Annotated in this window: 96 protein-coding genes, 3 tRNA genes and 1 pseudogene (2 of these 100 only partly in view); 68 read left to right on the top strand and 32 right to left on the bottom strand. The window is 67.3% G+C overall.

Annotated features, from left to right (window positions below; all coding sequences use genetic code 11):
* Positions 1-1,868, top strand: the 3' portion of a protein-coding gene (locus C5O79_RS13520) for a sodium:solute symporter family protein (RefSeq protein ID WP_122474191.1). Its footprint begins 148 nt before the window's first position; 1,868 of the gene's 2,016 nt are visible here — the last part of the coding sequence; its start codon lies off the left edge, out of view; it ends in the stop codon at positions 1,866-1,868.
* Between the two features lie 89 nt (positions 1,869-1,957).
* On the opposite strand, the gene C5O79_RS13515 is transcribed toward C5O79_RS13520, so the two are convergent.
* Positions 1,958-2,048, bottom strand: a tRNA-Ser gene (locus tag C5O79_RS13515).
* 186 nt (positions 2,049-2,234) lie between these two features.
* Here C5O79_RS13515 and C5O79_RS13510 point away from each other — a divergent pair.
* The 8 genes from C5O79_RS13510 to C5O79_RS13475 all read left to right on the top strand — a co-directional run bounded on the left by C5O79_RS13510 (position 2,235) and on the right by C5O79_RS13475 (position 9,060).
* Positions 2,235-2,864, top strand: coding sequence for a LysE family translocator (locus C5O79_RS13510; protein ID WP_122474190.1), 630 nt, complete (start codon positions 2,235-2,237; stop codon positions 2,862-2,864).
* A gap of 45 nt (positions 2,865-2,909) precedes the next feature.
* Positions 2,910-3,326, top strand: coding sequence for a hypothetical protein (locus tag C5O79_RS13505; protein WP_122474189.1), 417 nt, complete (start codon positions 2,910-2,912; stop codon positions 3,324-3,326).
* Between the two features lie 353 nt (positions 3,327-3,679).
* Positions 3,680-4,771 carry a toxic anion resistance protein gene (locus tag C5O79_RS13500; RefSeq protein WP_122474188.1) on the top strand — a complete coding sequence of 364 codons (1,092 nt, stop codon included), beginning with the start codon at positions 3,680-3,682 and terminating at the stop codon, positions 4,769-4,771.
* 20 nt (positions 4,772-4,791) lie between these two features.
* Complete coding sequence (locus tag C5O79_RS13495) at positions 4,792-5,538, top strand: VWA domain-containing protein (RefSeq protein ID WP_046546111.1); 747 nt, start codon at positions 4,792-4,794, stop codon at positions 5,536-5,538.
* 45 nt (positions 5,539-5,583) lie between these two features.
* On the top strand, positions 5,584-6,600 hold the full coding sequence (locus C5O79_RS13490) for a DUF475 domain-containing protein (protein ID WP_122474187.1): 1,017 nt from the start codon (positions 5,584-5,586) through the stop codon (positions 6,598-6,600).
* Positions 6,601-6,700: 100 nt separating this feature from the next.
* Positions 6,701-7,357, top strand: a complete 657-nt coding sequence (locus C5O79_RS13485) for a TerD family protein (RefSeq protein ID WP_046546109.1) — start codon at positions 6,701-6,703, stop codon at positions 7,355-7,357.
* Positions 7,358-7,408: 51 nt separating this feature from the next.
* Entirely contained in the window at positions 7,409-8,287 is an 879-nt protein-coding gene (locus tag C5O79_RS13480) for a hypothetical protein (RefSeq protein ID WP_122474186.1), read from the top strand.
* A gap of 152 nt (positions 8,288-8,439) precedes the next feature.
* Complete coding sequence (locus C5O79_RS13475; RefSeq protein WP_047852102.1) at positions 8,440-9,060, top strand: HAD family hydrolase; 621 nt, start codon at positions 8,440-8,442, stop codon at positions 9,058-9,060.
* A 9-nt stretch (positions 9,061-9,069) separates the two neighbouring features.
* Here C5O79_RS13475 and C5O79_RS13470 read toward each other — a convergent pair whose 3' ends face one another.
* The gene (locus C5O79_RS13470) at positions 9,070-10,179 is read right to left on the bottom strand and encodes a fatty acid desaturase (RefSeq protein ID WP_046546106.1); all 1,110 of its coding nucleotides are present in this window, start codon (positions 10,177-10,179) and stop codon (positions 9,070-9,072) included.
* Positions 10,180-10,383: 204 nt separating this feature from the next.
* On the opposite strand from C5O79_RS13470, the gene C5O79_RS13465 reads away from it, so the two are divergent.
* Positions 10,384-11,421 carry an AraC family transcriptional regulator gene (locus C5O79_RS13465; protein ID WP_122474185.1) on the top strand — a complete coding sequence of 346 codons (1,038 nt, stop codon included), beginning with the start codon at positions 10,384-10,386 and terminating at the stop codon, positions 11,419-11,421.
* Between the two features lie 48 nt (positions 11,422-11,469).
* Here C5O79_RS13465 and C5O79_RS13460 read toward each other — a convergent pair whose 3' ends face one another.
* From C5O79_RS13460 to cysD, 5 genes are all read right to left on the bottom strand, one after another.
* The gene (locus C5O79_RS13460; RefSeq protein WP_122474184.1) at positions 11,470-12,519 is read right to left on the bottom strand and encodes a beta-propeller fold lactonase family protein; all 1,050 of its coding nucleotides are present in this window, start codon (positions 12,517-12,519) and stop codon (positions 11,470-11,472) included.
* On the bottom strand, positions 12,506-13,873 hold the full coding sequence (locus C5O79_RS13455) for an MFS transporter (protein ID WP_122474183.1): 1,368 nt from the start codon (positions 13,871-13,873) through the stop codon (positions 12,506-12,508). Before C5O79_RS13455 ends, C5O79_RS13460 begins: the two co-directional genes overlap by 14 nt.
* A gap of 300 nt (positions 13,874-14,173) precedes the next feature.
* Positions 14,174-15,361 (bottom strand): helix-turn-helix transcriptional regulator, encoded by a 1,188-nt coding sequence (locus C5O79_RS13445; protein WP_047852106.1) that lies wholly within the window; start codon positions 15,359-15,361, stop codon positions 14,174-14,176.
* A gap of 129 nt (positions 15,362-15,490) precedes the next feature.
* Positions 15,491-17,413: a sulfate adenylyltransferase subunit CysN gene (gene cysN / locus C5O79_RS13440; protein WP_122474181.1), complete on the bottom strand. Its 1,923-nt coding sequence runs from the start codon at positions 17,411-17,413 to the stop codon at positions 15,491-15,493.
* Positions 17,413-18,393 (bottom strand): sulfate adenylyltransferase subunit CysD, encoded by a 981-nt coding sequence (gene cysD / locus C5O79_RS13435; RefSeq protein WP_276321102.1) that lies wholly within the window; start codon positions 18,391-18,393, stop codon positions 17,413-17,415. The genes cysN and cysD overlap by 1 nt, the downstream gene beginning before the upstream one ends.
* A gap of 130 nt (positions 18,394-18,523) precedes the next feature.
* Between cysD and C5O79_RS13430 the strand changes: the two genes are divergently transcribed.
* The 4 genes from C5O79_RS13430 to C5O79_RS13415 are packed head-to-tail and all read left to right on the top strand — an operon-like array spanning position 18,524 to position 22,655.
* On the top strand, positions 18,524-19,633 hold the full coding sequence (locus C5O79_RS13430) for a DUF1214 domain-containing protein (RefSeq protein ID WP_122474179.1): 1,110 nt from the start codon (positions 18,524-18,526) through the stop codon (positions 19,631-19,633).
* Positions 19,630-20,823, top strand: a complete 1,194-nt coding sequence (locus C5O79_RS13425; protein ID WP_122474178.1) for a sulfotransferase — start codon at positions 19,630-19,632, stop codon at positions 20,821-20,823. The genes C5O79_RS13430 and C5O79_RS13425 overlap by 4 nt, the downstream gene beginning before the upstream one ends.
* Before the next feature lie 42 nt (positions 20,824-20,865).
* Complete coding sequence (locus C5O79_RS13420; RefSeq protein ID WP_122474177.1) at positions 20,866-21,657, top strand: SDR family oxidoreductase; 792 nt, start codon at positions 20,866-20,868, stop codon at positions 21,655-21,657.
* Between the two features lie 17 nt (positions 21,658-21,674).
* The gene (locus C5O79_RS13415) at positions 21,675-22,655 is read left to right on the top strand and encodes an acetyltransferase (protein WP_122474569.1); all 981 of its coding nucleotides are present in this window, start codon (positions 21,675-21,677) and stop codon (positions 22,653-22,655) included.
* Between the two features lie 67 nt (positions 22,656-22,722).
* On the opposite strand, the gene C5O79_RS13410 is transcribed toward C5O79_RS13415, so the two are convergent.
* Together C5O79_RS13410 and C5O79_RS13405 are read right to left on the bottom strand one after the other, a co-directional pair.
* A complete protein-coding gene (locus C5O79_RS13410) occupies positions 22,723-23,175 on the bottom strand; it encodes a nuclear transport factor 2 family protein (protein ID WP_047852671.1) in 453 nt (150 codons plus the stop codon).
* A gap of 13 nt (positions 23,176-23,188) precedes the next feature.
* Positions 23,189-23,668 carry an SRPBCC domain-containing protein gene (locus tag C5O79_RS13405; protein ID WP_047852113.1) on the bottom strand — a complete coding sequence of 160 codons (480 nt, stop codon included), beginning with the start codon at positions 23,666-23,668 and terminating at the stop codon, positions 23,189-23,191.
* Between the two features lie 342 nt (positions 23,669-24,010).
* Here C5O79_RS13405 and C5O79_RS13400 point away from each other — a divergent pair, with 342 nt between their 5' ends.
* On the top strand, positions 24,011-25,489 hold the full coding sequence (locus tag C5O79_RS13400; protein ID WP_122474568.1) for a deoxyribodipyrimidine photo-lyase: 1,479 nt from the start codon (positions 24,011-24,013) through the stop codon (positions 25,487-25,489).
* Positions 25,490-25,511: 22 nt separating this feature from the next.
* Here the strand turns inward: C5O79_RS13400 and C5O79_RS38810 are convergent, their stop codons facing one another.
* From C5O79_RS38810 to C5O79_RS13390, 3 genes are all read right to left on the bottom strand, one after another.
* Positions 25,512-25,634 (bottom strand): hypothetical protein, encoded by a 123-nt coding sequence (locus C5O79_RS38810; RefSeq protein ID WP_046546101.1) that lies wholly within the window; start codon positions 25,632-25,634, stop codon positions 25,512-25,514.
* Entirely contained in the window at positions 25,625-26,851 is a 1,227-nt protein-coding gene (locus C5O79_RS13395; protein ID WP_046546100.1) for an MFS transporter, read from the bottom strand. The genes C5O79_RS38810 and C5O79_RS13395 overlap by 10 nt, the downstream gene beginning before the upstream one ends.
* A 186-nt stretch (positions 26,852-27,037) precedes the next feature.
* Positions 27,038-27,979, bottom strand: coding sequence for a LysR substrate-binding domain-containing protein (locus C5O79_RS13390; protein WP_046546099.1), 942 nt, complete (start codon positions 27,977-27,979; stop codon positions 27,038-27,040).
* Between the two features lie 204 nt (positions 27,980-28,183).
* Here C5O79_RS13390 and C5O79_RS13385 point away from each other — a divergent pair, with 204 nt between their 5' ends.
* Positions 28,184-29,224 carry an alpha/beta fold hydrolase gene (locus C5O79_RS13385; RefSeq protein ID WP_047852116.1) on the top strand — a complete coding sequence of 347 codons (1,041 nt, stop codon included), beginning with the start codon at positions 28,184-28,186 and terminating at the stop codon, positions 29,222-29,224.
* A gap of 159 nt (positions 29,225-29,383) precedes the next feature.
* Positions 29,384-30,139, top strand: a complete 756-nt coding sequence (locus C5O79_RS13380) for a 4'-phosphopantetheinyl transferase superfamily protein (protein WP_046546097.1) — start codon at positions 29,384-29,386, stop codon at positions 30,137-30,139.
* Positions 30,140-30,160: 21 nt separating this feature from the next.
* On the opposite strand, the pseudogene C5O79_RS13375 reads toward C5O79_RS13380, so the two are convergent.
* Positions 30,161-30,427: pseudogene (locus C5O79_RS13375) on the bottom strand (amino acid ABC transporter substrate-binding protein); the annotation flags it as partial.
* Here C5O79_RS13375 and C5O79_RS38100 point away from each other — a divergent pair.
* The 11 genes from C5O79_RS38100 to C5O79_RS13320 all read left to right on the top strand — a co-directional run bounded on the left by C5O79_RS38100 (position 30,383) and on the right by C5O79_RS13320 (position 43,097).
* On the top strand, positions 30,383-30,667 hold the full coding sequence (locus C5O79_RS38100; protein ID WP_163008950.1) for a hypothetical protein: 285 nt from the start codon (positions 30,383-30,385) through the stop codon (positions 30,665-30,667). The pseudogene C5O79_RS13375 and the gene C5O79_RS38100 overlap by 45 nt on opposite strands.
* Positions 30,668-30,726: 59 nt before the next feature.
* A complete protein-coding gene (gene hutH, locus C5O79_RS13370; RefSeq protein WP_047852119.1) occupies positions 30,727-32,250 on the top strand; it encodes a histidine ammonia-lyase in 1,524 nt (507 codons plus the stop codon).
* 4 nt (positions 32,251-32,254) lie between these two features.
* A complete protein-coding gene (gene hutC / locus C5O79_RS13365; RefSeq protein WP_069248398.1) occupies positions 32,255-32,950 on the top strand; it encodes a histidine utilization repressor in 696 nt (231 codons plus the stop codon).
* 39 nt (positions 32,951-32,989) lie between these two features.
* Positions 32,990-34,678 carry a urocanate hydratase gene (gene hutU, locus C5O79_RS13360; protein ID WP_122474176.1) on the top strand — a complete coding sequence of 563 codons (1,689 nt, stop codon included), beginning with the start codon at positions 32,990-32,992 and terminating at the stop codon, positions 34,676-34,678.
* A 2-nt stretch (positions 34,679-34,680) separates the two neighbouring features.
* Positions 34,681-35,292 (top strand): HutD family protein, encoded by a 612-nt coding sequence (locus tag C5O79_RS13355; protein WP_122474175.1) that lies wholly within the window; start codon positions 34,681-34,683, stop codon positions 35,290-35,292.
* Between the two features lie 4 nt (positions 35,293-35,296).
* Positions 35,297-36,520, top strand: coding sequence for an imidazolonepropionase (hutI, locus tag C5O79_RS13350; protein WP_122474174.1), 1,224 nt, complete (start codon positions 35,297-35,299; stop codon positions 36,518-36,520).
* A 4-nt stretch (positions 36,521-36,524) separates the two neighbouring features.
* On the top strand, positions 36,525-37,901 hold the full coding sequence (locus tag C5O79_RS13345) for a formimidoylglutamate deiminase (protein ID WP_122474173.1): 1,377 nt from the start codon (positions 36,525-36,527) through the stop codon (positions 37,899-37,901).
* Between the two features lie 59 nt (positions 37,902-37,960).
* Positions 37,961-38,758 carry an N-formylglutamate deformylase gene (hutG, locus tag C5O79_RS13340; protein ID WP_047852121.1) on the top strand — a complete coding sequence of 266 codons (798 nt, stop codon included), beginning with the start codon at positions 37,961-37,963 and terminating at the stop codon, positions 38,756-38,758.
* Between the two features lie 759 nt (positions 38,759-39,517).
* Entirely contained in the window at positions 39,518-40,324 is an 807-nt protein-coding gene (locus tag C5O79_RS13330) for a gamma-glutamyl-gamma-aminobutyrate hydrolase family protein (protein WP_122474172.1), read from the top strand.
* Positions 40,325-40,336: 12 nt separating this feature from the next.
* Positions 40,337-41,674 carry a glutamine synthetase family protein gene (locus tag C5O79_RS13325; RefSeq protein ID WP_046546088.1) on the top strand — a complete coding sequence of 446 codons (1,338 nt, stop codon included), beginning with the start codon at positions 40,337-40,339 and terminating at the stop codon, positions 41,672-41,674.
* Between the two features lie 28 nt (positions 41,675-41,702).
* Entirely contained in the window at positions 41,703-43,097 is a 1,395-nt protein-coding gene (locus C5O79_RS13320) for an aspartate aminotransferase family protein (RefSeq protein ID WP_122474171.1), read from the top strand.
* An 88-nt stretch (positions 43,098-43,185) separates the two neighbouring features.
* Here C5O79_RS13320 and C5O79_RS13315 read toward each other — a convergent pair.
* Both C5O79_RS13315 and C5O79_RS13310 read right to left on the bottom strand, forming a co-directional pair.
* A tRNA-Val gene (locus tag C5O79_RS13315) sits at positions 43,186-43,260 on the bottom strand.
* 82 nt (positions 43,261-43,342) lie between these two features.
* Positions 43,343-43,825, bottom strand: coding sequence for an Lrp/AsnC family transcriptional regulator (locus tag C5O79_RS13310; protein WP_046546086.1), 483 nt, complete (start codon positions 43,823-43,825; stop codon positions 43,343-43,345).
* Positions 43,826-44,014: 189 nt separating this feature from the next.
* On the opposite strand from C5O79_RS13310, the gene C5O79_RS13305 reads away from it, so the two are divergent.
* From C5O79_RS13305 to C5O79_RS13290, 4 genes are all read left to right on the top strand, one after another.
* On the top strand, positions 44,015-45,229 hold the full coding sequence (locus tag C5O79_RS13305) for an amino acid aminotransferase (protein ID WP_122474170.1): 1,215 nt from the start codon (positions 44,015-44,017) through the stop codon (positions 45,227-45,229).
* Between the two features lie 31 nt (positions 45,230-45,260).
* Entirely contained in the window at positions 45,261-45,647 is a 387-nt protein-coding gene (locus C5O79_RS13300) for a RidA family protein (RefSeq protein ID WP_122474169.1), read from the top strand.
* Positions 45,648-45,762: 115 nt separating this feature from the next.
* On the top strand, positions 45,763-46,800 hold the full coding sequence (locus tag C5O79_RS13295) for a porin (RefSeq protein ID WP_163008992.1): 1,038 nt from the start codon (positions 45,763-45,765) through the stop codon (positions 46,798-46,800).
* Positions 46,801-46,892: 92 nt separating this feature from the next.
* On the top strand, positions 46,893-48,311 hold the full coding sequence (locus C5O79_RS13290) for an amino acid permease (RefSeq protein ID WP_122474168.1): 1,419 nt from the start codon (positions 46,893-46,895) through the stop codon (positions 48,309-48,311).
* 15 nt (positions 48,312-48,326) lie between these two features.
* Here C5O79_RS13290 and C5O79_RS13285 read toward each other — a convergent pair whose 3' ends face one another.
* Positions 48,327-49,229, bottom strand: a complete 903-nt coding sequence (locus C5O79_RS13285) for a LysR family transcriptional regulator (RefSeq protein ID WP_122474167.1) — start codon at positions 49,227-49,229, stop codon at positions 48,327-48,329.
* 209 nt (positions 49,230-49,438) lie between these two features.
* Between C5O79_RS13285 and C5O79_RS13280 the strand changes: the two genes are divergently transcribed.
* The 3 genes from C5O79_RS13280 (at position 49,439) to C5O79_RS13270 (ending at position 53,961) form a co-directional block, all read left to right on the top strand.
* Positions 49,439-51,190, top strand: coding sequence for an acyl-CoA dehydrogenase family protein (locus C5O79_RS13280; protein WP_122474166.1), 1,752 nt, complete (start codon positions 49,439-49,441; stop codon positions 51,188-51,190).
* Positions 51,187-52,389, top strand: a complete 1,203-nt coding sequence (locus C5O79_RS13275; protein ID WP_047852130.1) for a CoA transferase — start codon at positions 51,187-51,189, stop codon at positions 52,387-52,389. Before C5O79_RS13280 ends, C5O79_RS13275 begins: the two co-directional genes overlap by 4 nt.
* 156 nt (positions 52,390-52,545) lie before the next feature.
* Entirely contained in the window at positions 52,546-53,961 is a 1,416-nt protein-coding gene (locus tag C5O79_RS13270; RefSeq protein ID WP_122474564.1) for an MFS transporter, read from the top strand.
* 144 nt (positions 53,962-54,105) lie between these two features.
* On the opposite strand, the gene C5O79_RS13265 is transcribed toward C5O79_RS13270, so the two are convergent.
* Together C5O79_RS13265 and argA are read right to left on the bottom strand one after the other, a co-directional pair.
* Positions 54,106-54,381: an oxidative damage protection protein gene (locus tag C5O79_RS13265; RefSeq protein WP_006478357.1), complete on the bottom strand. Its 276-nt coding sequence runs from the start codon at positions 54,379-54,381 to the stop codon at positions 54,106-54,108.
* Between the two features lie 49 nt (positions 54,382-54,430).
* Positions 54,431-55,810 carry an amino-acid N-acetyltransferase gene (gene argA / locus C5O79_RS13260; RefSeq protein ID WP_047852131.1) on the bottom strand — a complete coding sequence of 460 codons (1,380 nt, stop codon included), beginning with the start codon at positions 55,808-55,810 and terminating at the stop codon, positions 54,431-54,433.
* Between the two features lie 23 nt (positions 55,811-55,833).
* Between argA and hrpA the strand changes: the two genes are divergently transcribed.
* The 5 genes from hrpA to C5O79_RS13235 all read left to right on the top strand — a co-directional run bounded on the left by hrpA (position 55,834) and on the right by C5O79_RS13235 (position 63,954).
* Complete coding sequence (gene hrpA, locus C5O79_RS13255) at positions 55,834-60,042, top strand: ATP-dependent RNA helicase HrpA (protein ID WP_122474165.1); 4,209 nt, start codon at positions 55,834-55,836, stop codon at positions 60,040-60,042.
* A 180-nt stretch (positions 60,043-60,222) separates the two neighbouring features.
* The gene (locus C5O79_RS13250) at positions 60,223-61,212 is read left to right on the top strand and encodes a beta-propeller fold lactonase family protein (protein ID WP_039364822.1); all 990 of its coding nucleotides are present in this window, start codon (positions 60,223-60,225) and stop codon (positions 61,210-61,212) included.
* 16 nt (positions 61,213-61,228) lie between these two features.
* A complete protein-coding gene (locus C5O79_RS13245; RefSeq protein WP_047852133.1) occupies positions 61,229-62,203 on the top strand; it encodes a sterol desaturase family protein in 975 nt (324 codons plus the stop codon).
* A 111-nt stretch (positions 62,204-62,314) separates the two neighbouring features.
* Complete coding sequence (locus C5O79_RS13240) at positions 62,315-63,142, top strand: EI24 domain-containing protein (protein WP_046546075.1); 828 nt, start codon at positions 62,315-62,317, stop codon at positions 63,140-63,142.
* Positions 63,139-63,954 (top strand): molybdopterin-binding protein, encoded by an 816-nt coding sequence (locus C5O79_RS13235; protein WP_039364816.1) that lies wholly within the window; start codon positions 63,139-63,141, stop codon positions 63,952-63,954. Before C5O79_RS13240 ends, C5O79_RS13235 begins: the two co-directional genes overlap by 4 nt.
* Positions 63,955-64,068: 114 nt before the next feature.
* On the opposite strand, the gene C5O79_RS13230 is transcribed toward C5O79_RS13235, so the two are convergent.
* Positions 64,069-64,533, bottom strand: coding sequence for a rhodanese-like domain-containing protein (locus C5O79_RS13230; RefSeq protein WP_039364814.1), 465 nt, complete (start codon positions 64,531-64,533; stop codon positions 64,069-64,071).
* Positions 64,534-64,938: 405 nt separating this feature from the next.
* On the opposite strand from C5O79_RS13230, the gene glnA reads away from it, so the two are divergent.
* The 4 genes from glnA to C5O79_RS13210 all read left to right on the top strand — a co-directional run bounded on the left by glnA (position 64,939) and on the right by C5O79_RS13210 (position 71,426).
* Positions 64,939-66,354, top strand: coding sequence for a type I glutamate--ammonia ligase (gene glnA, locus C5O79_RS13225; protein WP_039364811.1), 1,416 nt, complete (start codon positions 64,939-64,941; stop codon positions 66,352-66,354).
* A 161-nt stretch (positions 66,355-66,515) separates the two neighbouring features.
* The gene (gene glnL, locus C5O79_RS13220; protein WP_039364809.1) at positions 66,516-67,658 is read left to right on the top strand and encodes a nitrogen regulation protein NR(II); all 1,143 of its coding nucleotides are present in this window, start codon (positions 66,516-66,518) and stop codon (positions 67,656-67,658) included.
* Positions 67,659-67,704: 46 nt separating this feature from the next.
* The gene (ntrC, locus tag C5O79_RS13215; RefSeq protein ID WP_047852135.1) at positions 67,705-69,222 is read left to right on the top strand and encodes a nitrogen regulation protein NR(I); all 1,518 of its coding nucleotides are present in this window, start codon (positions 67,705-67,707) and stop codon (positions 69,220-69,222) included.
* 89 nt (positions 69,223-69,311) lie between these two features.
* On the top strand, positions 69,312-71,426 hold the full coding sequence (locus C5O79_RS13210) for a prolyl oligopeptidase family serine peptidase (protein ID WP_122474164.1): 2,115 nt from the start codon (positions 69,312-69,314) through the stop codon (positions 71,424-71,426).
* Between the two features lie 23 nt (positions 71,427-71,449).
* On the opposite strand, the gene xth is transcribed toward C5O79_RS13210, so the two are convergent.
* On the bottom strand, positions 71,450-72,226 hold the full coding sequence (xth, locus tag C5O79_RS13205) for an exodeoxyribonuclease III (protein WP_046546071.1): 777 nt from the start codon (positions 72,224-72,226) through the stop codon (positions 71,450-71,452).
* A 183-nt stretch (positions 72,227-72,409) separates the two neighbouring features.
* Between xth and C5O79_RS13200 the strand changes: the two genes are divergently transcribed.
* Positions 72,410-72,486: transfer RNA gene (locus tag C5O79_RS13200), tRNA-Met, on the top strand.
* 97 nt (positions 72,487-72,583) lie between these two features.
* Here C5O79_RS13200 and C5O79_RS13195 read toward each other — a convergent pair.
* Positions 72,584-73,276, bottom strand: coding sequence for an aspartate/glutamate racemase family protein (locus C5O79_RS13195; protein ID WP_046546070.1), 693 nt, complete (start codon positions 73,274-73,276; stop codon positions 72,584-72,586).
* A gap of 137 nt (positions 73,277-73,413) precedes the next feature.
* Here C5O79_RS13195 and dinB point away from each other — a divergent pair, with 137 nt between their 5' ends.
* Positions 73,414-74,577: a DNA polymerase IV gene (gene dinB / locus C5O79_RS13190; protein WP_122474163.1), complete on the top strand. Its 1,164-nt coding sequence runs from the start codon at positions 73,414-73,416 to the stop codon at positions 74,575-74,577.
* A gap of 65 nt (positions 74,578-74,642) precedes the next feature.
* On the opposite strand, the gene C5O79_RS13185 is transcribed toward dinB, so the two are convergent.
* The 4 genes from C5O79_RS13185 to fixL form a co-directional block, all read right to left on the bottom strand.
* Positions 74,643-76,730 (bottom strand): M3 family metallopeptidase, encoded by a 2,088-nt coding sequence (locus C5O79_RS13185; RefSeq protein ID WP_039364795.1) that lies wholly within the window; start codon positions 76,728-76,730, stop codon positions 74,643-74,645.
* A gap of 250 nt (positions 76,731-76,980) precedes the next feature.
* Entirely contained in the window at positions 76,981-77,841 is an 861-nt protein-coding gene (gene folD / locus C5O79_RS13180; RefSeq protein ID WP_046546067.1) for a bifunctional methylenetetrahydrofolate dehydrogenase/methenyltetrahydrofolate cyclohydrolase FolD, read from the bottom strand.
* Positions 77,842-78,083: 242 nt separating this feature from the next.
* A complete protein-coding gene (fixJ, locus tag C5O79_RS13175) occupies positions 78,084-78,722 on the bottom strand; it encodes an oxygen response regulator transcription factor FixJ (RefSeq protein ID WP_006493245.1) in 639 nt (212 codons plus the stop codon).
* Positions 78,719-81,235 carry an oxygen sensor histidine kinase FixL gene (gene fixL, locus C5O79_RS13170; protein WP_046546066.1) on the bottom strand — a complete coding sequence of 839 codons (2,517 nt, stop codon included), beginning with the start codon at positions 81,233-81,235 and terminating at the stop codon, positions 78,719-78,721. The genes fixJ and fixL overlap by 4 nt, the downstream gene beginning before the upstream one ends.
* Positions 81,236-81,508: 273 nt before the next feature.
* Between fixL and aceE the strand changes: the two genes are divergently transcribed.
* The 3 genes from aceE (at position 81,509) to lpdA (ending at position 87,980) form a co-directional block, all read left to right on the top strand.
* The gene (aceE, locus tag C5O79_RS13165) at positions 81,509-84,205 is read left to right on the top strand and encodes a pyruvate dehydrogenase (acetyl-transferring), homodimeric type (protein ID WP_046546065.1); all 2,697 of its coding nucleotides are present in this window, start codon (positions 81,509-81,511) and stop codon (positions 84,203-84,205) included.
* A gap of 68 nt (positions 84,206-84,273) precedes the next feature.
* Entirely contained in the window at positions 84,274-85,932 is a 1,659-nt protein-coding gene (gene aceF, locus C5O79_RS13160) for a dihydrolipoyllysine-residue acetyltransferase (protein WP_047850676.1), read from the top strand.
* 281 nt (positions 85,933-86,213) lie between these two features.
* On the top strand, positions 86,214-87,980 hold the full coding sequence (gene lpdA / locus C5O79_RS13150; RefSeq protein WP_046546063.1) for a dihydrolipoyl dehydrogenase: 1,767 nt from the start codon (positions 86,214-86,216) through the stop codon (positions 87,978-87,980).
* Between the two features lie 202 nt (positions 87,981-88,182).
* Here lpdA and C5O79_RS13145 read toward each other — a convergent pair whose 3' ends face one another.
* Positions 88,183-88,749, bottom strand: a complete 567-nt coding sequence (locus tag C5O79_RS13145) for a phasin family protein (RefSeq protein WP_039364780.1) — start codon at positions 88,747-88,749, stop codon at positions 88,183-88,185.
* A 653-nt stretch (positions 88,750-89,402) separates the two neighbouring features.
* Here C5O79_RS13145 and pbpG point away from each other — a divergent pair.
* On the top strand, positions 89,403-90,569 hold the full coding sequence (pbpG, locus tag C5O79_RS13140) for a D-alanyl-D-alanine endopeptidase (protein ID WP_046546062.1): 1,167 nt from the start codon (positions 89,403-89,405) through the stop codon (positions 90,567-90,569).
* A gap of 92 nt (positions 90,570-90,661) precedes the next feature.
* On the opposite strand, the gene C5O79_RS13135 is transcribed toward pbpG, so the two are convergent.
* Positions 90,662-91,471 (bottom strand): IclR family transcriptional regulator, encoded by an 810-nt coding sequence (locus tag C5O79_RS13135; protein WP_034183553.1) that lies wholly within the window; start codon positions 91,469-91,471, stop codon positions 90,662-90,664.
* A gap of 185 nt (positions 91,472-91,656) precedes the next feature.
* On the opposite strand from C5O79_RS13135, the gene C5O79_RS13130 reads away from it, so the two are divergent.
* The 12 genes from C5O79_RS13130 to iscX all read left to right on the top strand — a co-directional run bounded on the left by C5O79_RS13130 (position 91,657) and on the right by iscX (position 100,771).
* Positions 91,657-92,379 carry a (Fe-S)-binding protein gene (locus C5O79_RS13130; protein ID WP_069248359.1) on the top strand — a complete coding sequence of 241 codons (723 nt, stop codon included), beginning with the start codon at positions 91,657-91,659 and terminating at the stop codon, positions 92,377-92,379.
* A 34-nt stretch (positions 92,380-92,413) separates the two neighbouring features.
* On the top strand, positions 92,414-93,826 hold the full coding sequence (locus C5O79_RS13125) for a lactate utilization protein B (RefSeq protein ID WP_122474162.1): 1,413 nt from the start codon (positions 92,414-92,416) through the stop codon (positions 93,824-93,826).
* A gap of 129 nt (positions 93,827-93,955) precedes the next feature.
* Positions 93,956-94,183, top strand: coding sequence for a hypothetical protein (locus tag C5O79_RS13120; RefSeq protein ID WP_047850678.1), 228 nt, complete (start codon positions 93,956-93,958; stop codon positions 94,181-94,183).
* Positions 94,184-94,274: 91 nt separating this feature from the next.
* On the top strand, positions 94,275-94,757 hold the full coding sequence (locus C5O79_RS13115; RefSeq protein WP_046546058.1) for a low molecular weight protein-tyrosine-phosphatase: 483 nt from the start codon (positions 94,275-94,277) through the stop codon (positions 94,755-94,757).
* 115 nt (positions 94,758-94,872) lie between these two features.
* Positions 94,873-95,412: a Fe-S cluster assembly transcriptional regulator IscR gene (iscR, locus tag C5O79_RS13110; protein WP_009691731.1), complete on the top strand. Its 540-nt coding sequence runs from the start codon at positions 94,873-94,875 to the stop codon at positions 95,410-95,412.
* 64 nt (positions 95,413-95,476) lie between these two features.
* Positions 95,477-96,700: an IscS subfamily cysteine desulfurase gene (locus C5O79_RS13105; RefSeq protein ID WP_046546057.1), complete on the top strand. Its 1,224-nt coding sequence runs from the start codon at positions 95,477-95,479 to the stop codon at positions 96,698-96,700.
* Between the two features lie 68 nt (positions 96,701-96,768).
* Positions 96,769-97,176 (top strand): Fe-S cluster assembly scaffold IscU, encoded by a 408-nt coding sequence (gene iscU / locus C5O79_RS13100; protein ID WP_011352562.1) that lies wholly within the window; start codon positions 96,769-96,771, stop codon positions 97,174-97,176.
* A 64-nt stretch (positions 97,177-97,240) separates the two neighbouring features.
* The gene (gene iscA, locus C5O79_RS13095; RefSeq protein ID WP_012492710.1) at positions 97,241-97,564 is read left to right on the top strand and encodes an iron-sulfur cluster assembly protein IscA; all 324 of its coding nucleotides are present in this window, start codon (positions 97,241-97,243) and stop codon (positions 97,562-97,564) included.
* 97 nt (positions 97,565-97,661) lie between these two features.
* On the top strand, positions 97,662-98,189 hold the full coding sequence (gene hscB, locus C5O79_RS13090) for a Fe-S protein assembly co-chaperone HscB (protein WP_042973645.1): 528 nt from the start codon (positions 97,662-97,664) through the stop codon (positions 98,187-98,189).
* Positions 98,190-98,243: 54 nt separating this feature from the next.
* Positions 98,244-100,112 carry a Fe-S protein assembly chaperone HscA gene (gene hscA, locus C5O79_RS13085; protein WP_046546056.1) on the top strand — a complete coding sequence of 623 codons (1,869 nt, stop codon included), beginning with the start codon at positions 98,244-98,246 and terminating at the stop codon, positions 100,110-100,112.
* A gap of 88 nt (positions 100,113-100,200) precedes the next feature.
* A complete protein-coding gene (gene fdx / locus C5O79_RS13080; RefSeq protein WP_046546055.1) occupies positions 100,201-100,542 on the top strand; it encodes an ISC system 2Fe-2S type ferredoxin in 342 nt (113 codons plus the stop codon).
* Positions 100,543-100,561: 19 nt separating this feature from the next.
* Complete coding sequence (gene iscX, locus C5O79_RS13075; RefSeq protein ID WP_039364760.1) at positions 100,562-100,771, top strand: Fe-S cluster assembly protein IscX; 210 nt, start codon at positions 100,562-100,564, stop codon at positions 100,769-100,771.
* Between the two features lie 139 nt (positions 100,772-100,910).
* Here iscX and C5O79_RS13070 read toward each other — a convergent pair whose 3' ends face one another.
* The 5 genes from C5O79_RS13070 to C5O79_RS13050 form a co-directional block, all read right to left on the bottom strand.
* On the bottom strand, positions 100,911-101,654 hold the full coding sequence (locus tag C5O79_RS13070) for a glycine zipper 2TM domain-containing protein (RefSeq protein WP_046546054.1): 744 nt from the start codon (positions 101,652-101,654) through the stop codon (positions 100,911-100,913).
* A 346-nt stretch (positions 101,655-102,000) separates the two neighbouring features.
* Entirely contained in the window at positions 102,001-103,527 is a 1,527-nt protein-coding gene (gene lysS / locus C5O79_RS13065) for a lysine--tRNA ligase (protein ID WP_046546053.1), read from the bottom strand.
* Between the two features lie 82 nt (positions 103,528-103,609).
* Positions 103,610-104,714 (bottom strand): peptide chain release factor 2 gene (gene prfB, locus C5O79_RS13060; protein WP_111941483.1). Its coding sequence is split into 2 segments (ribosomal slippage): positions 103,610-104,632 and positions 104,634-104,714, totalling 1,104 coding nucleotides; the frame shifts between segments, so codons are not numbered across the junction.
* 152 nt (positions 104,715-104,866) lie between these two features.
* A complete protein-coding gene (recJ, locus tag C5O79_RS13055) occupies positions 104,867-106,564 on the bottom strand; it encodes a single-stranded-DNA-specific exonuclease RecJ (RefSeq protein WP_046546052.1) in 1,698 nt (565 codons plus the stop codon).
* 14 nt (positions 106,565-106,578) lie between these two features.
* Positions 106,579-107,655 (bottom strand): hypothetical protein, encoded by a 1,077-nt coding sequence (locus C5O79_RS13050; RefSeq protein ID WP_046546051.1) that lies wholly within the window; start codon positions 107,653-107,655, stop codon positions 106,579-106,581.
* Between the two features lie 150 nt (positions 107,656-107,805).
* Between C5O79_RS13050 and C5O79_RS13045 the strand changes: the two genes are divergently transcribed.
* The 6 genes from C5O79_RS13045 to C5O79_RS13020 all read left to right on the top strand — a co-directional run.
* The gene (locus C5O79_RS13045; RefSeq protein WP_021157682.1) at positions 107,806-109,059 is read left to right on the top strand and encodes a lipoprotein-releasing ABC transporter permease subunit; all 1,254 of its coding nucleotides are present in this window, start codon (positions 107,806-107,808) and stop codon (positions 109,057-109,059) included.
* Positions 109,060-109,114: 55 nt separating this feature from the next.
* Positions 109,115-109,810 carry a lipoprotein-releasing ABC transporter ATP-binding protein LolD gene (lolD, locus tag C5O79_RS13040; protein WP_046546050.1) on the top strand — a complete coding sequence of 232 codons (696 nt, stop codon included), beginning with the start codon at positions 109,115-109,117 and terminating at the stop codon, positions 109,808-109,810.
* Positions 109,811-109,877: 67 nt separating this feature from the next.
* On the top strand, positions 109,878-110,666 hold the full coding sequence (locus C5O79_RS13035; RefSeq protein WP_047850681.1) for a TatD family hydrolase: 789 nt from the start codon (positions 109,878-109,880) through the stop codon (positions 110,664-110,666).
* Positions 110,667-110,723: 57 nt separating this feature from the next.
* Positions 110,724-113,207 carry a DNA internalization-related competence protein ComEC/Rec2 gene (locus C5O79_RS13030; RefSeq protein WP_122474161.1) on the top strand — a complete coding sequence of 828 codons (2,484 nt, stop codon included), beginning with the start codon at positions 110,724-110,726 and terminating at the stop codon, positions 113,205-113,207.
* Between the two features lie 190 nt (positions 113,208-113,397).
* Positions 113,398-114,243, top strand: coding sequence for an alpha/beta hydrolase (locus tag C5O79_RS13025; RefSeq protein WP_046546047.1), 846 nt, complete (start codon positions 113,398-113,400; stop codon positions 114,241-114,243).
* Positions 114,244-114,425: 182 nt separating this feature from the next.
* On the top strand, positions 114,426-115,343 hold the 5' portion of the coding sequence (locus C5O79_RS13020; RefSeq protein ID WP_046546046.1) for a CTP synthase. 735 nt of this gene lie beyond the right edge of the window; 918 of the gene's 1,653 nt are visible here — the first part of the coding sequence; its start codon is at positions 114,426-114,428; the stop codon falls past the right edge of the window.

The following is a 115,343-nucleotide window of genomic DNA, read 5'->3' as shown; positions in this document are numbered from 1 at the left end:
CGGTGATCGGGCTGCTGTCGCGCACGTCCGATCTCGTCGAATACTACGTAGCTGGGCGGCGCGTACCGTCTGCCTTCAACGGGATGGCGACCGCGGCCGACTGGCTGTCGGCCGCATCGTTCATCGGCCTGGCCGGATCGCTCTACGCGACCGGCTACGATGCGCTCGCCTACGTGATGGGCTGGACGGGCGGGTTCTGCCTCGTCGCGTTCCTGCTCGCGCCGTATGTGCGCAAGCTCGCGCGTTACACGATTCCCGATTTTCTCGGTACGCGCTTTTCGAGCACGGCCGTGCGCGCGCTGGCGGCCGGCGCGGCGATCCTGTGTTCGTTCGTGTACCTGGTCGCGCAGATCCAGGGGATCGGCCTGATCGCGACACGCTTCATCGGCGTCGATTTCGCGATCGGGATCTTCTGCGGGCTCGCGGGCATTCTCGTGTGCTCGTTCCTCGGCGGAATGCGCGCGGTCACGTGGACCCAGGTCGCGCAGTACATCATCCTGATCAGCGCGATCCTGATCCCGGTGTCGCTGATCGCGATGAAGAACGGGCTCGGCCCCGTGCCGCAGTTCAATTACGGCAAGCTGATGGAGCGCGTCGCGGCGCGCGAGGCGCAGGTGCGCGATGCGTTCGACGAGCAGCAGGTGCGCGACGCATACCGCCGGCAAGCGGCGGATATCCAGACGCGGCTCGACTGGCTGCCGGCGTCCTATGCGGATGCGCGCCGGCATCTCGTCGACCAGCTTGCCGACCTGCGGCGCCACAACGGGCCGCTGCGCGAGATCAGCCAGCGCGAGCGCGAGCTGGCCGATTTCCCGCGCGATCCGGCGGCGGCGCGTGTCGCGTGGACGCAGATCCGTGACGATCTGTTGGCCCGGGCCGAGCCGCCCGTGCCGATGCACGAGCCGTTTCCCGCTGCGAGCGACGACGAACGCAAGCCGCGCGAGCGGAATTTCCTTGCGCTGCTGCTGTGCCTTTCGTTGGGTACGGCGAGCCTGCCGCATATCCTGACGCGCTACAACACGACCACGTCGGTCGCGTCGGCGCGTCGCTCGGTCGGGTGGACCTTGTTCTTCATCGCGCTGTTCTACCTGAGCGTGCCGGTGCTCGCGGTGCTGATCAAGTACGAGATCCTCGCGAACCTCGTCGGGCGCCCGTTCGCCGAATTGCCGGCGTGGGTCACGCAATGGCATCACTTCGAACCCGACCTGATCAGCGTCGTCGAGGTGATTCGCGACGGCATCGTGCACTGGTCGGAAATACAGATGCAGCCGGACATGGTCGTGCTGGCTGCGCCGGAGATCGCCGGGCTGCCGTATGTCGTGTCGGGACTGATCGCGGCCGGTGCGCTCGCCGCGGCGCTGTCGACCGCGGACGGGTTGCTGCTGACGATCGCGAACGCGCTGTCGCACGACGTTTACTACTGCATGGTCGCGCCCGATGCGTCGAGCCAGCGGCGCGTGACGATCTCGAAGGTGCTGCTGCTCGGGGTCGCGCTGTTCGCGTCGTATGTCGCGTCGCTCAATACCGGGAAGATCCTGTTTCTCGTCGGCGCCGCGTTCTCGCTGGCGGCCTCGAGCTTCTTTCCGGTGCTCGTGCTCGGCGTGTTCTGGAAGCGCACGACGACGCGTGGCGCGATTGCCGGGATGGTGACGGGGTTGGCGGTGTGCGTGTACTACATCGTGTCGACCTATCCGTACTTCACGCAGTTGACGGGGTTCGCGGGCCGCACGTGGTTCGGGATCGAGCCGATCAGTTCGGGGGTGTTCGGGGTGCCGGCGGGGTTCGCGGTGGCGATCGTGGTGAGTCTGTTTGACCGGAAGCCGGATGAATATACGCGGGCGCTGGTGGATTACATCCGGCATCCGTGACGCGGGGCGCCGCGGGAGGACGCGGCGCGTGACGGCGCGGTAAAAAGAAAAGCCCCTTAATCCGGGGGATCAAGGGGCTTCATGCATTCTGGCGGAGAGAGGGGGATTCGAACCCCCGATAGGCGATTAACCTATACACGCTTTCCAGGCGTGCGACTTAAACCACTCATCCATCTCTCCGGAAGACCGAGAGTATAGCAAACTCTGGCGGCAATCCGCCACTCCGTCCGGCGATCCATGTAAATCGGACGGGTCGCGAGGTCGGCGGCCCGCCAGACGACCGTCGAACGGGCGGTCTCGCCGTCGTGCGATCATCCTCCGTCCACCTGTATTTTCCAGCCCTGCATTCAACAGGAGCGCCACGCCATGTCGCTGTCCGCCTTGCTCGCTTTTGCCCTGATCCTGTGCGTCGGCGTCGCGACGCCCGGTCCGACCGTGTTGCTCGCGATGAGCAACGGCTCGCGGTACGGATTGCGTCACGCGATGGTCGGCATGCTGGGTGCCGTCACGGCCGATGTCGTGCTCGTTGCGCTGGTCGGGTGCGGCCTCGGGATGCTGCTCGACGCGTCGGAAACGGCATTCGTCACGCTGAAGCTGGCCGGCGCGGCATGGCTTGCCTATGTCGGCGTGCGGATGCTGCTGTCGTCCGGCGGCTCCGCCGCTGCGCAGGCGCTCGATCACGCGACGCCCGATCGCCGGACCGCGTTCCTGAAGAGCTTTTTCGTCGCGATGAGCAACCCGAAGTACTACCTGTTCATGTCCGCGCTGCTGCCGCAGTTCGTCGACCGGTCGCACGCGATCGCGCCGCAGTACGCGATCCTCGCGGCGACGATCGTTGCGATCGACGTCGTCGGGATGACCGGCTATGCACTGCTCGGCGTGCATTCGGTGCGCGTGTGGAAGGCCGCGGGGGAGAGGTGGCTGAACCGGGTCAGCGGGGCGCTGCTGTTGATGCTCGCGGGCTACGTCGCGCTGTATCGCAAGGCCGCGAACTGACGCAGTGATGCTTCGGGAACATACCCGTCGCCAACCGGCCCGGCGATGAAGCCGATCGAGCGCTTCACGCTCGAAACGCACGACGGTCCGTATGAAACGTGGCCGTCGCGCACGCATGCGCGCGTGAACGGCGAACGTTGCGGCCTCACCGTTTCCGGCTATGTACTGCTCGGCCAGTTCGAGACGCCGGACGCCTATCTGCTCGTCACCGACTACGACTGCCTGTTCGAGGAGGCCGTCACGTTCACGCTCGCGTCGAAGGATCCGCTGAAGGCACTCGCGCGGCGCACGGTCGGTGCGATGTACACGTCGTGCCATCTGGACGACATGACGTGGGCCGACGACCGGCATTTCAGCGCGACGTTCGTGGGCATCGACGGACGGTGGGATTTCACGATTCGTGACCGATCGGTTCCGTTCATCCTGCCTCGGCTCGGGATGAAACACGTGCAGCCTCGATAACATGCGACCGGCATTTACGTGCGTCCCGCCCACGCATGTACGCCGTCGGAAACCCGCCAGAACACGCGGTTTCATTTCTCTTTCGTATTGATCAGACATGTAAGTTTCGACGTGTCTGAATCCTGCATGGCCCACCTGCATCGCGGCAGGAACGGCGACGGTCGGGTTTCACTTCGATCCATCACATTACAAAATGAATGGCAATTGAAAGAATTCCTTCCCTTGACGCAAGGCGCTCGAGCCATTTATTGTCCGTCTGCCGCCCGTGAGAGAGCACGACGGCAATCGCGGATGCGCGCTTCGCGCGCATGACAACACGCAGCAGAAAGCAGAAAAGGAAACGTGGTAGCCACATGAAGCCGCTATTCGACGACAAGAACTCCGATGCGGTCAGCGATCGTCCTTTCACCCCGTCTTCGTCACCCGTCGTCGTGCCTGCCGCCGCCGTCGCCATGCCGGCAGCGCGCGCGGCGGAGAACGTCCGCCTGATCACCGTCGACGAGATCGACCAGCTCGGCGCGACGCAGGGCACGCGGATCGCGGCCTTCTCCCAGCAGATTCTCGCCAGCGTCCGCGCGTCGGACGCCGACCAGTTCGGCGACAAGCTCAACGAACTGATCGCGACCGCGAAGGGGCTCGACCCGCGCGGCGCCGACAAGGGCGGCCTGCTCACGCAGGTCACGCGGCTGTTCCGCTCGACCAAGGAGAAGCTGCTGTCGCAATACGAGTCGGTGAGCAAGCGGATGGACACGCTCGTCGTCGAGCTCGAGAACCATGCGCAGCGCCAGAAGGCCGGCATCGACGAGCTCGAGCGGATGTACAACGACAACTACGCGCTGCACCAGGAGCTCGCGCAGTCGAAGGCGCACGGCGAGACGGCGCTCGCGGCGCTGCGTGCGCATCTCTCGGCCGGCCAGCAGCCGGTGGACGACGCGTTCGCCGCACAGCGCCTGCTCGACGTGAAGCGCAAGGTCGACGCGCTCGAAAGCAAGCTCGACGACCTCGACCGCGCGATGCTGATGTCGAAGCAGCTCGCGCCGCAGATCCGGATGGAGCAGGACCAGAAACGCACGCTGACGTCGAAGTTCATGACGATCAAGACCGTGCTGATCCCCGCGTGGACCAACGCGTTCGCGCTCTACCTCGAGCAGCTCAGCACGAAGCGCGCGGCGGCGCTCGCCAATGCGACGTACGACGCGGCCGACGAGGCGATCCGCGCGCAGGCCGACCTGAACCGCCAGAACGCGCAGGAAGTCGCGAAGCTCGGCCAGCGCCCGGTGATCTCGACCGACACGTTCGAATACGCGCAGCAGCAGCTGTTCGGCGCATTCGACGACATCACGCAGATCATCGCCGACGGCCGCCGCCAGCGCGAGCAGGACGCGCCGCGCCTGCGCCAGCTCGAACAGGACCTGATCACCCGATTCGCTCCGAAGCACAACTGAAAGAACCGAGAGAACACCGCATGATTACGCTTGAGAAACGCGCGGCGAAGGTCGCGATCGTCCTCGAAAAACGCCAGATCCTGAAGCCGCCCGTCGTGCGCGTCGGCGCGGCGCTCGACATCTCCGGCTCGGCGAAGCCGCTGTACCAGTCGGGCGTGATCCAGGACACGCACGACCGGATTCTCGGCATCGCATTGAAGTTCGACGACAACGGCGAAGTCGATACGTGGACCTTCACCGAAGGCTACAACCGCCTGCCGACCGCGACGCCGGACAACTACGGCTCGTACATCTCCGATCACGTGCTCGAAGCGCGGATCGACAAGTGGGGCGGCACGCAGTACGCGCCGGTGATGAACGACATCGTCGACTTCTTCTTCCGCGCGCCGGAGCCGTCGCCGAAGCGCGAAGAGAAGCGCGGCTTCCTGAGCCGGCTGTTCGGCGGAGCGGACGAGACGCCCGCGCCGGCCGCCGCCGCGCCGGTGAACGGCCATCTGCCTGCATGGGTGCTGTTCGTCACCGACGGCCAGAACCCGAAGAACGACCGCAAGCGCGTGCGCCAGCTGCTCGCCGAGTCGCAGCACTACCCGCTGTATTGGTCGCTCGTCGGCGTCGGCGATCCGAGTGAATTCGGCTTCCTCGCGGAAGTCGCGGGCGAGATGCCGAACGTCGGCTTCCTGCATCTCGAATCGCTCGACGTCAGCGACGAACAGATCTACGAACAACTGATCACGCAGGAATTCTGCGACTGGGTGCGCGCGAAGTAAGCGCAACCCGCACGCCTTTTATCCCGAACTCGATTACCCCACATCATGTTGAAAGACTTCAAGATCCCGTTATCGCTCACGGTGCTCGCGCTGATCGCGGCCTATCTCCTCGGCGGCGTGAAGGACATGCTGATCGTCGCGGTCCTGTCGGTGCTCGAAATCTCGTTGTCGCTCGACAACGCGGTCGTCAACGCCTCGGTGCTCAAGAACTGGTCGGAGAAGTGGCGCAACCGCTTCATGGTGTTCGGCCTGCCGGTCGCGGTGTTCGGCATGCGGCTCGTGTTCCCGCTGCTGATCGTCGCGGTGATCGGCCACATCGGCATGTGGGACGCGCTGAAGCTCGCGATCGAGTCGCCGGCGCAGTACGCGTCGATCCTCACGTCCGCGCATCACCAGGTATCCGCATTCGGCGGTGCGTTCCTGCTGATGGTGTTCTTCAAGTTCATGCTCGACACCGGCAAGGACGAGCACTGGATCGGCTTCCTGGAAGGCCCGATGAGCCACCTCGGCCGCATCACGGCGCTGGAAGTGGCACTGACGCTCGCCATCGTCATCGTCGCGTCGCTCTACGTGCCGGCAGCCGAGCAGGTGGCCTTCCTGCTCGCGGGGGCGTTCGGCGTGATCAGCTTCGTGATCGCGCACGGCATCGGCGACCTGATCGGCGGCGAGGAGACGGGTACGCGCGTGGTGCGCGAGGGCGTCGCGGGTTTCATGTATCTCGAAGTGCTCGATTCGTCGTTCAGCTTCGACGGCGTGATCGGCGCATTCGCGCTGTCGAACAACATCTTCCTGATCGCGCTGGGCCTTGGCGTCGGTGCGGCCTATATCCGGGAAATGACGCTCGTGCTGCTGAAGAAGGGCACGCTCGCGCAATACCGTTACCTCGAACACGGCGCCTTCTGGGCGATCGGTGCGCTCGCAACGATCATGTTCCTCGGCGTGAAGTTCGAGGTGCCCGAGGTCATCACCGGCCTGGTCGGCGCGGCGATGATCGCCGCGGCCGTGTGGTCGTCGATCGTCGTGCAACGCAAGGAAGACCGGGCTGCCGTGGCGGGCGAGTGACCCCGCGTCACGTGCGGGTCGAACACCATCAACGAGGGGCCGCGCAGGGCGGCCCGGCATTGCCGCCGGCACAACGGCGGTTCCAGTAGAAGAGGTTCAGATGATCAATTTGTCGAAAGGCGGTCGCGTCAACCTGTCGAAGGAAGCGCCCGGCACGCAGAAGTTCCGCATCGGTCTCGGTTGGGACGCGAACGCGACGGACACGGGTACGGACTTCGATCTCGACGTATCGGTGTTCCTGTGCAAGTACGACGCACAGAGCAATCCGAAGCTGATCTCGGATCAGCACTTCGTGTTCTACAACAGCGAAGTGCGTACGATGGAGCGCAAGGACACCTTCATCCAGCCGGGCGACGATTTCCCGAAGCGCGGGATGCCCGCGTCGAAGTGCCTGGGTGTCGTGCATAGCGGCGACAACCGCACGGGCAGCGGCGGCGGCGACGACGAGGTGATCTTCATCGACATGACGAAGCTCGCGGCGGACGTCGAGGAAATCTCGGTGGTCGTGACGATCGACCAGGCCGAAGCGCGTCGCCAGAATTTCGGCCAGGTGCGCAACAGCTACATCCAGATCGCCGACGAAGTGTCGGGCGCGGTGATCGCGAAGTACGCGCTCGAGGAAGACTTCTCGATGGAGACGTCGGTGCAGGTCGGCAGCTTCTATCGCCGCGACGGCCACTTCATGTTCAAGGCGGTCGGCGCCGGCTACAACCGCGGCCTGGGCGACTTCGTGCGCGCGTACGGCGGCGTGGTCTGACTGGCGGCAGCCCGGCCGGCGGGATACCGTCGCGCCGGGCGGGAAGCAGCGATGACGAATCCGTCAGACGAGCCGAAGCGGCTCGAGTTCGATACGACGCCCGAGCGCACGCCCGGGCGTCTTGCGTTCGACGCGCCGCCCGCGGCCGCGGCGCCGGTTGCGCGCGGGCCCGAGCGGCCGGCGCCGCAGGCGCTCGACTTCGGGCCTGAGCCGGTGCCCGCGCCCGGTCAGGCCGTGCGCACGGCGCCGGCCGAGGCGGTCGGCCGCGCGGTGTTCGGTGAATCGAACCATCCGCAACTCGAAGCGTGCTTCCGCGCCGCGCAGGCCAGTTTCCCGAATCTCTATCCCGATTACGCGCCGCGCATCGAGCGGCACATCCGGCAACTGGTGCCGCTCAAGCTCGCGACGATCGCGACGATCGGCGACGGCGCACTGGAGGCGGCGGGCAACCTCGTCGAAGCCGTCGCGGCCACGACGCGTGAATTCAACGAACTCGGCGCGGCCGACATGATGGCCGGCCTGCTTGCGCAGGTGACACGCAGGGCCGGCATGTTCGAACGCTGGTTCGGCGCGGCAACGGATCATGTCGACTACCGTGCGGCGATCGGGGCGCTCAAGCAGTCGCTCGGTTTCTTCCCGCGCCGTACCGAGGAACTCGCCGCGAAGGTTCGCCATGCGGAAGAAAACCTCGTGGTCGTGCTCGCGGCGCTCAGCGCGGTGTCGGACGTCGTGCGCGCGCCGGACGATGCAGGTGTCGAGCGCACGCTGTTCGACCGCCGCAACATCGTCGGGCAGGCCGTGCAGCAGATCCGCATGCAACCCGCGCAATTGCGCGGGCTCGACGAGCGTGTGACCGATCTGCTGTCGCGCGCCGACCACCTGATGAACGTGGTGTTGCCGGCGGCGTTGGCGGCGCGGCCGCAGCGCTAAGGGCGCGGCACGAAGGGAACGAAGGGCACGAACACGCGCGTTGCGATGCGCGTGTTCGCTGCGCAGGCCATGCCGCGCGTACGCCATTTCATGTGCACCGGCGCGAGTCTGCTATCTTCCGGGGCATCTCATCGCTTTCCCGCCGATTCTCCATGACTGACCGCATCGTTGCCGCATTCGATTTCGACGGCACCATCACGACGACCGACAGCTTTCGCCATTTCGTCCGCTATGCGGTCGGCACGCCGCGCTTCGCGTGGGCCGGGTTGCGCGCGCTGCCGTGGATCGTCGCGATGAAGGCCGGGCTGCTGTCGCGCGGCGACGCGAAGGCGAAGTTCGCATCGTTCGCGTTCGGGCCGGTGCGTGAAGACACGCTCGATGCGCAGGCGCGCACGTTCGTCGACACCTATCTGCCGAGCCTCGTGCGCCCGGAAATGCTCGAACGCATCCGCGAGCATCGGGCACGCGGGCACGAAGTCGTGCTGGTGAGCGCGTCGCCGTCGCTGTATCTGGAGAAGTGGGCGAAGACGGCCGGTTTCGATGCGGTGCTCGCGACGCGGCTGGCGTTCGAGCGCGGCGCCTTCGCCGGTCGGCTCGACGGCGAGAACTGCTGGGGGCCGCAGAAGGTCGTGCGGCTGCGCGGGTGGTGGGGCAACCGGCCGCCGAAACAGCTGTTCGCGTATGGCGACAGCCGTGGCGACAAGGAAATGGCCGAACTCGCGAACTGGTCGTGGATCCGCGGGCAAGGGCCGATGCCGCCGATCGGCGGTTGAGGCGGCGCGTTACGCGTCGGCCGGAGCCTGGCGCGTACCGCGCGCCGGACGATGACCGCCCCAGCGATTCGCCCGCGCGAACGTGCCGACGTCGTTGAAGCGTACGCCGACTTCACGCAGCGCCGCATGCGCGGTGCGTGCGGTCAGCTGGCGGATGTAGAACGGATCGCGCACCACGAAATGATGGATCGCATGCGTGCTGCCGAAGTTGAAGCAGAACAGCTGGAACGGCAGCATCCACCACGGGTTGAGCACCTGCGTCTGCTGGATCACGTTGCGCGAATCGATGTCGCCGAAGTAGTGCATGTTCGAGCTGACGAAGTTGATGCAGAAGCTGCGCACGAAGTTCGGCCCGAGCCACACCACGGCCAGGAAATCGACGACGCTCATCACGCGCTCGACGACGGCCGGCACCGTCACCGGGTAGCCGAACGCGTGCAGCGCGAACAGGCCGACGTGATAGACGATGAACGCATGCCACAACACGTAGTAGACGTGACCGACCGGCATGTACGACGACACCTGTTCGACGCGTAACTGCAGGCGCTCGGACGGATCCTGCACCGGCTGCGCGGCCACATACTGCTTCACCTTGCGGCGCATCGCAGTGGGCCGCAGCACGACGGCGAGCATGCCGTCCGCGATCATCAGCAGCCGCTTCACGCCCCAGCGCTCGCCGTTCGTGATGCCGAATTCCTCGAGATCCGATTCACCGCCCGACACCTTGTGGTGATGCAGGTGCATGCGCCGCCGCGTCCACGGGTTGATCGTGCCGGGCCGCGTGAGCCAGCACAGCGCCATCATCAGGTGATAGGCCCAGGGCGTCTTCTTGAAGTACATCAGGTGAATCAGGTCGTGCTCGAGCTCGTGGATCAGCGACGTGACGAACGCGGCAAGCGGCAGCGCGACGTACCACGCGATCGATCCGCGCGCATAGAGCCACGCGATCGCGAGCATCGCGCTCACCGAGACGGCCATCACGGTCGCGCCGACGAGGTTCTGGTCGTCGAGCAGCGGAAAACGCGCGCGGATCGCGTCGCTCGCGGCGTTGACCTCGCGGCGGACGTACGCGACCTTGTCCGCGTCGTTGCGAAAGGCGGTTCGTGCGGGTTGGCTCATCGACCGGGTTCCTGCGGAAAGGGTAGGGCGCACTGCCGATGTGACAAGCATAGGCGCGCACCGGACCGCACGCGAGGGCCGCGGGTGCCAATGATGGTGTCATTTCGGGCCACGATGGCCTGCCGGCGCGGCTAGAGTCTCGCTCCCGTGTCATTGCGGGCCAGCGACGCTACAATCCGCCGAAACCGCTTCGGAGTCCGCCGCATGGTCCTGTCCGTCCCGGATGCCGCGCGCCAGCTGAACAAGGCGACGGTGTCGTCCGCGTATGCGCTGTTCATGCTGATGCTGGCCGAGGAGCGCGGCATCGACGGCACTCGCGTGCTGGCCGGCTCGGGCGTCGAGCGCGACCGGCTCGCGCAACCCGATGCGCGCATCACGCCGCTGCAGCAGGCGGCGATCGTGTTCAACCTGCTCGACGCGACCGACGACCCGTCGATCGCGATCGAGATCGGTCTGCGCAGCAGCCTGACGAAAGCGGGACTGATCGGCTTCGGGCTGATGAGCTGCGCGACGCTCGGCGAGGCGATCTCGCTCGGTATCCGTTACCTGCCGACGCGCGTGCCGTTCTTTTCGGTGCGGCTCGCGCAGCTCGACGGGATTGTCGACATCGACGTGTTCGAAGCGTTTCCGCTCGGCCGGCTGCGGCAGTTCGCGGTCGAGAACTTCCTGGTCGAGACGGCGATCCTGTTCAACTCGCTGCTGTATCCGGTGCCCGGGCGCACGCTGCAATCGCGTGCCGAACTCCATTTCGAATGGCCCGAGCCGCCGTGGTTCGAGCGTTATCGCGCGCGGCTGCCGCGCTGCCATTTCGACGCGAGCGCGAACCGTATCCGCTGCGACGCCGCGCTGCTCGACGAGCCGATCGGTACCGCGAACGCGCACACCGCGCAGATGATCGTGCAGCAGTGCGAGGCCGAACTCGCGCGGCTCGGCTATGCGGAAAGCATCGTCGAGCGCGTGCGCAACCTGCTGATCTGCGGCGAGGGCGGCTATCCGTCGGTCGATGAGGTCGCGCGCGAACTGCATGTGTCGGCGCGCACGCTCAAGCGCAAGCTCGCCGAGTACGGCGCAACCTATTCGACGCTGCTCGACGAGATCCGGTTGCGCGACGCGCTGCGGCTGCTCGAAGGCACGCGGCTGCCCGTCGACGAGATTGCCGCGCGCGTCGGCTATACGGATCGCGCCAATTTCACGCGTGCGTTCAAGCGCTGGACGGGCGTCGCGCCCAGCGAACGGCGTTGAACGCGGGCAGGCACGGACCTGCCGAAGCATGCCCCGCGCATCACTGATTCAGACGATTGCAACCCAGTTCGCACCGCGCCCGCCCGGCACGCGCGCGTGCGGCGACAGTGCGCCGTCGTCCGGCGCGATCGCGTAGACCGACACATATTCCGACTGTTCGCCGCAGGCGACGAGCCAGCGCCCCGACGGGTCGATTGCGAACCCTCGCGGCTGCGTCTCGGTGGCGGTCGCGTGCGCGGGTTCGAACGTGCCGTCCTCGGTGCGGCGATAGCAGAGCAGGCGGCTCGACGTGCGTTCGCTGACATACGCGAAACGCTCGTCGGGCGTCAGGTGCAGGTCGGCGGCCCAGACGGACGGTTCGGCAGGCGCCGGCGGCCGCGCATGGCCTTGCGCGAGTTCGGCGACAGCCGGATGGCGCGTGCTCACATGCGCATCGCCGAGCCGGCCGGTTTCAGGGTCGCGCGCGAACGTCGCGAGCGTGGCCTGGAATTCGCTGACGACGACGAGCGTGCGGCCGTCATCCGCGAATCGCAGGTGACGCGGGCCGAACCCGGCCGGCACGCGCGTTTCGCCATGTTCGAGTGCGCGCAGGCCGGCGGCGTCCTCGACGAGCGCGAAGCTGAACACGCGATCCGAGCCGAGCGAGCTGACGTAAGCGAAACGGTTGTCCGGCGACACGATCACCGCGTGCGCGTTCGCGATTCCGCCCGTGACCTGCAGCGGCGTGCCGTCGCCGTCGCGCACGCGCGCGGCGTCGTAGAGGCTCAGCGAATTCCCGCCGTACGACGCGCCGAGCAGCCAGCGGCCGCTGTGGTCGAGCGACAGGTAAGCATGGCTCGCGTCGATCGCGGTCGTGCCGATGCGCACGAGCGCGCCGGTGGCCGGCACGACGCGGAACGCGACGATCGTCGGTTGCTCGCCGCGCGTCGCAACGTAGAGCCGCGCCCGGTCGGCCGGCACGGCGATCGGCATCGCGAGGTCGGCGGCCGGGTACCGGGTGAGCGGCGCAAGCGAGCCGTCGGCCGCGAGCGAGAAGGTGGCGAGGTCGCCGTCGGTGGCATTCGAGACGACGACGGTCAGGCGGTCAGTGTTCGGCATGGCGGAGCATCGAAGCGTTCGTGAAGGACGCGTCGGCCGGCAGGCCGCGCGGCGGATCGCTGCGCCGGTGCGTGCGCGCGAACAGCGCGGCGACTGCAGCGACGAGCGAAGCGATCGCGAGCGCATACAGCCCGCCCGTGATCGAACCCGTATGTTGCTTCAGATAGCCGAATGCCGTCGGTGCGACGAAGCCGCCGAGGTTGCCGACCGAGTTGATCAGCGCGATCACGGCCGCGGCCACGCGCGTGTCGAGATAGCCCTGCGGGATCGGCCAGAACAGCGACGATGCGGCCTTGAAGCCGAGCGCGGCGAAGCAGATCGACGCGAACGACCATACCGGATCGTGCGACGTCGACGCGAACAACCCGCACGCGGCGAGCACCAGTGCAACCGCGAGCCAGCGCTGCGGATGCTTCCACTTCGACGACAGCACCGCGAAGCCGTACATCGCGCCGATCGCGATCATCCACGGAATCGTGTTGTACAGGCCGACCTGGAAATCGGTGAGCCCGCCCATCTTGCGGATGATCGTCGGCAACCAGAACGTGGCCGCGTAGATCGTCAGCTGGATCGAGAAATACAGGAAGCAGAACAGCATGATCTGCGCGTCGCGCAGCAGCGCGGTGGCGCGCACCGGCACGTTCGAGCGGACGTCGCGCGTCGCGCGCTCGTCGTCGAGCGCGTTCTGGAGCGCCATGCGTTCTTCGGCCGTGAGCCACGTCGCGTCGCGGATGTGCGATTTCAGCAGCAGCCAGCTCGCGCCGCACAGCGCGACCGAGAACAGCCCTTCGATCAGGAACATCCATTGCCAGCCTTCCAGGCCGAAGCCGCGGATCGACAGCAGCGCGCCGGTGACGGGCCCGGACAGCACCGACGCGAACGCGGAACCGCCGAGGAAGATCGCCATCGCCTTGCCGCGCTCCTGCGGCGGCAGCCATTGCGACAGGTACAGCACGACGCCGGGGAAGAAGCCGGCCTCGGCCGCGCCGAGCAGGAAGCGCAGCGCGTAGAACGACGTGTCGTTCCACACGAACGCCATCGCGGCCGCGACGATGCCCCACGTCGCCATGATCCGGGCCAGCCAGATGCGCGCGCCGTAGCGCTGCATCAGCAGGTTCGACGGCACCTCGAACAGCGCGTAGCCGACGAAGAACAGCCCGGCGCCGAGGCCGTATGCGGCCGCGCCGATGCCGATCGACGCCTCGAGGTGGCGATCGACGAAGCCGACGTTCACGCGGTCGATGTAGTTCGCGATGAACATGATCAGCACGAGCGGCAGCACGTGCCACTTCACTTTCGAGACGGCGGACGCGAGCGGGTCGCGTCCGGGCAGGGCGGGCGAGGGCGGGTTCAAGGGTGTCTCCGGTCGGGTGGCGGCGGACGCGGCGGTGGCCCGCGTCGGCATCCGGGTGACGGTCCATGTAGTATGTCGTCGTATGACATGGTACGCCTGAGCGCCAACGAAGACGTCACGGGTTTACCCGAAAATTTCCCGGATATTAAGTAATTTCATGAGCCGCGTCGGTTACTTATTCATGTCTGATGACGTATGACATGAAATGAGTGTTGCCCATCGCCGCGTATTCGGTCGCGACCCGTGCCGCGCGCGGGGGCATCGCCCGGGCAGCCCGTCCCGCGGCTGCCGTCGCCTCCGCTACGCCATCGACACGACGCTGTTGAGCAACGTCTTCACGAGCACGGCCTGCCGCGTCGCGCCTGTTTTCGCGAAGATGCCGCGCAGGTGCGCGCGCGCCGTGTTCTTCGTGATGCCGGTTGCGGCGGCCGCTTCGTCGAGCGTCAGTCCGTCGACGAGCAACAGTGCGATTTCGGTCTCCATCGGCGTGAGGCGGAACAGCCGGTGCAGCATGTCGCGCGACGTCTGCGGCGACGACGCCGGATCGCGGACGAACACCGCGACGGCCGGCCGGTGCCGGCGGTCCTCCGCGCCGCGGTAGGGCGCGAGCGGGCGCAGCAGCACGCTCAACGGCATCGCGCCGCCGGGGCGCGACAGCGTGGTGGCTTCGATGCGCGCAAGCGCGCCCGCGCGGAAATGCTCGAGCGCGGCCTGCAGCGCCTTCTGCAGCCGGCGCTCGTCGAGCGGGCACGACGCGTGAAGCCGCTCCTGGCGCACGCACAGCCCGTCCTGCTGCTCGATCAGCCGCTCGGCGATGCGGTTGCGCTTGATCACGCGGCCGTCCTCGTCGACGATCGCGGTGCCGACGTCGAGCCGGTCGACGGTGCCGGCGTACAGCGCGCGTTCGGCATCGAGCACGTCGAACGCCGCATGCAGCTCGACGGCCCGCTGCAGGTGCGGCAGCAGCGTCGCGACCTGCGCGCGCTCGGCCGCGTCGAAATCGCGGCCGCCGTGCGCGCGGCTCACGAAGAACGCGCATTCGACGCCACGTTCGCCGCGCAGGTTCGCGCCGAGGATGTAGCGCAGGTCGAGCGGCTGCAGGTACTGCCGGTAGAAATCGTGCGCGCGCCACGCGGTTTCGCCGAACAGCCGGTCGGCCGTGAAGACCTGGCCGGGCGGCTGATCGAGAAACGGGCACAGCGCGTAGAACTGCTCGCTGTACGACGGCTCGCCGGGCAGCAGCGGGCCATGCGCCGACGCGTTGATGATGAGCCCGTGCCGTGCGCCGCCCGGGTTGCGCAGCACTAGCGTCGTGAAGCTCGCTTCGAGCCGCGCGCGGACCGCTTCGAGGAAGCCGGCCCACGGGGGCGCCTCCGACGGGCCCTGATAGACGAGCCCGAGCCACGCGCTGAGTTCGCGCGCCGACCACGCCGCGTCGTCGAAACCGTCGTGCGCGGCCGGGTCGCCGGGCGCCAGCGCGATGGGCATGCTCGTGTTCTCCTGGTCGGGATGAGGGATTCCCGGACCAGCATACCGGCCGCCCGGCGGCCCGCGTCATCCGAACGGAGTAGGCGACGCGGGCAGGCGGGCCGCCGCCGGGCGGCTCGCCCGCGGTGCTTATGCCGCGCGCTCGCGCAGCAGGTACGCGACGATCCGATCGGCCGCATCTTCCGGCGACTCGGCGACCGTGTCGACGCGCAGTTCGGGCTGCGCGGGCGGTTCGTACGGCGAATCGATGCCCGTGAAGTGCTTCAGCTCGCCGCGCCGCGCCTTCTTGTACAGGCCCTTCGGATCCCGCTCCTCGGCCACCGCGAGCGGCGTGTCGACGAATACCTCGACGAACTCGTCGTGGCCGACCAGCGCGCGCGCCATGTCGCGCTCCGCGCGGAACGGCGAGATGAACGACACGAGCGTGATGAGACCCGCGTCGAGCATCAGCCGCGCGACTTCGGCGACGCGCCGGATGTTCTCCACGCGATCGGCCTCGGTGAAGCCGAGATCGCGATTGAGCCCGTGCCGCACGTTGTCGCCGTCGAGCAGGTACGTGTGCTTGCCGAGCGCGTGCAGCCGTTTCTCGACGAGATTCGCGATCGTCGACTTGCCGGCGCCCGACAGCCCCGTGAGCCACACGATGCGCGGCGTCTGCGCCTTCTGCGCGGCACGCGCGGCGCGGTCGACGTCGACGGCCTGCCAGTGCACGTTGTGCGCGCGGCGCAACGCGAAGTGCAGCATCCCGGCGCCGACCGTGTCGTTGGTGACGCGGTCGATCACGATGAAGCCGCCGGTGTGGCGGTTGCGATCGTACGGATCGAACGCGACCGGCCGGTCGAAGCTCAGGTTGCATACGCCGATCTCGTTGAGCGCGAGCGTGCGCGCCGCGAGATGCTCGCGCGTATTCACGTCGATCTTGTACTTCGGCGTCGCGCAGGTCGCGCCGACCGTCTGCGTGCCGAGCTTCACGAGATACGGGCGGCCGGGCAGCAGCGGCGCGTCGTGCATCCACACGAGCGTCGCCTCGAACTGGTCGGCCACCTCGGGCGGCGCATCCGCGCGCGCGATCATGTCGCCGCGGCTGATGTCGATCTCGTCGGCGAGCGTGAGCGTCACCGCGTCGCCGGCGCGCGCGATGTCGCTTTCGCCGCCTTGCGTGATCACCGACGCGACGCGGCTCTCCTTGCCGGACGGCAGCACGCGCACGCGCTCGCCGACACGGATCTCGCCCGATGCGATGCTGCCCGCGTAACCGCGGAAGTTCAGATGCGGGCGGTTGACCCACTGCACCGGCAGCCGGAACGGCTCGTCGCTGGTCACCCGTGCGGCGAGCGGCAGCGTGTCGAGATGCTGCATCAGCGCCGGGCCCGCGTACCACGGCATCCGCGCGCTCGGCGCGATCACGTTGTCGCCGCGCAGCGCCGACATCGGGATGCTCACGATCTCCGCCAGCCCGAACTCGGCCGCGAACGCGCGATAGTCGGCGTCGATTCGCTCGAACACGGCGCGGTCGTAGTCGACGAGATCCATCTTGTTGATCGCGAGCACCACGCGCTTGATGCCGATCAGCGCGACGAGATGGCTGTGGCGGCGCGTCTGCGTGAGCACGCCCTTGCGCGCATCGATCAGGATCACGGCGAGATCGGCGGTCGACGCGCCGGTGATCATGTTGCGTGTGTACTGCTCGTGTCCGGGCGTGTCGGCGACGATGAACTTGCGTCGCGCGGTCGCGAAGAAGCGGTAGGCGACGTCGATCGTGATCCCTTGCTCGCGCTCGGCCGACAGGCCGTCGACGAGCAGCGCGAAATCGAGTTCGCCGCCCTGCGTGCCGACTTTCTTCGAATCGGCCTCGAGCTGCGTGAGCTGGTCGTCGAACAGCACGTTCGATTCGTAGAGCAGGCGGCCGATCAGCGTGCTCTTGCCGTCGTCGACGCTGCCGCACGTGATGAAGCGCAGCAGGTCCTGGGTCGGCGCGTGCGCTTCGTCGGCGGCGCGTGCATCGGGGGCGGGGCGCGCGAGCGTGTCGGGCGCGGTGAGAACGTGTGCCATCAGAAATATCCCTCCTGCTTCTTCTTTTCCATCGAACCGGCCGAATCGCTGTCGATCAGTCGTCCTTGCCGTTCGGACGCGCGCGTCTCGCGTATCTCCTGCAGGATGTCGTCGAGCGACGTCGCGTCGCTGTCGATCGCGCCCGTCAGCGGATAGCAGCCGAGCGTGCGAAAGCGCACCTTGCGCATTTGCGGCACTTCTCCTTCGCGCAGCGGCAGGCGTTCGTCGTCGACCATGATCAGCGCGCCGTCGCGTTCGACCACGGGCCGCTCCTTCGCGAAGTAGAGCGGCACGATCGGGATGTCGTGAAGCTGGATGTACTGCCAGATGTCGAGCTCGGTCCAGTTAGAGATCGGGAACACGCGCAGGCTTTCGCCCTTGCGCTTGCGCGCGTTGTACAGCGACCAGAGCTCGGGGCGCTGGCGCTTCGGGTCCCAGCGGTGCTGTTCCGAGCGCAGCGACACGATGCGCTCCTTCGCGCGCGATTTCTCCTCGTCGCGGCGGGCGCCGCCGAACGCGGCGTCGAAGCCGTAGTGATCGAGCGCCTGCTTGAGCCCCTGCGTCTTCCACACGTCGGTGTGCACCGCGGAGCCGTGCGTGAACGGATCGATGCCGTTCGCGACGCCGTCGGGGTTGACGTGCACGCGCAGGTCGAGGCCGAGGCGCGCGGCCGTCTCGTCGCGAAACGCGATCATCTCGCGGAATTTCCACGTCGTATCGACGTGCAACAGCGGAAAGGGCGGCTTCGCCGGGTAGAACGCCTTCATCGCGAGATGCAGCATGACCGAGCTGTCCTTGCCGATCGAATACAGCATCACCGGGTTCTCGCTCTCGGCGACCACCTCGCGCATGATGTGGATGCTTTCGGCCTCCAGCCGCTCCAAGTGGGTCAACATCGTTCGTCTCCTTGTTTCATGCCGGTGCCGCGCGACATGTGCGGCGTTTCGTGCATGACGCCAACGGTATCGAGCGAGCGGCATGCCGATCTTCGTCCGGGTGGACTAAGCCGCGGCACGGCGGCGGAGCGGATCTTTCCTTAGTCCACCCGGACGAAGTGGCACGCGACGGCGGCGCTTAAGGTGAGCGTTCGACCATCGGCGGAGACGACACATGACGGACGACACACGTGCCACGCAGTTGCTTTCGGGCCAGACCTGGGCCGATTTCTGCGACACCCTGAAACGCAGCGGACAACAGATCCTGCGCGCCGAGGCGCCGGACGATCCGCTGACGCGCGCGGAAGGATTCCGCTACCTGAGCCGGCTGATGCGCATCGCGCTCGAAATGCACGTCGAGTACGCGGACGGCGCATGGCCCGGCTTTTTCTCGCCGTCGCACGAAACCGCGAAGATCGGCGCCGACAACCCCGACAACCTGTACCAGTACGCGCGTCTCGACGGCCGCTGCGAATACCGTGTGACGGGGCGGCGCGGCACGGTGGCCTACCTCAGCTTCGGCACCCAGAAGGGCGGCTACGAGACCGACGGCAAGATGCTGCAGACGGGCTTTCTCGACGCGAAGCAGCTCGAGATCGCGCCGGACGGCAGCTTCGAGATCGTATTGAGCGAGATGCCGCGCGCGGGCAATTGGGTGCGCATGGAGCCGGGCACCAATGCGTTGCTGGTGCGCCAGACCTTTCTCGACCGTCGTGCGGAAACGCCGGCGCAGCTGAAGATCGAGCGCATCGGCGCCGACGATCGCCCGGCGCCGCTCGACCCGCTCGTGCTGCAGGGCGGCCTCACGCGCGCCGCGCAGTTCGTCGAGCAGACGTCGAAGCTGTTCGCGGACTGGGCCGCGAGCTACCGGGCGCACGTGAATGCGCTGCCGCCCGCTGACCAGGCGCTGTGCCAGTCGGTCGGCGGCGATCCGAACATCTACTACTACCACTCGTGCTGGTCGCTGGTCGACGACGAAGCGCTCGTGATCGACGTCGACACGGTGCCCGACTGCGACTTCTGGAACGTGCAGCTCAACAACTACTGGATGGAATCGCTCGATTACCGGCACTTCGATATCTGCGTGAACAAGCACAGCGCACGGCTGAACGCGGACGGCGGCGTGACGGTGGTCGTCGCGGCCGGGCGGCCGGGTGACGCGAACTGGCTCGATACGGCAGGGCATCGCACCGGCACGATCTGCTGGCGCTGGGTGGGCGCCGCGCAGCCGGTGCATCCGCGCACCCGTGTGGTGAAGCTCGCCACGCTGAAGGAGGCCGCATGAACGTGCCGCTCGGCCCGATCCGCTCGTCGCTCGATGCCGACGGACTGTTTGCCGAAGCCGTGTCTCGCACGGGGGGGCTCACCGCGTTCGGCGACGGGCCGTACCGCGAAGCGCTCGACGTGATGTGCGCGTCGCTGGTCGACGAAGCGAAGCTGTCCGCGCGCGGCGCGGCGATGATGCGCGAGAAGCTCGTCGGCCAGCTCGTGAACCGGCTCGTCATCGAGGATTACTTTCGGCGCCACCCGGAGATCGCGGAGATCGCGATCGACGATCCGCTCGTGATCGTCGGCTTGCCGCGCACCGGTACGACGCTGCTGCAGCGCCTGCTGGCCGTCGACCCGCGTTTCCACTCTGCCGCGTGGTGGGAAACCCGCTACCCGGCGCCGCTCGCGGGCGAGACGCTTGCCGAGCCGACGGTGCGCATCGCGCGTGCGCAGGGCGAGGTCGCGACGATGATCGACTGCATTCCGCAGATCCTGACGATCCACCCGCTCGATGCGATGCTTGCCGACGAGGAGTTCATGTTGATGGAGCATGCGTTCGTGTGCGCGATGGATTCGTACGCGAACGTGCCGCGCTACACGGCGTGGCTCGCGCGGCAGGATCTCACGCCGGTCTATACGTACCTGAAGCGGATGCTGCAGTTCCTGCAGTGGCAGAAGGCGCAGCGCGGCGTCGCGCCGGCCGCGCGCTGGCTGCTGAAGACGCCGCAGCACCTGCATGCGCTCGACGTGCTGTGCCGGGTGTTTCCGCGTGCGCAGGTCGTGCTCACGCACCGCGATCCGGCGCAGACGATTCCGTCGATGGCGAGCATGGCGCACACGTTGTGGCAGATGTATGCGGACGATCCGGATCCGCTTGCCGTGGGCGCGCAGTGGAACGCGGGGATGGCGCGCGCGATCGGTGCGGCGATGGCCGCGCGCGACGCGCTGCCGGCCGACCGGTTTCTCGACGTGCGTTTCGAGGACACGGTGTCGAATCCGCTCGGCGTTGCCGAGGCCGTATACGCGTTTGCCGGTATGACGCTCGATGCGCGGCAGCGAACGGCGATGACGGACTGGATGGCGCGCAACGGTCGCGACAAGCGTGCCGCACACGACTACTCGATCGCGCGCTTCGGCTTCACGGATGCGCAGCTCGCGCGCGACTTCGCCGCGTATCGCGCGCGGCACCTGCGGGCGGCCGGCTGACGGCCATTGCTCGCGAGATCAACGAAAACCAGGAGACAACCCATGTTGCTGAAGGACAAGATCGTCGTGATTTCCGGGATCGGGCCGGGGCTCGGTGTGAAGCTCGCCGTCGAGGCTGCGCGCGAGGGCGCGCGCGGCGTGGTCGTCGCGGCGCGCACGATGGAAAAGCTCGACGACGCAGACACGCGGATCCGTGCACTCGGCGTCGACTGCGCCGTGCTGAAGGTGCAGACCGACATCACCGACCGCGCGCAATGCCGGCAGCTCGCGACGCAGGCCGTCGAGCGCTTCGGCCGGATCGACGCGCTCGTGAACAGCGCATTCGTGCACGGCACGTTTCCGGAGTCGATGGAGGAAGCCGATCTCGATGGCTGGCGTGCGGTGTTCGATACCAACGTGTTCGGCACGATGTCGCTCACGCAGGAAGTCGTGCCGCACATGAAGCGACAGCAGCGCGGCGCGATCGTGATGATCAACACGCAGGCGACCCGCAAGCCGTTTGCAGGGGAAGGCGGCTACGCTGTATCGAAGGGAGCGCTCGCGGTTGCGGCAAAATACCTGGCGCGCGAACTCGGCGTGCACGGCATTCGCGCGAACAGCATCCACATGGGGTGGATGTGGGGCGTGCCGACCCAGACGTATTTTCGGCAGGCGGCCGCCGAGTACGGCGTGACGGAAGAGCAGATCATCGCGCCGATCGCGTCGAACATCGCGCTCGCGAAGCTGCCGACCGACGACGACTGCGCGCGGGCCGCGCTGTTCCTCGCGTCGGACTACGCGAACGCGGTGACGGGCGCGACGCTCGACGCCAACGGCGGCGATTTCATGCCCTGACGATGGAGCAAAGGATCATGCAGGACAACCACGACACACGACATTTCCTTGCGTTCAACGGCGACGCGGACGGGCTGTGCGCGCTTCAGCAGCTGCGGCTCGCCGAGGGCATGCACGGCACGCTCGTGACCGGCGTGAAGCGCGACATCAAGCTGCTCGAGCGGATCGACGCGCGCGCGGGCGACATCGTCACCGTGCTCGATGTGTCGCACGACCAGAATCGCGATGCGTGCGCGCGACTGCTGCGCGATGGCGCGACGGTTCGCTACTTCGACCATCATTTCGCGGGCGAGCTGCCCGACGATCCGCGCTTCGACGCGCATATCGACACGGCAGCCGACGTCTGCACGAGCGCGATCGTGAACCGTTATCTCGGCGGCCGGCACGCGCGCTGGGCAATCGTCGCGGCATTCGGCGACGAACTGCCGGCGCTCGGCAATGCGCTTGCGCGCGAGCACGGGATCGACGAGGCGGAACGCGACACGCTCGCCGAACTCGGGCTCTACCTGAACTACAACGCGTACGGCGAGTGTGTCGGCGATCTGCATTTCGACCCGGCCGCGCTCGCCGATGCGATGCTGCCGTGCATCGACCCGCTCGAATTCGTGCACGGGACGGCTGTGTTCGCCGCGCTGCGCGACGGCTACCGCGACGACATGGCGCGTGCGTGCGCACTCGCGCCGCTGCGCGAGGTGCCCGGTGCGACGCTGGTCCGGATGCCTGATCATCCGTGGGCGCGGCGCGCGACGGGCATGCTCGCGAACGAGCGGATGCGCAACGCGCCGCATGCGGCACTCGCGGTGCTGTCGCCGCGCGCGGACGGCGGGCTCGTCGTCAGCGTGCGCGTGCCCGATGGCCGGCCGCTCGGCGCCGACGAGTTCTGCCGCGGCTTTCCGACAGGCGGCGGGCGCAAGCGCGCGGGCGGCATCAACCATCTGCCGGAAAGCGAGTTCGATGCATTCGCCGAGCGATTCGAGGCCGCGTTCAGGCTCGATTGATTCAAGCGACGATCCGCATTGCGTGCGCCGTGCACACTCGCACGGCGTGCGCGTCGCAAGAAATGGATCAACCGGTCACGCCCGCAAGCATGGCCGGCACGTTGTGACCGTAGCAGCGCGCCTCGACGCGCTCGGCGATGCGCCAACCTTGCGCGGTGCGCACGAACCGGTCGACGTACCAGAGCCCGAGAAACATCACCTGCGTGCCGCCGTCCGGCAGCGCGACTTCCATCGGATTGAAGCAGATCGTGCGGCTGCGCGCGGTATCGCCGTCGAGCCTGATCGCCAGGTTGCCGACCATGTGCTGGTACTGCGGAAACTGCGGCAGCACGGTGCGCAGCCACGCTTTCACCTCCGGATAACGGCCGGCGATGCCGCCCATCGCGCGATAGTCGATCGCGGCATCCGGTGTGAACACCGCGTCGAGCGCGTCGAAGTCGCGCGTGTCGATCGCACTCGAATACGCGACGATCAGCTCGCGGATGTCGTGATGGTCGGACAGCGTTTGCAGATCTGGCATCGTCGGCTCCCGGTCACGCGCCGTTGCGCCGGCGTGCCGCATGGAGCGCTTCGGCGCGCTGCTTCACGTCGCGCGCGCACTGGTCGAAACCTTGTTTCACCCACCCGCCGTGGTGCTGCATGATCGTGTCCGCGTTGACGCCGAGGAACTGGTCGGTCGTGAAATAGCGGCAGCGCTCTGCACCGATCGCGTCGATGTACTGATCGCGACGCGCGGCATCCTTGTTGTCGTCGCTCGGGCGCTGCTCCCACGACAGCAGGCGTTCGGGTTCGTACGCGACGAGGATCTCGTTGACGGGAATCACGGTCTCCGTGCCCGGGATGCGCACCTGCATGTGCACGAAATCGCCGAGCCGGCCGGTCGTTTCGAAGCCGACGCAGAACGTGTTCCATTCGCCGTAGCGCGGGAAGTCGGTCAGCACTTCCCAGACGACGGAGGCCGGTGCGTCGATGTCGACGGTGATCGAGGTCACGAGATTCGAGGGTTTGGTCATGGCGGTGTATCGGATCGGATGAAGCCGCGCCTGCCCGGGTGACGGGACGCGTCGCGGCGGTCGGAGGGAGCCGCGCCGGTATCGGTCGGCGCGCGTGACGGGTGCGGCTTGGGACGAGCGGGGACGTTTGCGCCGGCACGTTCCGCGCAGCAAGGCGCACCCGACATCGAGCGTAGGCCGGCGCTCGAGGCGAAGAATCGTCGGAATGGACTAAGGCGTTTCACCGGGGCGGCAGGGGGAGACTGCCGTGACGGTCGACGGCATGGGCGCGCCGAACATCGACACCATGCAGCGCAGCCGCGACAATACGAGCCTCTTCCCACTTTCGTCATCGAGGTGCCCGTGCCTGCCAAGTCGTCCGTTGCTCCCGCGATCGTCTGGTTCCGCGACGATCTGCGCGTGACCGACCAGCCCGCGCTGACGCGCGCGGTGGCGTCGGGCCGGCCACTCGTGTGCGTATTCGTCGACGACACGGGCGACGGCGCCGGGCGTCCGCTCGGCGGCGCGGCACGCTGGTGGCTGCATGGATCGCTCGCGGGGCTCGACGCGGCGCTTGCGCGTCATGGCGGACGTCTGCTGCTGTTGCGCGGCGACGCACAGCGTGAGATCGAACGCATCGTGCACGACACGGGCGCGGAAGCCGTGTACTGGAACCGCCGCTATGCGCAACCGCAGCGCGACACCGACGCGGCGCTGAAGACGTCGCTCAAGGCGCGCGGTGTCGCGGTCGAGAGCAGCAACGGCAGCCTGCTGAACGAGCCCTGGGAGGTGCTGACGGGCGGCGGCGCCCCGTATCAGGTGTTCACCGCATACTGGCGTGCGGCGCGACGGGATCGCACGGTCGCCGTGCCGCTGGCGGAGCCCGAGCGGATCGCGTTTCATCCCTGGCCGAAAGCCCTACGCGACCGCGCGCTGGCGCTCGACGCGCTTGCGTTGCGGCCGCATTCGCCGGATTGGGCCGGCGGCCTGCGCGATGCGTGGCCGACGCCCGACGAAGCCGGCGCGCACGCGCAGCTCGACGCGTTCCTGGCGACATCGCTCGCCGGCTATGCCGATGCGCGCGATCTTCCCGACCGTCCCGCGACGAGCCGCCTTTCGCCGTTCCTGCGCTTCGGCAACGTGTCGCCGCGACAGGTATGGCATGCAGTGCAGGGTGCCGCGAGCGCAGGCGGCGCGGCGTTTGCCGCGGACGCCGACAAATTCCTGAGCGAACTCGGCTGGCGCGAGTTCAGCTACACGCTGCTGTACCACTTCCCGGCGCTCGCGACCGACAACTTCCGCGCGCAGTTCGACGCGATGCCGTGGCGTGACGATCCCGCCGCGCTGCGCGCATGGCAGCGCGGGCTGACCGGCTATCCGCTCGTCGACGCGGGCCTGCGCGAGCTGTGGACGACCGGCTGGATGCACAACCGCGTGCGGATGGTCGTCGCGTCGTTCCTGATCAAGCACCTGCTGATCGACTGGCGCGCGGGCGAAGCGTGGTTCTGGGACACGCTGGTCGACGCCGATCCCGCGAACAACGCGGCGAGCTGGCAGTGGGTGGCCGGCTGCGGCGCCGATGCCGCACCGTATTTCCGCATCTTCAATCCGGTCGCGCAGGGGCAGAAATTCGATCCCGACGGCGCGTACGTGCGGCGCTGGGTGCCCGAGCTTGCCGGTCTCGACAACGCGTCGATCCATGCGCCCTGGGAAGCATCGCCGCTGGAACTCGACGCGGCCGGCGTGCGGCTCGGTGTCGACTATCCGGAACCGCTCGTCGAGCATGCGGCCGCGCGTGCTCGCGCGCTCGATGCGCTGGCGGCATTGCCGAAGCGCCGCTGACCGCACGGCCCGGTTTGCCGCCTCAATTGCAGAACGCGACGTGTTCGAGCAGCGCGTACGCGACGTCCGAACTGAAATAGGCCGCACCGCACCACGCGACGAATGCGAGCGTGCCGGCGGCCAGCGCCGCGCGGATCATGCCCATGCCGCGTTGCCCGATGCCGGGCGTGCGACGCGCGCATCGTTGATCGGCAGGTGCAGCAACGCCGCGAGTACGCCGAGTGCGATCGAGCCGATCCACAGCGGCATGTACGAGTGCGTCGCGTCGTACACCACCGCGCCGAGCCAGACGCCGAAGAAGCTGCCGAGCTGGTGCCCGAAGAACACGAAGCCGAATAGCGTCGCGATGTAGCGCACGCCGAACACCTGCGAGATCACGCCGTTCGTCAGCGGCACGGTGCCGAGCCACGTGAATCCCATCACGGCCGCGAACACGTAGACGCTCGCGGGCGACAGCGGCGCGGCGACGAACGCGGCCATCGTGAGCGCGCGCACGAGGTACAGCACCGACAGCACGTACTTGCGCCGCAGCAGCCCGCCGAGATGGCCGCACGCATAGGTGCCGGCGACGTTGGTCAGCGCGATCAGCGCGAGCGCGACGCTCGCGTGGCGTGCCGGCAGCCCGTGGTCGAGCAGGTAGGCGGGAAGATGCGTCGCGATGAACGCGAGCTGAAAGCCGCACGCGAAGAAGCCCGCGTTCAGCAGCCAGAAGCCGCGATGCGCGAACGCCTCGCGCACGGCTTCGCCGATCGACTGGTCGGGGCCGGCGGCGGCAGCCTGCGCGGGCCGGTCGCGCAGCAGTACGGCGAGCGGTGCAAGCAGCGCCGCGACGAGCGCCAGCGCGATGAACGCATGCCGCCAGCCGATGCCGCCGATCAACGCCTGCGCGACGGGCACCATGCAGAACTGGCCGAGCCCGCCGATCGCGCCCGCGACGCCGAGTGCCCAGCCGCGCCGGTCGGGCGGAAACAGGCGGCTCAGCGCGCCATAGATCGACGCGAACGCCGAGCCCGACAGTGCGATGCCGATCACGAGTCCGGCGCCGACCGTGAACATGCCGGTCGTCGCCGCGTGCGCCATCGTGACGAGCCCGGCCGCATACAGCAGCATCCCGGCGACGATCACGCGCAGCGAGCCGAAGCGATCGGCGACCATCCCGGTGAACGGCTGCGCGACGCCCCAGATCAGGTTCTGCAGCGCCAGGGCGAGCCCGAACGCTTCGCGCGACCAGCCGTGGTCGAGCGACACCGGCGCGAGGAACAGGCCCTGCACGTGGCGGATGCCGAGCGCAGCGCCCATGATCAGGCCGCCGGCCAGGACGGGCAGCCAGCGGCGACGGACTTCCTGCTCGATCGGGGTCATGCGTGTCTCCGGATGAAGGCGCGCGACAAGACGGCCGCGCTCGATCCGATTAGACGATCGGGCTCGTTGCCGCTCAAGCGATCATTCGGTCAGGTTGGCATGCGTGTCGGGAATGCGACGCGGGGCGCGTGGAGGGGGCGGGTGCGCCCGGCAGGGGGCAGGGTCGTTCGCAAAGGCGGCGCCGGCTTACGCCGACGCCGTGTCGTGCGCACGTATCGCGGTGTCGCATTCGGCTGCTTCGGCGAGCATCCAGTCGCGGACCTCGGCGACTTCGCGGCGCGGGGCCGGATCGTGCTGGAACAGCCAGTAGCCGTACGCATCCGACAGCGCCTGCGTGTGCGGACCGAGCACCGCGAGCCGCCCGTCCGCGAGCATCGGCGCGACGAGCGCGAGCCGGCCGAGCGCGACGCCCTGGCCCGCGATCGCAGCCTGGATCACCTGGTCGTACTGGTTGAAGCGCAGCACGCCTTTCGGGCGTGCGTCGCCGAGCCCGGCTGCGTGCAGGTGCGTGCGCCACTGCAATTGCGGCTGCGGCGGCCCGTCGAATTCGAGCAGCACGTGGTCGGCGATCGCGGCCGCGTTCGTGACGGGCCGTGCCGCGAGCGCAGGATGGGCGACCGGCACGACGATCTCGTCGAACAGGCGCAGCGCGCCGGCCGGCGCGCGCTCGCGCGGACAATAGCGGATGCCGAGGTCGATGCCTTCGGCGCGCAAATCGAGTACCTTGTCGTTCGCGGCGACGCGCAGGTCGATCTCCGGCAGGCGCGCCTGCAGCCGCCCGAGCCGCGGCAGCAGCCACAGCGCGGTGACGCCGATGCTCGCGGTGATCGTGACGGGCTGGCGCTCACGCGTGGCCGCCAGCGACGCGACGGTGTCCTGCAGCCCGTGCAGCGCCGCATCCGCGACGCGAAACAGCCGCTCGCCTTCCGGCGTGAACGCGATCTTCCGGTAGCCGCGCTGCAGCAAGGCGACGCCGAGGTGCGCTTCGAGCGCGTGCACCTGGCGGCTGACCGCCGATTGCGTGACGCACAGGTCCTGTGCGGCGAGCGTGATGCTCATGCGGCGGCCGACCGCGACGAAACCGCGGACGAGATCGAGCGACGGGAGACGGACGAGCGGCGTTGACATGCGCGTGACTCATGCGAACGGAGCAGCAAGATTGGTTGAGAACGCGGGGCGCGTCAAGTTCAATGGAGGCTGGCGCGGGCGGTGAAGGAGGGTGCGGGAGCAGGCGCTCGTCCGTTGACGCGTTGGCTGGCCGCAAAGCATGGGCACGAGCGGGCACTGGGGCGCTGACCCGGACGGACCGCGAAGCATGGGACCGGAGACACGATGACGATTTCGAACGAAGGCAGCGAAATGACGCAGGGCACCCGCGCGGCGGACGCATTGCCTCCCGAGCAGGTGACGCTGCGCGCGGCCGACGGCTACGCATTGCGCGGCCATGTATGGCGCCATCGCGGCGGCGGTGTCACGCGCCCCGTGACGGTCGTCAATTGCGCGACGTCGGTGCGTTGCGACTACTACTTTCGTTTCGCCGCCTGGCTGTTCGCGCAGGGACGCGACGTGCTCGTCTACGACTATCGCGGCATCGGCGGGTCGCGCCCGGCGCAGCTCGCGAAGCTGCGCGCGAACTGGCTCGACTGGGGGCGTCTCGATTGCGAAGCCGCGCTGCACTACGTACGCGACGCGTTTCCGGGCCAGCCGATCGACGTCGTCGCGCACAGCATCGGCGGGTTCGCGCTCGGGCTCGCCGCATCGAACGTCCACGTGCGGCATGCGGTGACGGTCGGCGCGCAGTATGCGTACTGGCGCGATTACCGTCCGGCCGAGCGGCGGCGCATGTGGTGGAAGTGGCACGTCGCGATGCCGGTGCTCGCGGCCGTGTTCGGCTACGTGCCCGCGAAGCGGCTCGGCTGGATGGAGGACACGCCGCGCGGCGTCGCGTTGTCGTGGGTGCGCTCGCAGGCGCGCTTCGAGGAGGGCTATACGAGCGGCCCGCTCGCCGAACCCGCCGCGAGCCGCGCCGCGTTGCCCGCCCGCTTCGCGGGGCTGTCGGCGCCGATGCTCGCGATCGGTCTCGACGACGACGGGTTCGGCACGGTCGAGGCGATCGAGCGGCTGCTCGGCTACTACACGGGCAGCGACGTCACGCATCTGCGGATCGCGCCGGCCGACATCGGCGTCGACGCGATCGGCCATTTCGCGTTCTTCCACAGCCGCTTCACCGAAACACTGTGGCCGCTCGCGCTCCACTGGCTGCAGCACGGCGTGCTGCCGGCCGATGGGCCGGGCAAAGTGCATGCGCTTCACCCGGCATCGCGCGGGCGGGGGCCCCGCAACGGCGTGCCGGGCGTTGCCGCGAACGGGTGAGCGGGCGGCCGCGTCACGCGCCGGTGCCTGCCGCGAGCACAACAGGAGTAAGCGCGGTGTCCAGTGCCGGCAACATCGACGCCGGCGGGCCATCACGGTTCGCCATACCGCCTGATCGATTAACATCGGACGTTTTCTTCCACAGGCCGCCGCACGTCGATGCTCGTCCCGCTCGATTCCGCTTCTCCGTCCGACACTCCCCGCGCCTGGCGCATGCAGCGGCTCGACGCGCCGCCCGCCGCGTCCCGCGCCGGCGTGCAGATCGCGCGCGTCGATTTCGACTGGCGCTTGCCGCTTGCGTCACCCGCATATGCGGCACTCAGCGATGACGAGCGCGCGCGTGCCGCACGCTTCATGCGGCATGAGGATGCGGTGCGCAGCGCCGCGACGCGTGCCGCGCTGCGCGATGTGCTCGGCACGGCCCTCGGCATCGCGCCGCAGGCGGTGGCGATCGTCGTCGACGCATCGGGGCGACCGTCGCTGGACGGCGCGCATCGTGCCTCGCTCGATTTCAACGTGTCGCATGCGGGCGACCATGCGCTGCTTGCGTGGGCTCCCGCCGGCCGCGTGGGCGTCGATATCGAGCGCTGCAACCGCGCGGCCGACTGGCGCGCGCTGACGCGCGAAGTCTGCGCGCCGGCCGAGGCCGCCTATCTCGACAGCCTGCCGCTTGACGCGCGCGCCGGCGCATTCATGCGCGTCTGGTGTGCGAAGGAGGCGCTGCTCAAGGCGCTCGGCACGGGCATCGTCGGCGGGCTGAGCGCGTTCGCGGTCATGCCGCCGCGCGATGGCGCGACCCCCGCGACGACGATCGTCGAGCCGGCCGCGCCCGCCGCCGGCGTCGCGGCGTTCGATGCGGCGTGGTTCGACGCGGCGCCCGGCTATGCGGCGTGCGTCGCATGGGCGCGTGCGTGAGCCGCGGTCGGTGCGTGGCGCTCACTCGAGCGGCGCGTCGTTCGGCGCCGCATGGCGCGCGTTGATCACGTCGCTCATCGCGAAGTCGAACGACAGCCCCTTTGGCGGCACCGGTTTCGTGAACCGCTGGTCGCACAGCGCGTCGATCTCGCCGCACTCCATCAACTGCACGAGCACGCCGCCGACGAGCGCCTTGAACGGCGGATCGTCGTTGCGCGGCATGCACCCGTAGGTTTCCGACGATTGCATCGTGCCGACGATCCGCCGGTCGGCCGGCTTCGCGACAAGCGACGCGACGCGACGCGGGCGAGTGCGCACGCGGCGAACGGCAAGGGGCGGCCGAGCCGGGCGGCGAATCGTGACGGGAAGGGCGTGGCGGCTGCCGCGATGATTGATGATCCGGATGTTGCCAAAAACAAAATAGCTGAAACGTATGTTGAGCGCCAGATCACGCGGGCCGATCCGGCGGGCTGTACCGGGCATCAGGGAAACTCCCGAGTCGAAATCGGTGAAAAACGGGTTGTCTAGACAAGTTGGCGTGGCTACACTTCAATCCATTCCGAACTTGTCTAGACAGGATTGCTCACATGATTACGTTGACCCCCGGCCACCTGACCCTCCCGCAACTGCGCCAGATCGCTCGCGAATCCGTGCAGCTCAAGCTCGACCCGGCGAGCTTCGCGAAGATCGACGCCGGCGCGAAGGCCGTCGCCGACATCGCCGCGAAGGGCGAGCCGGCCTACGGCATCAACACGGGCTTCGGCCGCCTGGCCAGCACGCACATCCCGCACGACCAGCTCGAACTGCTGCAGAAGAACCTCGTGCTGTCGCACGCGGTCGGCGTGGGCGAGCCGATGGCACGCTCGTCGGTGCGCCTGCTGATGGCGCTGAAGCTGTCGAGCCTCGGCCGCGGCCACTCGGGCATCCGCCGCGAAGTGATGGACGCGCTGATCACGCTGTTCAACGCGGACGTGCTGCCGCTGATCCCGGTGAAGGGCTCGGTCGGCGCATCGGGCGACCTGGCACCGCTCGCGCACATGTCGGCCGTGCTGTTGGGCGTCGGCGAAGTGTTCATCCGCGGCGAGCGTGCGAGCGCACTCGACGGTCTGCGCGTTGCCGGCCTCGCGCCGCTGACGCTGCAGGCGAAGGAAGGCCTGGCGCTGCTGAACGGCACGCAGGCATCGACCGCGCTGGCGCTCGACAACATGTTCTCGATCGAAGACCTGTACCGCACCGCGCTCGTCGCCGGCGCGCTGTCGGTCGACGCGGCTGCCGGCTCGGTGAAGCCGTTCGACGCACGCATTCATGAACTGCGCGGCCACCAGGGCCAGATCGACGCGGCCGCGTCGTACCGCGACCTGCTCGAAGGCTCGCCGATCAACCAGTCGCACCGCGACTGCGACAAGGTGCAGGACCCGTACAGCCTGCGCTGCCAGCCGCAGGTGATGGGCGCGTGCCTGGACCAGATGCGCCATGCAGCCGCCGTGCTGCTGGTCGAAGCGAACGCCGTGTCGGACAACCCGCTGATCTTCCCGGATACCGGCGAAGTGCTGTCGGGCGGCAACTTCCACGCCGAACCCGTCGCGTTCGCGGCCGACAATCTCGCGCTCGCCGCAGCGGAAATCGGCGCGCTGGCCGAACGCCGCATCGCGCTCTTGATCGACGCGACGCTGTCGGGCCTGCCCCCGTTCCTCGTGAAGGACGGCGGCGTGAACTCGGGCTTCATGATCGCCCACGTGACGGCTGCCGCACTCGCGTCGGAAAACAAGACGCTCGCGCACCCGGCCTCGGTCGACTCGCTGCCGACCTCGGCGAACCAGGAAGACCACGTGTCGATGGCGACGTTCGCCGCACGCAAGCTCGCCGACATCGCGGACAACACGAAGCACATCCTCGCGATCGAACTGCTGGCCGCCGCACAAGGCGTCGACCTGCGCGCGCCGTACCACACGAGCCCGAAGCTGGCGCCGGTGATGGAAACGATCCGCGGCAAGGTTGCGCACTACGAGCTCGACCACTACTTCGCACCGGACATCGCCGTGATCGCCAAGCTGGTCGGCGAGCGCGCGTTCGCGAAGGTCGCGCCGTTCTCGTTCGCGTCGGAACAGTAAGCCGATGAGCGCGCCGGTCTACCAGGAGATCAAGGATTTCATCCTGGCCCGCATCCACGCAGGCGAGTGGGAGGAGGGCGACCAGGTGCCGTCCGAGAACGAGCTGGCGCGCGAATTCAAGGTGGCGCGCATGACCGTCAACCGCGCGCTGCGCGAGTTGACGGCCGAGCAGGTGCTCACGCGCATGAAGGGCGCGGGCACCTACGTCGCGCGGCCGAAGTACGAGTCGACGCTGGTGGCGATCCGCAGCATCTCGGAGGAAGTCGGTGCACGCGGGCATGCGTATCACGCCAGCGTGCTCGGCCTCGACACGATCCGCGCCGACGACGCGCTCGCCGACGAGATGCAGGTGGCCGTGCGCACGAAGCTGTTTCATTCGCAAGTGCTGCACTTCGAGAATGACGAGCCCGTGCAGCTCGAAGAGCGATGGGTGAATCCGGCGGTCGCGCCGGATTACGCCGAGCAGGATTTCACGAACACGACGCCGAACCTGTACCTGATGCGCGCGGCTCCGCTGCAGCGCGTCGAGTACCGGATCGAAGCGGCGGCCCCGGCGCCGGAGCGGCGCGAGCAGCTGCGGATGGACGACGTCGAGCCGTGTCTGGTTTTACATCGACGCACCTGGTCGCAGGGCGTCGTCGCCTCGGTGGCGAATTTGTGGCATCCCGGCAGCCGTTATCGCTTCACCGGGCATTTCTGATTCCTATTTGATATTCATTTTCCTTCGGGAGCAGTCGTCATGAACCATCCGAAACACATCGATCCCCGTCTCGATCCGACGCGCACGATCCGCGCGCCGCGCGGCAGCGAGAAAGTCTGCAAGACCTGGCTGGCCGAAGCGGCCTACCGGATGATCCAGAACAACCTCGACCCGGAAGTCGCCGAGCATCCGCATGCGCTCGTCGTGTACGGCGGCATCGGCCGTGCGGCACGCAACTGGGAATGCTACGACCAGATCCTCGCGTCGCTGAAGGATCTCGAGGAGAACGAGACGCTGCTGATCCAGTCGGGCAAGCCGGTCGGTGTGTTCCGCACGCACAAGGATGCGCCGCGCGTGCTGCTCGCGAACTCGAACCTCGTGCCGCACTGGGCGAACTGGGATCACTTCCACGAGCTCGATCGCAAGGGCCTGATGATGTACGGCCAGATGACGGCCGGCAGCTGGATCTACATCGGCAGCCAGGGCATCGTTCAGGGTACCTATGAAACGTTCTTCTCGGTCGCGAACCAGCACTTCAACGGCGATCCGTCGGGCCGCTGGATCCTGACGGGCGGCCTGGGCGGCATGGGCGGCGCGCAGCCGCTGGCCGCGACGATGGCCGGCTTCTCGATGATCGCGGTCGAATGCGACGAGACCCGCATCGACTTCCGCCTGAAGACGCGCTACGTCGACAAGAAGGCGACGACGCTCGACGAGGCGCTCGGCATGATCGAGGAAGCCAAGCGCACCGGCAAGCCGGTGTCGATCGGCCTGCTCGGCAACGCGGCCGACGTGTTCGCGGAACTCGTCACGCGCGGCATCACGCCGGACTGCGTGACCGACCAGACGAGTGCGCACGATCCGATCAACGGCTACCTGCCGCAAGGCTGGACCGTCGCGCAATGGCGCGAAGCGCAGAAGGTCGATCCGCAGAGCATCGTGAAGGTCGCGAAGCAGTCGATGGCCGTCCAGGTGCGCGCGATGCTCGCGCTGCAGGACCGCGGCGCGGCGACGCTCGACTACGGCAACAACATCCGCCAGATGGCGCTGGAAATGGGCGTCGAGAACGCATTCGACTTTCCGGGCTTCGTGCCGGCGTACATCCGCCCGCTGTTCTGCGAAGGCAAGGGCCCGTTCCGCTGGGTCGCGCTGTCGGGCGATCCGGAAGACATCTACAAGACTGACCAGAAGGTGAAGGAGCTGATCCCCGACGATCCGCACCTGCACAACTGGCTCGACATGGCGCGTGAGCGCATTGCGTTCCAGGGCCTGCCGGCGCGGATCTGCTGGGTCGGCGTGAAGGATCGCTATCGCCTCGGCCAGGCGTTCAACGAGATGGTCAAGAACGGCGAGCTGAAGGCGCCGATCGTGATCGGCCGCGACCACCTCGACACCGGTTCGGTCGCGAGCCCGAACCGCGAGACGGAAGCGATGAAGGACGGTTCGGACGCCGTGAGCGACTGGCCGCTCCTGAACGCACTGCTGAACACCGCAGGCGGCGCATCGTGGGTGTCGCTGCACCATGGCGGCGGCGTCGGCATGGGCTTCTCGCAGCACTCGGGCGTCGTGATCGTCGCCGACGGCACCGCCGAAGCGCACGAGCGTCTCGGCCGCGTGCTGCTGAACGACCCGGCGACGGGCGTGATGCGCCATGCGGATGCCGGCTACGAACTCGCGCAGCAGACGGCCCGCGAAGCCGGCCTGAAGCTGCCGATGCTCGGCCGCTGAGCATGACGGCGCTCCACCAGGCGCCGGCGAACGCAACGCTGATCCGCGCAGCGGATCTCGTCGCGTCGCCATGGAAGAACGGCGGCGGCGTGACGCGCGAAATCGGCGCGTTTCCGCCGGGCGCCGCGCTCGACGCGTTCGCGTGGCGCGTGAGCGTCGCCGACGTCGGCACGGCCGGGCCGTTCTCGCGTTTCGACGGAATCGACCGCACGCTCGTGCTGCTGTCCGGCGCGGGCATGACGCTCGCCGAGGAAGGCGGCGCATGCCACGTGCTCGACGCACCGCTGGCCCGCGCGGATTTTGCGGGGGAAGCGGCGATCGACGCGACGCTGCACGATGGCGCAACGCGCGACTTCAACCTGATGACGCGCCGTTCGGCCGCACGCGGCGCGCTCGACGTATGGCGCGCAGGCGCGCACCGCATCGAGCATGCCGATACCGTGCTGCTGTATTGCGCGGCCGGCGAGGTCGCCGTCGAAATCGACGGCACGCGCTACACACTGGAAGAAATGGACACGCTGCGGCTCGACGGGCCGCGGCGTGCGTTTGACGTCGTCGTGAGCGGTAGCGGCGCGTTGCTCGCCGTGTCGCTCGCCATCGGCGAACGAGACTGAACGCATGAAACCGACTGTCTGGCATCACCTGAGGCTGTGTCCGCACGGCCATCCTGACGAGACGATCGACGACGCGGCGATCGCCGTCGACGAAACCGGCACGATCGTGTGGCTCGGTGCGGTGTCCGCGCTGCCGCACGGTTACGCCCACTGGCGGCGCGAGGATCTGCACGGCGCGTGGGTGACGCCGGGCCTCGTCGACTGCCATACGCACCTCGTGTACGGCGGCACGCGTGCCGACGAATTCGCGCAGCGCCTCGCGGGCGTGAGCTACGAGGAAATCGCGCGGCAGGGCGGCGGGATCGTGTCGACGGTGCGCGCGACGCGCGCGGCCGACGAGACGACGCTGTTCGTGCAGGCCGCGGCACGCCTGCAGCCGCTGCTCGCCGAAGGCGTGACCGCGATCGAGATCAAGTCGGGCTACGGGCTCGACCTCGCGAGCGAACGCAAGATGCTGCGCGTTGCGCGCCAGCTCGGCGAACGCTTTCCGGTCACCGTCTACACGACCTTCCTCGGCGCGCACGCGTTGCCGCCCGAATATGCGGGCCGTGCGGATGCGTACATCGACGAAGTGTGCGACCGGATGCTGCCGGCGCTGGCCGATGAAGGGCTCGTCGACGCGGTCGACGTGTTCTGCGAACGCATCGGCTTTTCGCTCGCGCAGACCGAGCGCGTGTTCGAGGCCGCGACGCGGCGCGGGCTGCCCGTGAAGCTGCATGCGGAGCAACTGTCGAACGCGGGCGGCACGGCACTTGCCGCGCGTTATCGCGCACTGTCCGCCGATCACCTCGAATTTCTCGACGAAGCCGGCATCGAGGCGATGAAGGTAGCCGGTACGGTTGCCGTGCTGCTGCCCGGCGCGTACTACTTCATCCGCGAGACGCAACTGCCGCCGATCGAGCTGCTGCGCAAGCACGGCGTGCCGATCGCGCTCGCGACCGATCACAATCCCGGCACGTCGCCGCTCGAGTCGCTGCTGCTGACGTTGAACATGGGCTGCACGCTGTTCCGCATGACGGTGCCCGAGGTGCTGCAGGGCGTCACGCGCCATGCGGCCGCGGCGCTCGGCCGCGCGGATCGCCACGGCGCGCTCGAGGTCGGTCGCCAGGCCGACTTCGCCGCGTGGTCGGTCGGCTCGCTGGCCGAGCTCGCCTACTGGATCGGCCGGCCGCTGTGCGAGCAGGTCGTACGCGGCGGCACGACCGTGTTTCGCCGGATGAATGGATAGCCTCATGACCGACACCACGTTGTTTGCAGACCATGCGTACCTGCCCGATGGCTGGCGCCGTAACGTACTGCTGCGTTGGGACGCGACCGGCACGCTGACCGGCGTGACGCCCGACACCGACGCACCGGCTGGCGTCGCACGCGCGGCCGGGCCCGTGCTGCCCGGCATGCCGAACCTGCACTCGCACGCGTTCCAGCGCGCGATGGCCGGGCTCACCGAATACCGTGCGAATCCGTCCGACAGCTTCTGGAGCTGGCGCGACCTGATGTACCGCTTCGCGCTGAAGATCACGCCCGACGCGCTCGCGGCGATCGCGCGCTGGCTGTATGTCGAGATGCTCAAGTGCGGCTACACGTCGGTGTGCGAATTCCACTACGTGCACCACACGCAGGACGGTTCGCGCTATCCGCAGATCGCGGAGCTCGGCACGCGCGTGATCGACGCCGCGCGCGCGGCCGGCATCGGCATCACGATGCTGCCGGTGTCGTACCAGTTCGCGGGCTTCGGCAACAAGCCGCCGCGTGACGACCAGCGCCGCTTCATCAATACGCCCGACGGCCTGCTCGAACTGCTCGACGCGATGCGCCGCGTGGCGCCGGAGCACGGCGGGCTGCGCTACGGCGTGGCACCGCACTCGCTGCGGGCGGTATCCGAAAACGGCTTGCGCGTGCTGCTCGACGGGCTGCCCGGCGATGCGCCGGTGCATATCCATATCGCCGAGCAGACGGCCGAAGTCGACGATTGCGTGCGTGCGTACGGCGCGCGCCCGGTGCAATGGCTGCTCGATCGTTTCGACGTCGATGCGCGCTGGTGTCTCGTGCATGCGACGCACGTCGACGCGGCCGAAACGGCGGCGCTCGCGAAGCGTCGCGCGGTTGCCGGCCTGTGCCTGACGACCGAAGCGAACCTCGGCGACGGCGTGTTCCCCGCTGTCGACTATCTCGCGCAAGGCGGCGTGATCGGCGTCGGCTCGGACAGCCACGCGTCGGTCGACTGGCGCTCCGAATTGCGCCTGCTCGAATACGGGCAACGGCTCGTGCATCGCGCGCGCAACGTGCTCGCGAGCGAGTCGCAGGCGCATGTCGCCGATCGCCTGTTCGACGCTTCGCTCGCGGGCGGTGCACAGGCCAGCGGGCGGCGCGTCGGTGCGTTGCGCGAAGGGTGCCGCGCGGACTGGCTCGTGCTCGATCCCGATCATCCGGCGATCGCCGAACACGACAACCCGTCGTGGTTGTCGGGTATCGTGTTCGCGGAGCATGGCGAGACGCCGGTGCTCGACGTCTACACGGGCGGCGAGCGCGTCGTGAGCGGCCGCCGTCATCGCGACGAAGCCGCCGCGTACGCCGACTATCGCGCCGCGCTGGCGCAACTGCTGCGCTGATGCGCGCAACCGGCGCACGCCGCAAGCGTGCGCCGGCAGACCTCCAACGGTAATGCGACATGACTGAACAACCGGCTGTATTCACGCTGAAGCAGGGCACGCTGCCGCTGCTGATCTCGATTCCGCACGCAGGCACGCACATCCCCGACGACATCGCCGCGACGATGACGGCCGACGCGCGTTTCGTCGACGATTGCGACTGGCATCTCGAACGGCTGTATGGATTCGCGGCCGACCTCGGCGCATCGATCCTCGTACCGTCGCATGCGCGTTACGTCGTCGACCTGAACCGGCCGCCCGACAACGAGAACCTGTACCCGGGGCAGGACACGACGGGGCTCGTGCCGGTCGATACGTTCGACAAGGCGCCGCTGTATCCGGCGAACGCGCTGCCCGGCAACGACGAGATCATGCGTCGCCGCGGTCGCTACTGGCTGCCGTATCACGAGGCGCTGCAAGGCGAGGTGGCACGCCTGAAGCGCGAGCACGGCCGCGTGCTCGTGTGGGAAGCGCATTCGATCCGCTCGCACGTACCGCGCTTCTTCGACGGCCGCCTGCCCGACTTCAACTTCGGTACGTCGAGCGGCGCGAGTGCCGCACCGGGCCTGGCCGAGGCGCTGGCCGCGCGCGTGCTCGAACATGGCGGCTATACGGCGGTCGCGAACGGGCGCTTCAAGGGCGGCTACATCACGCGTCACTACGGCGTGCCCGCTACCGGCGTCGAGGCCGTGCAGCTCGAGCTCTCGCAGATCACCTACATGGAAGAGACGCGTCCTTACGCGTATGACGAAGCGCGTGCGGCGCGGATTGTGCCGCTATTGCAGACGCTCGTCGAAACCGCGCTCGCGCATCGTTGAACGCTGGCCGCACGGATGCGGCAGCGCGGCGGAGCACACGCGTCACGGGCCGCCGGCACGCAGCGTGCCGCATCGATGCAATGCACAACACGGCATCGATCCACGGGATCGATGCCGTTTTTTTTCGTATGGCTTTCGTCTGATCGATATCGTCATCGGCACCTGAAAATTTGACGCAATTTTTAGTTGATATAAGCTGAATGTCAGGAAGTCGTCACGCGCGCACGCGCGGCGGGGCCATCGATCGTGGCCGCACCGCGCCGGAATGCGCTGCGAGACACCTTGCCGACGTGTCGCCGCGCGGCATTGCCGCATGCGCTTGATCGCGACACGTGTCCTGTATTCATCCGTCAGTCGAGTACGATCGTGAAAGCCGCCAGCCCTTCGATACGCCGGACGCGAAGTCCGTCGGCGGGCGCGCCGCCTCAGGCCGGGTCGATCCGGCATGCTGATCGCGGCACGCGTGCCGCCCCTTTACGCGAGCCTCGCTTCTTCGCCATTTCCCATCGCGGCGTGCGCCGCTTCAATCTCGTGTCCGCGCACGTGTTCAGCGCGGTGCAGTGCGACGGCAGCGCATCGTTGTTGCCCTAGCGTCATTTTCCGCTTCCGTTCCGGGGCGCACCGCCCGTTGCCGCAACGTCCGCGCGGCGGGATCGCGCATGGGCATGCGCCGCGTCGTGGCGCGCGCGTGCGGCGCCGGCGCGAACCTTCAACGTCCCGCGTGCAGACGCATCGCGCGCGATTGCCGGAGAGCCGCCCATGCGTGCGCGCCCGATCGTAGCCGTCACCGCCGACCGCATCCTGCGCGGCGCGCATCCGAACCACACCGCGGGGGAGAAGTACCTGGCCGCGCTCGTCGACGGCGCCGGCGCGCTTGCGTTCGTGCTGCCCGCGCTCGGCGCGCGCCAGCCGGCCGACGCGATCGTCGCGGCGATCGACGGCTTGTTGTTGACCGGCAGTTATTCGAACGTCGAGCCACATCACTGTGGCGGCGCCGCGAGCGCACCCGACACGCTGCACGACCCCGCGCGCGACGCGACCGCGCTGCCGCTGATCCGTGCGGCGATCGACGCGGGCGTGCCCGTGCTCGCAATCTGTCGCGGCATGCAGGAGCTGAACGTCGCCTACGGCGGCACGCTGCATCAGCGGCTGCACGCGACGACCGGCTTCGACGATCACCGCGAGCGGCCCGCCGATCCGCTCGAACGGCAGTACGGCCCCGCGCACGTCGTGCGGTTCGCGCCCGGCGGCCTGTTGCGGCGGGTTGCGCGCGGCGCGCAGGAAGCGACGGTCAATTCGCTGCACGACCAGGGCATCGCGCAACTCGGTGCGGGGCTCGTCGTCGAAGCCAGTGCGCCCGACGGGCTGGTCGAGGCCGTCAGCGTGCGCGGCGCGCACGCGTTCGCGCTCGGCGTGCAGTGGCATCCCGAATGGCGCTACGCGGAGCAGCCGCTGTCGCGCGACATCTTCGCGGCATTCGGCGCGGCGTGCCGCGCGCGCATGACGCATCGCATTCATGCAGCCGGCGGCGCGATGCCGTCGCCGGCCGCATCCGACGTCGACTGATAGAGGCCGATCATGCAACCCGAACTGAGTGAATTCCTGCGGCAGCACCGCATCACCGAGGTCGAGGCGATCATTCCCGACATGGCCGGTATCGCGCGCGGCAAGATCATCCCGCGCAACAAGTTCGAATCCGGTGAATCGATGCGACTGCCGCAGGCCGTGATGGTGCAGACCGTCACCGGCGACTACCCGGAGGACGGCACGCTGACCGGCGTGACCGACCCCGACATGGTGTGCGTGCCCGATCCGTCGACGATCTGCCTGATTCCGTGGGCCGTCGACCCGACCGCACAGGTGATCCACGACTGCGTGCACTTCGACGGCTCGCCGGTCGAGATCTCGCCGCGCTATGTGCTGCGACGCGTGCTCGACCTGTACAAGGCGAAGGGCTGGCAGCCGGTCGTTGCACCCGAGCTCGAGTTCTATCTTGTCGACATGAACGCCGATCCCGACCTGCCGCTGCGCCCGCCCGTCGGCCGCACCGGGCGTGCGGAGACCGGCCGGCAGTCGTATTCGATCGAGGCCGTGAACGAATTCGATTCGCTGTTCGAGGATATCTACGAATACTGCGAGATGCAGGGGCTCGATATCGAGACGCTGATCCACGAGGTCGGCGCGGCGCAGATGGAGATCAACTTCGTGCATGGCGATGCGCTATCGCTCGCCGACCAGGTGTTCCTGTTCAAGCGCACCGTGCGCGAGGCGGCGCTGCGTCACAACATGTATGCGACTTTCATGGCGAAGCCGATGCAGGACGAGCCCGGCTCGGCGATGCATATCCACCAGAGCCTGGCCGACGCGCGTACGGGGCGCAACCTGTTCTCCAGCGAAGACGGTGCGGTATCGCCGATGTTCCACAGCTATCTCGCGGGGCTGCAGAAGTACACGCCCGCACTGATGCCGATCTTCGCGCCGTACATCAACTCGTATCGCCGCCTGTCGCGCTTCATGGCTGCACCGATCAACGTGCAGTGGGGCTACGACAACCGTACGGTCGGTTTCCGCATTCCGCAGTCGGGCGCGTCGGCGCGCCGTATCGAGAACCGGATTCCGGGCGTCGACTGCAATCCGTACCTCGCGTTCGCCGCGACGCTCGCGGCCGGCTATCTCGGCTTGACCCAGCAGCTCGCACCGACCGAGCCGATCGCATCGGACGGCTACAACCTGCCGTACCAGCTGCCGCGCAATCTCGAGGAGGGCATCTCGCTGATGGCGGCCTGCACGCCGCTGGCCGGCATTCTCGGCGACAAGTTCGTGAAAGCGTACCTGGCGCTGAAGGACACCGAATACGAAGCGTTCTTCCGCGTGATCAGCTCGTGGGAACGCAGGCATCTGCTGCTGCACGTCTGAGCGTGCGGCACGGTTATCCGGAGGAAACATGACCGATCGAAATGACGCTGCATCGCCGCACTCGACCGCCGAATACCGCGCGCTCGACGCCGCGCACCACATCCACCCGTTCTCGGACATGGGCGCGCTGAACCGCGCGGGCAGCCGCGTGATCGTGAAGGCCGACGGCGTCTACCTGTGGGACTCGGACGGCAACAAGGTGATCGACGGGATGGCCGGCCTCTGGTGCGTGAACGTCGGCTACGGCCGCAAGGAACTCGCCGACGCCGCGTATCGCCAGATCCAGGAACTGCCGTTCTACAACACGTTCTTCAAGACCACGCACCCGCCGGTGATCGAACTCTCGGCGATGCTCGCGGAAGTCACGCCTGCCGGCTTCAACCACTTCTTCTACTGCAACAGCGGCTCGGAAGGCAACGACACCGTGCTGCGCCTCGTGCACCAGTACTGGCGCGTGCAGGGCCAGCCGCAGAAGAAGTATGTGATCTCGCGCAAGAACGGCTATCACGGCTCGACGATCGCGGGCGGCACGCTCGGCGGAATGGGCTACATGCACGAGCAGATGCCGTCGAAGGTCGAGCACATCGTGCACATCGACCAGCCGTATTTCTTCGGTGAAGCGGCGGCCGGCGAAACGCCGGAAGCGTTCGGCCTGGCGCGCGCCCAGCAGCTCGAAGCGAAGATTCTCGAACTCGGCGCGGAGAACGTCGCCGCATTCATCGGCGAGCCGTTCCAGGGCGCGGGCGGCGTGATCTTCCCGCCGTCGACGTACTGGCCGGAAATCCAGCGCATCTGCCGCAAGTACGACATCCTGCTGGTGGCCGACGAAGTGATCGGCGGCTTCGGCCGCACCGGCGAATGGTTCGCACACCAGCACTTCGGCTTCGAGCCGGACCTGATCACGATGGCCAAGGGCCTCACGTCGGGTTACGTGCCGATGGGTGCCGTCGGCATTCACGAGCGCGTGGCGCGGCCGATCATCGACAACGGCGAATTCAACCACGGCCTCACGTACTCGGGCCACCCGGTCGCGGCGGCCGTCGCGGTCGCGAACCTGAAGCTGCTGCGCGACGAAGGGATCGTCGAGCGCGTGAAGAACGACATCGGGCCGTACTTCCAGCATCGGCTGCGCGATGCGCTGGGCGACCACCCGATCGTCGGGGAGATTGCGGGAGCGGGGCTGGTCGCGGGCGTTCAACTGGCGCGCAACCGGGACCGGCGCGAGCGGTTCGGTGCGAACGTCGATATCGGCACGATCTGCCGCGACTTCTGCTTCAACGGCAACCTGATCATGCGCGCGACCGGCGACCGGATGCTGCTGTCGCCGCCGCTCGTGATTCGCGAGGCGGAGGTCGACGAGATCGTCGACAAGGCGAAGCGCGCGTTCGATGCGACGGCGGAGCGGGTGGGGGGCGCAGCGTAAGCCGGTGTTGCGCGGCGTGCGCCGCGCGACAAACTCGCCGCCAAAACGAAAAGGCCCTGCGTCGTGAGACGCAGGGCCTTGAATTCTTTGGTGGGCGGTACTGGGATCGAACCAGTGACCCCTGCCGTGTGAAGGCAGTGCTCTACCGCTGAGCTAACCGCCCAAAGAAGCTGAAATTATGTCAGGGCTTTGGGGGTCTGTAAAGCCCTTTCTGCAAATATTTTTCACGACCCCGCAAGAACCGGTCAGCCGGCCGTCGACTGCTCGACGAGATCGAGGAGCGACCCGTCGCGCTTGAGCGTCGCGAGCACGATACTCGAGTTGATCGACATCACGCCCGTCGCGCGGTGCAGCTGATTGATCACGAAGTCGGAGTAGTGATCGAGGTCGCGCGCGCGCACGGTCAGCACGTAGTTCGAGCCGCCCGTCACGATCTGCGCCGCGACGACTTCCGGCCACTGCTGGAGAGCCTCCACGAACCGGTCGTGCCACTCGGGCACGTCGGGCCGCATCGACACATGCACGAGCGCTTCGAACGCGATGCCGACCTTCTTCGGCTCGATCGTACAGCGATACCCCGAAATCGCACCGCGCTCCTCGAGCAGCTTCACGCGCCGCAGGCATGCCGACGGCGACAGCGCGACCGCGTTCGCAAGATCCTGGTTGCTGATGCGTCCGTCCCGCTCGAGGTGCCGGAGGATGCGCATGTCGGTTCGGTCCAGTGTCATGTCGCAGAATCCCGTGAATTTCAAGATGACTGACGCAGACTCTACTGCAAATGGGTTGATTCGTCATCGAAAAATGAAGCTCATTCTATTTCGACCTCGATAACATTCGATCCACGCCTCGACTGCACGGCCCGGCGCAACGCCATGCCGCGGGGGCGCGCCACCGCTTTCAACCTTCGCTCATCGACCATGTACGCACACATTCCCGCCTATCCGGGCGATCCGATCCTGTCGCTGTTCCAGACGTTCCAGCAGGACGCGCATCCGAACAAGGTCAACCTCAGCATCGGCCTCTGCTACGACGACGCGGGCCGGATTCCGGTGCTCGACAGCACACGCATCGCGGCCGAGCGCCTGCGCGAAGCCGGCGCGCCGCACACCTATCTGCCGATGGAAGGGCTCGCCGCGTACAGGCAGGGCGTGCAGCGCCTCGTGTTCGGCGCGGATTGCGCGGCGCTCGCGGAAGGGCGCATCGCGACGCTGCAGACGCTTGGCGGCTCGGGCGCGATCAGGCTCGGCGCGGAATTCGTGAAGCGCTACTTCCCGGACAGCGCGGTCTGGATCAGCGACCCGACGTGGGACAACCATCGCGTGATCTTCTCGGCGGCCGGCCTCGACGTGCACACGTACCCGTACTACGACGAAGCGCGCAACGATATTCGCGTCGACGCGATGCTCGCGACGCTCGACGCGCTGCCGCCGCGCAGCGTCGTGCTGCTGCAGCCGTGCTGCCACAACCCGACGGGGCTCGACCTGGGGCGCGACGCGTGGCAGGCGGTGATCGACGTGCTCGCGCGGCGCGGCCTGATTCCGTTCCTCGACATGGCCTACCAGGGTTTCGGCGACGGTCCCGACGACGACGCGTGGGCCGTGCGCGCCATCGTCGACGCGGGGCTGCCCGCGATCGTCGGCAATTCGTTCTCGAAGAACTTCTCGCTGTATGGCGAGCGCGTCGGCGGGCTGTCGATCGTCTGCGCGGGTGCCGGCGAGGCCGCGACGGTGCTGAGCCAACTGCAGGCCGGCGTGCGCCGCACCTATTCGAGCCCGCCGCTGTTCGGCGCGCAGCTCGTGTCGACGGTGCTGAACGACGACGCGCTGCGCGCGCGCTGGGAAGGCGAGGTCGCGCAAGTGCGCACGCGCATCAAGCGCATGCGCGGTGCGCTGAAGGCGCGGCTCGACACGCGCGTGCCCGGGCGTTCGTTCGACGCATTGGTCGCGCAGCGCGGGATGTTCAGCTACACGGGGATCGCCGCCGACGACGTCGAACGCTTGCGCACCGGGCACGGCGTTTACTTGCTGCGCTCGGGCCGCATGTGCATCGCGGGGCTGAACGACGCGAACGTCGATCACGTCGCGAACGCGATCGCCGACGTACTCGACGGCGCATTGCGCCAGGCCGCCTGAGTTTCCCCACCTCGATCCGAAGGAGCACACGATGGCAGACACGATCCCGGTCGACTTGCCGCAGCTCGCGCAGCCGTTTTCGTGGGCGACCCGCGCGGGCGGGCTGATGTTCACCGGCCACGGGCCGGTCGACACATCCGGCGCGATCGCCGGCGACACGATGACCGAGCAGGCGCGCCTCACGCTCGGCAATCTCGCGAAGGCCGTCGCGGCGGCGGGCGCGACGATGGACGACGTCGCGCAGGTGCTCGTCTACCTGTCCGACGTGCACGCGATGCCCGAATTCGACGCCGAATACCGGCGCCATTTTCGCGAACCGTATCCGAACCGCACGTGCGTCGGCGTGCAGGGTTTCGCGCATCCGGCGATGCGCGTCGAACTGGTCGCGTACGTCGCGCTGCCGGCCGGGCGCGTGTAGCCACGGAGTCCGCCGCCTCCGTGCGGCGTGCAGCATCCGCAACCACAATGACCAACAATCGATAACAGGAATGGAGGAGAACATGAGGAACACTTACCGATTCGCACTGCCAACGATGGCGGGGCTGCTCGCCGCAAGCGGCGCGATGGCGCAAAGCAGCGTGACGCTGTACGGGATCGTCGACCAGAGCATTCGCTATACCACGCATGCCGACGCATCGAACGACGCCAGCGTGCAGATGACCAACGGCGCGATCACCAACAGCCGCTGGGGCCTGAAGGGCAGCGAGGCGCTCGGCGGCGGGCTGAAGGCGATCTTCCGGCTGGAAAGCGGCTTCGAGCCGCAGAACGGGCAACTCGACGGCGCGCTGTTCGGCCGCTATGCGTATGTCGGCCTCGCGAGCGACTGGGGCGCGGTGAAGCTCGGCCGCCAGGCGACCGAGGCGTTCAACCTGTTCGGCGACCTCGATCCGCTGACGGTCGGCAACTACACGGCCAACATGTGGCCGTACTTCCTCACGCAGGGCCGTGCGAGCAACGTCGTCAGCTACGACGGCACGTTCGGCGGGTTCAACGTCGGCGCGAGCTACGGCTTCGGTGGTGTCGCGGGCAGCCTCGGCGCGCATGCGTACTGGGGCACGCACGTGTCGTACACGCAGGGCGGGCTGATGGTCGGCGCAACGTACCAGCAGGTACGCGACCTCGCGAGCCGCGCACAACAGGCGTGGGGCGCAGGCGCGCGCTATGCGTTCGGCGCGGCGACGCTGTACGCCGGCTACCTCGGCGGCATCGATCGCTCGGGCGTGCTCGACCAGGACCTGCTGAATGCGCCGGGCCGCGAGGTCACCTACGGATCGTTCGCGGACAACCCGCGCCGCGATACGCTCTTCTACACGGGGGCCAGCTACCGGTTCACGCCGGCCGTGTCGGTGACGGGCGTCGCGTACTACGACGACATCCGCAACGTGAACGGCATCGCGGGCAACGGCGGCAAGCGCTGCACGGGTGTGCTCGAGGCCGAGTACGCGCTGTCCAAGGCGACGCAGGTCTACGCGACGCTCGACTACAACCGCGTCACGGGCGGCGCGTTCACCGAGATGCCGGGGCGCGGCAACCAGACGGGTGTCGCGGCCGGCCTGCGCCACATGTTCTGAGCACGCGGCGCGCGGCGGCCGGTGCGGTCCGGCGCCGGTCCGTGCGCCGTCGACGTTTCGACCGGACAATCGCTTTCGAACGAGGTCATTCGATGCAATCAGAAGGGCAATTCCAGCACATCGCGGCGCGCGAGCAGGGTCTGCGCCGCACGCTTTCCGCGCGGCAGATGGCGATGATCGCGATCGGCGGCGCGATCGGCACCGGGCTTTTTCTCGGCAGCGGCTTCGCGATCGGCTTCGCGGGGCCGAGCGTGCTCGTCAGCTACGCGATCGGCGCGTTCATCTCGCTGCTGCTGATGGGCTGTCTCGCCGAGATGACGGTCGCGCACCCGACGTCCGGCTCGTTCGGCGCGTATGCCGAACACTACGTGAGCCCGTGGGCCGGGTTTCTGGTGCGCTATGCGTACTGGGCGTGCATCGTGCTCGCGGTCGGCACCGAGGTCACCGCGATTGCGCTGTACATGAAGTACTGGTTCCCGGGCGTGCCGGGCTGGCTGTGGATCGTCGGCTTCTCGGCGCTGCTCGTGTTCGTCAACGCGCGCAGCGTCGACGTGTTCGGCGCGGTCGAATACGGCTTCTCGGTCGTGAAGATCGCGGCGATCGTCGGCTTCATCCTGCTCGGCGCATACGTGGTGTTCGGTAATCCGGAACTGGTCGGCGGTGGCGCGACGCGCGCGGGCTTTCATCTTTACACCGATCACGGCGGCTTCTTTCCGAAGGGCGTGTGGGGGATGTGGGTTGCCGTGATCGTGTCGATCTTCAGCTACCTGAGCATCGAGATGATCGCGGTCGCGGCAGGCGAAGCAGAGGATCCGGAGCGCGCGGTGACGCGCGCGTTCCGCTCGACGATCGTGCGGCTCGTGCTGTTCTACCTCGTCACGCTCGCGCTGATGCTCGCGATCGTGCCGTGGACGACGGCGGGGCGCGACGAGAGCCCGTTCGTCAAGGTGATGGAGGCGATCCACCTGCCGGGCGCGGCCGGGTTGATCAACTTCGTCGTGCTGATCGCCGCGCTGTCGGCGATGAACAGCCAGCTCTACATCACGACCCGGATGATGTTCAGCCTGTCGCGCGCCGGGCATGCGCCGAAGTCGCTCGGCGAGGTGAACGCGCGCGGCGTGCCGTTCGGCGCGCTGATGCTGTCGACACTCGGCATCGCGCTGGCGACGGTGCTGAGCGTGCTGTATCCGGACGCGTCGTTCACGATCATGATGTCGGTGTCGATGTTCGGCGCACTGTTCGTGTGGATGATGATCTTCGTCACGCACTACTGTTTCCGGCGTCGCCGGGCGGCGCTCGGTCTGCCGGCGCCCGCGTTCCGGATGCGCGGCTTTCCGCTGCTGACGCTGCTTGGCGCGGGCCTGATGCTCGCGGTGACGGTGACCACGTACTTCACGCCGGAATTCCACATGACGCTGATCTTCGGCATCCCGTTCCTCGTCGTGCTGTCGGTCGTCTATGCGGTGTGGTATCGCCGCGCGCAGCCGGTGCTCCAGCCGGAAGCGAAGTAACGGCGGCGCCCGCGCTCACCCTTCGAGCGCGGGCAGCGCGTCGATCGACGCGCGCACGTAGTCGGCGAAGCGCAGCGCGACCGGTTCCGCGGTACCGCTGCGCTTCAGCGCGAGCGTGCGCGATTCGAGCGACGCATCCTTCAGCGGGCGGAACGCGAGCCGCTCGCTCTTTACCTGCTGCAGCACGCGCGGCACGAGCGCGACGCCCATCCCGAACTCGATCATCGACAGGATGGTTTGCCACAGTCGCGCCTCGTGACGGATCAACGGGCTGAAGCCGGCGTTCACGCATTGCGCGATGATCAGGTCGTGATAGTGCGGCGCGGCCTCGCGCGGGAACAGGATGAACGGTTCCGCAGCCAGCGTGGCGAGCGCGACCTGCTTGTGCCGCGCGAGCGGATGGTTGGACGGCAGACAGCAGACGAACGGTTCCGCATAGACGGGCGTCGCCTCGACCTCGGGCGGGAAGTGCCCCCAGTGCGCGTAGCCGAGATCGATCTGGCCGCGCTGGATCGCCTGCACCTGCGCGTGCGAATTCATCTCGCTCAACACGATCTCGACACCGGGATAGTCGGCCTCGAAGCGCCGCACCGCATCGGGCAGCCCGCGATACAGCATCGAATGAACGAAGCCGATCCGCAGCCGGCCCGCGAGGCCCGACGCGGAGCGCACCGTCAGGCGTTCTGCTTCGGCCGCCTGCAGCAGCAGCCGGCGCGCTTCGCCGAGCAGCACCTCGCCCGCGTTGGTCAGCGCGACGGTCTTGTTGGTACGCGAGAACAGCTGCACGCCGAGCGCTTCTTCGAACTTGCGGATGTCGAAACTCAGCGCCGGCTGCGAGATGAACAGGCGCTTCGCCGCGCGCCCGAAATGCAGTTCCTCGGCGACCGCCACGAAATAGCGCAACTGCCTGAGTTCCATCGGGTCTCCTCCCGGCGCCGGCATCGATAAGTGTTGTCTATCGTACCGGATAAATCCTGTATTGGACGCTTATCGATCGCAAGCCTACGCTCTTCCGAAAGTTAGACGCGGGACCGGGCGGTGTCGGCACGCCGACGCGCTCCGGCCGCGAAATACGGGAGCAGGACAGGCGCAGGGCGCCCGCTCCGCTCCGCAACGGAGACGCACGCATGAACGACACCGATCGCACGCCGGCCGCCGGCGCATCCAACATCCCCGACAGCCGGGGCGTCAACTTCTTCACCGTCGATCCCGATCTCGGCGCGCTCCTGAAGCTGCACCTGGGCGACGCGCGTTACACCGAGCTCGAACCGCAACTGCGCGCGCTCGGCGCGCGCGTGTCGGGCGAGCTCGACGAATGGGCGTCGCGCGCGGACAAGCATCCGCCCGTGCTCGAGTACCGCAACCGGCGCGGCGAGGCCGTGCAGCGGATCGACAAGGATCCTGCCTACGTCGCGCTCGAGCGCGTCGCGTATTCGGAACTCGGGATCGCGTCGCTGAGCCATCAGCCGGATGCCGTGCCGCCGCTCGTCAAGTACGCGCTGACGTTCCTGTTCGTGCAGGCCGAGTTCGGGCTGTGCTGCCCGGTCAGCATGACCGATTCGCTGACGCACACGCTGCGCCGCCACGGCGATCCGGCGCTGGTCGCGCGCTACCTGCCGATGCTCGCGTCGCGCGATTTCGACACGCTGTACCAGGGTGCGATGTTCATGACCGAGCAGGCGGCCGGATCCGACGTCGGCCGCATCACGACGCGCGCGACGCGCGAGACGGACGCGCATGGCGAGACGACCTGGCGCCTGCATGGCGACAAATGGTTCTGCTCGAACGCGGACGCCGATCTCGCGATGGTGCTCGCGCGCCCCGACGGTGCGCCGGACGGCATCAAGGGCCTCGCGTTGTTCCTGCTGCCGAAGACGCTGCCGGACGGCACGCGCAACCGCTACCGGATCGTGCGCCTGAAGGACAAGCTCGGCAGCCGGTCGATGGCGAGCGGCGAGATCGCGCTCGAAGGCGCGCAGGCTTACCTGATCGGCGAGATCGGCCGCGGCTTTCACCAGATGGCCGACATGATCAACCTGTCGCGGCTGTCGAACGGCGTGCGTGCGGCGGGGCTGATGCGGCGCGCGCTGAACGAAGCGCTGCACGTCGCCGCGCATCGCGAGGCCTTTGGCCGCAAGCTGATCGAGATGCCGCTGATGCAACGCCAGTTGCTGAAGATGCTGTTGCCGGCCGAGGCCGCGCGCGCGATGTTCATGCAGATCGCACTGCTGCTGCCGCAGGCTGAAGCCGGCGACGAGCAGGCCGCGCGCTGCGTGCGGATCCTGACGCCGCTGATCAAGTTCCGCGCGTGCCGCGATGCGCGGCGCGTGACGGGCGATGCGATGGAAGTGCGCGGCGGCACCGGCTACATCGAGGAATGGAGCGATGCGCGCATCGTGCGCGATGCGCATCTCGGCTCGATCTGGGAGGGCACGAGCAACATCGTCGCGCTCGATGTCGCGCGGGCCGCGCAGCGCGAGCACGCGCTCGACGCGTTGCGCACGTTCCTCGGCGACCGCCTCGGTGCAGCGCCGCTGCCCGATGCGAGCCGTGCGGCGCTGCGGCGCATCCTCGCGCGTGCCTGCGACGCGCTCATGCGGGTCGCGGCCGAGGGTGACGACGCTCGCGTGCGGCAGGCCGCGTCCGCGCTGTACTACGCGAGCGCGGCCGTGCTGATGGCGTGCGAGGGCGTACGGCTCGCGCCGGATTTCCGGCGGCTCGCGCTCGCGCACCTTGTCGTGCGCCACAAGCTGCTGCCGGTCGATCCGCTCGCGCCGCCATCGCGCGACGACGAATCGGTCGCGTACGGCGCACTGCTGCGCGGCACGCCGATCGCGCTCGATACCGCGCTCGACCTGCTGCCGGAGGTCGAGCGATGAGCACGACGCGTGGCGCACTGGACGGCCTGAAGGTCGTCGACCTGAGCCGTGTGCTCGGCGGCCCGTACTGCACGCAGGCGCTCGCCGACCACGGCGCGACGGTGGTCAAGATCGAGCCGCCGGACGGTGACGAGACGCGCGGCTGGGGGCCGCCGTTCCTCGGCGATACCGCGTGGTATTTCATGGGCGTCAACCGCAACAAGGAAGGGCTTGCGCTCGACCTGTCGCGCGACGAGGGGCGCGCAATCCTGTGGCGCCTGCTTGAAGAGGCCGACGTGCTCGTGGAGAACTTCAAGCCCGGCACGCTCGCGCGCTGGGGGATGGACTACGCGCGCGACCTGCAGCCGCGCTTCCCGCGCCTGATCCACTGCGCGGTGACGGGCTTCGGCGAAGGCGGCCCGCTCGGCGGGCTGCCTGGCTACGACGCGGTAATCCAGGCGATGGCGGGGCTGATGAGCGTGAACGGCGAGCGCGACGGCGATGCGACGCGCATCGGCCTGCCGATCGTCGACATGGTCACGGGCCTCAACGCGCTGGCCGGCATCCTGCTGGCGCTCGCGGAGCGAGAGAGGAGCGGGCAAGGGCAATCGATCGACATCGCGCTGTACGACTGCGGCGTGTCACTGCTGCATCCGCACCTGCCGAACTTCTTCGGTTCCGGGCGCGTGCCGGCGCGCAGCGGCAACGCGCATCCGAACATCGCGCCGTACGACAGCTATCGCACGGCGAGCGTGCCGATCTTCCTCGCGGTCGGCAACGACCGGCAGTTCGCGCGGCTCGTCGCGCATCTCGGCGTGCCTGCGCTCGCAAGCGATCCGCGCTTCGTCGACAACCGCAGCCGCTGCGCGCACCGGCCGGAGCTGAAGGCCGAACTGGAAGCGCGGCTTGCCGCGCACGCCTGCGAGCCGCTCGCACGCGACCTGATGGCGGCCGGCGTGCCGTGCGGGCCCGTGCGCACGGTGGCCGACGTCGCGCACGATCCGCATGCGCTGCACCGGAATCTGTTCGTCGAGATCGGCGCGTATCGCGGCACGGCGTCGCCGGTGAAGCTGTCACGCACGCCAGCCACCTATCGTTCGCCGCCGCCCGCACTCGGCGGCGACACGCGCGCGGTGCTCGATCGCCTCGGCGTCGATCCCGCGCTCCAGCAGCAACTGCTCGACGCCGGCGTGCTGAAAGCCGCGCCGGAGGCGACGTGACCGTTCGAGAGGCCCGGCAGGCGAGCTTGCGCTGCCGGCCCGACCCGATGCAAGGCAACGCAACGTAGGCCAAACCCGCCAGCCGGCGGCGCAAGGCCGGCCAACCGGCAACGCGCGCACCAGTCGCGCCGCCGACACACAAACATGGAGACATCGATGAGCCGTCCGCAATCCCCGACCGCCGCGCCGCAGCCGCGGCCCGGCCGCGCCGCTTTCGCAGCGTTCGTCGGCACCACGATCGAGTGGTACGACTTCTACATCTACGGCACGGCCGCGGCGCTCGTGTTCGGCAAGGTGTTTTTTTCAAGCACGATGGATCCCGGCGTCGCGACGCTGCTGGCGTTCGTCACGTTCTGGGCCGGCTTCGCCGCGCGGCCGCTCGGCGGCATCGTGTTCGGGCATCTCGGCGATCGCGTCGGCCGCAAGACGGCGCTCGTGATCACGCTGGTGATGATGGGGCTGGCCACGACCGGCATCGGCCTGTTGCCCGGCTATGCGCAGATCGGTGTATGGGCGCCGGCCGGCCTCGTCGTGCTGCGCGTGCTGCAAGGCATCGCGGTCGGCGGCGAGTGGGGCGGCGCGGTGCTGATCGCGAGCGAGAACGCGCCGAAGCATCGCAGCATCCTGTATGCGGCGTTCGCGCAGCAGGGCTCGCCCACCGGCAACCTGCTCGCGACTGCCGCGTTCTTCGCGCTGAGCGCGCTGCCCACCCCGTCGTTCCTGATGTGGGGCTGGCGCATTCCGTTCCTGCTGTCGGCCGTGCTCGTGATCATCGGCATGGTGATCCGGCTGAAGCTCGAGGAGTCGGCCGACATGCAGCGCGTGCTCGCGCGCAAGCGCACCGTGAAGCTGCCGCTGCGCGACGTCGTGCGCGATCACTGGGTCGTCGTGCTGCTCGCGGCCGGCACGCTGCCGGTGATCAACGTCACGTACTTCCGCAGCACGTTCGCGCTGTCGTGGGCGACGAAGGCGCTCGGTTACGCGCAGGGCACGTTCCTCGGCATCCTGTCGATCTCGCTCGTCGTGCAGTTCCTGATGCAGCCGGTTGGCGCGTGGTTCGTGTCGAAGGTCGACATGCGTCGCGCGATGTGCTGGATCCTGATTCCGGAAATCGTGCTGATGCCCGTGATGTTCCATGCGCTCGCGACGCGGTCGTACTGGGTGGCCGTCGCGGGCATGTGCATCTCGACGATTCCGTCGGCAATGTTCTACGGCGCGGTCGGCGGCGTGCTCGCGCGCGTGTTCCCGGCGAACATCCGCTACACGGGCCTGTCGCTCGCGTATCAGTTGAGCGCGCTCGTCGTCGGCGGCGGCACGCCCGTGCTCGCGCAGGCGATCCTCAATTCGACCGGCAGCATCGTCGGCGTCGCGGTCGCATCGGGGCTTTACGCGCTCGTATCGCTCGTCTGCATGCTGGCGCTGCTCAATCGCACCGGGTATCGCGCGGACGAGCTGTCGACGGCCGAACGCAGCGACGCGGCCGAATGGGGCAGCGAAGGCGGCAGCGCGGAAGCTGCGGCCGGCGGGAACGTGCAGCCGGGCGAGGGCGGTGCGTTGAAGCCGGCTGGCTGAGCCGCGCGCAACGCCAGAACGACGGGACGCCGGAACGCACCGAACGCGTGCGTCCAAAAAGAAAACGGCACCGTGCGAAACACGGTGCCGTTTTCTCCGGAGCGCGTGGCCGGCAACTTGCGCCGGCCGCGCGCCATCGCGTCATCAGCCTTCCGTCGGCGGCACGTAGCCGGACGCCTGGTCCGCGCCGTCGCCGAAGAAGTACTTTTCGGTCTGCTTCATCAGGTACTGGCGCGCGCGCGGGTCGGCCATGTTCAGGCGGTTTTCGTTGATCAGCATCGTTTGCTGCTTCAACCAGCCTTGCCACGCTTCCTTCGAGACGCTCTCGTAAATGCGCTTGCCGAGTTCGCCCGGCAGCGGCGGGAAATCGAGGCCTTCGGCTTCCTTGCCGAGCTTCGCGCATTGGATCATTCGAGCCATCGTGTACTTCTCCTGTAATCGGACTGGGGGAGGGCAGTCGTGCCTGCGCTCAGAGCTGTTTCATCAGCACGAGCGACTTGCGCTGCCAGTTATAGAGTTTGCGGCGGTCTTCCGGGAGGTCGTCGACGCTGACCTTGACGAAGCCGCGCTTGAGGAACCAGTGCTCGGTGCGCGTCGTGAGCACGAAGATGTGCGTGAGGCCGCGCGCGCGGGCGCGCTGCTCGATGCGCTTGAGCAGGCGTTCGCCGTCGCCCGAGCCCTGCGCTTCCGGTGCGACCGTCAGGCATGCCATCTCGCCGATCTTCTCCTGCTGGTACGGATACAGCGCCGCGCAGCCGAACAGCACGCCATCGTGCTCGATCACCGAGAAGTGGTCGATGTCGCGTTCGATCTGATGGCGGCCGCGCCGCACCAGCGTGCCGTCCGACTCGAGCGGCTCGATCAGCGACAGGATGCCGCCGACGTCGTCCGGCGTCGCTTCGCGCAGGCTTTCGAGGTTCTCGTACGAGATCATCGTGCCGACGCCGTCGTGCAGGAACAGTTCGAGCAGCATGCTGCCGTCGAGCGATTGCGGAATCAGGTGCGCGCGGGTCACGCCGCCGCGGCACGCGCGGATCGAGTGTTTCAGGAAGAACGCGTCGTCGCCCTGGATGTTGCCGGAATCGAGCAGCTCGGCCGCCGCGTCGAGCGACATTTCGCGGATCAGCTCGCCTTCGTCGTCGACGATGCCGGGGCCGTCGGTCAGGAACACGATCTTGTCGGCGCGCAGTGCGATTGCGGCGGCCGACGCCACGTCTTCCATCGACAGGTTGAACGCTTCGCCGGTCGGCGAGAAGCCCAGCGGCGACAGCAGCACGAGCTTGCGGCTCGCGAGCGAATGACGGATCGATTCGGCGTCGATCTTGCGCACGATGCCCGTGTGCGCGAAATCGACCCCGTCGAGAATCCCCACCGGCCGAGCGGTCACGAAGTTGCCCGACACGACGCTGATGTGCGCGTGCGCCATCGGCGAGTTCGGCAGCCCCTGGCTGATCGCGGCCTCGATGTCGAGACGCACTTCACCGGCCGCTTCCTTCGCGGATTCGAGCGCGCGCGCGTCCGTGATGCGCAGGCCGTGCGAAAACTCGGATTCGACACCGTGCAGGCTCAGCTGCTCCTCGACCTGCGGGCGCGAGCCGTGCACCAGCACGATCTGGATACCCATCGCCTGCAGCAGCGCGATGTCGGACACGAGCGCATTCAGCAGCCCCTGCTGCACCACCTCGCCGCCGAACCCCACGACGAACGTGCTGTTGCGGAACTTGTGGATATAGGGCGCGACGGAGCGCATCCAGTCGACGAACTGCGCGTGACTGGCGGCCGAGTCGTCGGCAGCCGGCGGCGTCGTGGCGCCGGTCTGGGCGGGAGGGAGGTCGGTTTGGGAATTCATGGGCGGGATTATAATGCGCCCCCATGTCGAATGTACCTAAAAGTCCCGCGCCGACGCGGGCCAAAGCGCCGTCGGCCCGGCACCCGGATGGTGCGGCCGATGCACGCCAGCAGCAGGGCCAGCCGCCGCGCCGGCAGCAGGAACAGCACGCGGGCAAGCCTGCGCACGAGCCGCGCGGGCCGCGCGGCGCCGAATCGCGCGGCGACGCGCGCCAGCCGGCCGCGAAGGATGCATCCGTTGCAACGGGCGAGCGCGCGCCGCGCCGCGAGCGTCCGCCGCGCGCCGTCGTCACGCCGAACCCGGTCCCGCCGATCACGTACCCCGAAAGCCTGCCCGTGTCGGGCAAGCGCGATGAAATCGCGCGCGCGATCGCCGGTCATCAGGTTGTCATCGTCTGCGGCGAAACCGGCTCGGGCAAGACCACGCAGCTGCCGAAGATCTGTCTCGATCTCGGCCGCGGCCTCGGCGCCGGCGGCACGGGCCTGATCGGCCATACGCAGCCGCGCCGCCTCGCTGCGTCGTCCACCGGCCGCCGGATCGCCGAGGAACTCGGCACGCCGTTCGGCGAAGTGGTTGGCTACAAGGTGCGCTTTACCGACAATCTCGCGCCGGGCGCGTCCGTGAAGCTGATGACGGACGGGATCCTGCTCGCCGAGACGCAGACCGATCCGTTGCTGAAGGCGTACGACACGCTGATCATCGACGAGGCGCACGAGCGCAGCCTGAACATCGACTTCCTGCTCGGCTACCTGAAGGAAATCCTGCCGAGGCGGCCGGACCTGAAGCTGATCGTCACGTCCGCGACGATCGACGCCGATCGCTTTGCGCGCCATTTCGGCACCGACGAGCGCCCCGCGCCCGTGATCGAGGTGAGCGGGCGGCTGTATCCGGTCGAGATGCGCTACCGGCCGGTGGCCGAGGATCGCCCGGCTGTCAAGAACGCCGAAGGCACGGCCGGCCGTGACCGCGTGAAGACCGCGCGAGAAGCCGAGCGCGACCTGATGGACGCGATCGTCGACGCGGTCGACGAGCTGTGCCGCGAGGGCCCCGGCGACGTGCTGGTGTTCCTGCCCGGCGAGCGCGAGATCCGTGAAGCGGCCGAGGCGCTGCGCAAGCACCATCCGCCGCATACCGAGATCCTGCCGCTGTTCGCGCGGCTGTCGGCGGCCGACCAGGACAAGGTGTTCAAGGCGTCGAACGCGCGCCGGATCGTGCTGGCGACCAACGTGGCCGAAACCTCGCTGACGGTGCCGGGCATCCGCTATGTGGTCGACACCGGCCTCGCGCGCGTGAAGCGCTATTCGTACCGGAACAAGGTCGAGCAGCTGCAGGTCGAGTCGATCTCGCAGGCGGCCGCGAACCAGCGCGCGGGCCGTTGCGGCCGCGTGGCCGACGGCGTCTGCATCCGCTTGTACGAGGAAAGCGACTACCAGGCGCGCGCGCGTTTCACCGATCCGGAAATCCTGCGCTCGTCGCTCGCGTCGGTGATCCTGCGGATGAAGTCGCTGCACCTGACGGCGATCGAATCGTTCCCGTTCCTCGAGCCGCCGCCCGGTCGCGCGATCGCGGACGGCTACCAGTTGCTCAACGAACTCGGCGCGGTCGACGACGACAACGCGCTGACGCCGCTCGGCCGCGAACTCGCGCGGCTGCCGCTCGACCCGCGCGTCGGCCGGATGATTCTCGCCGCGCGCGACCAGCAGTCGCTGCGTGAAGTGCTGATCATCGCGAGCGCGCTGTCCGTGCAGGATCCGCGCGACCGCCCGATCGAAGCGCAGGAGCAGGCCGACCAGGCGCACCGCCGGTTTGCCGACGAGCGTTCCGAATTCCTGCAGTGGCTGAAGATCTGGGCGTGGTTCGAAGAGGCTGTCGCGCACAAGAAATCGAACCGGCAACTGATCGACGCGTGCCGGCAGAATTTCCTGTCGCACCTGCGGCTGCGCGAATGGCGCGATGTCCATTCGCAACTGCTGACCGTCGTGCGCGAGCACGGCTGGCGGCTGAACGAAGTCGAGGCCACGTATGAACAGGTCCATCTGGCCCTGTTGACGGGCCTGCTCGGCAACCTCGGCCTGAAGGCCGACGACGATCCGCACTATCTCGGCGCGCGCGGGATCAAGTTCTACCTGTGGCCGGGCTCCGCGCTCGCGAAGAAGGCCGGCCGCTGGGTGATGGCGGCCGAGCTCGTCGAGACGAGCCGGCTGTACGCGCGCTGCCTCGCGAAGATCGAGCCCGAATGGGTCGAGAAGATCGGCGCGCACTTGCTGAAGAAATCGCTGTCGGAGCCGCACTGGGAAAAGCGGCCGGCGCAGGTCAGCGCGTACGAGCGCGCAACGCTGTACGGGCTGCCGATCTACCACCGCCGGCGCGTGGCGTTCGGCAAGCAGGATCCGTCGCGCGCACGCGAGCTGTTCATCCGCGGCGCGCTGGTCGAGGGCGAGTTCGACACGAAGCTCGCGTTCTTCGCGCACAACCGCAAGCTGCTCGCCGACATCGAGCAGCTCGAACACAAGTCGCGCCGGCAGGACGTGCTGGTCGACGACGAACTGATCTACGCGTACTACGACCAGGCGATTCCGGAAGGGATTCACACGGGCGCCGCGTTCGAGCGCTGGTATCGCGACGAAGTAAAGAAGGGCGGCCAGCCCGAGGACAAGCTGCGGCTGCTGTACCTGTCGCGCGACGACCTGATGCGCCACGAGGCGGCCGGCGTGACGACCGAGCTGTTCCCGAAGCGCGCGACGATGGCCGGCGTCGAGATGGCGCTCACGTATCACTTCGAGCCCGGCACGCCGCGCGACGGCGTGACGCTCGCGGTGCCGCTGTATGCGCTGAACCAGGTCGACGCGCGCCGCTGCGAGTGGCTGGTGCCGGGGATGCTGAAGGAAAAGGTGCAGTTGCTGCTGAAGTCGCTGCCGCAGAAGCTGCGCCGGCATTGCGTGCCGCTGCCCGAGTACGCGGCCGGCTTCGTCGAGCGGATGGGCCGCGAGCGCTTCGGCGCGGGCGGGCTCGTCGAGGCGCTGATCGCCGACGTGCGCGGTGAAACGCAAATCGCGATGAAAACGGCCGACTTCAAGCTGGAAACGCTGCCCGCGCACCTGTTCATGAACTTCAAGGTGATCGACGAGCACGGCCGCCAGCTCGCGATGGGGCGCAATCTCGCGCAGCTTCGCCAGGAGCTGGGCGCGCAGGCGCAGCAGCAGTTCCAGAAGATCGCGGCGGCGTCGACGATCGCGGCCGGCGGCGATGCCGACGGCGGCGAGCCAATCGGCCAGGCGCCGGCCACGGCTGCGACGACCGGCGCAGCCGGCCGCAACGCGAAGGCCGGCAAGGGCGCCGCGCCGCAGACGGCCGCGCCGGCGGAAACCGGTGCGACGGCGCTGTACGAGAACCTGACGACGTGGAATTTCGGCAAGCTGCCCGAGCTGCTGGAGATCCGCCGGCGCGGCCAGACGCTGTACGGCTACCCGGCGCTCGTCGATCGCGGCACGCATTGCGACGTCGAGGTGTTCGATTCGCCGGAGGAGGCCGCGCGCATCCACCGGGCCGGCCTGCGGCGGCTGTTCGCGCTGCAGCTGAAGGAGCCGATCAAGTTCCTCGAGAAGAACCTGCCGGGCCTGCGCGAGATGGCGATGCAGTACATGTCGCTCGGCACGCAGGACGAGCTGCGCGACCAGCTGATCGACACGGCGCTCGACCGTGCATGCCTGCAGGACCCGCTGCCGGACGACGACGCGAGCTTCCACGCACGCCGCGACGAGGGCCGGAGCCGCCTGAACCTGCTCGCGCAGGAAATCGCGCGGCTGGTCGGGCAGATCCTGGCCGAATACGCGGGGCTCGTGAAGAAGCTCGCGCAGGCGAAGCCGTTCGCGCAGGCGCATGCGGACCTGCAGCAGCAGCTCGCCGCGCTGGTCGGCAAGCGCTTCGTGATCGATACGCCGTACGTGCAACTGGCGCACTTCCCGCGCTACCTGAAGGGCATCGCGCTGCGGATCGACAAGCTGAAGGCCGACCCGGCGCGCGACGCGAAGCAGTCGGCCGACCTGCTGCCGCTCGCGCAGCAGTACCAGCGCGCGGTGTCGCAGCGCGGCGGCGTCGCCGATGCGCGGCTCGCGGAATTCCGCTGGCTGCTCGAGGAACTGCGGATTTCGCTGTTCGCGCAGGAACTGCGCACGCCGATGCCTGTCTCTGTCAAGCGTCTGCACAAGGTCTGGGAGTCGATGCAGCGCTAGCGCAACATCGGTTTCCCGGGCCCGCACCGGCGGCCGGCCCCGGCCGGCCGCGCGGCGCTTGCCGCGCCGGCCGTCAGGGCCGCCGCGGCGTGCGTCGAAGTGGCGCAAAGCCGGCTTCGGTCAACCGGCCGGGCCGGTTGAACGTTTTACAATGACGGTTGTTCCACGACGTGAGTCTTCATGCGCACTTTCCTTTCCCTCGGCCGCACGCTCGCGCTGGCCGCCGCCGTGCTGGCGCCCGCCGCCCACGCGAATAACGTGATCATCCTCAATTCGGCTGAAGCGACGCTGTCCCTGATCGACCAGCAGACCCGCCAGGTCGTCGCCACGATGCCGACCGGCAAGGAACCGCACCACCTGATGGCGACGCCCGACAATTCGTCGCTGATCGTTGCAAATTCGGTCTCGAACAGCCTGATGTTCCTCGATCCGAAGACGGGCAAGCTGCAGCGCACCGTCGAAGGGATCGACGATCCTTACCAGCTCGGCTTCTCGCCCGACCGTAAATGGTTCGCGGCGGCCGGCCTGCGCCTCGACCGCGTCGACATCTACGGCTACGACGGCCGCGACCTGAAGCTCGTGAAGCGCGTGCCGCTCGAGGTGATGCCGAGCCACCTTGCGTTCACGAAGGACAGCAAGACGCTGCTCGTGTCGCTGCAGGTTTCCGGCGAGATCGCGGCGATCGACCTGCCGACGCAGACGGTCAAGTGGAAGATGAAGGTCGGCAAGGTGCCGGCCGGCCTGTGGCTCACGCCGGACGACAAGTACCTGCTCGTCGGGATGACCGGCGCGGATTACGTCGCGGTGGTCGACTGGCGCAACCAGAAGGTCGTCAAGCAGATCTACACGGGCAAGGGCGCGCACAACTTCCGCTCGCTCGCCGACGGCACGCACGTCGCGGTCACGAACCGGGTCGCGAACACGATCAGCATCATCGACGAGAACACGCTCACCAACGTCGGCGACATCACCGGCCTGCTGCCGGGCCCGGACGACATGGAGCTGTCCGCCGACAAGAAGTCGCTGTGGGTGACGTTCCGCTTCGCGAAGAAGGTCGGGATCATCGACCTGGCGTCGCGCAAGCTGGTGCAGACGATCGCCGTCGGCCGCTCGCCGCACGGTATCTACTTCTACGACCGCGCGCCGTGGCGCGCCGCAAACGGCGCGTGACGGGCGGGGGAGAACGATGCTGCACCTGATCGATGCATTCGTATCGGACATCCAGACCTGGCTGTACGTCGACGTCGTGCAGCCGCTCCTCTTCAAGTTCAACCTGATGGACTATGACGAGGACACCTACGATGCGCTGTACTGGGTGATCGTCGGGGCGCTGCAGATGGTGCTGATGTTCGTGCTGCTGCGCCCGCTCGAGGCGCTGCTGCCCGTCGAGCGCTGGACCAACCGCCGTGCCGTGCGGGTCGACGTGATCTACACGGCGATCGCGAAGCTCGGCATCTACTCGCTGTTCTTCTTCTTCGCGCTGCAGCCGCTGTTCGACAACTTCCAGGCGTGGCTGCGCCTGCACGGCGTCGCGAACCTCAACCTAGACTACCTGTGGCCGGGCGTGACCTCGAAACCGATCGTCACGTTCGCGATCTATCTCGTCGTGCTCGACTTCGCCGGCTACTGGTATCACCGCTGGCAGCACAAGTTCGGCATCTGGTGGGAGCTGCACGCGGTGCATCACAGCCAGCGCCAGATGTCGCTGTGGTGCGACGACCGCAACCACGTGCTCGACGACGTGATCCAGTCGTGCTTCTTCGCGGCGATCGCGCTCGTGATCGGCGTGACGCCGTCGCAGTTCGTCGTGCTGACCGCGTTCACGAACTTCATGCAGAGCATTCAGCACACGAATGCGCGGCTGTCGTTCGGCTGGCTCGGCGAGCGCCTGTTCGTGAGCCCGATCTTCCACCGCCGCCACCACGCGGTCGGCTACGGCCACGAAGGCACGAAGTACGGCTGCAACTTCGGCGTGCTGTTCCCGTGGTGGGACATGATGTTCGGCACCGCGTCGTGGAACCGCACGGTCGAGCCGACCGGCATCCGCGACCAGGTCGAGGGCGTGTCCTACGGCGAAGGTTTCTGGGCGCAGCACGGCCTCGCGTTCGTGCGGATCTTCCGGCGCCTGTTCCCCGCCAAGCGCGGCGCTGCATCGGCCTGATCCGGCCATTCCAATCTTGAGCGGCTCTCCCACGCGGCCCGCATGTGCTTTGGCGCATGCGGGCCGCGTGGTTTATCCTTTCCCCGTTTTTCTCCGTCGATACAGGCTCGCATGAACGACTTGCTGCGTTCCTTCGTCCGCGCATTGGCGAGTGCACTGCATCCGCGCATGCTGTGGCTCACCCTGATGCCGTTTCTCGTCTCGGCCGTCCTGTGGGGCGTCGTGCTGTGGTTCTCGTGGCAGTCGCTGCTGGACCTCGCACGCGGCGCGCTCGACGGCTTCGTGCTGACGGCCATGCTGTACCGCGCGTTCGATGCGATCGGCATGTCGCAGCTGCATGCGGTCGTCGCGCCGTTCGTGGTCGTGTCGCTCGCGATTCCGCTGATCGTGCTGACCGTGCTGCTGCTGATCGCAACGATCTCGATGCCGGTCGTGATCAAGCACCTCGCGAACCGGCAGTTCGCGGCGCTCGAGCCGAAGCGGGGCGGCACCTTCCTCGGCAGCGTGTTCAATTCGCTGGGGGCGGCGCTGGCCGGCGTCGTCGTGCTGGTCGTCACGATCCCGCTGTGGCTGATTCCGCCGTTCTTCGCGCTGCTGCCGCCGGTGATCTGGGGCTGGCTCACCTACCGCGTGATGACCTACGACGCGCTCGCGCTGCACGCGAGCCGCGACGAGCGCCGGACACTCGTGCGGCGGCACCGCTGGCCGCTGATCGGCATCGGCGTCGCGACCGGGCTGCTCGGCACCGTACCGACCTTCGTGTGGGTATCGTCGATCTGGATGATGGTGCTGTTTCCGTTCGTCGCGGCGGCCATGATCTGGGTATACGCTTTCATCCTCGTCTTCTCGGCGCTGTGGTTCGGGCATTACTGCCTGCGCGCGCTGGAGGACCTGCGCGCGAGTTCGCGCGCCACCGCAATCGACATGGGGCAGGCATGAGCATCGGCATCATCATCATCGGCGACGAAATCCTTTCGGGCCGCCGGCAGGACAAGCATCTGGCGAAAGTCATCGAGCTGCTCGGCGCGCGCGGCCTCGCGCTCGACTGGGCCGAATACGTCGGCGACGATCCGGCGCGCATCACGGCGACCCTCGCACGCGCGATCGCGTCGGGCGACATCGTGTTCTCGACGGGCGGGATCGGCGCGACGCCAGACGACCACACGCGCCAGTGCGCGGCCGCCGCGCTCGGCGTGCCGCTCGAGCTGCATCCGGAAGCGAAGGTGCTGATTTCCGAGCGGATCCGCGAGACGCACGCCGATCCGGCCACGCCGGTCGATTTCGAGTCGCCGGAGAACCAGCACCGCTTCAACATGGGCGTGTTCCCGGTGGGCGCGACGATCATCCCGAACGGCTACAACCGGATTCCCGGCTTCTCGGTCGGCGACCTGCACTTCGTGCCGGGCTTCCCGGTGATGGCGTGGCCGATGATCGAATGGGTGCTCGACACGAAGTATGCGCACCTGCATCACGCGACGCCGCACGCGGAGCGCTCGCTGTACGTGTTCGAACTGCCGGAATCGACGCTCACGCCGCTGATGGAGCGCATCGAGCGCGATTTCCCGGGCGTGCGCGTGTTCAGCCTGCCGAGCGTCGGCGATGCGGAGCGCGGCGGGATTTACGCGCGCCGTCACATCGACCTTGGTGTGAAGGGCGAACCGGAAGCGGTCGCGGCTGCGTACGTGAAGCTGCGCGAAGGTGTGCACCTGCTCGGCGGCGACGTCGTCGAACCCGATACGCCGCGCGCCTGAGCGGCTCCTCGATCAGTCACGCAAAAACCACGGGCCGCGCAACGCGGCCCGTCATCGGCATGTCATCGCCCGGCTCGACGATGGGGTTTCGTCACCGGCGGGAGCGGCGTCCCGTCAGGCGCCGATCCACGGCAGTTTCCGGAAGCACCAGCCTTCGACCGTCTTGCGGTGGCCTTCGGCGTCCTTCGCGCCCTCGAAGCCTTCGAGCAGATCGAAGGCCTTCGTGAAGCCGGCTTGCGTGGAGGCGATCGCGGCGAGCTTCGAGCGCGCGGCGCTGCGGCACAGGAACAGGATGGGCGTATCGGCCGGGAGGGCCGCCTTCAGTTCGTTGACGAATTCGGCGTTCGGCACGCCGCCCGGGTAGCGCGTCCATTCGAGGTGCAGGTACTGGCCGTCGCCGACGAGCGGGCGCCCGATCCAGTCGAGTTCGGCGCGCGTGCGCACGTCGACGAGGCGCGCCGACGGATCGAGCTGCAGCAGTTCGAACGCCTCGGCCGGCAGCAGCGCCCCGGCGTAGTTGAGCGAGGCTTGTGCGCGCCGTTCGTCGGCCTTCGCGTAAAGCTGGTCGAGCGTACTCATGGCAGGGGGTCTCCTATCGGTCAAACGAGCATTCTAGCGCGGCGTCGCGGCACGGATATCCGCCTGGGATCCGATGTGCGCACCCCACACGCGCTCACCAAAAGAGTGCAAAATGGCTCGCGTGCACCAAGATGATTCGACGAGTAGGGCGCGCCGCGATGATTGCACCATGTCGGTGCTTTCGGTTGGCCGGCGGGGCGCAGCGGAGCCCCGGAATTGCGCAGCACAGCCCCGTCGCGACGAGCGCCGGCGAGATTCGCGCCAATCTCGCGCATAGGTGGCACGGAAGCTGCTTTATAGAATTCGGTCGAATCGGGGCGCGCTGCGCCAAAGCAAGACCCCGGTCAGCTCGATAAACGAGGCGGTTCCCAGTCCGCCGGAATTGTTCAATCAGGAGAAGAGGTTATGAGTAAAACCGTCGCCGACGTCATGCAGCTCGTGAAGGACGAGGACGTCAAGTTTGTCGATTTCCGCTTCACGGATACGCGCGGCAAGGAACAGCACGTGTCGGTGCCGGTTTCGGCGTTTGACGAAGACAAGTTCGAAAGCGGCCATGCATTCGACGGCTCGTCGATCGCCGGCTGGAAGGGCATCGAGGCGTCGGACATGCTGCTCATGCCGGACCCGACCGCTGCGTTCATCGACCCGTTCTATGAAGAGTCGACCCTGGTGCTGACCTGCGACGTGGTCGAGCCGGCCGACGGCAAGGGCTACGAGCGCGATCCGCGTTCGCTCGCGAAGCGCGCGGAAGCGTACCTGAAGAGCACGGGCATCGGTGACACGGCCTACTTCGGTCCGGAGCCGGAATTCTTCATTTTCGACTCGGTCCAGTGGAACACGGACATGTCGGGCTGCTTCGTGAAGATCAACTCGGAAGAAGCACCGTGGTCGGCCGGCAAGGAATTCGAAGGCGGCAACACGGGCCATCGTCCGGGCACGAAGGGCGGCTACTTCCCGGTCGCGCCGGTCGACACGTTCCAGGACATGCGTTCGGAGATGTGCCTGCTGCTCGAACAGCTCGGCATCCCGGTCGAAGTGCACCACCACGAAGTGGCGGGCCAGGGCCAGAACGAAATCGGCACGAAGTTCTCGACGCTGGTTCAGCGCGCCGACTGGACGCAATGGTCGAAGTACATCATCCACAACGTCGCGCACTCGTACGGCAAGACGGCAACCTTCATGCCGAAGCCGGTCGTCGGCGACAACGGTTCGGGCATGCACGTTCACCAGTCGATCTGGAAGGACGGCCAGAACCTGTTCGCGGGTAACGGCTACGCCGGCCTGTCGGAACTGGCGCTGTTCTACATCGGCGGCATCATCAAGCACGCCCGTGCGCTGAACGCGATCACGAACCCGACGACGAACTCGTACAAGCGTCTGGTCCCGCACTTTGAAGCACCGGTCAAGCTCGCCTACTCGGCACGCAACCGTTCGGCATCGATCCGCATTCCGCACGTGTCGAACCCGAAGGGCCGCCGTATCGAAACGCGCTTCCCGGATCCGATGGCGAACCCGTACCTGCTGTTCTCGGCACTGATGATGGCAGGCCTCGACGGGATCCAGAACAAGATCCATCCGGGCGAAGCCGCGGACAAGAACCTGTACGACCTGCCGCCGGAAGAGGATGCAAAGATCCCGACCGTCTGCGCGGGTCTCGACCAGGCAATCGAAGCGCTCGACAAGGATCGCGAGTTCCTGACCCGTGGCGGCGTGTTCACGGACGGCATGCTCGACGCGTACCTCGCGCTGAAGGAGCAGGAGCTGGCGAAGTTCCGCATGACGACGCACCCGATCGAGTTCGAGATGTACTACTCGCTCTAATCGGCGATGGCGCTTCGATTCAGCGCCGTCATGCCGGTTCGTTCCCGTCGCGCGGCCTGCGGCGGGAACGGCGGAGTCTGAAAGGGGCGGCGTCCAGCCGTCCCTTTTTTGTTCCGGTGATTTTTCCTTTTCTGGCCCGTTGAGGCGCGACAAGCACGCAGATGGTTCTGAAGAATCTGATCAAGGCGAAAACGGGGCAGCCCGAGCGACTGACGGACGACGAGCGGCTCGCACGCTCGGGCCTGCTGGCGGGGCTGGAAGCGCTGCCGACGGTCGTGATCGTGCTCGATCGCAAGACGCTGCGGATCGCGTTCGCGAACCCGTCCGCGGAGGCGATGCTCGACATTTCGCGCCGGCAGCTCGCGCAGCGGCCGTGGGGCGAGATCTTTCCGAATGCGAACGAGCTGGCATCGACGATCACCGCGATCGGCGAGGAACGCTTTCACGCGACGCACCTCGATACCGTGCTCGACCGGCCCGGCCGCGAACCGCTGCATGTGCACGCGATCGTCGGCTTCCTCGAGACCGCGCCCGATTTCGTGCTCGTCGAGCTGTTCGAGAACGAGCGGCAGTCGCGCACCGATCGCGAGGAGCGCATCCACGACCTGACCGCGGTCAACAAGCAGCTGATCCGCAACCTCGCGCACGAGATCAAGAACCCGCTCGGCGGCATTCGCGGCGCAGCCCAGCTGCTCGAATTCGAGCTCGGCGAGCGCGAGCGCGGCGAGTTGCGCGAATACACGCAGGTGATCATCAAGGAGTCCGATCGCCTGCAGACGCTCGTCGACCGGTTGCTGGAGCCGCATCGGCATCCGCACATCGTCGGCGACGTGAACATTCATGAAGTATGCGAACGCGTGCGCGCGGTGATGCTCGCGGAATTCCCGCGCGGGCTCACGATCGAGCGCGACTACGACGTGAGCGTGCCGGACCTGCGCGGCGACAAGGAGCAACTGATCCAGGCGCTGCTCAACATCGTGCGCAACGCCGCGCAGGCGCTGCGCGAACGCATCGCGCAGGGCGACGCGAAGATCGAGCTGCGCACGCGCATTGCGCGCAAGGTGACGATCGCGAAGCGCTTGTACAGGCTGGCACTGGACTTGCACGTGATCGACAACGGGCCCGGCATTCCGGAGGAAATCCGCGACCGGATCTTCTACCCGCTCGTGTCCGGGCGCGACGACGGCAGCGGCCTCGGCCTCACGCTCGCGCAGACGTTCGTGCAGCAGCACGACGGGATGATCGAGGTCGAAAGCCGGCCCGGACGTACCGAATTTCAGATCCTGCTGCCGCTCGACCATTGAGCGGCGGCATGGCGATTCACCAGATTCACCAATATCTGACCGACCTATGAAGCCGATCTGGATAGTAGACGACGACCAATCGATCCGCTGGGTGCTCGAAAAGGCGCTCGCCCGGGACAGCTTCGCGACGAAGAGTTTCGCGAACGTGCGTGACGCGCTGGCCGCGCTCGACCACGAGACCCCGCAGGTGCTCGTATCCGACATCCGGATGCCGGGCGGTTCGGGCCTCGAGTTGCTGCAGGCGATGCACGAGCGCCTGCCGGGCCTGCCCGTCATCATCATGACGGCGTTCTCCGATCTCGACAGCGCCGTCGCGGCGTTCCAGGGCGGCGCGTTCGAATATCTCGCGAAGCCGTTCGACGTCGACAAGGCGGTCGAGCTGATCCGCCGCGCGGTGGAAGAAAGCCTGCGCGGCGGCGCGCCGCAGGACGAGCGCGTGGCCGAGGCGCCCGAGATGCTCGGCCAGGCGCCCGCGATGCAGGACATGTTCCGCGCGATCGGCCGCCTGTCGCACTCGGCCGCGACCGTGCTGATCACCGGCGAATCGGGCACCGGCAAGGAGCTCGTCGCGCGTGCGCTGCACCGTCACAGCCCGCGTGCGAACGGGCCGTTCATCGCGCTGAACACCGCGGCGATTCCGAAGGACCTGCTCGAATCCGAGCTGTTCGGCCATGAGCGCGGCGCGTTCACCGGCGCGCAGACGACGCGGCAGGGCCGCTTCGAGCAGGCCGAGAACGGCACGCTGTTCCTCGACGAAATCGGCGACATGCCGTTCGACCTGCAGACGCGCCTGTTGCGCGTGCTGTCGGACGGGCAGTTCTATCGGGTCGGCGGCCACAACCCGCTGCGCGCGAACGTGCGCGTGATCGCCGCGACGCACCAGAATCTCGAATCGCGCGTGCGGCAGGGGCTGTTCCGCGAGGACCTTTACCACCGGCTCAACGTGATCCGGCTGCGCCTGCCGCCGCTGCGCGAACGCAGCGAGGACATCGCGCTGCTCACGCGCCACTTCCTGCAGAAGAGCGCGCGCGATCTCGGCGTCGAGCCGAAGCGCGTGTCCGACGAAGCGCTGGCTTACCTCACGTCGCTGGCGTTTCCCGGCAACGTGCGCCAGCTCGAGAACCTCGCGAACTGGCTGACCGTGATGGCGCCCGCGCAGACGGTCGAGATCAAGGACCTGCCGCCCGACCTCGTGCCGTCCGGTGCGCCGGTCGGCGCGACGGGCGACGGTACGGATGCGCACGGCAGCGGTGGCGAGGCTGCGCTCGCGCAACCGGCGATCGGTGCGCTGCCGGCGGTGTCCGCGCCCGTCGCGGCTGCGCCGAACGGCGGCGCGCCGGCTGGCTATCCGGTCTGGGAGCATGGCTTGCGTACCGAAGTCGCACGGCTGCTGCGCGAGAACTCGGCCGACGTGATGGACGAACTCGCACGCCGCTTCGAGGCGGCCGTGATTCGCGAGGCGCTCGACTTCACGCGCGGCCGCAAGGTCGAGGCCGCCGAGCGGCTCGGCATCGGCCGCAACACGATCACGCGCAAGATCCAGGAACTCCATCTGGAGCCCTGAGCACGATTCGCGGCATGCGCGGGCATCGCGCATGCCGCGATCGGACATAATCGCGGTTTGCATGCCGTTTGCCATTCCGCCCATTCTCAATGTCCGATTCCTTCCGCTGGCCCGCCGGGGCCGACCCGTTCCGTTTCCTCGAAGCGCTCGACAGCAAGCGCGCCCGCACGTGGGTCGACGAGCAGAATGCGCGCACGCGCGCCGCGCTGCGTGACGACGACGCGTATCGCGCGCTGACCGCGCGCCTCGCCAAAGCGTACCTGCCGCGCGAGCGCCCGGTGATTCCGACCCGCTGGCGCGACTGGGCCTACGACCTGTGGCAGGACGATCTTCATCCGAAGGGGCTGTGGCGCCGCACGCGCTGGGACGACTGGCGCGCGGGAAAGCCGGCGTGGGAAACGCTGCTCGACGTCGACGCGCTCGGTGCGCAGGAGGGCGAGTCGTGGGTGTTCGAGCAGGACGCGATCCTGTACCCGGACGGCGATCGCGCGCTGTTGTCGCTGTCGCCGGGGGGCGCCGATGCGGTCGTCGTGCGCGAATTCGATCTCGTCGAACGCCGTTTCGTCGACGGCGGCTTCACGATCGACGAGCCGGGGCATCACACGGTCGGCTGGATCGATCGCGATACCGTCTACGTGAGCTGGGATCGCGGCGAAGCGCATGCGACCGCGGCCGGCTATCCGTATGAAGCGCGGCGCTGGGTGCGCGGCACTGCGCTTGCCGATGCGCCCGTCGTCTTCCGCGGCGAACCCGACGACATCAGCGCGGGTGCGGGGTTCGATCCGATCGACAACCGTCACGTCGCGTGGCGCAGCGTCGATTTCTTCGACGCACATGCGTACCGCTTGACGGAGGCGGGCGAGTGGGCGCGCTACGACGTGCCGACCCACGTCGAGGTCGGGTTCTGGGAAGGCTGGCTCATGCTGGAGCCGCGCCTCGACTGGGATTGCGACGGCGCGCGCCATGCGGGCGGTTCGCTGCTCGCGATACGCGAGCAGGCGTTCCTGGCCGGGGCGCGCGAATTCACGACGCTGTTCGCGCCGCAACCGTCGACGTCCGCATGCACGTGGACGCACACGCGCACGACGCTGATCGCGAGCTGGCTCGACGACGTGCACAACCGCACGATGCTGTGGCAGCCGAGCCAGGCCGGCGACGGCACGTGGACGTGGGATGCGCGGCCGTTCGAGTGGCCGGGGCCGGGCGATGCGCAGATCGACGTCGAGCCTGTCGAGTCGACGCTGAACGACGAGATTTACGTGGACGTCGACACCTGTCTCGATCCGCCCGAATGCTGGCTGGCCGACCTTGCGGATCGCGCGGACGATGCGCCGTCGCGCCGCGTGCTGCTCGACCGGCCGCCGGTGCAGTTCGACGCGGCCGGGCTCGTCGTGCGCCGCGCGAGCGCGCGCTCGCAAGACGGCACGACGGTGCCGTACACGCTGATCGGGCCGCGCGATGCACTCGACGTGGCCGACGGCGCCACGCGTGTCGCACGGCCGTGCCTGCTGTCGGGCTATGGCGGCTTTGCGATCCCGAACCTGCCGGGCTACAGCGATGCGTTCGGTATCGGGTGGCTCGAGCGCGGCGGCGTGATGGCGTTCGCGCACATCCGCGGCGGCGGCGAGTTCGGGCCGCGCTGGCACGTCGATGCGCAGCGCGAACACCGCCAGCGTTCCTTCGACGATTTCATCGCGGTGGCCGAGGATCTGGCCGCCACCGGCGTGACGACTGCCGCGCAGCTCGGCATCGAGGGCGGCAGTAACGGCGGGTTGCTGGTCGCCGCGTGCATGGTGCAGCGGCCGGAGCTGTTCGGCGCGGTGCTCTGCCGCGTGCCGCTGCTCGACATGAGGCGTTATCCGAAGCTGCACGCGGGCGCCGCATGGCTCGACGAATACGGCGACCCGGACGATCCGCACGAAGGCGCGGCGCTGGCCGCGTACTCGCCGTATCACCGTGTGCGCGAAGGCGTCGCGTACCCCCCGCTACTGCTGACGACGTCGACGCGTGACGACCGCGTGCATCCGGCGCACGCCCGCAAGATGGCCGCGCGCATGCAGGCGCTCGGTCACGAACGGGTCTGGTATTGGGAGAACACCGACGGCGGCCACGGCAGCGCCGACGATCTGGAACGCGCGGAGGCCGATGCGGCCGAATTCGGGTTCCTGTGGGCCCATCTGGGGCCGGCGCCCGCGCGACGCTGAACGCGCGCGGGCTGTCCGGGAGATCAGCCGACGACCGCGACGACGGGCGTGTGGTCGGACGGCTGTTCCCACGTGCGCGGCGTGCGATCGACTTCGCACGACGTGCAGGTTTCGGCCAGCGCCGGCGACAGCAGCACGTGGTCGATGCGCAACCCCGCGTTGCGGCGGAACGCCATCATCCGGTAGTCCCACCACGTGAAGGTCTTCTCCGGTTGTTCGAAGCGGCGGAACGCATCGACGAAGCCGAGCTCGATCAGTTGCGCGAAGTGAGCGCGCTCCTGCGGCGACACGAGGTTCTGGCCTTCCCATTTTGCAGGGTCGTGCACGTCGCGGTCTTCCGGCGCGATGTTGTAGTCGCCGAGCAGCGCGAGCTTCGGATAGCGCTGCAGCTCGGTGCGCAGCCATGCCTGCAGCGCGTCGAGCCATTGCATCTTGTAGACGAACTTGTCGGAATCGGGCGCCTGGCCGTTCGGGAAATACGCGGACACGATGCGTATGCCGTCGACCGTCGCGGCGACCACGCGTTGCTGCGGATCGTCGAAACCGGGGATGTTGCGCACGATGTCCGATTCGTCGACGGCGAGCGTGTCGCGCACGAGGATCGCGACGCCGTTGTAGGTCTTCTGGCCGGTGAACCAGCTGCGGTAGCCGACCGCCTCGAGATCGGCGCGCGGGAATTTCTCGTCCGGCAGCTTCAGTTCCTGCAGGCACAGCACGTCGGTTCCGCTTTGCGCGAGCCAGTCGAGCACATGCTGCTTGCGGACGTTGAGCGAGTTGACGTTCCAGGTGGCGATTTTCATGAACGGGAGAGTGCGTGCGGGGTGAATGCGAAGGCCGCCATCTTACCGCGAGCACGGGGCGCGAACGCGCGCTTCGTGCGGGGCGGGGGAGGCGCCGCGCGCAGTCGTTTCGATGAATCGGGAAGAAATTGTGACAAAAGTATTGACGTGAGTACTCCCTCACCCTATAATTTATTTCTCTGACGCGGGGTGGAGCAGTCTGGCAGCTCGTCGGGCTCATAACCCGAAGGTCGTAGGTTCAAATCCTACCCCCGCAACCAAGCACACCAGACGATGTGCAGCGCAAGTGACCGATGCGCGCTTCGTCGACAGGAACCCGGCCTCGTGCCGGGTTTTTTGTTTTCTGCGCGGCAGCGATCAGCGCGCCGCCCACTCGACCGCCGCCTTCGCATGCAGCGCGGTCGTGTCGAACACCGGCAGCGGCGAATCGTCCGCGCCGATCAGCAGCGTGATTTCCGTGCAGCCGAGGATCACGGCCTGCGCCCCGCGCCGGGCCAGTTCCTCGATGATCGTCACGTACGTCGCGCGCGATTCCGGCGAGATGATGCCGTGGCACAGCTCGTCGTAGATGATCCGGTGCACGTCGTCACGCCCGCGTTCGTCCGGCACGAGCACCTCCATCCCGAACTTGCCGCGCAGCCGCTCCGCGTAGAACGGCAGCTCCATCGTGTAGCGCGTGCCGAGCAGCGCGACGCGCTCGACATCCGCATCGCGCAGCGCAGTGCCGGTCGGATCGGCGATGTGCAGGAACGGCAGCGTCACTGCGGCTTCGATCGCATCGCACACGCGATGCATCGTATTGGTGGTCAGCACGACGAGATCGGCGCCGGCCGCCTCGAGCTGTCGCGCGGCGCCGGCCATCCGTTCGCCGAGCGCGGCCCAGTCGTGCGTGCGCTGCAGCGCTTCGATCTCTGCGAAATCGACCGTGACCAGCACGCTCTTCGCGTTGTGATGCCCGCCGTGCAGCGCCTTCGAATGCCGATTGATCATCCGGTAGTACTCGGCCGACGATTCCCAGCTCATCCCGCCGATCAGTCCGATCGTCTTCATCCGTCACCTTTGCGTTTCATGTCTTGCGGCAGACGAGTATAGGCGCGGCTGTCCGTGCCCGGCCGGTACGATCCGCGCAAAGCGGGCCGGTACGGCGCCGCCGGGCGCGGCCGCACGCGACAGTTGAAACCGGCACTGTGTTTTTGTACAGTATCGGCACCGTGAACCCGACCATCATTCCGCCTGCCGATCCGCACGTGCCGCCGCCGGGCGACGCGCTGCCGCGCATGCGCAAGATCATTCACTGCGACTGCGACTGCTTCTACGCGTCGGTCGAGATGCGCGACGACCCGTCGCTACGCAACCGGCCGCTTGCGGTCGGCGGCCGGCCCGACCAGCGCGGCGTGATCGCGACCTGCAACTACGAGGCGCGGCGCTACGGCGTGCATTCGGCGATGTCGTCGGCGCTGGCGATGCGCAAGTGCCCGGACCTGCTGATCCTGCCGACCGCGATGGACAAGTACCGCGCGGCGTCGCGGCAGATCATGGCGATCTATCGCGACTACACGCCCGACGTCGAGCCGCTGTCGCTCGACGAGGCGTACCTCGACGTCAGCGGGTCGGAGCGGTGCCAGGGGAGTGCCACGCTGATAGCCCGGGAGATCCGCCAGCGCGTGTTCGACTCGGTCGGCGTGACGGTGTCGGCGGGCGTCGCGCCGAACAAGTTCATCGCGAAGATCGCGTCCGACTGGAACAAGCCCGACGGGCTGTTCGTCGTGCGGCCGCACGAGATCGACGCGTTCGTCGCGGCGCTGCCGGTGCGCAAGCTGCACGGCGTCGGCAAGGTGACGGCCACGCGGCTCGACCGGCTCGGCATCCAGACCTGCGCGCAGTTGCGCGACTGGCCGCTGATCGACTTGCACCGCGAATTCGGCGCGTTCGGGCGGCGGTTGTACGAACTGTCGCGCGGGATCGACGAGCGGCGCGTGCAGGCCGACCAGGAGCGCAAGTCGATCAGCGTCGAGACGACCTACGTGACCGACCTGACGACACTCGAGCAATGCGCGGAGGAAATCCGCCGACTCGTCGTGCAACTCGACGCGCGGATCGAACGGGCGGGTGCCGCGCGCTCGATCCGCAAGCTGTACGTGAAGATCCGCTTCGCCGATTTCCAGCGCACGACGGTCGAGTGCGTGGCCGATGCAACGAATGCGGATACGGCCGTCACGCTGCTCGCGAAAGGGCTGCAACGGCGTGCGCAGGCGGTGCGGCTGCTCGGCGTCGGCGTGCGCATCGACGAAGATACCGCCGAGCGCCACGGGCAGTTCTCGCTGTTCGACGACGAATCGCCCGCCTCATGAAAAAAGGCACCGCCGAAGCGGTGCCTGTCGATGCAGCCTGAACTGCCGGAAGTGCCGGGCGGTGCTCAGTGCGCGGGCGCAGCCATCCCGTTGTGGCGCAGCAGGGCGTCGATCTGCGGCTCGCGGCCGCGGAACGCCTTGAACGAATCCATCGCCGGGCGGCTGCCGCCGACCTCGAGGATTTCGCGGCGATAGCGCGTGCCGGTCGCCGCATCGAGCACGCTGCCGCTTGCTGCGGCCGCTTCCTCGAACGCCGCATACGCGTCGGCCGACAGCACCTCGGCCCACTTGTAGCTGTAGTAGCCGGCCGCGTAGCCGCCCGCGAAGATGTGGCTGAACGTGTTCGGCCAGCGTGAGAACGCGGCTTGCGGGATCACGTGATAGCGCTCGTTGATCTCTCGTGCGAACGCGGTCACGCCGGTCGCGCCCGCCGGATCGAAGTCGACGTGCAGCAGCATGTCGAACATCGAGAACACGATCTGGCGCAGCGTGCCGAGCCCGCTCTGGAAGTTCTTCGCCGCGATCATCTTGTCGAACAGCTCGCGCGGCAGCGCGGCGCCCGTATCGACGTGCGACGACATCGACGACAGCACGTCCCATTCCCAGCAGAAGTTTTCCATGAACTGCGACGGCAGCTCGACGGCATCCCATTCGACGCCGTTGATGCCCGATACGCCGAGTTCGTCGACGCGCGTGAGCATGTGATGCAGCCCGTGACCGAATTCATGGAACAGCGTGATGACTTCGTCGTGCGTGAAGCATGCGGGCTTGCCGCCGACCGGCGCCGAGAAGTTGCAGGTGAGATACGCGACCGGCGTCTGCACGCTGCTGCCGCGCTTCGCGCGCGAACGCGCGTCGTCCATCCATGCGCCGCCGCGCTTGCCTTCGCGCGCGTACAGGTCGAGATAGAACTGCGCGACGAGCGAGCCGTCGCGGTTCTCGACGCGGAAGAAACGCACGTCCTTGTGCCACACCGGCGCGTCGTCCGGCTTGATCTGCACGCCGAACAGCGTTTCGGTGACGGTGAACAGGCCCTTCAGCGCAGCCGGTTCAGGGAAGTACTGCTTGACCTCGTTTTCCGAGAACGCGTAGCGCTGCTGGCGCAGCTTTTCGGCCGCGAATGCGACGTCCCACGGCGCGAGTTCGGCGAGGCCGAGTTCCTTCGCGGCGAACGTGCGCAGCTCGTCCCAGTCCTTGTCGGCGTGCGGGCGCGCGCGCGTGGCGAGATCCTCGAGGAACGCGATCACCTGTTGCGGCGATTCGGCCATCTTCGGCGCGAGCGACACTTCGGCGAAGTTGCGGAAGCCGAGCATCAGCGCCTCTTCGCGGCGCAGCTTCAGCGCATCGGCGACGATCGCCGTGTTGTCCCATTCGGCCTTGCCGTCGCCGTACTGCGGCCCGAGTTCCGACGCGCGCGTCGCATAGGCGCGGTAGAGCGTCTCGCGCAGCGCGCGGTTGTCGGCGTATTGCAGCACCGGGAAGTACGACGGGAAGTGCAACGTGAATTTCCAGCCTTCCTTGCCATCCTTTTGCGCGGCTTCGCGCGCAGCCTCGATCGCGTCGCCGGGCAGGCCGGCCAGGTCGGCCTCGTCCTGCACGAAATACGCGTACGCGTTGGTCGCGTCGAGCACGTGGTCGGAGAATGCCTTCGACAGGGCGGCCTGCTGCTCCTGCAGTTCGGCGAAGCGCGGCTTCTGGTCCTCGGGCAGCTCGGCGCCCGACAGGCGGAAATCGCGCAGCGCGTTGTCGAGGATCTTCTTGCGTTCGGTGGACAGCGTCGCGTATTCGGCGCTTGCGGCGATCGCCTTGTACTTCTCGTACAGCGCGAGGTTCTGGCCGACGCTCGACCAGAATTCCGTCACGCGCGGCAGGTTCTCGCCATAGGCGGCGCGCAGTTCGGGCGTATCGGCAACCGCGTTCAGGTGGCCGACGATGCCCCATGCGCGACCGAGCGGCTCCGTCGCGTGCTCGACCGTCTCGACGACTGCTGCCCAGGTTGCCGGCGTCGCGGCCGCGCTTGCCGTCTCGACCGCGCGGTTGGCGTCATCGAGCAGCGTGTCGAGCGCGGGCGTCACGTGTTCCGGGCGGATCTCGCCGAAGCGGGGCAGGCCGGAGAAATCGAGTAGCGGGTTGGTGTTGGCGCTGGCGGACATTAAGACTCCCTGTCTGTTGCCGGATGAACCGGAGTGAAAAGGGTAAGGCGCGCAAGGCGACGCGGCGCCCGATATCGACATTATTGGGGCGCATCGCGCGCTTTCCAATCGTTAGTTTCTAACGATGCGATTGATGCGGGGTCGAATGCGGGGTGGAAGCGGTTGATGGCGCGGCCGACGCGGTGCGGTGCGGTGCGGCCGGCGAGGCGCCGGCGCGCGGAACCGCACGCCGGCTGAACGGGGAAGGGAATCAGGCGGCCGCGTCGGCGGCGCGCTCGGCGGATTCGATCGTGTTGATCAGCAGCATCGTGATGGTCATCGGGCCGACACCGCCCGGCACCGGCGTGATGTGGCCGGCCACTTCCTTCACGCCCGCGAAATCGACGTCGCCGCACAGCTTGCCCGCGTCGTCGCGGTTCATGCCGACGTCGATCACCGTCGCGCCCGGCTTCACCATGTCGGCGGTCAGGATGTTGCGCTTGCCGACCGCGGCGACCACGATGTCGGCCTGCCGCGTGTGCGCAGCGAGGTCGCGCGTCTTGCTGTGGCAGATCGTCACGGTCGCGCCGGCGTCGAGCAGCATCATCGCCATCGGCTTGCCGACGATGTTCGAGCGGCCGATCACGACCGCGTTCGCGCCCTGCAGCGGGATGTCGTGCGCCTCGAACATCTTCATCACGCCGTACGGCGTGCACGGGCGGAACAGCGGCTTGCCGGTCATCAGCGCGCCGGCGTTCGCGACGTGGAAGCCGTCGACGTCCTTCTCCGGTGCGATCGCCTCGATCACCTTGTGGCTGTCGATATGCGCGGGCAGCGGCAGCTGGACGAGGATGCCGTGGATCTTCGGATCGCGGTTCAGCGCGTCGATGCGCGCGAGCAGATCGGCTTCCGACAGCGTGTCCGGGTACGCATCCTTCAGCGAGAAGAAACCGTTGTCCTCGCACGCCTTGATCTTGTTGCGCACGTAGACTTCGCTCGCCGGGTTGGCGCCGACGAGGATCACCGCGAGGCCGGGCTGGTGGCCGCGTGCGGTCAGGGCGGCGGCGCGTTCGGCGGCCTGGGCGCGCAGGGTCTTCGAAAGGGCGTTGCCGTCGATGAGGAGGGCTGTCATGGTGGTGGTCCTGCCGGGAAGTTGGAATGCGGTCGTGCGGCGCCCGAAGCGTCGCAGCAAAGCACGCAATTATACCGTTCGCCTGCTGCCGCCCGACAGTGAATAAGCAGGAAGCGTCATGGCCGCGGCGCTCGCGCGCCGGGAGAAAGGCCGCCGCCGCGCGAGTGGGCCGCATCGCGCGGGGCGGCTGGGAGCACTGGCTTGCGGGCCGGGCGGGCAGTGCCGCCGCGGCCGGCGTTCGCTCAGGCCTGCTTCTTCGACAGCGCGAGGCGCAGCAGGTCGGCCACCGTGTTGACGTTGAGCTTTTCCATGATGTTCGCGCGGTGGGCTTCGACCGTCTTGATGCTGATGCCGAGATCGTCGGCGATCTGCTTGTTCAGGCGGCCCGCGATGATCCGTTCGAGCACCTGCTGCTCGCGCGCGGTCAGCTTCGACAGGCGTTCGCTCGCGGCACGCTGTTCCTGGACGCTCTTGCTTTCGCTTCGGGCCTTGTCGAGCATCCGCTCGACGAGCTTGCGCAGCTCGGCTTCGTCGAACGGTTTCTCGATAAAGTCCATCGCACCCTTTTTCATCGTCGAGACGGCCATCGGCACGTCGCCGTGACCCGTGACGAAGATGATCGGCAGCGCGGCGTTGTCGGCAATCAGGCGCTCCTGCAGTTCGAGGCCGCTCATGCCCGACATGCGGACGTCGAGGATCAGGCACGCGATCTGGCCGGCCTGCTGTGCAGGCTGGTAGGCATCGAGGAACTGCTCGGCGCTCGAGAAGCATTGCACGCGATAGCCGTTCGCCTCCAGCAGCCAGCGCAGCGAGTCCCGTACGGCCTCGTCGTCGTCAACGACAAAGACGGTTTCCTGAGTGGTGGTGACAGGGCTATTCATAGTTCTCCCGTAACGGTATGTGATGCCGATGCCTCGCGCCCCCCTTGGCCGAGATCAGCGGGTTCCCCAATGGGCAGGCTGCAGTGGAACGTTGCGCCGGATATGCGGCCATCCGGCTCGACGTTGTTGACCACCCACAGACGCCCCCGATGCGATTCGATGATCGAACGGCAGATATTCAGCCCCATGCCCATGCCATCGGACTTGGTGCTGTAAAACGGTTCAAACAGGCGTTCGGCGGTCGCTTCGTCGACGCCCGGGCCCTGGTCGATCACGCGGATGTCGACGAAGCCCGCCTCGATGTCGGCGACGACGCGGATCACGCCGTCCACCGACGCCGGCTTCACGTCGGCCATTGCCTCGGCCGCGTTCTTCATCAGGTTCACGAGCACCTGCTCGATCAGCACGGGGTCGACATAAATAATAGGCATTCTTGCGAGGATTTCCGTGACGATCCGGATCCTGCGCTTCCTGGCCTCGATTTCGGCGAGCCCGACCGCGTCGGCGACGATGTCCGCGACCCGCGCCGGCTGGCGCTTCGGCTCGCTGCGCTTCACGAATTCGCGGATCCGCTTGACGATCATCCCCGCGCGCAGCGCCTGCTGCGCGGTCTTTTCCAGCGCGGGCTGCAGCGTCTCCGGCGTGCCGCGGCCGCTCTTCACGAGCGCGAGCGTGCCCGAGCAGTAGTTGTTGATCGCGGCGAGCGGCTGGTTCAATTCGTGAGCAATCGACGACGCCATTTCACCCATCGTCATCAATCGGCTCGTGAACTGCAGCTTCTCTTCCTGCTGGTGCGCGAGTTCCTGCGCCTTCTTGCGGGTCGTGATGTCGGTCGCGATCTGCATCTGCGCGAGGTGGCCGTCCACCCACTGGATGTACTGGCGGCGCACCTCGAACCACTTCTGGATGCTCTCGACGTACACCTCCTGCGCGTCCGCCGTGCTGCTCGTCAGCGCGGCGGCCGGCAGGCCCGCGAACGCGTCGACCATGTCGATCGAGTCGGACGATGCCTGCGCGCGGTCGAAGCCGCCGCCCGACAGCTCGAGATGGCCGTCCGGGCGAATGCCGAACAGGTGGCGGTAGTAGCGGTTCGCGAACAGCAGCTCGGCCTCGTCGGCGGCCAGCACCGACACCGCGGCGTCGAGGCTTTCGAGCACGGTCGTGAAGCGCTCGTGCGCGGCCGCGAGTTCCTCGCGCGCGCGCTTCGGCTCGGTGATGTCGGTCATCGACGACATCCAGCCGGTCTGGCGGCCCGAGCTGTCGATCAGCGGCGACACGTACAGGCGCGCATGGAACAGCGTGCCGTTCTTGCGCCGCACGCGCAGCTCGAAACCCGAGCTCGGCGCCTTGCCGCGCAGCGTCATGTCGAGCTGGCGCTGCATTTCCGGGTACGCGTCGCGCGGCCAGTACGGGAACGGCGCGACCTTGCCGACGAGGTCGGTTTCGTCCCAGCCCGTCATCCGGCAGAACGCGGGGTTCACGTGCGTGATGCGGCCGTGCATGTCGAGCACGCGCATGCCGATCAGCACCGAGTTTTCCATCGCGCGGCGGAAGAACGCTTCCGCGTACAGCGCCTGTTGCGCCTCGAAGCGCTGGCGCGTGTGCTTCCACAGGCTCCAGAGGCTCCACAACACGAAGCACGACAGGCCCGCGACGAGCCACACGAGCGTGTTGTTGGTCAGGTTCGTGAGCTGCGGGAATGCGTACACGCGCACGGTCAGCCCCTGGCCGGGCGGGTCGAGCGGCAGGTCGTAGTGCGAGTCGCGCGGCAGGCGCGGGCGCGTCGACGTGGACGACAGCTCGCGGTTGTTCGCGTCGGTGATCGAGATCTTGTACTTCGACGACAGTTCCTGCGGGATGTCGTGCTTCAGGATGCCTTCGACCGAGAACACCGCGGCGATCGAGCCGAGGTATTCGCGGTCGCCGCGCATCACCGGTGTCTGCAGCGTGATGAAGCCGTTACCGAAGTCGTCATAGATCAGCGGCGAATAGGCCTGGCGGCGCGTGCTGCGCGCCTCGTCGTACGCGCCGCGCACGGCGTCCTGCATCTGCGCGTCGCCGGGCTTCGCGAGCCGCTGGCCGAGCAGCGGCGGATGCACGGTCGGCCAGCGCTGCACGCCGGGCGACGTGTACCAGTTCAGGTAGAGGATTTCCGGATGCGTTTGCATCACGTCCGCAACGGCCATCTGGAACGCGTTCTGGTCGAGACGGCCGGAGGCGAGATCGCGCGACAGCGCCTGGAGCTGTTCCTGCGCGCCCGTCATCGACAGGCGGATCTGCTGCTGCGCCCACGCGACGTTACGGAAGAGGGTGTCTTCCTGCTGCTGCTGTTCGCGGCGATTGAGGCTCCAAAGGATGAGGCTCATCACCACCAGGAACACCAGGATCGACAGCAGGGGCGTCAGCAAATAGGAATTGGACCACCACGGTCCGTGGTGCCAACGGGACGGCTGCGACTCCGCCGGCGGGCCCGACGGTCGCGCCGAGCGTGCGAAAAGCCGATCGGTCAACATGGCAGGATTGTAGCGCAGCGCAATACATGGAAAACCTATACCGGATATGTTGAACGGAAACGGATTTGTTCAGCCGCGACGCGCCGGAGAGCCCCGGAATATGGGTGCAGCGCAGCAATATTCCGTATTGTGAGAAAAGATCTCACGATTCGAAAATTTTGTTGCGCAGGCCCGCGCACGCTCATTACAATCCGTCGGAGCTTGCCCGCAGCCGGTCGCGTCGCGTCGTCTGCACGAGAGCGATCCTCACATTCCAGGACCCAGGAGACGAGAATGTCCGCTGTACCGAACGAAGTGATGAAATATGTCGCCGCCGAACATGACGACGACCCGCAAGAAACCGTCGAATGGCTCGAGTCGCTCGACGGCGTAATCTCCTCCGTGGGCACTGGCCGCGCGCACTACCTGATCGAAAAGCAGATCGAATTCGCCCGCATGCACGGCGAACACCTGCCGTTTTCCGCGAATACCCCGTACATCAACACGATCCCGGTCGCCGCGCAGGCGAAGATCCCGGGCGACCAGGACCTTGAGCACCGCATCCGTTCGTACACGCGCTGGAACGCGCTGGCGATGGTGCTGCGTGCAGGCAAGGACACGAACGTCGGCGGCCACATCGCGTCGTTCGCGTCGGCCGCGACGCTCTATGACGTCGGCTACAACCACTTCTGGCACGCAGCGTCCGAGCAGCACGGCGGCGATCTCGTGTTCGTGCAGGGCCACTCGTCGCCGGGCGTCTACTCGCGCGCGTTCCTGCTCGGCCGCCTGAAGGAAGAGCAGCTCGACAACTTCCGCCAGGAAGTCGACGGCAACGGCATTTCGTCGTACCCGCACCCGTGGCTGATGCCTGACTTCTGGCAGTTCCCGACCGTGTCGATGGGCCTCGGCCCGATCATGGCGATCTACCAGGCCCGCTTCATGAAGTACCTGGAAGCGCGCGGCATCACGAAGACGGAAGGCCGCAAGGTGTGGGCATTCCTCGGCGACGGCGAGACGGACGAACCGGAATCGCTCGGCGCGATCGGGATGGCGAGCCGCGAGAAGCTCGACAACCTCGTGTTCGTGATCAACTGCAACCTGCAGCGTCTCGACGGCCCGGTGCGCGGCAACGGCAAGATCATCCAGGAACTCGAATCGGAATTCCGCGGTGCCGGCTGGAACGTGATCAAGGTCATCTGGGGCAGCCGCTGGGATGCGCTGTTCGCACGCGACAAGTCGGGCGCGCTGATGCGCCGCATGATGGAAGTCGTCGACGGCGAGTACCAGACGTACAAGTCGGAATCCGGCGCGTTCGTGCGTGAGCACTTCTTCAACACGCCTGAGCTGAAGGCGCTCGTCGCCGACTGGTCGGACGACGACATCTGGGCGCTGAACCGCGGCGGCCACGATCCGCACAAGATCTACGCGGCTTTCCACGAAGCCACGAACACGAAGGGCGCGCCGACCGTCATCCTCGCGAAGACCATCAAGGGCTACGGGATGGGCGAGTCGGGCCAGGCGATGAACATCACGCACCAGCAGAAGAAGCTGCCGGTCGAGCAACTGAAGAAGTTCCGTGACCAGTTCCGCCTGCCGATCACCGACGAGCAGATCGCCGACGTGCCGTACCTGAAGTTCGAGGAAGGCTCGAAGGAACTCGAATACATGCGCAAGCAGCGCATGGACCTCGGCGGCTACCTGCCGCACCGCCGCGAGAAGGCGACGTCGCTGCCGGTGCCGGCGCTCGACGCGTTCGAGCCGCTGCTGAAGGGCACGGGCGAAGGCCGCGAGATCTCGACGACGATGGCGTTCGTGCGGATCCTGAACATCCTGCTGAAGGACAAGGCGCTCGGCAAGCGCGTCGTGCCGATCGTCCCGGACGAATCGCGTACGTTCGGCATGGAAGGCCTGTTCCGCCAGATCGGCATCTGGAACCAGCAGGGCCAGAAGTACGTGCCGGAAGATTCCGACCAGCTGATGTTCTACAAGGAATCGGAAACCGGCCAGATCCTGCAGGAAGGCATCAACGAAGCGGGCGGCATGTGCGACTGGATCGCGGCGGCGACGTCGTACTCGACGCACGGCGAGATCATGGTGCCGTTCTACATCTTCTATTCGATGTTCGGCTTCCAGCGGATCGGCGACCTGGCATGGGCCGCGGGCGACATGCGTTCGCGCGGCTTCCTGCTCGGCGGTACCGCGGGCCGCACGACGCTGAACGGCGAAGGCCTGCAGCACGAAGACGGCCACTCGCTCCTGTGGGCGGCATCGGTGCCGAACTGCGTGAGCTACGACCCGACGTTCGGCTACGAGCTCGCCGTGATCGTCCAGGACGGCCTGCGCCGCATGGTGCAGGACCAGGAAGACGTGTACTACTACATCACGGTGATGAACGAGAACTACGAGCACCCGGCGATTCCGCAGGGCGAGCACGTGGCGGCCGACATCATCAAGGGCATGTACGCGTTCAAGAAGGCCGATGCCGACAAGAAGGCGCCGCGCGTCCAGCTGCTGGGCGCGGGTACGATCTTCAACGAAGTGATCGCCGCCGCCGACCTGCTGAAGAACGACTGGGGCGTCGCCGCCGACCTGTGGAGCGTGCCGAGCTTCACCGAGCTCGCGCGTGAAGGCCACCAGGTCGAACGCTGGAACCTGCTCCATCCGACCGAAGAGCGTCGTCTGTCGCACGTGCAGAAGTGCCTGAAGGACACGCAGGGCCCGGTCATCGCATCGACCGACTACGTCCGTGCGCTGGTCGACCAGATCCGCGGCCAGATCGATCGCCGCTTCGTCGTGCTGGGCACGGACGGCTTCGGCCGCTCGGATACCCGCGAGAAGCTGCGTCACTTCTTCGAGGTCGACCGTCACTGGGTCACCGTCGCCGCGCTCAACGCGCTGGCCGACGAGGGCACGATCGAGCGCAAGGTGGTCGCGGAAGCGATCGCCAAGTACAACCTCGATCCGTCGAAGCCCAACCCGATGACCGTTTAACGCACACGCCGTGTGATGCCGCGCGCCGCTTCCGCGAGGGGCGCGCGTGGCCATGGAGACAGAAACAGATGAGTCAAGCGATCGAAGTGAAGGTGCCGGATATCGGCGATTACAAGGATGTGCCGGTGATCGAGATCGGCGTGAAGGTCGGCGATACCGTCGAGCCGGAGCAGTCGCTCGTCACGCTCGAGTCGGACAAGGCGACGATGGACGTGCCGAGCCCGGTCGGCGGCGTCGTGAAGGAAATCAAGGTCAAGGTGGGCGATTCCGTGTCGGAAGGCTCGCTGATCATCCTGCTCGAAGGCGGCGCCGCGGCGCAGGCGAACGGCTCGGCCGCGCCCGCTGCTGCTGCTCCGGCTCCGGCGGCAGCGCCGGCACCGGCACCGGCTGCTGCAGCGCCGGCAGCCGCACCGGCAGCAGCCGGCGGCACGCTCGAAGTGAAGGTCCCCGACATCGGCGACTACAAGGATGTGCCGGTGATCGAGATCGGCGTGAAGGTCGGTGACACGGTCGAGAAGGAGCAGTCGCTCGTCACGCTCGAGTCGGACAAGGCGACGATGGACGTGCCGAGCCCGGCAGCAGGTGTCGTCAAGGACATCAAGGTCAAGGTGGGCGATTCGGTGTCGGAAGGCACGCTGATCGTGCTGCTCGAAGCCGCAGGTGCCGCTGCTGCCGCACCGCAGGCGAGCGCACCGGCTCCGGCCGCTGCCGCTCCGGCGCCGGCACCTGCCGCCGCACCCGCGAAGGCCGCACCGGCACCGGCTGCTGCTGCGCCGGCTCCGGCCGCTGCGCAGTCGGGCGAATACCGCGCCAGCCACGCATCGCCGTCGGTGCGCAAGTTCGCGCGCGAGCTCGGCGTCGAAGTCGCACGCGTACAGGGTTCGGGTCCGAAGGGCCGTATTACGAAGGAAGACGTCACGAGCTTCGTGAAGGGCGTGATGACCGGCCAGCGCGCAGCACCGGGCGCGGCAGCCGCGCCGGCAGGCGGCGGCGAGCTGAACCTGCTGCCGTGGCCGAAGGTCGACTTCTCGAAGTTCGGCCCGTTCGAAGCGAAGCCGCTGTCGCGCATCAAGAAGATCTCGGGCGCGAACCTGCATCGCAACTGGGTGATGATCCCGCACGTCACGAACAACGACGAAGCGGATATCACCGAGCTCGAAGCGCTGCGCGTGCAACTGAACAAGGAACACGAGAAGGCGGGCGTGAAGTTCACGATGCTCGCGTTCGTGATCAAGGCAGTCGTCGCTGCGCTGAAGAAATTCCCGACGTTCAACGCAAGCCTCGACGGCGACAACCTGGTGTTCAAGCAGTACTACCACATCGGTTTTGCCGCGGATACGCCGAACGGTCTCGTCGTGCCGGTGATCCGCGATGCGGACAAGAAGGGTCTCGTCGATATCGCGAAGGAAATGGCCGAGCTGTCGAAGGCGGCACGCGACGGCAAGCTGAAGCCGGACCAGATGCAGGGCGGCTGCTTCTCGATCTCGTCGCTCGGCGGCATCGGTGGCACGAACTTCACGCCGATCATCAACGCGCCGGAAGTGGCGATCCTCGGGTTGTCGCGCGGCCAGATGAAGCCGGTGTGGGACGGCAAGCAGTTCGTGCCGCGGCTCACGCTGCCGCTGTCGCTGTCGTATGACCATCGCGTGATCGATGGCGCGGAAGCCGCGCGGTTCAATGCGTATCTCGGCGCGTTGCTTGCCGATTTCCGTCGCATCATTCTTTGATGAGCGTGGGAGTGGCTCGCGGGGGCGTGGGTTTTTTGTTTGTTATCCACGCTCTGTCGTTGAACCTGTTTTGCTAACGGTCTATTAGCGTCGCCCCTGCGCGGGGCGGCGGTCACTTTTCTTTGTCTTCCAAAGAAAAGTAACCAAAAGAAAGGCGCGTCCTTGGGCGGACGGCAAAGGTGGTCCTGCCCAGGTTCGCGTTCTTTTGCCAGGCCGTCGTTGCGGGTTTCTTCTGCGGGTTCCTCCCCCTCTGTCTGCAGCTAATCAAGAAGGGGACAGTAATGAGTCTCATCGAAGTCAAGGTTCCGGATATCGGCGATTTCAGCGGCGTCGATGTCATCGAAGTCAACGTCAAGCCGGGCGACGTGATCGAAAAAGAGCAAACGCTCATCACGCTCGAATCCGATAAAGCCTCCATGGAAGTGCCCAGCGACGTCGCCGGCACCGTCAAGGAAATCAAGGTCAAAGCCGGCGAGAAAGTCTCGCAAGGCACCGTCATCGCCATCGTCGAAGCATCGGCTGGCGCCGCCGCTCCCGCGAAAGCACCCGAAGCGCCGAAGCCCGCAGCAGCCGCACCGGCTCCGGCCGCAGCCGCACCGGCGCCCGCGCCGCAAGCCGGCAGCTACAGCGGCGCCGCCGACATCGAGTGCGACATGCTCGTGCTCGGCGCCGGCCCCGGCGGCTACTCGGCCGCGTTCCGCGCTGCCGACCTCGGCATGAAGACCGTGCTCGTCGAACGCTACTCGACGCTCGGCGGCGTGTGCCTGAACGTGGGCTGCATCCCGTCGAAAGCGCTGCTGCATACGTCGCTCGTCGTCGAGGAAGCCGCGGCGCTCGCGTCGCACGGCATCACGTTCGGCAAGCCGGAAGTCGATCTCGACAAGCTGCGCGACTTCAAGGGCGGCGTCGTCAAGAAGCTGACGACGGGCCTCGCCGGCATGGCGAAAGCACGCAAGGTCGAAGTGGTCACGGGCGTCGGCGCATTCGTCGATCCGTATCACATGGAAGTGCAGGGCGAAAACGGCAAGAAGGTCGTGAAGTTCAAGCAGGCGATCATCGCTGCGGGCTCGCAGGCCGTGAAGCTGCCGTTCATGCCGGAAGACCCGCGCGTCGTCGATTCGACCGGCGCACTCGAACTGCGCCAGTTGCCCAAGCGCATGCTCGTGATCGGCGGCGGCATCATCGGCCTCGAAATGGCCACGGTGTATTCGACGCTAGGCGCCGAGATCGACGTCGTCGAAATGATGGACGGCCTGATGATGGGCGCCGACCGCGATCTCGTGAAGGTCTGGGAAAAGTACAACGCGAAGCGCTTCGGCAACGTGATGCTGAAGACCAAGACGGTCGGCGCGGAAGCGAAGGAAGACGGCATCTACGTGAAGTTCGAGGGCGAGAAGGCCCCGGCGGAAGCGCAGCGCTACGACCTCGTGCTCGTCGCGGTGGGCCGCAGCCCGAACGGCAAGAAGATCGGCGCCGACAAGGCTGGCGTCGCCGTCACGGACCGCGGCTTCATCGACGTCGACAAGCAGATGCGCACGAACGTCCCGCACATCTTCGCGATCGGCGATATCGTCGGCCAGCCGATGCTCGCGCACAAGGCCGTGCATGAAGGCCACGTCGCAGCGGAAGCCGCGCACGGCGAGAAGGCGTACTTCGACGCACTGCAGATCCCGTCGGTGGCGTACACCGATCCGGAAGTGGCGTGGGCCGGCAAGACGGAAGACCAGTGCAAGGCCGAAGGCATCAAGTACGGCAAGGCCGTGTTCCCGTGGGCGGCTTCGGGCCGCGCGATCGCGAACGGCCGTGACGAAGGCTTCACGAAGTTGATCTTCGACGAGGAAACCCATCGCGTGATCGGTGGTGCCATCGTCGGCCTGAACGCGGGCGACCTGATCAGCGAAGTGTGCCTCGCCGTCGAGATGGGCGCGGACGCGGAAGACATCGGCAAGACGATCCATCCGCACCCGACACTCGGCGAATCGGTCGGCATGGCCGCCGAACTGTACGAAGGCGTCTGTACCGACCTGCCGCCGCAACGCAAGAAGTAACGCGGCCGGCTCGGCCGGCAATCTGCCGGCCACGAAAAAACGCCGCCTCCCGGGCCATCCGGGCGGCGGCGTTTTCTTTTACTGGCGGCCGATGCTCAAGCGACCGTTCGAGAATGGTCGGCAACGTGCCGGTTCCTGCATGTTCCGGCGCCAAAAATGAAAAAGCCGCGCTGTGCGCGGCTTTTTCAGGAGCAGGGGACGCTTACGCGGCCGGCTTGCTCGTACGACGTGCAGCAGCGGCAGTAGCAGCCTTCGTTGCGACGGCAGCAGCAGCGTTGAAGTTCGTTTCAGCGATTTCGACGGCTTGCTTCGTTGCCTTCTGAACCGTTTCGTACGTGGTGTTCGCAGCGTTCAGTGCCGACTTCAGCGCAGCGACAGCCGTTTCCGAACCAGCCGGGGCGTTCTTCGCGACGTTGTCGACGAGTGCCTGGACCTTCTTGTTCTGCTCTTCGAATTGCGCTTCGGCAACCTTCGCGAACTCGGCTTGCGTCGACGACGCGATTTCATACAGGTGACGGCCGTACGACAGCACCTTTTCTGCAACCGGCTGCGACAGGCTGGCTTGCAGCGCGATCAGTTCCTGTGCGTCCTTCACCGACAGCAGGCGCTGTGCGTTTTCCTGGCCTTCGGCCAGCGTCGACTTCACGACCTGCAGGTTGAGTTCGATCAGCTTTTCGACGCCTTCGAATGCCTTGGTCGTCAGACCGAACAGGCTTTCGAGGTTAGCTTTCTGGGCGGCGGCGATTTGCTCGGGGGTCAGCAAGGACATGTCAAGCTCCTGAAAAGCGATCGCGTCGATCGCAGGATAAAGGGCACTACGCTGGGGAACCTCTGATGCGCGTGCTTTGTGCAACGCAGCAATGAGGCTTATTTTAGGGCAGAGAAAACCAATGTCAAGTATTTTTTGTGCGTTGCACAATCGTGACAAATTATCGATAAAACAACGAGTTATCGTGCCCGTTCGGAATCGGTTTCATGCGCGATCCCAGATGGTGCGCACAGCGGCAGGGCAGGCGCGGCGCACCATGACCATGCACAGGTAAACCTGACAGGCCTGTGGAACGTTATCCTTCTGTTCTTGTCGAAAAACGCGCCGTTTCGATGCGCGTTCCGTGGCGATGTGCCGCCGCCACGGCCGAGACCGGCGCCCCTGGCACCCCGAGCGCCGGATACGTAGTTTCCCCGCTTTAAATCGCCTCCGAAGTGACGTTATCTCAATTAACCGTGTGTAATCGGGAGACGGGTACTGTCGGGCAGCGTGCCCCATGGATTTTTTCGATGGGAGCGGGAGGGTTCATTGGTCAGAGGTTGGCCAACCCTTACATTCCGGTTTAACGACGATCGGTAAGTGCCTAATATTGCTCTTTTTTTCAGCTTTAACTACACTTGCGGAAACCTCCCGCCCGCTTTGTCCAGACCCCAATGAAAGCCGAATCGTTTTCACCGCGCAGATTGTTGCAGAGCATGACGCTCGGCACGGCTGTGTCGGTCGCAGTCGCCTTGCTGGCGACCACCGCGTCCGTCGCGCCTGCTGACGCCTTTGCCGCCACTGCGAAGACCCAACAAGCCGCCAAGAAAAAGGCTGTCGCTCCTGCTTCGTCCGCGAAGAAGAAGTCGGCCAAGGCCAGCTCCGACAAATCCGCGAAGGTCGCGGCCGCCGACGCGCCGCGCGCGAAGGCGTCGCGCAAGCGCGTGACGCTCGCGTCGAACGTGCATGGCGGCCATCGCGGGGCAGTCCGCAAGGTCGCGTTCCAGCCGCGCAGGCCGACCGTCGGCCAGGCCTTCGGTCTGCACGACACGCCGGACGCGCTCGCGCTGCGTTCGAGCGTCGCATACGTCGTCGACCAGAACTCGGGCGAACCGCTGTTCGACAAGAATTCGCACGCCGTCGTGCCGATCGCGTCGATCTCGAAGCTGATGACGGCGATGGTCGTGCTCGACTCGAAGACGCCGATGACCGACCAGATCGAAGTCACCGACGAAGACCGCGACTACGAGAAGGGCACGGGCTCGCGCCTGTCGGTCGGCTCGGTGCTGTCGCGTGAAGACATGCTGCACATCGCGCTGATGGCGTCGGAAAACCGCGCGGCCGCGGCGCTGTCGCGTTACTACCCGGGCGGCCGTCCGGCCTTCATCGCCGCGATGAACGCGAAGGCGAAATCGCTCGGCATGACCGATACGCACTTCGAGAATTCGACGGGTCTGTCGAGCTCCAACGTGTCGAGCGCGCGCGATCTCGTGAAGATGGTCAACGCGGCGTACCAGTACCCGATGATTCGTCAGTTCTCGACCGATCGCACTTACGAGGTGTACACGGGCAAGCGCAACCTGGTCTACAACAGCACGAACGCGCTGATCCGCGGCAATGGCTCGTGGGACATCGGTCTGCAGAAGACGGGTTTCATCAACGAAGCGGGCGAGTGCCTCGTGATGCAGGCGACGATCCATGGCAAGCCGATGGTGATGGTGCTGCTCGACTCGTTCGGCAAGTATTCGCGTTTCGCCGATGCGGCGCGCCTGCGCAACTGGCTCGATGCCGGCGGCGGCGAGCGCCTGACGGCAGCCAACACGCCGAACGGCGGGACCTGATCGCACGGGTGGCGCGGCGGTTCGCCGCCGCGCCGATGGCTGAAAAAAGCCCCGCAATCGCGGGGCTTTTTCATTGGGCGAGCGGGAGCGGCTTACGCTTGCCGCTGCAGCCCGTCCGCATCCTTCGCGGGCGCCGGGCGGTAGCCGAGCGATTCCGAAATGGTGAGGGCCGTGCGGCTCAACTGGCCGAGCCACGCATCCTGGAGACGATCGGCCGGTGCCGACAGCGACAGGCCCGCGACGAGCTTGCCCGAATCGTCGTAGATGCCGGCCGCGATACAGCGCACGCCGAGCTCCAGCTCCTCGTTGTCGCGCGCGCACGATTGCTGGCGGACGATCGTCAGCTCGCGCTCGAGCTTCGCGATGTCGGTGATGCTGTTCTGCGTATGGCCGGACAGCCCCGTGCGCGTCGCGTACGCGCGCACGCGCGATGTTTCGTCGGCCGCGAGGAACAGCTTGCCGACCGAGGTGAGGTGCAGCGGCGCACGGCCACCGATCGCACGGACGACCTGCATGCCCGAGCGCTCCGAATACGCACGCTCGATGTAGACGATCTCGTCGCCCTGGCGCACCGACAGGTTCACGGTTTGCCCGGTGAGGCGGTGCAGTTCGCGCATCGGCATCAGGGCCGCGTCGCGTACCGACAGGCGCGCCTTCACGAGGTTGCCGAGCTCCAGCAGGCGCATGCCGAGGCGATACGTGCCGGGATCGGAGCGATCGACGAGACGGCAGGTCACCATGTCGTTGAGGATGCGGTGCGCGGTCGACGGGTGCAGCTCCGTCCGCTGCGCAAGCTCCTTCAGGCTGACAGGGTCACTGTGCGCGGCGAGCGCGTCCAGCAACCGCATCATGCGTTCGATCACCTGGATCGACGTTTTGGAATCCGGGGTGGGTTGGCTCATGTCGGGGGAGAAATCGGTTGACGCGTCAAGCGGTGTTGGAACGATTGTATCTCGTATTGTGAAAAAAGCGAACGCCGTTCGAGGAAATCCTCGTTTCGCGCGCCGTGCGGGCTTGCGTGAGCGCCGGCGTTGGTCTTGCCGGCCAAACGGCGGATAATGAGAGCCGTTTTCTCGAAGGAGCACGTATGCGAGTCGGTTTGTTCGTGACCTGCCTGGTCGATCTGATGCGCCCCGAAATCGGTTTTTCGGCGCTCAAGCTGATTCGCGACGCCGGCTACGAGGTGATCGTGCCGCCCGCGCAGACTTGCTGCGGCCAGCCGGCCTACAACTCGGGCGACCGTGCGCTCGCGCGTGATCTCGCAGAAAAGACGCTGCGCGAGTTCGAGCAGTTCGATTACGTCGTCGCGCCGTCGGGTTCCTGCGGCGGGATGATTCGCGCGCACTACGGCGACCTGTTTCGCGACGACCCCGAGCTGATGGGGCGCTACACGCGATTCCAGCAGAAGGTCTACGAACTGACCGATTTCCTGGCGAACGTCGCGAAGGTGTCGCTCGCGCCGGGCGAATTCACGGGGCCCGTCACCTACCACGATTCGTGCTCGGGCCTGCGCGAGCTCGGCGTGAAGGCGCAACCGCGCGCGCTGCTCGCGCAGCGCGGCATCGCGGTCACCGAGATGAAGGACTGCGAGCACTGCTGCGGCTTCGGCGGCACGTTCGCGGTCAAGTACGGCGACATTTCGGCGGCCATCGCTGACGAGAAGTGCGCGAACGTGCGCGCGTCGGGCACGGGCGCCGTCGTGCTCGGCGATCTCGGCTGCATGCTGAACATCGAAGGGCGGTTGCGCCGCACCGGCGACCGCGACACGCGCGTGCTGCACGTCGCGCAGGTGCTGGCGGGCGACGTCTGACGCCCGGTTCCGCTCACTTTTCCCCGATACCGCGATGCAAGTCCAATCGATGCATTTCAAGGCGCGCGCCGGCCAGAAGCTGGCCGACCAGCGCCTGCAGCAGAACCTGAAGAAGCTGTCGACGAAATTCGTGTCCGCGCGCGCCGACGCGATGACCGCGATCGATTTCCCGGCCACGCGTGCCGCGCTGAAGGAACGCCGCAACCGCGCGCTGGAGAACCTCGACGTGTGGCTCGAGGCGTTCGAGCGAGAGGCGACGCGGCGCGGTACGACGGTGCTGTTTGCCGAAACGACCGAGGATGCCGCGCGGCTCGTGGCCGATATCGCGCGCCGTCACGACGTGAAGAAGGTCATCAAGACCAAGTCGATGGTGTCGGAGGAAATGCGCCTGAACGCGGTGCTGGCGGAAATGGGCGTGCAGTCGATCGAGACGGATCTCGGCGAATACATCCTGCAGATCAACGACAATGAGCCGCCGAGCCATATCATTGCGCCCGTCGTGCACAAGGACAAGGACGAGATCGCCGACCTGTTCGCGCGCACGCACCATCGCGAGCGGCTCACCGAGATTCCGGACATGACGCGCGAGGCGCGCGAGGTGCTGCGCCCGCATTTCATGTCGGCCGACATGGGCGTGACGGGCGGCAACTTCGTGATCGCCGAGACCGGTTCGGTCGCGATCGTGACGAACGAAGGGAACGAGGGGATGTGCACGGTGATGCCGCGCGTGCATGTGGCGGTGACGGGCATCGAGAAGGTGCTGCCGACGCTCGAGGATCTCGCGACCGCGATGCGCCTGCTGCCGCGCTCCGCGACCGGGCAGAAGACGTCGAACTACTTTTCTTTGCTGACCGGGCCGCGCGGGCCGGGCGACGAGGATGGCCCCGAGCACAACTATGTCGTGCTCGTCGACGGCGGTCGCACGGGGCTGATCGGCGGCGAATTCCAGGAGATGCTGCGCTGCATTCGCTGCGGCGCATGCATGAACCATTGCCCGGTGTACCAGAAGGTCGGCGGCCACGCGTACGGCTGGGTTTACCCGGGGCCGATGGGGTCCGTGCTGACGCCGAGCTACGTCGGGCTCGACCGCTCGCTCGACCTGCCGCAGGCCGCGACGCTTTGCGGGGAGTGCGACAGCGTGTGCCCGGTCGGGATTCCGCTGTCGCACCTGTTGCGCACGCTGCGCGAGAAGCAGGTCGAGCGGCATCTGCGGCCGTGGCGCGAGCGGGCGGCGCTCGCCGCATGGGGCTTCTTCGCGCGCCGGCCGATGCTGTACGCGCTGACGACCAAGCTCGCGGTGCGCGTCCTCGAGCGGCTGGGCGGCAACGGCGGCACGCTGCGGCGCCTGCCGATGATGGGCGGCTGGATGGATACGCGCGACATGCCGACGCCGACCGGACGCACGTTCCGCGAGCTGTACGCGGCGTCGCAAAGCCACCTCGGCTGACAATTGTTCATCCGGCGACAACAGTACGTTCGCTATTTGCATATTTATCTCGATAGATGCGGTCTATAGAATCCTGTCTGTAGTCCCCGGAATTGGTTTTCGGGGTACGAGGTCAAGGAGGTCCGCATCATGAAAAAGACAATATCGATGTACTGGCCGCTGGCAATCGTCGTTCCGCTGGCCGCGGCTGCCTATCTGCATGCGATGGCCGACGCGCCGTCGCGTGGCCCGCTTGCCGTTCACCAGGCATCCGCCGAGCTGGCGCGTGCAGTGTCGTTCGGGCTGGTCGACGATGCCGCGAAGTCGCTGCCGCCGGCATCCGGCGACGTCGTGCTCGCCGCGCCGAAGGCGCTGTAATGCAGGGCGCCGTCGCTTTGCGCGGCGACGCGATTTCGGGCGCCTTTGTATAATGGCGCGTTGTTCTCCCGCGCGGCTTTCCGATAGTGCGATGACCCGCGTTTCGATCTGTTTCGTCTGTCTCGGCAACATCTGTCGTTCGCCCACTGCGGAAGGCGTGATGCGTCACCAGGTCGACGCGGCCGCGCTGGCCGACCGGATCGCGATCGATTCGGCTGGCACCGGCGACTGGCATGTCGGCGAGCCGCCCGATGCGCGTGCGCAGGCTGCCGCTCGCGGCCGTGGCTACGACCTGTCGGCGTTGCGTGCACGACAGGTGAGTGCGGCGGATTTCGAGCGCTTCGACCTGCTGCTCGCGATGGACGAAGCGAACCTCGCGGAGTTGCGCCGCCGTTGTCCGCAGCAGCATCGCGACAAGGTACGCCTGCTAATGGAATTCGCGCCGGATTCGACCGAAACCGAAGTGGCCGATCCCTATTTCGGCGGCACGCAGGGCTTCGAGCAGGTGCTCGATCAGGTCGAGCGCGCCTGCGCGGGCCTGCTGGAGACGCTCCGGGCCCGCACGGAGCGCTGATCGCGACGGAATTCAGCGGTCTGCGAATACCCTTTCAAAGACATGGATACTTGACTAAAAACGTCAAATATTTATACTTGACCAAAATCGTCAAGATTGCAGTCCCCTAGACACCATGAGACTCACCACCAAAGGCCGTTTCGCCGTCACGGCGATGATTGACTTGGCACTGCGCCAGGAGCAGGGCCCGGTGACGCTTGCAGGCATCAGCCAGCGCCAGCGGATTTCGCTCTCGTATCTCGAACAGTTGTTCGGCAAGCTGCGCAGGCATGAAATCGTCGAATCCGTGCGCGGCCCGGGCGGCGGCTACAACCTCGCGCGTCGCGCGCAGGACGTCACCGTTGCCGACATCATCATCGCGGTCGATGAACCGCTCGACGCCACGCAGTGCGGCGGCAAAGGCACGTGCGACGGCTCGAAGCAGCCCGACGGCCATTGCATGACGCACGAGCTGTGGTCGACGCTGAACCAGAAGATGGTCGAATACCTCGATTCGGTGTCGCTGCAGGATCTCGTCGATCAGCAGCGCGCTCGCGAGGGCGCACCCGCGGTGCTGCGCGACCGGCGCACGCCGGAGCCCGTTGCGGCGCCGGCCGAGCCGGTGCGGACGATGCCGCTCGGCCCCAATTCGGTGTTCAACATCGCGAGTTCGTGAGCGCGAATGCGCCGCCATACCCCATAACGCACATAGTCCCTGCACAGAATTCCCGGAGCGACAGATGACCCAAGACACTCTCCACCTGCCCATCTATATGGATTACAGCGCGACGACGCCGGTCGACCCGCGCGTGGTCGACAAGATGGTGCCGTACCTGCGCGAGCAGTTCGGCAACCCGGCGTCGCGCAGCCACGCGTATGGCTGGGACGCGGAGCGTGCGGTCGAGGAAGCGCGCGAGAACGTGGCCGCGCTCGTGAACGCGGATCCGCGCGAGATCATCTGGACGTCCGGCGCAACGGAATCGGACAACCTCGCGATCAAGGGTGCCGCGAACTTCTACAAGGGCAAGGGCAAGCACATCATCACGGTGAAGACCGAGCACAAGGCCGTGCTCGACACCTGCCGCGAGCTCGAGCGCGACGGCTTCGAAGTCACCTACCTCGACGTGAAGGACGACGGCCTGATCGACCTCGACGTGTTCAAGGCCGCACTGCGTCCGGACACGATCCTCGTGTCGGTGATGCACGTGAACAACGAGATCGGCGTGATCCAGGACATCGAGACGATCGGTGAAATCTGCCGCGAGAAGGGCATCGTGTTCCATGTCGACGCCGCACAGTCGACCGGCAAGGTCGCGATCGACCTCGCGAAGCTGAAGGTCGACCTGATGTCGTTCTCGGCACACAAGACCTACGGCCCGAAGGGCATCGGCGCGCTGTACGTGCGTCGCAAGCCGCGTGTGCGCATCGAGGCGCAGATGCACGGTGGCGGCCACGAGCGCGGCATGCGTTCGGGCACGCTGGCGACGCACCAGATCGTCGGCATGGGTGAAGCATTCCGCATCGCACGTGAAGAAATGGCGACGGAAAACGAGCGTATCCGCATGCTGCGCGACAAGCTGCTGCGCGGCCTGTCGCAAATCGAGGAAACGTACGTGAACGGCGACATGGAGCGCCGTGTCCCGCACAACCTCAACATCAGTTTCAACTTCGTCGAAGGCGAGTCGCTGATCATGGCGATCAAGGACGTCGCGGTGTCGTCGGGCTCCGCGTGCACGTCGGCGTCGCTGGAGCCGTCGTACGTGCTGCGTGCGCTCGGCCGCAACGACGAGCTAGCGCACAGCTCGATCCGCTTCACGGTCGGCCGCTTCACGACGGAGCAGGAAGTCGACTTCGTGATCAACCTGCTGAACAGCAAGATCGCGAAGCTGCGCGAACTCTCGCCGCTCTGGGAAATGCACCAGGAAGGCATCGATCTGTCGACGATCGAATGGGCCGCACACTGAGCGCCGGATTGAACATACCTGCGGGCGGATTCGCGCACGCAGACGTAACGAGTCAAGGAGTCTGAGTCATGTCTTACAGCAACAAGGTTCTGGATCACTACGAAAACCCGCGCAACGTCGGTTCGTTCGCGAAGGACGACGACACGGTCGGCACGGGCATGGTCGGCGCGCCGGCCTGCGGCGACGTGATGAAGCTGCAGATCCGCGTCGGCGCGGACGGCGTGATCGAAGACGCGAAGTTCAAGACCTACGGTTGCGGTTCGGCGATCGCATCGAGCTCGCTCGTCACCGAATGGGTGAAGGGCAAGACGCTCGACGAAGCACTGTCGATCAAGAACACGCAGATCGCAGAAGAACTCGCGCTGCCGCCGGTGAAGATTCACTGCTCGATCCTCGCGGAAGACGCGATCAAGGCAGCCGTGGCCGACTACAAGAAGCGCCACGACACCACGGAAGGCGATCAGGCAGCAGCCTGAGCGGCATCGAGCGGCTTCAGAAGGAACGCGGCGGGCCCCGGTGGCGTGCCGCGGCAAGGACATCATGGCAATTACACTGACCGAAAAAGCAGCACAGCACGTGCAGAAATACCTCGTCCGTCGCGGCAAGGGTATGGGCCTGCGGCTTGGCGTTCGCACGACCGGGTGCTCGGGGCTCGCGTACAAGCTCGAGTATGTCGACGAGCTGGCTCCCGAGGATCAGGTATTCGAGAGCCATGGCGTGAAGGTGATCGTCGATCCGAAGAGCCTGGCCTACATCGACGGCACCGAGCTCGACTTCGCACGTGAAGGCCTGAACGAAGGGTTCAAGTTCAACAACCCGAACGTGAAGGACGAGTGCGGTTGCGGCGAATCGTTCCGCGTGTGACCACGCGGATCTCCGCGCGATGCGGGCAAGAGGCGGCACGGGCCGCCTTTTTAATGTGCGGCGTTTGCCGCGCGACGAAACGGAATTGAACGCGACGATGGTCTCGCTGAAAGACAGCCATTTCGACCTGTTTCACCTGCCGGCGCAATTCGCGCTCGACGAGACGGCGCTCGACGCTGCCTATCGGACGGTGCAGACGCAGGTGCACCCGGATCGCTTCGCAGCGGCCGGCGACGCCCAGAAGCGCATCGCGATGCAATGGGCAACCCGCGCGAACGAGGCGTACCGGACGCTGCGCGATCCGCTGAAGCGTGCGTCTTATCTGCTGTCGCTGCGCGGCGTCGATATCGGCGCGGAAAACAACACCGCGATGGAGCCTGCGTTCCTGATGCAGCAGATGGAGTGGCGCGAGGGCATCGAGGATGCCGCGGCCGCCCGCAACGTCGACGCGCTCGACGCGCTGCTCGCCGAGTTGCGCGAAGAGCGGCGCGTGCGCGTGGAACGTCTCGGCACGCTGCTCGACAGCGGCGCCGATCAGGCGGCCGCCGAGGCCGTGCGCCAGCTGATGTTCATCGAACGGGTCGCGTCGGAAGTGGGCGCGCAGATCGAGCGCCTCGAAACTTAACCGCGTGCCTTGCGGCACGCGCAGCAAACGGGCCGTGCGCCCGAACGAACCAAGATGGCTTTACTGCAAATTTCCGAACCGGGCATGGCGCCGGCGCCGCATCAGCGGCGACTCGCCGTCGGGATCGATCTCGGCACGACGAACTCGCTCGTCGCTGCCGTGCGCAACAGCGTGCCTGAAGTCCTGCCGGACGAAGCCGGTCGCGTGCTGCTGCCGTCGGTGGTCCGCTATCTCGAGAAGGGCGGCCGACGCATCGGCCACGAGGCGAAAGAGCAGGCCGCGACCGATCCGCGCAACACGATCGTGTCGGTCAAGCGTTTCATGGGCCGCGGCAAGGCCGAGGTCGAAGGCGCGGCGAATGCACCGTACGAATTCGTCGATGCGCCGGGCATGGTGCAGATCCGTACCATCGACGGCGTGAAGAGCCCGGTCGAAGTGTCGGCCGAGATCCTCGCGACGCTGCGTTATCGCGCGGAAGATTCGCTTGGCGACGACCTGGTGGGCGCGGTGATCACGGTGCCGGCGTATTTCGACGAAGCGCAACGCCAGGCGACCAAGGATGCTGCGCGCCTCGCGGGCCTCAACGTGCTGCGCCTGCTGAACGAACCGACCGCTGCGGCGATCGCCTACGGTCTCGACAACGGGGCCGAAGGCCTCTACGCGGTGTATGACCTCGGCGGCGGCACGTTCGACCTGTCGATCCTGAAGCTGACGAAGGGCGTGTTCGAAGTGCTGGCCGCGGGCGGTGATTCCGCGCTCGGCGGCGACGATTTCGACCATGTGCTGTTCGATCACGTGCTCGCGCGGGCCGGTATCGATGCGAAGACGCTCGCGCCCGAGGACGTGCGCCTGCTGCTCGACCGTGTGCGCGTGCTGAAGGAAGCGCTGTCGTCCGCACCGGAGGCGTCGCTCGACGTCACGCTGTCAGGTGGCGCGCACCTCGTGCAGACGATCTCGCACGACACGTTTGCGTCGCTCGTCGAGCCGCTCGTGCAGCGCACGCTCACGCCGACCCGCAAGGCGCTGCGCGATGCGCAGGTCACGCCGGCCGACATCAAGGGCGTCGTGCTCGTCGGCGGCGCGACGCGCATGCCGGTGATCCGCGATGCGGTCGCGAAATATTTCGGCCAGCCGCCGCTCGTGAACCTCGATCCGGACCAGGTCGTCGCGCTCGGCGCGGCGATCCAGGCCGACCTGCTTGCAGGCAATCGCGGCACCGGCGACGACTGGCTGCTGCTCGACGTGATTCCGCTGTCGCTCGGTGTCGAGACGATGGGCGGCCTCGTCGAGAAGATCATTCCGCGCAACTCGACGATTCCGATCGCGCGCGCGCAGGAATTCACGACCTTCAAGGACGGCCAGACCGCGATGGCGATCCACGTCGTGCAGGGCGAGCGCGAGCTCGTCGCCGACTGCCGGTCGCTCGCGCGCTTCGAGCTGCGCGGCATTCCGCCGATGACGGCCGGCGCCGCACGCATCCGCGTGACCTACCAGGTCGACGCGGACGGCCTGCTGTCGGTGTTCGCCCGCGAGCAGTTGTCGGGCGTCGAGGCATCGGTCGTCGTGAAGCCGTCGTACGGTCTTGCCGACGACGACATCGCGAAGATGCTGGAAGACAGCTTCAAGACCGCCGAAATCGACATGCGCGCCCGCGCGCTGCGCGAAGCACAGGTCGAGGCCGAGCGGATGCTCGAGGCGACGCAGGCCGCGCTGGCGGCCGACGGCGAACTGCTCGACGCGGACGAACGCACGCAAGTCGACACGTTGGCCGCGGCGCTGCGCGCGGTCGCGCAAGGCGACGATACGAACGCGATCGAGGCGGCGACCAAGGCGCTGGCCGACGGCACCGACGAATTCGCGGCGCGCCGGATGGACAAGAGCATCAAGCGTGCGCTGTCGGGCCGCCGGCTCGACGAGATCTGAACGCAAGAACTGCGCATCGGCCGGCGACGGCCTGCGCGACAATGAACCGTGCGGCGCCTGGCGCCGCACCCTGACTGACGGAACGGACATGCCTCAAATGGTGGTGCTGCCTCACGTCGAACTGTGCCCGGATGGCGCAGTGATCGACGCGACGCCCGGCAAGAGTATCTGCGACAACCTGCTCGAACACGGGATCGAGATCGAGCATGCATGCGAGAAGTCGTGCGCGTGCACGACGTGCCACGTGGTGATCCGCGAAGGCTTCAACGAACTGACGCCGTCCGAGGAGGACGAGGACGATCTGCTGGACAAGGCGTGGGGCCTCGAGCCGACGTCGCGCCTGTCGTGCCAGGCGATCGTGAAGGAAGATTCGGACCTGGTGGTCGAGATTCCGAAGTACTCGATCAACCACGCGAAGGAAAACCACTGACAGGAACCGGAGGCAGGCGATGAAATGGACCGATTCGCGTGAAATAGCCATTGCGCTGGCGGACAAGCACCCGGACATCGACCCGCAGCGGATCAATTTCGTCGACCTGCGCCAGTGGGTGCTCGAGCTCGACGGATTCAACGACGATCCGAAGCACTCCGGCGAGAAGATCCTCGAGGCGATCCAGGCCCACTGGATCGACGAATCGGACTTCGACGACGAAGACTGAACCTGGCGGCCGCCGCAACGGCGCAGCTGGCCGGCAATGAAAAACGGCTCGTGAGCCATTGCTCACGAGCCGTTTTCGTTTTCAGGCCGCCTGCCCGCGCACGACATGCGGGCAGGGGGAGCCCGACGCGATCAGGCGACTACGCGCCGACCAGCGTGCCGTTCTCGATCCGCACGCGCTGGCCTTGGCCGAACGGCGGCGGGTTGTGGTACGTGAACGTGCGCGTCGCGCCGTTCTCCATCTGCACTTGGACCTGATAGTCGGTTTCCGCGCGCACCTGCTTTTCGACCTGGTTGCCGGCGAGACCGCCACCCAGCGCGCCGATGATCGTCATCGCGGTGCGGCCGTTGCCGTGACCGAACTGGTTGCCGAGCAGGCCGCCGGCTGCAGCGCCGCCCACGGCGCCGATCCCCGAGCTCTGGCCCGGCGTGCGCGTCTGCGAGATCGCGACGACCGTGCCGCAGCTCTGGCAGTAGCTCTGGGCCGGCGCCGACGGCTGCTGCGCGTATTGCGGCGGCTGCGGTGCCGTCGTATGGCGGCGATGCGGCGCGGCCGGGCGCGGCGCGGGCTTCGGTTCAGCCTGCGCGACGGCGGCCTTCTGCTCGGCAGCCTTTTGCTGCGCGGCGGCTTGTTCGGCTGCCTGCTGCTGGGCTTGCGCGGCCAGCGCAGCGCTGGCGGCCGCCGCCGTATCGACGGCCGGCTGCGATGCGATCAACGCGGCCTGGGTCTGACCATTCTGTGCATTGTTGCTGTTGGCCTTCGGGAAAATGCCCGTGATCGCTGCCGTCGCCGCGAGGCTGGCGACGATGACGGCGCCGGCGGCGGTGGCGATGAGCGGGTGGAGGCGTTGCTTTTGCGGCGTGGTCTGATTCTGGCTGTCCATTTTTTTCTCCGGTGTCGATCCGGGGCGGCACTGCGGGCCGGACCGGATCCCACGCTCGGGAGCGAGCAGACCTGGCGTTCCTGCGCCTGGTTCTGGTCCCGTGGTCATGCGTGGTGACGCAACAGGAGTGTCATCCACCGGCGCGCGGCGCACCGTATCAAGGTGTAACGAATTGCAGCGGGGTGCGCGCGCCCATGGCAGGGAAAACCCGCAGAACGCTGATGCGACGAGGGAATAAAACGGGGGAGGATCGAAAGCCGACGGACGCCGGCTGGCGGGACTTACGCGTCGTTACAAAGCTGACGCGTGCGCACCGCACGGCGCGGCGCACACGCGGGCGCGGCGATCAGTCTTCGCGGCGCAGGTGGGGGAACAGCAGCACGTCGCGGATCGTCGGGCTGTCGGTCAGCAGCATCACGAGACGGTCGATACCGATCCCGCAGCCGCCGGTCGGGGGCATCCCGTATTCGAGCGCGCGGATGTAGTCGGCGTCGAAGAACATTGCTTCCTCGTCGCCTGCGTCCTTCTGCTCGACCTGCTTCTTGAAGCGTGCGGCCTGGTCTTCCGGATCGTTCAGCTCCGAGAAGCCGTTCGCGATTTCGCGGCCGGTCATGAACAGCTCGAAACGCTCGGTGATGCCCGGCACCGTATCCGATGCGCGTGCGAGCGGCGACACCTCGACCGGGTAGTCGATGATGAAGGTCGGCTCCCACAGTTGCGCTTCGGCCGTTTCCTCGAACAGCGCGAGCTGCAGCGCACCGATGCCTGCGTTCAGGAACGCCGGCTGCGACACGTCGACGCCGAAGCGCTTCAGTTCGGTGCGCAGGAACGCGTCGTCCGACAGCTGGCCGTCGGTGTAGTCCGGCGCGTACTTCTGGATCGCCTGCGTGATCGTCAGGCGGTGGAACGGCTTCGCGAGGTCGAGCTCGCGGCCCTGGTACTGGATCGTCGCGGTGCCGAGCGCATCGATCGCCGCCTGGCGGATCAGCTGCTCGGTGAAGTCCATCAGCCAGCGGTAGTCGGTGTACGCGGCGTAGAACTCCATCATCGTGAATTCCGGGTTGTGACGCGGCGACACGCCTTCATTCCGGAAGTTGCGGTTGATTTCGAACACGCGTTCGAAGCCGCCGACGATCAGGCGCTTCAGGTACAGCTCCGGCGCGATGCGCAGGAACATCTGCATGTCGAGCGCGTTGTGATGCGTGACGAACGGCTTCGCGGCCGCGCCGCCCGGGATCGGGTGCAGCATCGGCGTCTCGACTTCCATGAACTCGGCGTTGTCCATGAACTTGCGGATCGACGCGATCGTCTTGGTGCGGGCGCGGAACGTGTCGCGCGTTTCCGGCGTGACGATCAGGTCGACGTAGCGCTGGCGGTAGCGCATTTCCTGGTCCGACAGGCCGTGGAACTTGTCCGGCAGCGGGCGCAGCGCCTTCGACAGCAGGCGCAGCTCCTTGCACTGGACCGACAGCTCGCCCTTGTTGGTGCGGAACAGCACGCCGCGCGCGGCGACGATGTCGCCGAGGTCCCACTTCTTGAATGCGTCGTAGGTTTCCGCACCGACGTCGTTCGGCGTCACGAAGAACTGGATCTGGCCCGAACCGTCCTGCACCGTCGCGAAACTTGCCTTGCCCATCACGCGCTTGAGCATCATGCGGCCGGCAACCGATACCTCGACCGGGTTCGCTTCGAGCGCGGCCTTGTCCGAATCGGCGAATTTCGCCTGCAGGTCGGCAGCGTGGTGCTCGGGCCGGAAATCGTTCGGGTAGGCGACGCCTTGCTCGCGCAGGGCGCGCAGCTTCTCGCGGCGCTCAGAGATGATCTGGTTTTCGTCCGCGGTGACGGCGGGCTGCGTTTGGGTCGGTTCGGTCATGATGGTCGGAATTCGGAGTGGGTGCGGCAACGCAAACGGGAAGGGCAAGGGGGCGCGACCCGGCAGGGTCGCGCCGCGGCGCTTACACGCCCTGTTTGAGGCTCGCGCTGATGAAGTCGTCGAGGTCGCCGTCGAGGACGGCTCGCGTGTTGCTCATTTCGACGTTCGTGCGCAGGTCCTTCACGCGGCTCTGGTCGAGCACGTACGAACGGATCTGGTGGCCCCAGCCCACATCGGTCTTGCTCGATTCGAGCTTGTCCTGTTCGGCCTGGCGCTTGCGCATTTCAACTTCGTACAGGCGCGATTTCAGCATCGCCATCGCTTCGGCGCGGTTGCGGTGCTGCGAGCGGTCGTTCTGGCACTGCACGACGATGCCGGTCGGCATGTGCGTGATCCGCACCGCGGAGTCGGTCTTGTTGATGTGCTGACCGCCCGCGCCCGATGCGCGGTACGTGTCGATGCGCAGGTCGGCCGGGTTGATCTCGACTTCGATCGAGTCGTCGATTTCCGGGTAGACGAACACCGACGAGAACGACGTGTGGCGGCCGCCCGACGAGTCGAACGGCGACTTGCGCACGAGGCGGTGAATGCCCGTTTCGGTGCGCAGGAAGCCGTACGCGTATTCGCCCGAGACCTTGACCGTCGCGTTCTTGATGCCGGCGACGTCGCCGTCGGACTCTTCGAGCACTTCGGCCTTGAAGCCCTTGCGTTCGCAGTAGCGCAGGTACTGGCGCAGCAGCATCGATGCCCAGTCGCACGCTTCGGTGCCGCCGGCGCCGGCCTGGATGTCGATGAAGCAGTTGTTCGGGTCGGCCGGGTTCGAGAACATCCGGCGGAACTCGATGTCACCCACGCGCGCCTCGAGCTTGGCAGCGTCTTCTTCCGACGCGACGAGCGTGTCCTCGTCGCCTTCCTCGCGGGCCAGCTCGAACAGGTCGAGCGCGTCGCGCAGGTCGCCATCGAGCGCGGTGAGCGTCGTGACGACGCCCTCGAGCAGCTTCTTCTCGCGACCGAGCGCCTGGGCGTTCTTCGAATCGTTCCAGACGTTCGGGTCTTCGAGTTCCTTGTTGACTTCGGTCAGACGCGCAGCTTTGGCGTCGTAGTCAAAGATACCCCCGGAGCTCGCCCGCGCGGTTGCGCAGGTCGAGCAGGGAGCTTTCGATCGCGTTGAGACGTTCCGCTTCCATGATCGTTCGCTATTCTTGCTTCGTAAAAAAGCGGAATTATAGCCGATCGGCGGGGTTGCCCGGTGACGCAAACGATGCTCGCACGCGCGCCGCGGCCCCGTCCGGCGCGGCGTGCATGCATCGGCGGGCATTGCGGGCCGGGCGGCCCGCGCTCAGCCGGCCGCGTGTTCGACGATCAGCTGGACGCGCGTGACGCCGTTCCACGTGTCGGCGACGAGGCGGTAGGCGACCAGTGCGCTCTCCGGCAGCGGCTCCGTGTGGTTGAACCAGATCGCGTTGAAGCGTTGCCGGCCGCGCGCCAGCTGCAGTTTCAGATGCTTTTCCTTCACGAGCGACTGCGACACGACGTCGAATTCGCCCGAGAAAAGCGGGGCCGGAAAACCTTGCCCCCAGACGGCCTCGTCGAGCAGCCCGACGAACTGCGGCGTGAAGTACGCGTCTTCGAGTTCGCCGTCGGTTTCGATCACGCGGGCGAGCGCGTCGTCGGACAGCCATTCGCGCGCGACGGCCTCGAACGCGGCCGCGAAGCGGGGCACGTTCTCGGTGTCGAGCGTGAGGCCGGCCGCCATCGCGTGGCCGCCGAACGCGACGATCAGGTCCGGTTCGCGTTTCGACACGAGGTCGAGCGCGTCGCGCAGGTGGAAGCCTGGAATCGAGCGGCCCGAACCCTTGACCCGCTTGCCTTCGTCGTCCGCATGCGCAAACGTGAACGACGGGCGGTGGAATTTTTCCTTGAGCCGGCCGGCGACGATGCCGATCACGCCCTGATGCCACTCGGGGTTGAAGAGGGTGATCGTGCACGCGTCGGCCGGATCGACGTCGGCGAGATCGGCGAGCGCCTGCTGCTGCATGCCGGCTTCGATTTCGCGGCGTTCCCGGTTCATCACGTCGAGCTGCTGCGCGAGATCCCATGCGCGGCCGATATCGTCGGTGATCAGGCACTCGATGCCGAGCGACATGTCGGACAGCCGCCCGGCGGCGTTCAGGCGCGGGCCGAGGCCGAAGCCGAGGTCGAAGCCCGATGCCGTGCGCGCTTCGCGCGCGGCGGCCCGGAACAGCGCGGCGACGCCTGGCTGCATGCGGCCGTTGCGGATGCGCTGCAGCCCCTGCGCAACCAGCACGCGATTGTTGCCGTCGAGCCGCACGACGTCGGCGACGGTGCCGAGCGCGACGAGGTCGAGCAGGCCGTCGAGACGCGGCTCGGCTTCCTTGCTCGCGAACGCGCCGCGGCGACGCAGCTCGGCGCGCAGTGCGAGCAGCACGTAGAACATCACGCCGACGCCGGCGAGGTGCTTGCTCGGGAACGCGCAGCCGGGCTGATTCGGGTTGACGATCGCGCGCGCGGCCGGCAGCGCGTCGCCGGGCAGGTGGTGATCGGTCACGAGCACGTCGATGCCGCGCGCATTCGCGGCTTCGACGCCCGTCACGCTCGCGATGCCGTTATCGACGGTGATCAGCAGGTCGGGCTTGCGCGCGGCGGCGAGTTCGACGATCTCGGGCGTGAGGCCGTAGCCGTATTCGAATCGGTTCGGCACCAGGTAGTCGATCTGCGCGCCGAACATCCGCAGGCCGCGCACCGCGACTGCGCACGCGGTTGCCCCGTCGCAGTCGTAATCGGCGACCACGAGCAGGCGCCGCTTGTCGGCGATCGCGTCGGCGAGCAGCGATGCGGCGTCGGCGCAGCCTTTCAGCTCGGTGGGCGGAACGAGTCGCGCCAGCGCGGTTTCGATGTCGGCGGGGGACTGCACGCCGCGCGACGCGTACAGGCGTGCAAGGACGGGATGCAGGCCATGGCGCGCGAGCACTTCGGCGTCGGCGGGCGCGACGGGACGGGTAACGATCCGGGTCATTCGGGGTCTGCTTGTTATTCGAACAGGGAGGCCAGCGCGCGGCGGCGCCAGAACTTGCGCAGATCGCCGCGCGTCGCGTGCAGCGTCACGGAGCTCGTATCGCCGCACAGCGTGAAATCGACGCTCGCGAGCTCGCCGTTCTGCAGCGCGGCAAGGGCCGGCGCGAACCAGTCGCGCTCGAGCGCGACGAGTCCGTCGTGCCAGCGCGCCCAGTCCTGCTCGATGAACGGGGTGGTCAGCACCGGCAGTTCGACGAGCGTCGCGCCATCTGCGGCGGGCAGTGCGCCGAACACGGCAGGCGGCGCGCCGGCGTCGGCTTGCGCGGCGCGCGCGAGGCCGAGCGCCGCGGGCGATGCGGACAGCACGCGCGCGAACGGCTTGCCGACCGGCTTCAGCGTGCCCTGCGCATGAAACCAGATCGAATTGACGGCCGGCAGGCCACGCGCCTCGCGGGCCTCGTTGACCGGGTGCTGGAACCACGCCATCTGCACTTCGTTCTGCAGCTTCATCCACATCCGCGAGCGCTCGCCCGTATGGGCCTCGTGCGGCAGCCAGATCTCGATGTTGCGGCCGCTCGCGCGCAGCGGTGCGGCGCCGGCCAGGCGAGCGAGCTGCCCGCTCGACAGGTACCAGCGTGACGGGTTCGGTGCCTCGAGCCGGACGCCGAGCTCCTCGATCAGCGGCCGCGCGACCGCGAGCAGCGCGGCTGCGTCGCCTTCGTCGAGTGCGAGGGCCGCCGGGTCGACGAGCACCAGGTGATCGTGCGCGATTTCGACGTGGACGGGCTCGACGCAGGCCCACGCGTGCGTGGCGGGGTCGCCGCCGTCCGCCAGCAGCATGTAGGGCGCGAGCGGCGCCTCGTCCGCGGCGTTGCCCTGGGTGGCGCCGAACTGGCGGGCCAGCCAGCGCTCGTGTGGCAGCGTGCGCTGGAAGTCTTCGCCGGCCACGCGCTCGACGAGGCTGGCGCGGGCGAGCAACTTTTCGAGCGCGGGGCTGTCCAGCGTATGCAGGGACGAGGCCGCATCGGCCGCCGACGGCAGCGCGAACGGAACGAGAAAATGGAGGCGTCGGTCGTGCATGATGGTGCGCATTGTATGGCAAACTGCGCGCGTGATCGGGCCGGCTGACGGCCCGTTCGCGTCCGGCGGCCGTTTTTCGACCGTGCCCGGGCCGGTGGCCGCCACCGGGCGGCGGTCCGGCCGCGGGGCGCCTCCCCGCCGTAACCAGCAGAAAGGATTCGCTTGAAACTTCCGTACGAATGGCAGATCGGCTGGCGCTACACGCGCGCCGGCAAACGCACGACCGGTAACGGCTTCATTTCCTTCATCGCGCTCGTGTCGATGCTCGGGATCGCGCTCGGCGTCGCGGCGCTGATCGTCGTGCTGTCGGTGATGAACGGCTTCCAGAAGGAGGTGCGCGACCGCATGCTGTCGGTGCTCGCGCACGTCGAGGTGTTCTCGCCGACGGGCTCGATGCCCGACTGGCAACTGACCGCGCAGGAAGCGCGGCGCAATCCGTCGGTGATCGGCGCGGCGCCGTACGTCGACGCGCAGGCGCTGCTCACCCGCCAGGACGCGGTCAGCGGCGTGATGCTGCGCGGCGTCGAGCCGACGCTCGAGCCGCAGGTGTCGGACATCGGCAAGGACATGAAGGCGGGCCAACTGGCTGCGCTGGTGCCGGGCCAGTTCGGCATCGTGCTGGGCGATGCGCTCGCGGGCAATCTCGGCGTGACGGTCGGCGACAAGGTCACGCTGGTCGCGCCGGAAGGTTCGATCACGCCGGCCGGCATGATGCCTCGGCTGAAGCAGTTCACGGTCGTCGGCGTGTTCGAGTCCGGGCACTACGAATACGACAGCACGCTCGCGATGATCAACATCCGCGACGCCGAGGCGCTGTTCCGGATGGCCGCGCCGACCGGCGTGCGGTTGCGGCTGAAGGACATGCAGAAGGCGCCGGACGTGGCGGTCGAGTTGTCGCATACGCTGTCGGGCAGCCTGTACATCCGCGACTGGACCCAGCAGAACAAGACGTGGTTCTCGGCCGTGCAGATCGAAAAGCGGATGATGTTCATCATCCTCACGCTGATCATTGCGGTGGCCGCGTTCAACCTCGTGTCGTCGCTCGTGATGACGGTGACCAACAAGCAGGCCGACATCGCGATCCTGCGCACGCTCGGCGCGCAGCCGGGGTCGATCATGAAGATCTTCGTCGTGCAGGGCGTGACGATCGGCTTCGTCGGTACGGCGTCGGGCGTCGCGCTCGGGTGCCTGATCGCGTGGAGCATCCCGTGGCTGATCCCGATGATCGAACACCTGTTCGGCGTGCAGTTCCTGCCGCCGTCCGTGTACTTCATCAGCGAGTTGCCGTCCGAACTCGTCGCGAGCGACGTGATCCGGATCGGGCTGATCGCGTTCGCGCTGTCGGCGGTCGCGACGCTCTATCCGAGCTGGCGCGGCGCGAAGGTGAAGCCGGCGGAGGCGCTCCGCTATGAATGATCGCGCGACCGCATTCGCGGATTCACGACAACACAACAAACAGGATTCGGCAGGTATGCAGGAATACGTGCTTCAGGCGCGCGGGATCACGAAGGCGTTCGTGCAGGGCGGCTTCAACGTGCAGGTGCTCAACAATACCGAGCTGACGGTGCGGCGCGGCGAGAAGCTCGCGATCGTCGGCGCGTCGGGGTCCGGCAAGAGCACGCTGCTGCACGTGCTGGGCGGGCTCGACGAGCCCAGCGCCGGCGAAGTGTCGCTGCTCGGCAAGCCGTTCACGCAACTCGCCGAGCGCGAGCGCAACGAACTGCGCAACCGTGCGCTCGGTTTCGTCTACCAGTTTCATCATCTGCTGCCCGAGTTCACCGCGCTCGACAACGTCGCGATGCCGCTGCGCATTCGCCGGATGACGACCGAGGACGCGCGCGAGCAGGCCCAGGCGATGCTCGAGCGCGTCGGTCTCGGCCCGCGTGCGAAGCACCGGCCGGGTGAGCTGTCGGGCGGCGAGCGGCAGCGCGTGGCGATCGCTCGCGCGCTGGTCACGAATCCCGCGTGCGTGCTCGCCGACGAGCCGACCGGCAATCTCGACGGCACGACGGCCGATACGGTGTTCAACCTGATGCTCGAGCTGTCCGAGACGCTCGAAACGAGCTTCGTGATCGTCACGCACGATCCCGATCTCGCCGCGCGCTGCGACCGCATCATGCGGTTGCGCGACGGTGTGCTGCACGAGGAGCCGGCGCTGCCGGTGTAAGAAGCGAACGCGCTTGGGCTGCTGCCGGAGTGGTCCCGGTGCAGCGCCAGGGCGCAGGACTGCCGCCATGTGGATCGACACGCACTGCCATCTCGACGCCGCCGAATTCGATGCCGACCGCGACGCGGTCGCGCACGCGGCGCGCGCGGCCGGCGTGTCGCGCATCGTGATCCCCAGCGTCGGGCGCGACAACTTCACGACGGTGCGCGAACTCGCGCAACGTACGCCGGGCGCGGTCTACGCGCTAGGCATCCATCCGATGTATACGCCACGCGCACGCGACGAGGATCTCGACCTGCTGCGCATGGAGATCGAGGCGAGCCTCGACGATCCGCGCTTCGTCGCGATCGGCGAGATCGGCCTCGACTATTTCGTGCCGGGGCTCGACGAAGATCGGCAGCAGTTCTTCTACCAGGGGCAGCTCAAGCTGGCGCGCGAATTCGACCTGCCCGTGCTGTGTCACGTGCGCAAGTCACAGGATCGGGTGCTGGCCGGACTGCGCCGTTTGGGCGTGCGGCGCGGTATCGCGCATGCGTTCAACGGCAGTTTCCAGCAGGCCGAAGCGTTTCTCGCGCAAGGGCTGCATCTCGGTTTCGGCGGCAACGTGACCTTCTCGCGCGCGCTGCAGATCCGCCGGCTCGCGACGGAGTTGCCGCTCGACGCGCTCGTCGTCGAGACCGACGCACCCGACATCGCGCCCGAATGGGCATACAAATCCCGCAACACACCCGACCAGGTGCCGCGCATCGGCGACGTGCTCGCCGAGCTGCGTGGGCTCGACGCCGGCGCGGTGTCCCTATGCACTTCGGCTAACGCGCTCGCCGCGCTGCCGCGACTCGCACTTTCGTCCGCATAATCGTTGCCCTGATGCGCCGCATTCTCGATGGCGGCGTCGGGTCGACGAGGAGGGGCGATGCGCGTGTGGTGGATCGCGTTCGCGCTCGGCGTGGTCGTACTGCAGCGGCAGGCGGCGTTGCCGGGTGCGCTCGCATGGACGATCGGTGTGGCCGGGCTCGCGGGTTGCGCGGTGCTGAGCGTGTGGTGCATGCGTCGCCGGCGTACACGCAAGACCGCCATGTTCGGATGGATGCTGTGTGCGCTCGCGGCGTGCGATGCAGGGTTCGGTTACGCGGCCGCACGGGCCGAATGGCGGCTGCGCGATAGCTTGCCCGTCGAGTGGGAAGGGCGCGACATCGTCGTCACCGGCGTGATTCGCGGGCTGCCCGTGATCGACGAGACAGGCGCGCGGCTGCTGTTCGCGGTCGAGTCGAACGATGCGGGGCTGGCCCGTTTCCCGCCGCTGATCCGGCTTTCGTGGCGCGCGTATGGCGCATCGGCGACACGCGATCCACTTCCCGACCTGCGCGCCGCACAGCGCTGGCGTTTCGTCGTGCGCCTGAAGCGCCCGCATGCCGAGGCCAATCCGGGTGTGCGCGACAGCGAGGCGGCGTGGCTGGCCGCAGGCATACGCGCGATCGGTTATGTCAGCGCGCCCCGGCGGGCGGAAATGCACGATGCGCGCGCAGCGGGATGGCGTGCGTCGATCGATCGGCTGCGCGACGTGCTGCGCGCGCGCATCGGCGAGTCGCTCGGCAGCGACGCCGGTCATCGCGGCATCGTCGCCGCGCTCGCGATCGGCGACCAGTCTGGCATCGGCGATGACGACTGGCACGTGCTGCGCAGCACGGGCACGAGCCACCTCGTCGCGATTTCCGGCCTTCATGTCGGGCTCGTCGGCGCGATCGCGGGCGGGCTCGTGTCGATGGTCTGGCGTCGCCTGCGATGGCGCACACGGGCTGCAACGCTCGCGTTTCCGGCACCGTACGCAGCCGCGCTCGCCGCGCTGGCAGCCGCGGCCGGCTATGCGGCGCTTGCCGGCTTCAACGTGCCGGCGCAGCGCGCATGGTGGATGATCGCGGCCGGCGGCATTGCGTACCTGGCCGGGCGCAGCGTACCGACTTCCGCCGTGCTGTGCGCGGCGCTCGGCGGCGTGCTGCTTGCCGACCCGTGGGCCGTGCTGTCGGCCGGATTCTGGCTGTCGTTCGGGGCGGTCGCCGTGATCCTGCTGGCCATTGCCGGCTTGCGTGCCGCGCGCGAGGCCGATGCGGAAAGCGGGGAGGGCGACGGCACGGCCGGCTTGTCGAGCCGGTTGCGCGGGTGGGGGGCACGCGCCGCGCGCCGTATCGCCGAAGCCACGCGCGTGCAGTACGCGGTGACGATCGGTCTCGCGCCGCTGACGGCCGCATGGTTCGCTCAAATATCGTTGTCGGGCCCGTTCGGCAACGCGTTCGCGATTCCGTGGGTCAGCTCGGTCGTGACGCCCGTCGTGCTGGCCGGTATCGCGCTGCCCGCGCCGTTCGATGCATACGCGTTCCGGCTTGCGCATGCGGCGCTCGAACCGATGATGACGCTGCTCGGATACCTCGCCGACTGGCCGGCCGGCGTATTCTGGCTGCGCATGCCCGACTGGCCGGTGCTGGTGCTGGCCTGCGTGGGCGTCGCATGGGCGCTGATGCCGCGCGGCTGGCCGTTGCGCTGGGCGGCCCCGATCACGTGGCTGCCGCTCGTCGCGCCGGCGTCTGATGCGCCGCCGCCGGGCAGCTTCCGGCTGACCGTTTTTGACGTCGGGCAGGGCGCGTCGGTGCTGGTGGAGACTGCGCGGCGCACCTTGCTGTTCGATGCGGGGCCGGGCGCGGAGTCGACCCACGCCGGCGCGCGGATCGTCGCGCCGGCGTTGCGTGCACGCGGCATCGCGGTGATCGATTCGCTCGTGCTCAGTCACGCGGATGCCGATCACGCGGGCGGTGCACCGGCCGTCTATGCGGCAGCCGACGTGCGCCAACTGCTGGCCGGCATCGTGCCGAACAGCCGGTTGTGGCGCGATGCGGCCGCCGCCGGCGTCGCCGACCGGCTGCCGTGCGCGGCCGGACAGCGTTGGACCTGGGACGGCGTCGCGTTCACGATGCTGTGGCCGCAAGGCGGCCCGGGCGCGGGCTCGTCGAACGGGCGGTCGTGCGTGCTGCGGATCGACGCGGGCGAGACGTCCGCGCTGCTGACGGGCGACGTCGATGCGCGCGGCGAACGCCGGCTCGTGGACGCTGCGCGCGACGCGCTGGCCGCGCAGATCCTGGTCGTTCCGCACCACGGCAGCCGTACGTCGTCGGTCGAGCCTTTCCTCGATTCGGTCGGGCCGCGCGTCGCGGTATTTCCTGTAGGCTATCGCAATCGTTTCGGGCATCCGCACCGGACGGTGCTCGCCCGTTACGAGGCGCGCGGGATCCCGCTGCCGCGCACCGATCGCGACGGCGCCGTGCGGTTCGACGTCGCGCCGGCCGACGGCGGGTTTGCCTTTGAGCGTCATCGCGACGTTCGGCGACGGTACTGGATGGATCGGTGAGCGCGGCGTAAGCCGGCGTGTCGATAAAGATGGCCCGGGATCCGCGCTCAATGCCGAAGCGTGGGCCCGGCAGAACGCGAAGCATGGGACGATAGTAAGTGCTAAAGCACTAACTCTCGTCGACTGCCAAGCATGGGACCGGAGTAAGCGCTGAAGCGCCAACTCCGGTCGACAAAGGAGACATCGGCGTTTGAAGGACATCCTCCACTTCTCGCATGCGAACGGCTTTCCGGCGTCGACGTACCGCACGATCTTCGCCGAGCTGGCCGACGACTACGAGCTGCGCTACATCGAACGGATCGGCCACGACCGCCGCTACCCGGTGACGCGCGACTGGCCGCATCTCGTCGAGCAACTGCTCGACGACATCGGCAGCCGCTACGAGCGTCCCGTCTGGCTCGTCGGCCATTCGCTCGGCGGCTACCTGTCGCTGATGGCCGCGCTGAAGAAACCGCAATGGGTGCGCGGGGTCGTGATGATCGATTCGCCGATCATCGCGGGCTGGCGCGCCGGGGCATTGCGCGCGAGCCAGTGGGCGGGGCTCGACGAGCGGCTGTCGCCGGCCGCCGCGACGCGCAACCGGCGTACGCACTGGGTAAGCCGTGACGAAGTCTGGCGGCACTTCCGCGAGAAACCGGCGTTCGCCCGCTGGGACGAACGGATGCTGGCCGACTACATCGACTACGGGATTCCACAGGCCGGTGCCGACGGCGAGCGCTCGCTCGCGTTCGACCGGCAGGTCGAATACCTGATCTACCGGACGCTGCCGCACACGCTCGGCCCGCGGCTCGCACATGGCGCGCCGGTGCCGCTCGGCTTTCTTGCCGGCACGCGTTCGCGCGAAGTGCGCCAGGTCGGGCTCGATGCGACACGCCGCGCGGCGCGCGGCCGCGTCGAATGGCTGGAAGGCAGCCACCTGTTTCCGATGGAGCGGCCGCTCGAGACCGCCCGTGCATTGCAGCGGATGCTGAATTCGCTGAAGGCGGCGGAGGGCGATGTGTCGCAGGGCGTCACCCCGCTCGCGAAGCGCGCGTGACGCACGGTTTCGCGGCCGGTGCGCCGCCTCCGGCACGCGCGGTTGCACCGGCCCGGCGGGCGGCTTCGTCCCGGCGCGCACGGCTGGTGCGGGTCGGCGCGAAAGGGCGGGATCATCACGCCAATTGCTGAGAGAAGGGCGGCCTTTACGGTATAATCCGTTTTTCCCGCGAGCATCCAGCGATGACCAAATATGTTTTCGTCACCGGCGGCGTAGTTTCTTCCCTTGGCAAGGGTATTGCCGCCGCTTCCCTCGCCGCGATCCTTGAATCGCGCGGTCTGAAAGTCACCCTCCTCAAACTCGATCCCTACATCAACGTCGACCCCGGCACGATGAGCCCGTTCCAGCACGGCGAAGTGTTCGTGACGGAAGACGGAGCGGAGACCGACCTCGACCTCGGCCACTACGAGCGCTTCATCAGCACGAAGATGCGCAAGGCCAACAACTTCACGACCGGCCAGATCTACGAATCGGTGATCCGCAAGGAACGCCGCGGCGACTATCTCGGCAAGACCGTGCAGGTCATTCCGCACATCACGAACGAAATCCAGGCGTTCATCGAGCGCGGGGCCGCGTCGGCCACCTGCGGTGAGCCGGATGTCGCGATCGTCGAGATCGGCGGTACGGTCGGCGACATCGAGTCGCTGCCGTTCCTTGAAGCCGCGCGCCAGATGAGCCTGCGCCTCGGCCGCAACAGCGCGTGCTTCGTGCACCTGACGCTGGTGCCGTACGTCGCGACGGCCGGCGAGCTGAAGACGAAGCCGACCCAGCACAGCGTGCAGAAGCTGCGCGAGATCGGCATCCTGCCGCACGTGCTGCTGTGCCGTGCCGACCGCCGCATTCCGGACGACGAATCGAAGAAGATCTCGATGTTCTCGAACGTGCCGGAAGACGCCGTGATCTCGGTGTGGGACGCCGACAGCATCTACAAGATTCCGCAGATGCTGCACGACCAGGGCCTCGATCGCATCATCTGCGAGGAACTGAAGCTGTCGCCGAAGGACGCCGACCTGACCATGTGGTCGGAGCTCGTCGAGAAGCTCGAGAACCCGAAGCACGAAGTGACGATCGGCATGGTCGGCAAGTATGTCGACCTGACC

This window comes from Burkholderia sp. SRS-25 (assembly GCF_004343765.1).
Taxonomy (GTDB): domain Bacteria; phylum Pseudomonadota; class Gammaproteobacteria; order Burkholderiales; family Burkholderiaceae; genus Burkholderia; species Burkholderia contaminans.
Note: the sequence above shows the minus strand (reverse complement) of the source record. Positions and strands in the feature narration are given on the sequence as shown.

Excerpts from the sequence above, each read along its gene's own strand:
- C5O79_RS13510 (WP_122474190.1), top strand. The coding sequence starts at position 2,235 with ATGTCGCTGTCCGCCTTGCTCGCTTTTGCCCTGATCCTGTGCGTCGGC.
- C5O79_RS13505 (WP_122474189.1), top strand. The coding sequence starts at position 2,910 with ATGAAGCCGATCGAGCGCTTCACGCTCGAAACGCACGACGGTCCGTAT.
- C5O79_RS13500 (WP_122474188.1), top strand. The coding sequence starts at position 3,680 with ATGAAGCCGCTATTCGACGACAAGAACTCCGATGCGGTCAGCGATCGT.
- C5O79_RS13495 (WP_046546111.1), top strand. The coding sequence starts at position 4,792 with ATGATTACGCTTGAGAAACGCGCGGCGAAGGTCGCGATCGTCCTCGAA.
- C5O79_RS13490 (WP_122474187.1), top strand. The coding sequence starts at position 5,584 with ATGTTGAAAGACTTCAAGATCCCGTTATCGCTCACGGTGCTCGCGCTG.
- C5O79_RS13485 (WP_046546109.1), top strand. The coding sequence starts at position 6,701 with ATGATCAATTTGTCGAAAGGCGGTCGCGTCAACCTGTCGAAGGAAGCG.
- C5O79_RS13480 (WP_122474186.1), top strand. The coding sequence starts at position 7,409 with ATGACGAATCCGTCAGACGAGCCGAAGCGGCTCGAGTTCGATACGACG.
- C5O79_RS13475 (WP_047852102.1), top strand. The coding sequence starts at position 8,440 with ATGACTGACCGCATCGTTGCCGCATTCGATTTCGACGGCACCATCACG.
- C5O79_RS13470 (WP_046546106.1), bottom strand. The coding sequence starts at position 10,179 with ATGAGCCAACCCGCACGAACCGCCTTTCGCAACGACGCGGACAAGGTC.
- C5O79_RS13465 (WP_122474185.1), top strand. The coding sequence starts at position 10,384 with ATGGTCCTGTCCGTCCCGGATGCCGCGCGCCAGCTGAACAAGGCGACG.
- C5O79_RS13460 (WP_122474184.1), bottom strand. The coding sequence starts at position 12,519 with ATGCCGAACACTGACCGCCTGACCGTCGTCGTCTCGAATGCCACCGAC.
- C5O79_RS13445 (WP_047852106.1), bottom strand. The coding sequence starts at position 15,361 with ATGCCCATCGCGCTGGCGCCCGGCGACCCGGCCGCGCACGACGGTTTC.
- cysN (WP_122474181.1), bottom strand. The coding sequence starts at position 17,413 with ATGGCACACGTTCTCACCGCGCCCGACACGCTCGCGCGCCCCGCCCCC.
- cysD (WP_276321102.1), bottom strand. The coding sequence starts at position 18,393 with ATGCCGCTCGCTCGATACCGTTGGCGTCATGCACGAAACGCCGCACAT.
- C5O79_RS13430 (WP_122474179.1), top strand. The coding sequence starts at position 18,524 with ATGACGGACGACACACGTGCCACGCAGTTGCTTTCGGGCCAGACCTGG.
- C5O79_RS13425 (WP_122474178.1), top strand. The coding sequence starts at position 19,630 with ATGAACGTGCCGCTCGGCCCGATCCGCTCGTCGCTCGATGCCGACGGA.
- C5O79_RS13420 (WP_122474177.1), top strand. The coding sequence starts at position 20,866 with ATGTTGCTGAAGGACAAGATCGTCGTGATTTCCGGGATCGGGCCGGGG.
- C5O79_RS13415 (WP_122474569.1), top strand. The coding sequence starts at position 21,675 with ATGCAGGACAACCACGACACACGACATTTCCTTGCGTTCAACGGCGAC.
- C5O79_RS13410 (WP_047852671.1), bottom strand. The coding sequence starts at position 23,175 with ATGCCAGATCTGCAAACGCTGTCCGACCATCACGACATCCGCGAGCTG.
- C5O79_RS13405 (WP_047852113.1), bottom strand. The coding sequence starts at position 23,668 with ATGACCAAACCCTCGAATCTCGTGACCTCGATCACCGTCGACATCGAC.
- C5O79_RS38810 (WP_046546101.1), bottom strand. The coding sequence starts at position 25,634 with ATGGGCATGATCCGCGCGGCGCTGGCCGCCGGCACGCTCGCATTCGTC.
- C5O79_RS13395 (WP_046546100.1), bottom strand. The coding sequence starts at position 26,851 with ATGACCCCGATCGAGCAGGAAGTCCGTCGCCGCTGGCTGCCCGTCCTG.
- C5O79_RS13390 (WP_046546099.1), bottom strand. The coding sequence starts at position 27,979 with ATGTCAACGCCGCTCGTCCGTCTCCCGTCGCTCGATCTCGTCCGCGGT.
- C5O79_RS13385 (WP_047852116.1), top strand. The coding sequence starts at position 28,184 with ATGACGATTTCGAACGAAGGCAGCGAAATGACGCAGGGCACCCGCGCG.
- C5O79_RS13380 (WP_046546097.1), top strand. The coding sequence starts at position 29,384 with ATGCTCGTCCCGCTCGATTCCGCTTCTCCGTCCGACACTCCCCGCGCC.
- hutH (WP_047852119.1), top strand. The coding sequence starts at position 30,727 with ATGATTACGTTGACCCCCGGCCACCTGACCCTCCCGCAACTGCGCCAG.
- hutC (WP_069248398.1), top strand. The coding sequence starts at position 32,255 with ATGAGCGCGCCGGTCTACCAGGAGATCAAGGATTTCATCCTGGCCCGC.
- hutU (WP_122474176.1), top strand. The coding sequence starts at position 32,990 with ATGAACCATCCGAAACACATCGATCCCCGTCTCGATCCGACGCGCACG.
- C5O79_RS13355 (WP_122474175.1), top strand. The coding sequence starts at position 34,681 with ATGACGGCGCTCCACCAGGCGCCGGCGAACGCAACGCTGATCCGCGCA.
- hutI (WP_122474174.1), top strand. The coding sequence starts at position 35,297 with ATGAAACCGACTGTCTGGCATCACCTGAGGCTGTGTCCGCACGGCCAT.
- C5O79_RS13345 (WP_122474173.1), top strand. The coding sequence starts at position 36,525 with ATGACCGACACCACGTTGTTTGCAGACCATGCGTACCTGCCCGATGGC.
- hutG (WP_047852121.1), top strand. The coding sequence starts at position 37,961 with ATGACTGAACAACCGGCTGTATTCACGCTGAAGCAGGGCACGCTGCCG.
- C5O79_RS13330 (WP_122474172.1), top strand. The coding sequence starts at position 39,518 with ATGCGTGCGCGCCCGATCGTAGCCGTCACCGCCGACCGCATCCTGCGC.
- C5O79_RS13325 (WP_046546088.1), top strand. The coding sequence starts at position 40,337 with ATGCAACCCGAACTGAGTGAATTCCTGCGGCAGCACCGCATCACCGAG.
- C5O79_RS13320 (WP_122474171.1), top strand. The coding sequence starts at position 41,703 with ATGACCGATCGAAATGACGCTGCATCGCCGCACTCGACCGCCGAATAC.
- C5O79_RS13310 (WP_046546086.1), bottom strand. The coding sequence starts at position 43,825 with ATGACACTGGACCGAACCGACATGCGCATCCTCCGGCACCTCGAGCGG.
- C5O79_RS13305 (WP_122474170.1), top strand. The coding sequence starts at position 44,015 with ATGTACGCACACATTCCCGCCTATCCGGGCGATCCGATCCTGTCGCTG.
- C5O79_RS13300 (WP_122474169.1), top strand. The coding sequence starts at position 45,261 with ATGGCAGACACGATCCCGGTCGACTTGCCGCAGCTCGCGCAGCCGTTT.
- C5O79_RS13295 (WP_163008992.1), top strand. The coding sequence starts at position 45,763 with ATGGCGGGGCTGCTCGCCGCAAGCGGCGCGATGGCGCAAAGCAGCGTG.
- C5O79_RS13290 (WP_122474168.1), top strand. The coding sequence starts at position 46,893 with ATGCAATCAGAAGGGCAATTCCAGCACATCGCGGCGCGCGAGCAGGGT.
- C5O79_RS13285 (WP_122474167.1), bottom strand. The coding sequence starts at position 49,229 with ATGGAACTCAGGCAGTTGCGCTATTTCGTGGCGGTCGCCGAGGAACTG.
- C5O79_RS13280 (WP_122474166.1), top strand. The coding sequence starts at position 49,439 with ATGAACGACACCGATCGCACGCCGGCCGCCGGCGCATCCAACATCCCC.
- C5O79_RS13275 (WP_047852130.1), top strand. The coding sequence starts at position 51,187 with ATGAGCACGACGCGTGGCGCACTGGACGGCCTGAAGGTCGTCGACCTG.
- C5O79_RS13270 (WP_122474564.1), top strand. The coding sequence starts at position 52,546 with ATGAGCCGTCCGCAATCCCCGACCGCCGCGCCGCAGCCGCGGCCCGGC.
- C5O79_RS13265 (WP_006478357.1), bottom strand. The coding sequence starts at position 54,381 with ATGGCTCGAATGATCCAATGCGCGAAGCTCGGCAAGGAAGCCGAAGGC.
- argA (WP_047852131.1), bottom strand. The coding sequence starts at position 55,810 with ATGAATTCCCAAACCGACCTCCCTCCCGCCCAGACCGGCGCCACGACG.
- hrpA (WP_122474165.1), top strand. The coding sequence starts at position 55,834 with ATGTCGAATGTACCTAAAAGTCCCGCGCCGACGCGGGCCAAAGCGCCG.
- C5O79_RS13250 (WP_039364822.1), top strand. The coding sequence starts at position 60,223 with ATGCGCACTTTCCTTTCCCTCGGCCGCACGCTCGCGCTGGCCGCCGCC.
- C5O79_RS13245 (WP_047852133.1), top strand. The coding sequence starts at position 61,229 with ATGCTGCACCTGATCGATGCATTCGTATCGGACATCCAGACCTGGCTG.
- C5O79_RS13240 (WP_046546075.1), top strand. The coding sequence starts at position 62,315 with ATGAACGACTTGCTGCGTTCCTTCGTCCGCGCATTGGCGAGTGCACTG.
- C5O79_RS13235 (WP_039364816.1), top strand. The coding sequence starts at position 63,139 with ATGAGCATCGGCATCATCATCATCGGCGACGAAATCCTTTCGGGCCGC.
- C5O79_RS13230 (WP_039364814.1), bottom strand. The coding sequence starts at position 64,533 with ATGAGTACGCTCGACCAGCTTTACGCGAAGGCCGACGAACGGCGCGCA.
- glnA (WP_039364811.1), top strand. The coding sequence starts at position 64,939 with ATGAGTAAAACCGTCGCCGACGTCATGCAGCTCGTGAAGGACGAGGAC.
- glnL (WP_039364809.1), top strand. The coding sequence starts at position 66,516 with ATGGTTCTGAAGAATCTGATCAAGGCGAAAACGGGGCAGCCCGAGCGA.
- ntrC (WP_047852135.1), top strand. The coding sequence starts at position 67,705 with ATGAAGCCGATCTGGATAGTAGACGACGACCAATCGATCCGCTGGGTG.
- C5O79_RS13210 (WP_122474164.1), top strand. The coding sequence starts at position 69,312 with ATGTCCGATTCCTTCCGCTGGCCCGCCGGGGCCGACCCGTTCCGTTTC.
- xth (WP_046546071.1), bottom strand. The coding sequence starts at position 72,226 with ATGAAAATCGCCACCTGGAACGTCAACTCGCTCAACGTCCGCAAGCAG.
- C5O79_RS13195 (WP_046546070.1), bottom strand. The coding sequence starts at position 73,276 with ATGAAGACGATCGGACTGATCGGCGGGATGAGCTGGGAATCGTCGGCC.
- C5O79_RS13185 (WP_039364795.1), bottom strand. The coding sequence starts at position 76,730 with ATGTCCGCCAGCGCCAACACCAACCCGCTACTCGATTTCTCCGGCCTG.
- folD (WP_046546067.1), bottom strand. The coding sequence starts at position 77,841 with ATGACAGCCCTCCTCATCGACGGCAACGCCCTTTCGAAGACCCTGCGC.
- fixJ (WP_006493245.1), bottom strand. The coding sequence starts at position 78,722 with ATGAATAGCCCTGTCACCACCACTCAGGAAACCGTCTTTGTCGTTGAC.
- fixL (WP_046546066.1), bottom strand. The coding sequence starts at position 81,235 with ATGTTGACCGATCGGCTTTTCGCACGCTCGGCGCGACCGTCGGGCCCG.
- aceE (WP_046546065.1), top strand. The coding sequence starts at position 81,509 with ATGTCCGCTGTACCGAACGAAGTGATGAAATATGTCGCCGCCGAACAT.
- aceF (WP_047850676.1), top strand. The coding sequence starts at position 84,274 with ATGAGTCAAGCGATCGAAGTGAAGGTGCCGGATATCGGCGATTACAAG.
- lpdA (WP_046546063.1), top strand. The coding sequence starts at position 86,214 with ATGAGTCTCATCGAAGTCAAGGTTCCGGATATCGGCGATTTCAGCGGC.
- C5O79_RS13145 (WP_039364780.1), bottom strand. The coding sequence starts at position 88,749 with ATGTCCTTGCTGACCCCCGAGCAAATCGCCGCCGCCCAGAAAGCTAAC.
- pbpG (WP_046546062.1), top strand. The coding sequence starts at position 89,403 with ATGAAAGCCGAATCGTTTTCACCGCGCAGATTGTTGCAGAGCATGACG.
- C5O79_RS13135 (WP_034183553.1), bottom strand. The coding sequence starts at position 91,471 with ATGAGCCAACCCACCCCGGATTCCAAAACGTCGATCCAGGTGATCGAA.
- C5O79_RS13130 (WP_069248359.1), top strand. The coding sequence starts at position 91,657 with ATGCGAGTCGGTTTGTTCGTGACCTGCCTGGTCGATCTGATGCGCCCC.
- C5O79_RS13125 (WP_122474162.1), top strand. The coding sequence starts at position 92,414 with ATGCAAGTCCAATCGATGCATTTCAAGGCGCGCGCCGGCCAGAAGCTG.
- C5O79_RS13120 (WP_047850678.1), top strand. The coding sequence starts at position 93,956 with ATGAAAAAGACAATATCGATGTACTGGCCGCTGGCAATCGTCGTTCCG.
- C5O79_RS13115 (WP_046546058.1), top strand. The coding sequence starts at position 94,275 with ATGACCCGCGTTTCGATCTGTTTCGTCTGTCTCGGCAACATCTGTCGT.
- iscR (WP_009691731.1), top strand. The coding sequence starts at position 94,873 with ATGAGACTCACCACCAAAGGCCGTTTCGCCGTCACGGCGATGATTGAC.
- C5O79_RS13105 (WP_046546057.1), top strand. The coding sequence starts at position 95,477 with ATGACCCAAGACACTCTCCACCTGCCCATCTATATGGATTACAGCGCG.
- iscU (WP_011352562.1), top strand. The coding sequence starts at position 96,769 with ATGTCTTACAGCAACAAGGTTCTGGATCACTACGAAAACCCGCGCAAC.
- iscA (WP_012492710.1), top strand. The coding sequence starts at position 97,241 with ATGGCAATTACACTGACCGAAAAAGCAGCACAGCACGTGCAGAAATAC.
- hscB (WP_042973645.1), top strand. The coding sequence starts at position 97,662 with ATGGTCTCGCTGAAAGACAGCCATTTCGACCTGTTTCACCTGCCGGCG.
- hscA (WP_046546056.1), top strand. The coding sequence starts at position 98,244 with ATGGCTTTACTGCAAATTTCCGAACCGGGCATGGCGCCGGCGCCGCAT.
- fdx (WP_046546055.1), top strand. The coding sequence starts at position 100,201 with ATGCCTCAAATGGTGGTGCTGCCTCACGTCGAACTGTGCCCGGATGGC.
- iscX (WP_039364760.1), top strand. The coding sequence starts at position 100,562 with ATGAAATGGACCGATTCGCGTGAAATAGCCATTGCGCTGGCGGACAAG.
- C5O79_RS13070 (WP_046546054.1), bottom strand. The coding sequence starts at position 101,654 with ATGGACAGCCAGAATCAGACCACGCCGCAAAAGCAACGCCTCCACCCG.
- lysS (WP_046546053.1), bottom strand. The coding sequence starts at position 103,527 with ATGACCGAACCGACCCAAACGCAGCCCGCCGTCACCGCGGACGAAAAC.
- recJ (WP_046546052.1), bottom strand. The coding sequence starts at position 106,564 with ATGACCCGGATCGTTACCCGTCCCGTCGCGCCCGCCGACGCCGAAGTG.
- C5O79_RS13050 (WP_046546051.1), bottom strand. The coding sequence starts at position 107,655 with ATGCGCACCATCATGCACGACCGACGCCTCCATTTTCTCGTTCCGTTC.
- lolD (WP_046546050.1), top strand. The coding sequence starts at position 109,115 with ATGCAGGAATACGTGCTTCAGGCGCGCGGGATCACGAAGGCGTTCGTG.
- C5O79_RS13035 (WP_047850681.1), top strand. The coding sequence starts at position 109,878 with ATGTGGATCGACACGCACTGCCATCTCGACGCCGCCGAATTCGATGCC.
- C5O79_RS13030 (WP_122474161.1), top strand. The coding sequence starts at position 110,724 with ATGCGCGTGTGGTGGATCGCGTTCGCGCTCGGCGTGGTCGTACTGCAG.